The sequence below is a fragment of the Hoeflea sp. CAU 1731 genome (assembly GCF_039888615.1).
Classification (GTDB): domain Bacteria; phylum Pseudomonadota; class Alphaproteobacteria; order Rhizobiales; family Rhizobiaceae; genus Flavimaribacter.
Genome location: NZ_JBDQQS010000004.1, coordinates 229,009 through 329,161, shown reverse-complemented (window position 1 = coordinate 329,161; position 100,153 = coordinate 229,009). Strand labels below are relative to the sequence as shown.

General features: G+C 60.1%; 96 protein-coding genes (1 of these 96 cut by a window edge). 48 read left to right on the top strand and 48 right to left on the bottom strand.

Annotated features, from left to right (window positions below; genetic code table 11):
* Positions 1-37: 37 nt before the first annotated feature.
* Entirely contained in the window at positions 38-1,072 is a 1,035-nt protein-coding gene (locus AAFN47_RS09595) for an acyltransferase family protein (RefSeq protein WP_499808993.1), read from the top strand.
* Here the strand turns inward: AAFN47_RS09595 and AAFN47_RS09590 are convergent.
* Entirely contained in the window at positions 1,067-1,687 is a 621-nt protein-coding gene (locus AAFN47_RS09590) for a YdcF family protein (RefSeq protein WP_499808992.1), read from the bottom strand. The two genes, AAFN47_RS09595 and AAFN47_RS09590, sit on opposite strands and share 6 nt — an antisense overlap.
* 118 nt (positions 1,688-1,805) lie before the next feature.
* Between AAFN47_RS09590 and AAFN47_RS09585 the strand changes: the two genes are divergently transcribed.
* Positions 1,806-4,217 carry a DUF4838 domain-containing protein gene (locus AAFN47_RS09585; protein WP_499808991.1) on the top strand — a complete coding sequence of 804 codons (2,412 nt, stop codon included), beginning with the start codon at positions 1,806-1,808 and terminating at the stop codon, positions 4,215-4,217.
* 8 nt (positions 4,218-4,225) lie between these two features.
* Here AAFN47_RS09585 and AAFN47_RS09580 read toward each other — a convergent pair whose 3' ends face one another.
* The 6 genes from AAFN47_RS09580 to AAFN47_RS09555 form a co-directional block, all read right to left on the bottom strand.
* Entirely contained in the window at positions 4,226-4,750 is a 525-nt protein-coding gene (locus AAFN47_RS09580; protein WP_499808990.1) for an NUDIX hydrolase, read from the bottom strand.
* A gap of 89 nt (positions 4,751-4,839) precedes the next feature.
* Positions 4,840-5,028, bottom strand: coding sequence for a hypothetical protein (locus tag AAFN47_RS09575; protein ID WP_499808989.1), 189 nt, complete (start codon positions 5,026-5,028; stop codon positions 4,840-4,842).
* Between the two features lie 95 nt (positions 5,029-5,123).
* Complete coding sequence (locus AAFN47_RS09570) at positions 5,124-5,609, bottom strand: bacterioferritin (protein ID WP_499808988.1); 486 nt, start codon at positions 5,607-5,609, stop codon at positions 5,124-5,126.
* Between the two features lie 69 nt (positions 5,610-5,678).
* Positions 5,679-6,566: an NAD(P)/FAD-dependent oxidoreductase gene (locus AAFN47_RS09565; RefSeq protein WP_499808987.1), complete on the bottom strand. Its 888-nt coding sequence runs from the start codon at positions 6,564-6,566 to the stop codon at positions 5,679-5,681.
* 114 nt (positions 6,567-6,680) lie between these two features.
* Positions 6,681-7,397 (bottom strand): 3-keto-5-aminohexanoate cleavage protein, encoded by a 717-nt coding sequence (locus AAFN47_RS09560; RefSeq protein WP_499808986.1) that lies wholly within the window; start codon positions 7,395-7,397, stop codon positions 6,681-6,683.
* 40 nt (positions 7,398-7,437) lie between these two features.
* Complete coding sequence (locus AAFN47_RS09555; RefSeq protein ID WP_220226887.1) at positions 7,438-7,710, bottom strand: usg protein; 273 nt, start codon at positions 7,708-7,710, stop codon at positions 7,438-7,440.
* Between the two features lie 270 nt (positions 7,711-7,980).
* Here AAFN47_RS09555 and AAFN47_RS09550 point away from each other — a divergent pair, with 270 nt between their 5' ends.
* The 5 genes from AAFN47_RS09550 to AAFN47_RS09530 all read left to right on the top strand — a co-directional run bounded on the left by AAFN47_RS09550 (position 7,981) and on the right by AAFN47_RS09530 (position 13,919).
* Complete coding sequence (locus AAFN47_RS09550) at positions 7,981-8,295, top strand: co-chaperone GroES (RefSeq protein ID WP_499808985.1); 315 nt, start codon at positions 7,981-7,983, stop codon at positions 8,293-8,295.
* Positions 8,296-8,306: 11 nt separating this feature from the next.
* Positions 8,307-9,932 (top strand): chaperonin GroEL, encoded by a 1,626-nt coding sequence (gene groL, locus AAFN47_RS09545; RefSeq protein WP_499808984.1) that lies wholly within the window; start codon positions 8,307-8,309, stop codon positions 9,930-9,932.
* 201 nt (positions 9,933-10,133) lie between these two features.
* Positions 10,134-11,255: a substrate-binding domain-containing protein gene (locus AAFN47_RS09540; protein ID WP_499808983.1), complete on the top strand. Its 1,122-nt coding sequence runs from the start codon at positions 10,134-10,136 to the stop codon at positions 11,253-11,255.
* Positions 11,256-11,336: 81 nt separating this feature from the next.
* Positions 11,337-12,557 carry a TRAP transporter small permease subunit gene (locus tag AAFN47_RS09535; protein ID WP_499808982.1) on the top strand — a complete coding sequence of 407 codons (1,221 nt, stop codon included), beginning with the start codon at positions 11,337-11,339 and terminating at the stop codon, positions 12,555-12,557.
* A gap of 3 nt (positions 12,558-12,560) precedes the next feature.
* Positions 12,561-13,919, top strand: a complete 1,359-nt coding sequence (locus AAFN47_RS09530; protein ID WP_499808981.1) for a TRAP transporter large permease — start codon at positions 12,561-12,563, stop codon at positions 13,917-13,919.
* Positions 13,920-13,922: 3 nt separating this feature from the next.
* Here AAFN47_RS09530 and AAFN47_RS09525 read toward each other — a convergent pair whose 3' ends face one another.
* Positions 13,923-14,882 (bottom strand): hypothetical protein, encoded by a 960-nt coding sequence (locus AAFN47_RS09525; RefSeq protein ID WP_499808980.1) that lies wholly within the window; start codon positions 14,880-14,882, stop codon positions 13,923-13,925.
* Positions 14,883-15,008: 126 nt separating this feature from the next.
* Here AAFN47_RS09525 and AAFN47_RS09520 point away from each other — a divergent pair, with 126 nt between their 5' ends.
* A complete protein-coding gene (locus AAFN47_RS09520; RefSeq protein ID WP_499808979.1) occupies positions 15,009-15,812 on the top strand; it encodes a transglutaminase-like domain-containing protein in 804 nt (267 codons plus the stop codon).
* On the opposite strand, the gene AAFN47_RS09515 is transcribed toward AAFN47_RS09520, so the two are convergent.
* The 3 genes from AAFN47_RS09515 to AAFN47_RS09505 form a co-directional block, all read right to left on the bottom strand.
* Positions 15,785-16,249 (bottom strand): MAPEG family protein, encoded by a 465-nt coding sequence (locus AAFN47_RS09515; protein ID WP_499808978.1) that lies wholly within the window; start codon positions 16,247-16,249, stop codon positions 15,785-15,787. The genes AAFN47_RS09520 and AAFN47_RS09515 overlap by 28 nt on opposite strands.
* Positions 16,250-16,702: 453 nt before the next feature.
* On the bottom strand, positions 16,703-17,899 hold the full coding sequence (locus AAFN47_RS09510; RefSeq protein ID WP_499808977.1) for an OsmC family protein: 1,197 nt from the start codon (positions 17,897-17,899) through the stop codon (positions 16,703-16,705).
* Between the two features lie 96 nt (positions 17,900-17,995).
* Complete coding sequence (locus AAFN47_RS09505; protein WP_499808976.1) at positions 17,996-18,994, bottom strand: AraC family transcriptional regulator; 999 nt, start codon at positions 18,992-18,994, stop codon at positions 17,996-17,998.
* A 130-nt stretch (positions 18,995-19,124) separates the two neighbouring features.
* On the opposite strand from AAFN47_RS09505, the gene AAFN47_RS09500 reads away from it, so the two are divergent.
* From AAFN47_RS09500 to AAFN47_RS09480, 5 genes are all read left to right on the top strand, one after another.
* Positions 19,125-19,571 carry a cupin domain-containing protein gene (locus tag AAFN47_RS09500; protein WP_499808975.1) on the top strand — a complete coding sequence of 149 codons (447 nt, stop codon included), beginning with the start codon at positions 19,125-19,127 and terminating at the stop codon, positions 19,569-19,571.
* A gap of 9 nt (positions 19,572-19,580) precedes the next feature.
* Positions 19,581-21,068: a flavin-containing monooxygenase gene (locus AAFN47_RS09495; protein WP_499808974.1), complete on the top strand. Its 1,488-nt coding sequence runs from the start codon at positions 19,581-19,583 to the stop codon at positions 21,066-21,068.
* Positions 21,069-21,449: 381 nt separating this feature from the next.
* On the top strand, positions 21,450-22,742 hold the full coding sequence (soxC, locus tag AAFN47_RS09490; protein ID WP_499808973.1) for a sulfite dehydrogenase: 1,293 nt from the start codon (positions 21,450-21,452) through the stop codon (positions 22,740-22,742).
* The gene (locus AAFN47_RS09485; protein ID WP_499808972.1) at positions 22,729-23,256 is read left to right on the top strand and encodes a c-type cytochrome; all 528 of its coding nucleotides are present in this window, start codon (positions 22,729-22,731) and stop codon (positions 23,254-23,256) included. Before soxC ends, AAFN47_RS09485 begins: the two co-directional genes overlap by 14 nt.
* Before the next feature lie 101 nt (positions 23,257-23,357).
* Entirely contained in the window at positions 23,358-24,599 is a 1,242-nt protein-coding gene (locus AAFN47_RS09480) for a M24 family metallopeptidase (protein ID WP_499808971.1), read from the top strand.
* A gap of 2 nt (positions 24,600-24,601) precedes the next feature.
* On the opposite strand, the gene AAFN47_RS09475 is transcribed toward AAFN47_RS09480, so the two are convergent.
* The 5 genes from AAFN47_RS09475 to AAFN47_RS09455 all read right to left on the bottom strand — a co-directional run bounded on the left by AAFN47_RS09475 (position 24,602) and on the right by AAFN47_RS09455 (position 30,946).
* Positions 24,602-25,897: a TRAP transporter large permease gene (locus AAFN47_RS09475; RefSeq protein WP_499808970.1), complete on the bottom strand. Its 1,296-nt coding sequence runs from the start codon at positions 25,895-25,897 to the stop codon at positions 24,602-24,604.
* Positions 25,898-25,915: 18 nt separating this feature from the next.
* Positions 25,916-26,449 (bottom strand): TRAP transporter small permease, encoded by a 534-nt coding sequence (locus tag AAFN47_RS09470; RefSeq protein ID WP_499808969.1) that lies wholly within the window; start codon positions 26,447-26,449, stop codon positions 25,916-25,918.
* 2 nt (positions 26,450-26,451) lie between these two features.
* Positions 26,452-27,462, bottom strand: a complete 1,011-nt coding sequence (gene dctP / locus AAFN47_RS09465) for a TRAP transporter substrate-binding protein DctP (protein WP_499808968.1) — start codon at positions 27,460-27,462, stop codon at positions 26,452-26,454.
* Between the two features lie 66 nt (positions 27,463-27,528).
* On the bottom strand, positions 27,529-29,832 hold the full coding sequence (locus tag AAFN47_RS09460; protein WP_499808967.1) for a TRAP transporter permease: 2,304 nt from the start codon (positions 29,830-29,832) through the stop codon (positions 27,529-27,531).
* A gap of 58 nt (positions 29,833-29,890) precedes the next feature.
* Positions 29,891-30,946, bottom strand: coding sequence for a TAXI family TRAP transporter solute-binding subunit (locus AAFN47_RS09455; RefSeq protein ID WP_499808966.1), 1,056 nt, complete (start codon positions 30,944-30,946; stop codon positions 29,891-29,893).
* Positions 30,947-31,079: 133 nt separating this feature from the next.
* On the opposite strand from AAFN47_RS09455, the gene AAFN47_RS09450 reads away from it, so the two are divergent.
* Genes AAFN47_RS09450 through AAFN47_RS09440 form a run of 3 tightly spaced genes read left to right on the top strand, consistent with a single transcriptional unit; the run spans position 31,080 to position 34,318 of the window.
* A complete protein-coding gene (locus tag AAFN47_RS09450) occupies positions 31,080-31,589 on the top strand; it encodes a MarR family winged helix-turn-helix transcriptional regulator (protein WP_499808965.1) in 510 nt (169 codons plus the stop codon).
* Positions 31,586-33,232 carry a sulfatase-like hydrolase/transferase gene (locus AAFN47_RS09445; protein WP_499808964.1) on the top strand — a complete coding sequence of 549 codons (1,647 nt, stop codon included), beginning with the start codon at positions 31,586-31,588 and terminating at the stop codon, positions 33,230-33,232. Before AAFN47_RS09450 ends, AAFN47_RS09445 begins: the two co-directional genes overlap by 4 nt.
* A 45-nt stretch (positions 33,233-33,277) precedes the next feature.
* A complete protein-coding gene (locus tag AAFN47_RS09440) occupies positions 33,278-34,318 on the top strand; it encodes an LLM class F420-dependent oxidoreductase (protein WP_499808963.1) in 1,041 nt (346 codons plus the stop codon).
* Positions 34,319-34,363: 45 nt separating this feature from the next.
* Here the strand turns inward: AAFN47_RS09440 and AAFN47_RS09435 are convergent, their stop codons facing one another.
* Positions 34,364-34,576, bottom strand: a complete 213-nt coding sequence (locus AAFN47_RS09435; protein ID WP_499808962.1) for a hypothetical protein — start codon at positions 34,574-34,576, stop codon at positions 34,364-34,366.
* A 186-nt stretch (positions 34,577-34,762) separates the two neighbouring features.
* On the opposite strand from AAFN47_RS09435, the gene AAFN47_RS09430 reads away from it, so the two are divergent.
* Entirely contained in the window at positions 34,763-36,364 is a 1,602-nt protein-coding gene (locus AAFN47_RS09430; RefSeq protein WP_499808961.1) for a hypothetical protein, read from the top strand.
* Positions 36,365-36,431: 67 nt separating this feature from the next.
* Here AAFN47_RS09430 and pcaF read toward each other — a convergent pair whose 3' ends face one another.
* From pcaF to pcaC, 6 genes are all read right to left on the bottom strand, one after another.
* Positions 36,432-37,634, bottom strand: a complete 1,203-nt coding sequence (pcaF, locus tag AAFN47_RS09425; protein WP_499809000.1) for a 3-oxoadipyl-CoA thiolase — start codon at positions 37,632-37,634, stop codon at positions 36,432-36,434.
* Positions 37,634-38,425, bottom strand: a complete 792-nt coding sequence (locus AAFN47_RS09420) for a CoA-transferase subunit beta (protein WP_499808960.1) — start codon at positions 38,423-38,425, stop codon at positions 37,634-37,636. The genes pcaF and AAFN47_RS09420 overlap by 1 nt, the downstream gene beginning before the upstream one ends.
* The gene (locus tag AAFN47_RS09415) at positions 38,422-39,276 is read right to left on the bottom strand and encodes a CoA transferase subunit A (RefSeq protein WP_499808959.1); all 855 of its coding nucleotides are present in this window, start codon (positions 39,274-39,276) and stop codon (positions 38,422-38,424) included. Before AAFN47_RS09415 ends, AAFN47_RS09420 begins: the two co-directional genes overlap by 4 nt.
* A gap of 11 nt (positions 39,277-39,287) precedes the next feature.
* Positions 39,288-39,902 carry a protocatechuate 3,4-dioxygenase subunit alpha gene (gene pcaG, locus AAFN47_RS09410; protein ID WP_499808958.1) on the bottom strand — a complete coding sequence of 205 codons (615 nt, stop codon included), beginning with the start codon at positions 39,900-39,902 and terminating at the stop codon, positions 39,288-39,290.
* A 1-nt stretch (position 39,903) separates the two neighbouring features.
* On the bottom strand, positions 39,904-40,644 hold the full coding sequence (pcaH, locus tag AAFN47_RS09405) for a protocatechuate 3,4-dioxygenase subunit beta (protein ID WP_499808957.1): 741 nt from the start codon (positions 40,642-40,644) through the stop codon (positions 39,904-39,906).
* A 129-nt stretch (positions 40,645-40,773) separates the two neighbouring features.
* On the bottom strand, positions 40,774-41,181 hold the full coding sequence (gene pcaC, locus AAFN47_RS09400) for a 4-carboxymuconolactone decarboxylase (protein ID WP_499808956.1): 408 nt from the start codon (positions 41,179-41,181) through the stop codon (positions 40,774-40,776).
* A 175-nt stretch (positions 41,182-41,356) separates the two neighbouring features.
* On the opposite strand from pcaC, the gene pcaQ reads away from it, so the two are divergent.
* Positions 41,357-42,289, top strand: a complete 933-nt coding sequence (gene pcaQ / locus AAFN47_RS09395; protein WP_499808955.1) for a pca operon transcription factor PcaQ — start codon at positions 41,357-41,359, stop codon at positions 42,287-42,289.
* 187 nt (positions 42,290-42,476) lie between these two features.
* A complete protein-coding gene (locus tag AAFN47_RS09390) occupies positions 42,477-43,550 on the top strand; it encodes a transporter substrate-binding domain-containing protein (protein WP_499808954.1) in 1,074 nt (357 codons plus the stop codon).
* 6 nt (positions 43,551-43,556) lie between these two features.
* Here the strand turns inward: AAFN47_RS09390 and AAFN47_RS09385 are convergent, their stop codons facing one another.
* Positions 43,557-45,113, bottom strand: coding sequence for a CYTH and CHAD domain-containing protein (locus AAFN47_RS09385; protein ID WP_499808953.1), 1,557 nt, complete (start codon positions 45,111-45,113; stop codon positions 43,557-43,559).
* 182 nt (positions 45,114-45,295) lie between these two features.
* Here AAFN47_RS09385 and AAFN47_RS09380 point away from each other — a divergent pair, with 182 nt between their 5' ends.
* Entirely contained in the window at positions 45,296-46,702 is a 1,407-nt protein-coding gene (locus tag AAFN47_RS09380; RefSeq protein WP_499808952.1) for an adenylate/guanylate cyclase domain-containing protein, read from the top strand.
* A 428-nt stretch (positions 46,703-47,130) separates the two neighbouring features.
* Here the strand turns inward: AAFN47_RS09380 and AAFN47_RS09375 are convergent, their stop codons facing one another.
* The 9 genes from AAFN47_RS09375 to AAFN47_RS09335 all read right to left on the bottom strand — a co-directional run bounded on the left by AAFN47_RS09375 (position 47,131) and on the right by AAFN47_RS09335 (position 56,302).
* Positions 47,131-47,973, bottom strand: coding sequence for a metallophosphoesterase (locus AAFN47_RS09375; protein WP_499808951.1), 843 nt, complete (start codon positions 47,971-47,973; stop codon positions 47,131-47,133).
* 311 nt (positions 47,974-48,284) lie between these two features.
* On the bottom strand, positions 48,285-49,202 hold the full coding sequence (locus tag AAFN47_RS09370; protein ID WP_499808950.1) for an alpha/beta hydrolase: 918 nt from the start codon (positions 49,200-49,202) through the stop codon (positions 48,285-48,287).
* A gap of 36 nt (positions 49,203-49,238) precedes the next feature.
* A complete protein-coding gene (locus AAFN47_RS09365) occupies positions 49,239-50,036 on the bottom strand; it encodes an enoyl-CoA hydratase/isomerase family protein (RefSeq protein ID WP_499808949.1) in 798 nt (265 codons plus the stop codon).
* A gap of 24 nt (positions 50,037-50,060) precedes the next feature.
* Complete coding sequence (locus AAFN47_RS09360; RefSeq protein ID WP_499808948.1) at positions 50,061-50,300, bottom strand: biotin/lipoyl-containing protein; 240 nt, start codon at positions 50,298-50,300, stop codon at positions 50,061-50,063.
* Positions 50,297-51,277, bottom strand: a complete 981-nt coding sequence (locus AAFN47_RS09355; protein ID WP_499808947.1) for an alpha-ketoacid dehydrogenase subunit beta — start codon at positions 51,275-51,277, stop codon at positions 50,297-50,299. The genes AAFN47_RS09360 and AAFN47_RS09355 overlap by 4 nt, the downstream gene beginning before the upstream one ends.
* Positions 51,274-52,254, bottom strand: coding sequence for a thiamine pyrophosphate-dependent dehydrogenase E1 component subunit alpha (locus tag AAFN47_RS09350; protein WP_499808946.1), 981 nt, complete (start codon positions 52,252-52,254; stop codon positions 51,274-51,276). The genes AAFN47_RS09355 and AAFN47_RS09350 overlap by 4 nt, the downstream gene beginning before the upstream one ends.
* 62 nt (positions 52,255-52,316) lie before the next feature.
* On the bottom strand, positions 52,317-53,231 hold the full coding sequence (locus AAFN47_RS09345) for an alpha/beta hydrolase (protein ID WP_499808945.1): 915 nt from the start codon (positions 53,229-53,231) through the stop codon (positions 52,317-52,319).
* 187 nt (positions 53,232-53,418) lie between these two features.
* A complete protein-coding gene (locus AAFN47_RS09340; RefSeq protein WP_499808944.1) occupies positions 53,419-54,663 on the bottom strand; it encodes a TetR/AcrR family transcriptional regulator in 1,245 nt (414 codons plus the stop codon).
* Positions 54,650-56,302 carry an AMP-binding protein gene (locus AAFN47_RS09335; RefSeq protein ID WP_499808943.1) on the bottom strand — a complete coding sequence of 551 codons (1,653 nt, stop codon included), beginning with the start codon at positions 56,300-56,302 and terminating at the stop codon, positions 54,650-54,652. The genes AAFN47_RS09340 and AAFN47_RS09335 overlap by 14 nt, the downstream gene beginning before the upstream one ends.
* Positions 56,303-56,523: 221 nt before the next feature.
* Here AAFN47_RS09335 and AAFN47_RS09330 point away from each other — a divergent pair, with 221 nt between their 5' ends.
* The 13 genes from AAFN47_RS09330 (at position 56,524) to AAFN47_RS09270 (ending at position 67,076) form a co-directional block, all read left to right on the top strand.
* A complete protein-coding gene (locus AAFN47_RS09330; RefSeq protein WP_499808942.1) occupies positions 56,524-57,684 on the top strand; it encodes an acyl-CoA dehydrogenase family protein in 1,161 nt (386 codons plus the stop codon).
* Positions 57,685-57,702: 18 nt separating this feature from the next.
* Positions 57,703-58,191 (top strand): OsmC-related (seleno)protein, encoded by a 489-nt coding sequence (locus tag AAFN47_RS09325; RefSeq protein WP_499808941.1) that lies wholly within the window; start codon positions 57,703-57,705, stop codon positions 58,189-58,191.
* Between the two features lie 24 nt (positions 58,192-58,215).
* Positions 58,216-58,809, top strand: coding sequence for a carboxymuconolactone decarboxylase family protein (locus tag AAFN47_RS09320; protein WP_499808940.1), 594 nt, complete (start codon positions 58,216-58,218; stop codon positions 58,807-58,809).
* A gap of 204 nt (positions 58,810-59,013) precedes the next feature.
* On the top strand, positions 59,014-60,090 hold the full coding sequence (locus AAFN47_RS09315; RefSeq protein WP_499808939.1) for a C4-dicarboxylate TRAP transporter substrate-binding protein: 1,077 nt from the start codon (positions 59,014-59,016) through the stop codon (positions 60,088-60,090).
* Between the two features lie 3 nt (positions 60,091-60,093).
* Positions 60,094-60,666 carry a TRAP transporter small permease subunit gene (locus AAFN47_RS09310; RefSeq protein WP_499808938.1) on the top strand — a complete coding sequence of 191 codons (573 nt, stop codon included), beginning with the start codon at positions 60,094-60,096 and terminating at the stop codon, positions 60,664-60,666.
* Entirely contained in the window at positions 60,663-61,979 is a 1,317-nt protein-coding gene (locus AAFN47_RS09305) for a TRAP transporter large permease (RefSeq protein ID WP_499808937.1), read from the top strand. Before AAFN47_RS09310 ends, AAFN47_RS09305 begins: the two co-directional genes overlap by 4 nt.
* 8 nt (positions 61,980-61,987) lie before the next feature.
* Positions 61,988-62,887: an NAD(P)-dependent oxidoreductase gene (locus AAFN47_RS09300; RefSeq protein ID WP_499808936.1), complete on the top strand. Its 900-nt coding sequence runs from the start codon at positions 61,988-61,990 to the stop codon at positions 62,885-62,887.
* Positions 62,880-63,251 (top strand): nuclear transport factor 2 family protein, encoded by a 372-nt coding sequence (locus tag AAFN47_RS09295; protein WP_499808935.1) that lies wholly within the window; start codon positions 62,880-62,882, stop codon positions 63,249-63,251. The genes AAFN47_RS09300 and AAFN47_RS09295 overlap by 8 nt, the downstream gene beginning before the upstream one ends.
* A gap of 2 nt (positions 63,252-63,253) precedes the next feature.
* Positions 63,254-63,412 (top strand): hypothetical protein, encoded by a 159-nt coding sequence (locus AAFN47_RS09290; RefSeq protein ID WP_499808934.1) that lies wholly within the window; start codon positions 63,254-63,256, stop codon positions 63,410-63,412.
* A 19-nt stretch (positions 63,413-63,431) separates the two neighbouring features.
* Complete coding sequence (locus tag AAFN47_RS09285) at positions 63,432-64,184, top strand: SDR family NAD(P)-dependent oxidoreductase (protein WP_499808933.1); 753 nt, start codon at positions 63,432-63,434, stop codon at positions 64,182-64,184.
* 15 nt (positions 64,185-64,199) lie between these two features.
* Positions 64,200-65,402: an acyl-CoA dehydrogenase family protein gene (locus tag AAFN47_RS09280; protein ID WP_499808932.1), complete on the top strand. Its 1,203-nt coding sequence runs from the start codon at positions 64,200-64,202 to the stop codon at positions 65,400-65,402.
* Positions 65,399-66,409 (top strand): phosphotransferase family protein, encoded by a 1,011-nt coding sequence (locus AAFN47_RS09275; RefSeq protein ID WP_499808931.1) that lies wholly within the window; start codon positions 65,399-65,401, stop codon positions 66,407-66,409. The genes AAFN47_RS09280 and AAFN47_RS09275 overlap by 4 nt, the downstream gene beginning before the upstream one ends.
* A gap of 73 nt (positions 66,410-66,482) precedes the next feature.
* Positions 66,483-67,076 carry a tetratricopeptide repeat protein gene (locus AAFN47_RS09270; RefSeq protein ID WP_499808930.1) on the top strand — a complete coding sequence of 198 codons (594 nt, stop codon included), beginning with the start codon at positions 66,483-66,485 and terminating at the stop codon, positions 67,074-67,076.
* A gap of 84 nt (positions 67,077-67,160) precedes the next feature.
* On the opposite strand, the gene AAFN47_RS09265 is transcribed toward AAFN47_RS09270, so the two are convergent.
* From AAFN47_RS09265 to AAFN47_RS09205, 13 genes are all read right to left on the bottom strand, one after another.
* Entirely contained in the window at positions 67,161-67,862 is a 702-nt protein-coding gene (locus AAFN47_RS09265; RefSeq protein WP_499808929.1) for a hypothetical protein, read from the bottom strand.
* Complete coding sequence (locus AAFN47_RS09260; RefSeq protein ID WP_499808928.1) at positions 67,859-68,701, bottom strand: ABC transporter permease; 843 nt, start codon at positions 68,699-68,701, stop codon at positions 67,859-67,861. Before AAFN47_RS09260 ends, AAFN47_RS09265 begins: the two co-directional genes overlap by 4 nt.
* Positions 68,698-69,915, bottom strand: coding sequence for an ABC transporter permease subunit (locus tag AAFN47_RS09255; protein ID WP_499808927.1), 1,218 nt, complete (start codon positions 69,913-69,915; stop codon positions 68,698-68,700). Before AAFN47_RS09255 ends, AAFN47_RS09260 begins: the two co-directional genes overlap by 4 nt.
* A gap of 3 nt (positions 69,916-69,918) precedes the next feature.
* Complete coding sequence (locus tag AAFN47_RS09250) at positions 69,919-71,031, bottom strand: ABC transporter ATP-binding protein (protein WP_499808926.1); 1,113 nt, start codon at positions 71,029-71,031, stop codon at positions 69,919-69,921.
* A 68-nt stretch (positions 71,032-71,099) separates the two neighbouring features.
* Positions 71,100-72,227, bottom strand: a complete 1,128-nt coding sequence (locus AAFN47_RS09245) for an extracellular solute-binding protein (protein ID WP_499808925.1) — start codon at positions 72,225-72,227, stop codon at positions 71,100-71,102.
* Between the two features lie 238 nt (positions 72,228-72,465).
* Positions 72,466-74,037 carry an ABC transporter substrate-binding protein gene (locus tag AAFN47_RS09240; protein WP_499808999.1) on the bottom strand — a complete coding sequence of 524 codons (1,572 nt, stop codon included), beginning with the start codon at positions 74,035-74,037 and terminating at the stop codon, positions 72,466-72,468.
* A gap of 19 nt (positions 74,038-74,056) precedes the next feature.
* Positions 74,057-75,151: an S-methyl thiohydantoin desulfurase family protein gene (locus AAFN47_RS09235; RefSeq protein ID WP_499808924.1), complete on the bottom strand. Its 1,095-nt coding sequence runs from the start codon at positions 75,149-75,151 to the stop codon at positions 74,057-74,059.
* Positions 75,148-76,248 carry an S-methyl thiohydantoin desulfurase family protein gene (locus AAFN47_RS09230; RefSeq protein WP_499808923.1) on the bottom strand — a complete coding sequence of 367 codons (1,101 nt, stop codon included), beginning with the start codon at positions 76,246-76,248 and terminating at the stop codon, positions 75,148-75,150. The genes AAFN47_RS09235 and AAFN47_RS09230 overlap by 4 nt, the downstream gene beginning before the upstream one ends.
* Positions 76,249-76,261: 13 nt before the next feature.
* Positions 76,262-77,821 (bottom strand): hydantoinase/oxoprolinase N-terminal domain-containing protein, encoded by a 1,560-nt coding sequence (locus tag AAFN47_RS09225; RefSeq protein WP_499808922.1) that lies wholly within the window; start codon positions 77,819-77,821, stop codon positions 76,262-76,264.
* A 26-nt stretch (positions 77,822-77,847) separates the two neighbouring features.
* Complete coding sequence (locus AAFN47_RS09220) at positions 77,848-79,527, bottom strand: dipeptide ABC transporter ATP-binding protein (RefSeq protein ID WP_499808921.1); 1,680 nt, start codon at positions 79,525-79,527, stop codon at positions 77,848-77,850.
* A 3-nt stretch (positions 79,528-79,530) separates the two neighbouring features.
* Entirely contained in the window at positions 79,531-80,406 is an 876-nt protein-coding gene (locus tag AAFN47_RS09215; RefSeq protein WP_499808920.1) for an ABC transporter permease, read from the bottom strand.
* Entirely contained in the window at positions 80,403-81,434 is a 1,032-nt protein-coding gene (locus tag AAFN47_RS09210; RefSeq protein WP_499808919.1) for an ABC transporter permease, read from the bottom strand. Before AAFN47_RS09210 ends, AAFN47_RS09215 begins: the two co-directional genes overlap by 4 nt.
* A 148-nt stretch (positions 81,435-81,582) precedes the next feature.
* On the bottom strand, positions 81,583-83,478 hold the full coding sequence (locus AAFN47_RS09205; protein WP_499808918.1) for a helix-turn-helix transcriptional regulator: 1,896 nt from the start codon (positions 83,476-83,478) through the stop codon (positions 81,583-81,585).
* Between the two features lie 147 nt (positions 83,479-83,625).
* Between AAFN47_RS09205 and AAFN47_RS09200 the strand changes: the two genes are divergently transcribed.
* Both AAFN47_RS09200 and AAFN47_RS09195 read left to right on the top strand, forming a co-directional pair.
* Positions 83,626-85,425 carry an OmpA family protein gene (locus AAFN47_RS09200; protein ID WP_499808917.1) on the top strand — a complete coding sequence of 600 codons (1,800 nt, stop codon included), beginning with the start codon at positions 83,626-83,628 and terminating at the stop codon, positions 85,423-85,425.
* A 158-nt stretch (positions 85,426-85,583) separates the two neighbouring features.
* The gene (locus AAFN47_RS09195; protein WP_499808916.1) at positions 85,584-86,063 is read left to right on the top strand and encodes a Crp/Fnr family transcriptional regulator; all 480 of its coding nucleotides are present in this window, start codon (positions 85,584-85,586) and stop codon (positions 86,061-86,063) included.
* Here AAFN47_RS09195 and AAFN47_RS09190 read toward each other — a convergent pair.
* Positions 86,029-86,835, bottom strand: coding sequence for a metallophosphoesterase family protein (locus AAFN47_RS09190; protein WP_499808915.1), 807 nt, complete (start codon positions 86,833-86,835; stop codon positions 86,029-86,031). The two genes, AAFN47_RS09195 and AAFN47_RS09190, sit on opposite strands and share 35 nt — an antisense overlap.
* A gap of 202 nt (positions 86,836-87,037) precedes the next feature.
* Between AAFN47_RS09190 and AAFN47_RS09185 the strand changes: the two genes are divergently transcribed.
* From AAFN47_RS09185 to AAFN47_RS09175, 3 genes are read left to right on the top strand one after another with little or no spacing between them, the layout of a single operon-like run.
* Positions 87,038-87,400 carry a protease inhibitor I42 family protein gene (locus AAFN47_RS09185; RefSeq protein ID WP_499808914.1) on the top strand — a complete coding sequence of 121 codons (363 nt, stop codon included), beginning with the start codon at positions 87,038-87,040 and terminating at the stop codon, positions 87,398-87,400.
* Positions 87,401-87,443: 43 nt separating this feature from the next.
* Positions 87,444-88,505, top strand: coding sequence for an NADPH-dependent curcumin/dihydrocurcumin reductase (gene curA, locus AAFN47_RS09180; protein WP_499808913.1), 1,062 nt, complete (start codon positions 87,444-87,446; stop codon positions 88,503-88,505).
* A 9-nt stretch (positions 88,506-88,514) separates the two neighbouring features.
* Positions 88,515-88,952, top strand: a complete 438-nt coding sequence (locus AAFN47_RS09175) for an acyl-CoA thioesterase (RefSeq protein ID WP_499808912.1) — start codon at positions 88,515-88,517, stop codon at positions 88,950-88,952.
* A gap of 36 nt (positions 88,953-88,988) precedes the next feature.
* Here the strand turns inward: AAFN47_RS09175 and AAFN47_RS09170 are convergent, their stop codons facing one another.
* Complete coding sequence (locus AAFN47_RS09170) at positions 88,989-90,341, bottom strand: hypothetical protein (RefSeq protein WP_499808911.1); 1,353 nt, start codon at positions 90,339-90,341, stop codon at positions 88,989-88,991.
* A gap of 370 nt (positions 90,342-90,711) precedes the next feature.
* On the opposite strand from AAFN47_RS09170, the gene AAFN47_RS09165 reads away from it, so the two are divergent.
* From AAFN47_RS09165 to AAFN47_RS09120, 10 genes are all read left to right on the top strand, one after another.
* Positions 90,712-91,428, top strand: a complete 717-nt coding sequence (locus AAFN47_RS09165; protein WP_499808910.1) for a TetR/AcrR family transcriptional regulator — start codon at positions 90,712-90,714, stop codon at positions 91,426-91,428.
* 22 nt (positions 91,429-91,450) lie between these two features.
* Entirely contained in the window at positions 91,451-92,512 is a 1,062-nt protein-coding gene (locus AAFN47_RS09160) for a C4-dicarboxylate TRAP transporter substrate-binding protein (protein WP_499808909.1), read from the top strand.
* Positions 92,509-93,054, top strand: coding sequence for a TRAP transporter small permease subunit (locus tag AAFN47_RS09155; RefSeq protein WP_499808908.1), 546 nt, complete (start codon positions 92,509-92,511; stop codon positions 93,052-93,054). The genes AAFN47_RS09160 and AAFN47_RS09155 overlap by 4 nt, the downstream gene beginning before the upstream one ends.
* Positions 93,051-94,355 carry a TRAP transporter large permease gene (locus AAFN47_RS09150; RefSeq protein ID WP_499808907.1) on the top strand — a complete coding sequence of 435 codons (1,305 nt, stop codon included), beginning with the start codon at positions 93,051-93,053 and terminating at the stop codon, positions 94,353-94,355. Before AAFN47_RS09155 ends, AAFN47_RS09150 begins: the two co-directional genes overlap by 4 nt.
* A gap of 11 nt (positions 94,356-94,366) precedes the next feature.
* A complete protein-coding gene (locus AAFN47_RS09145; protein WP_499808906.1) occupies positions 94,367-95,368 on the top strand; it encodes an MBL fold metallo-hydrolase in 1,002 nt (333 codons plus the stop codon).
* Positions 95,368-96,117 (top strand): glutathione S-transferase family protein, encoded by a 750-nt coding sequence (locus AAFN47_RS09140; RefSeq protein WP_499808905.1) that lies wholly within the window; start codon positions 95,368-95,370, stop codon positions 96,115-96,117. The genes AAFN47_RS09145 and AAFN47_RS09140 overlap by 1 nt, the downstream gene beginning before the upstream one ends.
* Positions 96,114-97,049 carry a fumarylacetoacetate hydrolase family protein gene (locus AAFN47_RS09135; RefSeq protein ID WP_499808904.1) on the top strand — a complete coding sequence of 312 codons (936 nt, stop codon included), beginning with the start codon at positions 96,114-96,116 and terminating at the stop codon, positions 97,047-97,049. The genes AAFN47_RS09140 and AAFN47_RS09135 overlap by 4 nt, the downstream gene beginning before the upstream one ends.
* A 79-nt stretch (positions 97,050-97,128) precedes the next feature.
* The gene (locus tag AAFN47_RS09130) at positions 97,129-98,001 is read left to right on the top strand and encodes a phosphodiesterase (protein WP_499808903.1); all 873 of its coding nucleotides are present in this window, start codon (positions 97,129-97,131) and stop codon (positions 97,999-98,001) included.
* A gap of 91 nt (positions 98,002-98,092) precedes the next feature.
* Positions 98,093-99,922 (top strand): acyclic terpene utilization AtuA family protein, encoded by a 1,830-nt coding sequence (locus AAFN47_RS09125; RefSeq protein ID WP_499808902.1) that lies wholly within the window; start codon positions 98,093-98,095, stop codon positions 99,920-99,922.
* A gap of 4 nt (positions 99,923-99,926) precedes the next feature.
* Positions 99,927-100,153, top strand: the beginning of a protein-coding gene (locus AAFN47_RS09120) for an acyl-CoA carboxylase subunit beta (RefSeq protein WP_499808901.1). Its footprint extends 1,396 nt past the window's final position; only the first 227 of its 1,623 coding nucleotides appear in the window; it begins with the start codon at positions 99,927-99,929; its stop codon lies off the right edge, out of view.

Genomic DNA, 100,153 nt, shown 5'->3' with positions numbered 1-100,153 from the left:
AAGATCCGAACTTGTGAGAAACTCACTGTGATCATCCATGGAGCTACTCCGTGAGAAAATACATCTCGAACGGACTCGCAGATCACAAACCTACCGGAAAGGTGGGGTCAAAACACCGCTTACCTTTTATCCGTATGGCGATGAGTATGCCCATATCTGGCGTTTCGGCTATCTTGGCGTAGAGCTGTTTTTCATTATTTCTGGCTTTGTCATCTTCAGTTCGCTGCAAAGCCGCCAATCAATAATAGTCTTTGCAGTAAGACGTTTCACGCGTCTGTGGCCCCCCATGCTGATTTGCTCGGTCATGACATTTATGGTTATGGCTTCACTCGATAATCCGTTTACAACCCTTAAGAACGTACAATTCCTTGATTTTATCCCTTCCTTGACCCTTACAAAACCACCTCTTTGGACATGGTTGTCACCGGACATAAACTACATCGACGATGCCTATTGGTCGCTATTCGTGGAGGTCAGATTTTACTTTTGGATATCGATAATTTTCGCCATTTGGCGAGAAAAATCCTGGATTGCCTTTTTGGTTATGAGCGCCTCCACGACTATAATTCACATTTTTCTTATTCACTCGGAATTAAATAAATTACACCAAATATTCAATCAGCTGTTCTTTCCAAAATATATTTATTTGTTCTGTGCCGGAATAATATTTTCTGTTGTGTATGAAACAAAATTTTCCAAATGGCATTTTGGGGGACTTGCTTATTGTATCATTGCCTCATTCATATTCTTCAGGATTGCCGAAATTGTCATTATCAGCATATTTTTTATAATCTTTGCTCTGCTGTTATACAATAGGAAGATAATTTTGTTCTTGAAGAATCCGGTTCTCGTATGGATCGGGCTTTCAAGTTATTCAATCTATCTTCTTCATCAAAACATTGGCGTCGCCTTTATCGTAAATGATCCAAATGCTGGTGTTTCGCGCGCCGTAATCGCAATACTGGGATCCATAGTATTGGGCACAATTGTTCACTTAACGATCGAGCGACGCAGTGGGGCCCTGTCCTTGGCGATTCTCAGACAATTTGGCGTCGATGGACGAAAACTATGACGTCAAACTTTGGTTGCATTCATCAAAATCTGCCCAGCGTATTCGCCGCCAACAACCAAGCATGTATGTGATGACGTATTTGCCAAACTCTCCCATGAAGTCACCTCGGCCAGCGGAAGCTTCTAAAATGCTCAAACGTTCGACGCGACGCCCCTTCAGCGCAAACTCGAGCATGAGTGATGCTCTCGGCATATGTCCGGACGAGGTTATCAAAAGCACCGACGTCTCCTTTGGATACTTCCTCAGCCAGCATCTGGTCTCGGACGCATTTTCGAAGGTGTCGCGGGCGCCGGCGCTTAGTACAAGCCTGCCGTCAGACAAGTCCATCCGGAGTTGATCATTAAGTCCAAACTGATCTGCGAAGCTTATTATTGTCATTCCCGCCTTCCGGTTCACCCCGGAAACGAACAGGCGATCAATCTGATCGCTATCGAGCAATGCGAGACCTTCTCGAACTCGTACGAATTGCCCGGTAAAGACAACGCCAAGTCCAATCTTCTGTGTTTCGGTCGATCGCATTCGCCATGAAAAATCACAAATCGCAAAGAGCAGAACGGCCATCGCAGCTGCCAAAGGACACCAAAGAAGAATTATTGCAGATTTCGGTTTTTTCATCGCAGACCGCCAATATAGCCGTGGCTGCGATGACATTACTCGAAAATGCCATAGTATTCGACAAAGTTGTAAGGAATCGAATGTGCTGAGGTTCCCAGTGTTCCAGAGGGCAAATCAATTGGCGCCACTCCGATATCAGTTAATCGCCTCCATTATCGCGTACATGTGTTTGATCGGCGCGGCCCTCGCACTCACGATCGTTGAAAAAGGCGAGCCATCCGCAGTCATCACAATTCAGGGTCCTCTTGAAGAACAACCGGAAGACCCGGTCTGGAATGAACCGAAAACGCCTCAACAATATCGCGCATGGACCGTTAAGGAACTCAACGATCATCTCGAACTGATGACCGGCGCACGGCTCGAAGTCCTGGTTCTGCAAGAAGGTCAGACGCCCCCGGAAAACAGCATCGTTTTGGGCGAACCTGCAATCCGCCTTGGCGCAACCCCGACAGCGACAAGTCCGTCCAGGGAAGGCTACAGACTGTTGGAGGCTGACAATCGTCTCCTGATAGGCGGTCAATCCGATCGCGCCGTGCTTTACGGCCTCTACGAACTGCTCCGACACCTGGGCGTTGACTGGGTAATGCCCGGCGAAATCGGTCAGATTGTGCCGAAACGAAAGACTGTCCGGGTCGAGAATATGAATATCGCCAGCGCCCCGGACTTCTCCTCCAGGCGTTTGTGGTACCGCGGATATCCGGATCGCACCAAGGAGCAACTAACGCGTTTCGCCAAATGGCGTCTGCGCCAGCGCGGCGGGACATGGTCCGATCTTGAAGGGTCTGCCGGCGGACACATGTGGGACAGGTTCATCAACCGACACAGGGAAGAATTTAACAGAGACCCCACCATGTACGCCCTGGTCAGAGGCGCCGACGGAAAAATGATCCGCCGCGGTCCCCAGATCGAATCGACGCATCCGCGCGTCATCGAACTCATGGTCGAGGACATCAAGGAAACATATCGCCAGAAGATCGCGGCTGGCGAGTGGACAAAAGATACCGCTGCGGCTTTTCCGATAGGACCGGCTGACAGGGAAGGCTATTCGGAGTCAGTCGACGCCATGCTGGCAAGCGCCGGGCGTTTTGATCCGATTGTCGGAAGTCTCGATCGCACCGACGAACTGGTCTTGCTTGGAAATCGTGTTCTGGAACAAGTGCACAAGGAGTACACCAACGCCCATGTCGGTTTCTACTCATATTCGACGCATGCAAATTATCCTGCCCGATACACCCCTCATCCCAATGTGATTCCGATTTTTGCGCCGATCAACTTCAGCAGGTTCCACAGCCTGCTCGACCCTGAGAGCAAGACGCAGTCCTACTATCGCGATGTGGTGGAGCAATGGGGAGATCTCGCCCGCAAACAGGGCAACAGGCTCTATTATCGCGGCTACTCGTGGAACCTCGCCGAAAACATGATGCCCTATTCCAAGGTCAAGATCTGGGGCGAGGAACTTCCTTTTTATCATGCTCAGGGTTTCAAAGGCGTCAATGTCGAAGGCACCAAAATGTGGGGCGTTCTTGGTGCCTCGGACTACGTCTTCATGAACCTTGCCTGGGACACATCACAGGACTGGCGAGATCTTCTCCGACAATATTGCGAAGCAGCCTTTGGCAAAGGAGCCGAGGCGATGGAACGCTATAATCTGAGGCTTATCGAGTATCAGCAATCAGCAGGTATGGAGGCCGGTTCCTATCACGCATTCCCGCTCATTTTTGATGACGACTTCATCGAAGCCTCACACGCTGATTTCGACGAGGCGCTCAACTCAGCTCAAACGCCCGATCAGAAGCAGCGCATCCGTTTTGCCCGCGAACCGCTCGAAGCCCTCACATTGTATCTGGAGTATTATCAGGCCACGCTCGACTTCGATTTCATCAAGGCCAAAGCGTTCTATGACGGGATGATTGACCTATGGGACGCGACCTACGCCATCAACGAAGACGTCGTCTCCAACGAAGTCCCCGCTTACCTGAAAAGGTTCGTCTTCCAGTTCGTCGATCAGTCGGTCAAATATTCCACAGGCGACTATGAGATGCTTGTCGCGCTGCCTGATGAGGTCAAGACCATCTTCGATCCCGCACAAGTCGGGCATCAAATGCGTTTTCAGTCTCCTGAAATCAACGATGATCACGTCATCAAGACAAAGACAATCAGCAGCACATGGGATTCGCAGGGGCTCGGTAGCCTGCGCAACACAGCAGTCTGGTATCGCTACAACTTCACGTTACCTGAACATGCGCGGGACAAGCCGATTTGCCTTTTCATTGGAGGCGTCGAGGACGAAGCCCGGGTCTGGATCAACGGTCAGTTCGTCGGGACATCCGGCTACGGTTTCAGCGTTCCCTTCGTCTTCGATCTGACCGATGGCGTCGATTACGATGGAGAGAACCTTCTGGCAGTCCAAGTCGTCCGCAACAGCAAGATCAACGAAATCGGCCTCGGTGGCATCATCCGTCCAAGCTTCATTTTCACCGGACCTCGCCTTGAGAACCGCGCGCCGAAACAACAAAGCCAGAACAAATAGGATGCAACCTACCGCGCCGTTTTGCCATCCAATGTCGTGAGTAACATCGCGAAATAGGCGTCAACCGCGGAACTGATCCGCCCGCGCCTGCAAAACGATGAAAGTTCTGCGATTGGGACGAGGAACGAACCAACGATCCCCTCATGCCCCACACAGGCCTCAATGCGATGTGAAGATTCCGAATCAGCCTCAGCGATGAAAAGCGTCACCCGTTCGCTGACATAGCCGGGCAAGGGCGCGATGCGTCCGACCTCTGTAAAGCCCGAGATGCCAAGTCCCGTCTCTTCAAGCAACTCCCTGGCTGCGGCGACAACAGGCGCGTCGTCAACGTCAACGCCGCCGCCTGGAAACTCAAGCGATGGAGAGGATTGTCCGGGCCGATTGATCTCCAGCATCAGCACGCGTTCACCAAACCGAACCGCAATCGAAACTCCGTCCCGCTTCTCGATGAAGAAATCGCGTTCATAATCTGCAGATCTCGGTGGTGTTTCAATGACATTGAACCTCGGTGTCGACAGTAGGGTCTTCGTCATTCGCTTTCCTCGCCGGGCAGACACCCCGTCACTCTTGACATGCCAGGCTGTTCTTGCCCACCCCGGTGCCGGAGAGGATTGCGACGCCCCTACTCCTGGCTCGTCAACGTCAGATACATGAGTACGAGATAGACCACGGGCACAATCACCAGAACGCCGATCTCGATGCCGACGGGCGCGCAGCCGCTTGACGACATCCGGAAGCCCACGAAAACCACCGCCGCGAGTATCACCGCCAGTCCGATATACCACGGCGTCAGCCTGTTGCGTTTGGTCATGACGAAAAACTCCTCTCATGATTTCTCACGAGAGGAGCATGACATGATGAACGATAATGTCGTTGACGCACATCAAATGCGGAACTTAACCGAGATCATTCTTCCGCTGACGGAGGCGACATGTGTTTCGCGATATAGGTCTTTTCGCCAAGCCGCCCCAGAAGATCGAGCTGAAGTTCGAGCCAAGCCATGTGGCCTTCCTCGTCAAGCACGATCTTCTCGAACAGCACTCTCGAACCCACATCGCCGGCGTCATAGGCGGTTTTCGCGGCTTTCGTGTAGAATTCGATTGCTTCCTTCTCGTCCGAAAGATCCGCCTCGAACATATCTTTCAGCGACTGGGCCCGTTGCGGCGTCTTGTCGAACTTCATCTCCGGCGATTCCTTGAGGAAAAACAGCCGCTCCATATAGTCGTTTGAGTGGCCGAGTTCCTCGGTCATCTCGCCGCGCATTTTCTCGGCAAGCAGGTCAAGACCCCAGTCGTCCAGAACATGCGAATGCAGCTGATACTGATGCGCTGCGGTGAGTTCCATCGCCAGCGCTTTTTGAAGATTTGCGATCGTCTCTTTCGATTTTGCCATTGTCTGCTCCCTTGGTCTGGATCATGAACCTTTGTATCGCTTTCAATCCGGAAGTGACATTGATCCCGGTCAACCGAAGATCAGCGACTGGTGCGCGGCGGCGCCCGCCATCGCTCCGTCGCCCACGGCGAGCGCCACCGAGCCCGCCATGCGGGCTGCGTCGCCACAGGCGAAGACGCCGTCGACGGATGTCTTCTTCATCTCGTCGACGGTGATGACCGGGCCGGTCATGCCCTTCCCGATCGCGCAGCCGAGCTCTTCGGCGACAGTGCTCGTCATCTGCGTCTTCGGCACGGTGAACAGACCGGCGAGCTCGATCACCCGGCCGTCTTCAAGCCGGATATCGGCGTCATCGCCGACGATCTCAGAAACCCCTGTCGTTTCGATCACGACGTTGCGCCGTTTAAGGCTCGCGATCTGGTCCTCGTCGGGATCGATGACGCCGTTCGTAAACAGGATCGTGCTGCCCCAGTCGGAGACGACCTCGGCCTGGTGAACCGACATCGGATGGCTTGCAAGAACTCCAATTGTTCCACTTTCGAGCTCGTAACCATGACAATAGGGACAGTGGAACACCGCCCTGCCCCAGCGCTCGGCAAGCCCCGGCACGTCGGGCAATGCGTCGCTTACGCCGGTCGCCAGCACAACGCGGCGACCGACATGCCTTTCACCATCCTCCATACGGATTTCAAACCCGTCTTGCTTGCCACCCGCCGAAACCGCGTTCCCTTCAACCCACACGACATACGGATAGGCGAGCAACTGCGTTTTCGCCACTTCCGCGATCTCGCCCGGAGGCGTCCCGTCGCGGCTCAGGAACCCGTGGGCATGGGACGCAAACCGGTTTCGGCGCAGCCCTGAATCGATGACGAGGACATTCCTGCGCGCCCGCGCGATCTGAAGCGCCGCTGACTGGCCCGCAAAGCCGCCGCCAACGACGATGGCGTCATAAAGCATGGGTGAACTCCCTGTTTCGCTGAAACATCCGCGTGAAAAATGAAAATTATAACGTAACTCTAACTATTACGTGATGGCAATCATTTCAACCGCGGTCACAACGATAATCCGTATTCAGACGAAGTTGAGCGCTTTTGCGGCTTCGACAAGCGCAGCATTGTCGGGAGCAAGCGATCCGTCGGACAACAGAAAGGTGTCCTCGAAACCGATCCGCGTCGACAGCCCCCTCTCCCATGCCATGTCGACACATGGCCAGACACTCTGTCCCTGGCCAGGAAGCAAAACCGGAAGATTGCAGCCGGCCTTTTCCAACATCGAGATGACGGCGGCCGCCTCGGTCTTTGCCTCGACCCCTTCGACATCCGGCATCTCGACCAGCACGCGCAGACATGTGTCGAAATCGATCTCGTCGACAAACCGTCGGGCGTCTTGTGTGCTCCACAGGCCGGCTTCGATACCCACGCCCATGCCTGTCAGCAACGCAATCACATCGGGCGCGTCTTCTTCGTTGAGATTAACTGAGGCGTAGTTCGGTTTCACCGTCCAGTTTTGCATGTCGTCATGGCGAGCCCGTCCTCCGGGCGCAATCCAAGCGCCCGTGCCGACGCCGATCGGCATGTCCGGAACAATGGCGCGGACCGCTTCAAGCGTCTGCCTGACGGCGTCGGGCTCAAGCGTCTCCGCCCCGTCGGACGCGCGGACGTGAATATGAAGCTCGTCCGCGCCCGCCGCGCGAACGCTGGACGCGTCGCGAACGAGTTCGGTAATCGTCAGCGGAACCGCGATATGGTGGTCTTTCTTCCAGCCGCCATTGAGACAGGCCTGCAGCATCGACGCGCCCTTTCGATCTGGCCTGCATTCTTCAAGCCAATCAGTGTATCAGGTATTCCCCGTCGACATTGCGCATTTCCGATGGTTTGATCAATCGCTGATGTGCGACGGTGACCGAATGAAGCGGCCCTTCGATCTCCTCTTCCCAGAAGGCCAGAAATTTCTTGAGAATCGGAAACTTCGGGAAGACATCGTACTCCTGCCAGATGAACTCCTGGACCACCGAAAGGTGATCGGGCAAGCGGTAATAAATCTGCGCCGTTGTCAGACCATAGCCCTCGATCTGCTTCTGGAATCCGTCACTGACCTGCATGAATCATCTCCGTAAGAGTTGGCGATAAGCGCATTGCGCCACAGCAAACATTCATGTGTCAAGAAGGACTCCGCTTTCCCTCAACAAATTCAATATCATAGCAGCCTCGCCACAGGAGTGCTGCCATGCGCGCTGGCACTCTTTCACAAAGAGTGCCAAAAAAAGTTAGCGCCCTCTTGAACTTGTCTCAAAAATCCACCAAATCACGCGAACGCAGGCCGCGCAACGGCTGCGTTTCTTGCACATTTTCAGACATTTGGAGGAAGCTTCATGAAGTTCCGACCCTTACATGACCGAGTCGTCGTCCGGCGTATCGAAGCGGACGCGAAAACCGCAGGCGGCATCATCATTCCCGACACCGCAAAGGAAAAACCGCACCAGGGCGAAATCCTGGCTACAGGCCCCGGCGCCCGCAATGAAAAGGGCGACGTCGTCGCCCTCGACGTAAAGCCCGGCGATATCGTGCTGTTTGGCAAATGGTCCGGCACGGAAATTCGCATTGATGGCGAAGACCTTCTCATCATGAAGGAGAGCGACATCATGGGCGTCGTTCTCGAAACTGCAACCCGGCAAAAAGCAGCCTGAGGAACAGAACAATGAGTGCTAAAGACGTCAAATTCTCGCAGGAAGCACGCGAAAAGATGCTTCGCGGCGTCGACACGCTGGCCAACGCCGTAAAGGTGACGCTGGGCCCGAAAGGCCGAAACGTCGTCATCGAAAAATCGTTCGGCGCGCCGCGCATCACCAAGGACGGCGTGACCGTTGCAAAGGAAATCGAGCTCGAAGACAAGTTCGAGAACATGGGCGCGCGCATGGTGCGCGAAGTCGCATCCAGGCAGAACGACCAGGCGGGCGACGGAACCACCACCGCCACCCTGCTCGCCCAGGCAATCCTGAAGGAAGGCGCCAAGGCGGTCGCCGCAGGCATGAACCCCATGGATCTGAAGCGCGGCATCGACCTCGCCGTTCAGACCGTCGTCGCAGATCTGAAAGGCAACGCCCGAAAGGTCACCTCCAACAGCGAAATCGAGCAGGTCGGCACGATTTCCGCCAATGGCGACAGCCAGATCGGCAAGATGATCGCCTCCGCCATGGAGAAGGTCGGTCATGAAGGCGTTATCACCGTCGAGGAGGCAAAGACCGCTGAAACCGAACTCGACGTCGTCGAAGGCATGCAGTTCGACCGCGGCTATCTCTCGCCCTATTTCGTCACGAACGCCGAGAAGATGCGGGCTGAACTTGAAGACCCCTATATCCTGATCCACGAGAAGAAGCTGTCGAACCTGCAGTCCCTGCTGCCGGTCCTCGAAGCCGTCGCCCAGTCCGGCAAACCTCTGCTCATCGTCGCCGAAGACGTCGAAGGCGAAGCGCTCGCCACTCTCGTCGTCAACAAGCTGCGCGGTGGACTGAAGATCGCCGCTGTCAAGGCGCCAGGCTTCGGCGACCGTCGCAAGGCCATGCTGCAGGATATCGCCATCCTGACCGGCGGACAGGTCGTGTCCGAAGACCTCGGCGTCAAGCTTGAAAACGTCACGCTCGATATGCTGGGGACTGCCCGCAAGATCTCGATCGAGAAGGAAAACACCACAATCGTCGACGGCGCCGGCGCAAAGGCCGACATCGAAGGCCGGGTCAACCAGATCAAGGCCCAGATCGAGGAAACCACCTCCGACTACGACCGCGAAAAACTGCAGGAACGCCTGGCGAAACTCGCAGGCGGCGTCGCCGTGATCCGCGTCGGCGGGGCCACCGAGATCGAAGTCAAGGAAAAGAAGGACCGGGTCGACGACGCCATGCATGCGACCCGCGCGGCCGTCGAGGAAGGCGTCCTGCCGGGCGGCGGTATCGCGCTGCTGCGCGCGGCCGCAAAGCTCGAGGCTCTCGAAGGCGACAATGACGACCAGAAGGTCGGCATCAACATCGTGCGTCGCGCGATCCAGTGGCCGGCCCGCCAGATCGCAATCAACGCCGGTTCCGACGGCTCGGTCATCGTCGGCAAGGTGCTGGAGCGCGACGGCTACAATGAAGGATGGGACGCCAAGACCGGTCAGTTCACCGACATGGTCAAGGCCGGCATTATCGACCCGGCGAAGGTGGTCCGCACCGCTCTCGAAGATGCGGCGTCCGTGGCCGGTCTTCTCGTGACGACCGAGGCGATGGTCGCCGAACTGCCAAAGAAGAACGCAGCCCCGGCAATGCCCGGCGGCGGCATGGATTACTGACGCAGCCTGCGCGAGACTGCGGAAAACATCAGGCGCCGGGACAATATCCCGGCGCCCTTTTCATACCCGGAATTCCGCAAAACCCGACTGAAAATCCCATTTAATGAGATTGCAGTTCAGTCATGTTGTGTGTTTTCACATTCCAGTTATACTTCCCGTGTTCGGAGACCTCGACGTCTCCGCAACAACGGGAGGAAAATCATGAAACTGCAATCAACAAGCGACCTGTCGCGGCGTTCGTTTCTGAAAACAGGCGCCCTTGCGGGCGGCGCAACCGTGGCCGGCGCGCTCGCCGCGCCACATGTGGCTTCAGCGCAAGCCAACGGCACGACCTGGAAGATCCAGACCTCATGGCCCGGAGGCGTCGGCCTTCAGGTATTCAAGGACTGGGCGGGAACAATCGTCGAGAAGACCGGCGGAGAACTCGCCTTCGAGCCGTTTGGCGCCAATGACGTCGTCGGCGATTTCCAGTTGTACGACGCCGTCAAGAACGGTGTACTTCAGGCGGTCAATCCGTTCACGATCTACGCGCAAGGGATCATCCCTGCGGCGGTGTTCCTGTCCTCTTATCCTCTGGGACTGCGAAATCCGCACGAATACGACGTGTTCTATTACGGTCTGGGCGGCCTCGAAATGGCCCGCGACCTCTATGCCAGACAGGGCATGTATTTCGTGGGTCCGGTTCATCACGGGCCGAATATCATCCACTCGAAGGTGCCCATCCGCTCGATCGACGACTTCCGCGGCCGCAAGATGCGGGTGCCGGGCGGCATGGTCGCCGAAGTGTTCCAGGGCATCGGCGCGAAGACGACCGTGCTCCCCGGCTCGGAAATCTTCCCGGCGCTGGAAAAGGGCACGATTGATGTGGCCGACTATGTCGGACCGGCCGTCAACTATGCGCTCGGCTTCAGCCAGGTGACGGACTACATCTCCATGGGACCGCCCGGCTTCATGTCGCTTTACCAGCCGGTCGACATCATGGACATCACCGTCGGCATGGACGCCTGGAACGCGCTCTCTCCGGAAATGAAACAATTCATTGAAATGGAGACAAAGTCCTATTCCATCGAACATCACGCAAAGATCCAGAAGGCGGACCAGGAAGCCTGGGCCAAGTTCGAGGCGGACGGCACGGAAGTCACGCGTCTGACCCAGGACGACGTGGAGCTGATGACGGAGGTGGCCGTCCCGATCTGGTTCAAATACGCCAACAAGGACAAGGACGCGGCGCGCGTCTTCAAGGCGCAGCTCGACTACATGATGTCGGGCTCGCTTGGCTATGTCTCTCCGGAACTGATCGAAGGCCAGAACCTCGATCTCTGACCGGCTGAACGCAATCAGGGATCCGGCGCTCCGTCGGGTCCCGGTCCCAGATTCCGTGACGCGTCTACAGGATCCTCGATCATGCCGAGCCTGACCTTCGTCCTGCAGCACTGGCTCTACTGGGCCGGGCTCATCGTGTTTCCAATCGTTGCCATGGTGATGGCGAGGCGAACCGTTCAATCGGACAAACCGAAGGGCTATTCTCTGTGGATCGGCTATCTGGCGCTGGTCACCGGCGGCATTCTCGGCCTTCACCGCTTCTATCTCAGAAGCCTGCTTGGCCTCATCTACATCCCCCTCTTTCTTTTTATCCTGTTCGCCAACGCCGAACAGCGTGACGCGCGCACGGCCTACTCCGACGCAGCCAATCTGGTTAAGGTGGCGCAGGATACGATCAAACGCGAAAAGCCGCGGCTCGAACAGACCGAAGCGGGCCTCGCCGAAATGCGCGCAGAGATCGAAGGCGAGGAGGAAGAATCCTTCGCCCGCCGATCGGCCGAACGGCGGCTGGAGCGCGCAGAAAAAACCATCGACACCTCGCGCAAGCGGATCGAGCGGTCAGAGGCGGATTTCGCCGAGGCCAAACCAGTCGCCGACGCGGCTTTTGCAAGTCGTTCCTTCTGGAGCTCAGCGGCGTTCTACGGGTTCATCGTCATCCTCGCGCTGATGTTGCTCGACGCGATCCTGCTTCCGTCTCTCAAGAAGCGCGCCGACGCGAAGGCGGAAGAAGAACACGCAGAAGAGCTCGTGATCGAAGCCTATGAGGAACAGGAGGACAAAGACGACTTCCGACACATCTCAACCGGCTGGATGGGCGCGATCGACCGGCTGTCCTATTATTCCGGCGAATTCGTCTCCTACTGGGCGGTGATTGCGGTCTTTGTCTATTATTACGAGGTGGTCGCCCGCTACGTCTTCAACTCGCCGACCAATTGGGCGCATGAGGGCATGTTCCTCATGTTCGGCATGCAGTATCTAATCTCCGGCGCCTATGCGATGCTGACCGAAAGCCATGTGCGGGTTGACGTGTTCTACGCTCCGATGTCGGCGCGACGAAAGGCGATCGTCGACATTCTGACATCCGTCTTCTTCTTCATCTTCGCCGGCACGCTTCTGGTGACCGGCTGGATCTTCGCCTGGCAGGCGACTGCGGTCGACGAGGTTTCCTTTACGGAATGGGCGGTGGACTACTGGCCATTCAAGTGGGCGATCGTCATAGGAGCCGTTCTGCTGGTCCTGCAGGGCGTGTCGAAACTTGCGCAGGATTTCCGCACCCTGCTTGTCGGCGAAGCGGAGGCCTGATCGATGGGCGTCGATATTTCCATCGGGTGGCTCACCCTCATCATGTTCGGCAGCCTTATCATGCTGCTCATGGCCGGCCTGCCGCTGGCCTTCGTCACGGGCGGGCTCGCCTGCGTGTTCCTGTTCATCCTCGGCGACAGCTGGCAGGTGCTCAACATCGTGCCAAGTCGCATCTTCCCGCTGATGACGAACTACCAGCTCTCGGCGATACCGCTCTTCATCTTCATGGCGGCGATGCTCGAACGGGCGGGCATCATCAACGACATGTTCGATGTTATCTACAAGGTGCTGGGCGGCGTCCGGGGCGGCCTGGCCTCGGCTACCATCATCGCGTCGACCATCCTCGCGGCCATGGTCGGCGTCATCGGCGCGGCGGTGGTGACGATGGGCATCATCGCCCTGCCCGCGATGCTCAAGAAGCGCTACAATCCGGAAATCGCCATGGGCTCGATCATGGCGGGCGGCACGCTCGGCATCCTGATCCCTCCGTCCATTCTTGCGATCATCTACGCGGTCGTCGCCGAACAATCGGTCGGGGAACTCTTCATCGGGGCGGTTTTCCCGGGCCTTCTGCTGTCCGGTCTATACGTGCTCTACGTCACCGTGAGATGCTACATCAATCCGGAACTCGGCCCCGCCGCCTCGATCGAGGAGCGCATCAGCTTCAGGGAAAAGCTGAGGATCCTGTCCCGGATGTCGGCCCCGATCATCCTCATCGTCGTCGTGCTCGGCGTCATCTTCTCCGGCGTTGCGACGCCGGTGGAGGCCGCCGGCATCGGCACCTTCGGCGCGTTCATCGTCGCGGCCATTCACCGCAAGCTCGACTGGGCGACGGTTCGGGGCGCCTGTGTGACGACGCTGAAAGCATCGGCCATGGTGATCTGGATCATGTTTGGCGCGACAATCTTCGTCGGTCTCTATGTGCTTGAAGGCGGCCAGCAGTTCGTCTCGAGCGCCATGCAGGGCCTCGGTCTCGGGCCCTGGGGCATCCTGATCATGATGCAGATCATTCTGGTGTTCCTGGGCATGTTCCTCGACTGGGTCGGCATCCTGCTTCTGTGCGTGCCGATCTTCGTTCCGATCATCAAGGCGCTGGGCGCCGCCAGTTTCGGCTTCGATGATCCGGGCGACCTCGTCCTGTGGTTCGGCGTGCTCTACCTCGTCAACATGCAGATGAGCTTCCTGTCGCCGCCCTTTGGTTATGCGCTTTTCTATCTGCGCGGGGTGGCTCCGCCGGAAATCCCGATGGCGCGCATCTTCAAGGCGGCGATCCCGTTCCTGCTGATCCAGATCATTGGGCTCGTGCTGTGCATGGTGTTTCCGGAGATCATCACCTGGCTGCCGAACGTGGTCTACGGATAGCCTTCAATAGGCCTTGCCAGGCCCTTCCCAACTGCTTTTGCAGGCGTCGAGATCGCTCGCGCCGGGGATAACGGGAAGCGAGCCCAGAGCTCTCAGCCGCGCGTTTCGTTCCGCCCGCGCCGATGCGTCGACGACGTTGCTGTAGACGAGATCGAGGACGCTCCCCCGCCATCCGAGTTGCAGCGTCACTTTGGCGATCGCCTGCGGCGAGGTCAGGGTCTTGATTGTCCTGCCCCTTGCCGGGACCTCCGAGACAGCGAATGTTTCGCCGTCGACGGCAAGCGGTCCGAAGCAGGACACGTAGATCCCGATGTGGTCCGGATCAGGCCCGTCGAAACTGTAGCGCGCGTCGTCCAGCGTCGCCTGGACATAGAGCGGACGCTCCTCCGTATTGGAATGCTCCGTCTCGTCCATCGTCTGTTCCGCTCCGTTTTCGAGCCAGGTTATCCAGACATCGACATCCGTTCCGGGCGATGGCGCGACCGTTGCCGGCATCGAGCCGTAGGTGACAAATGCCGGCGTCCAGACGACATCGAAATCGTGTAGAACGCCTTTCATCACTGGCACGACCACGTCGCCCTGATAGGCGCGGGCGGAGAATTTCCTGCCAATCTGGCTTGGCGCCGGATTGGATCCGTAACCGATGACGGGGATCAGTTGCGCGCCGATCTTGTCTCCCAGACCGAGAGACTGCAGTAGCCTCGCAACTTCCATGACGCTGTCGTCGGGGAGCCGAACAGTCGATGCGCCGAGCAGATCGTCAGTCACGTCGACATAGGGATAGACGCCGCCATTGATGAATAGATACGATGAAGGCTCTCTTTCGTAGGGATAGGTGAGACCGCGATAGACGAGATCGGCGCAACGATGACCCTGTCGCACACAGATGTCCCTGTCCGCCGCTCCTGCCGGCAAAGTGAGAAACAGCAATGGCAAAAAATACGATCGAAATCCCTTGGGCATTCGGCAAAACTCCCTTCGGCGCAAGGTTACCGGCTTTATTTCAAAAAAACAGTCGATGACAGGTATCGGCCATGGAACCAGCTCAATCGCGATACGTTAACGCCACTTCACGGAAACGGAATTCTCATGATCCTCGACATCAAGACCCACCTTCATTACAGCATGCCGCAGAAGACGGATGTCCTGTTGCAGATCGAGGCCGCCAGCCAGCCCGACCAGCAGATCCTCTCGTCCAATATCGACCTGAGTGACACGGACCACCAGGCCCGTGTGCCCGCCGAAGACGATATCGGCGAACGGCTGTGGCTGCGCGTCCAGAACGATTTCGTCTGCAGCTATTCCGCGGCTGTCGAGATCAAACGGAATACGCATGACGTCGCCGGTCTCGCTTTCACGCCGCCGCACCAGTTGCCGGGTGAAACCGTGCGCTACCTGATGCCCTCGCGCTTTTGCCCGTCGGCTGATTTCCTGAATTTCGCCGCCGCCGAATTCGGACATCTGCAGGGTGGCGCCCGCATCGCAGGCATTCGGGACTGGGTCAACCAGAATATCCAGTACGTACCCGGCTCCAGCCATCCAGGCACCACGGCACTGGAAACATTCGTTCAGCAGCAGGGGGTCTGTCGCGACTTTGCGCATTTGATGATCACGCTCGCCCGCGCCTCGTCTACTCCGGCCCGGATGGTCAGCGTCTATGCGCCGTACGTCACGCCGCCGGATTTCCACGCGGTGGCCGAGGTGTTCCTCGACGGCGCGTGGCATCTGGTCGACGCGACCGGCATGGCGACGGCAGATCAGATAGTCCGCATTGGGGTCGGCGACGACGCCGCAACCATCGCTTTCATGACCAATTTCGGCTTCGCGGAACTCATCGAGCAGTCTGTCGAGGTAACCGAGCGCAATCAGAACAGTGCGGCCGCCAGCGCGTAAATCGCCATGATGATCGTGATGACGGAGCCGATCGTATAGAATGTCGCTCTCGTTTCGTGCCGCTGACTGGTCATATAGGCCCATGTGTGGGCAAGGCGCGCCAGCACGAATACGACAAAGAAGATGTTGGCGAGAACCAGCGTCGGTCCGACCGCCACAAATATCAGTCCGCACGCCAGAAAGGCCGGAATGTTTTCAAGATCGTTTCGCTGGACGCGTCGCGACCGATCGACATAGTCGTTGATTTCCAACTGGTCCGGCCTGGGATTGCGATTGGCGGGTCCCGGCTTGAGGTCTTCCGGATTGATCAGCCCGCTGTCGCTGCTCATCATGCGGTAGACAGTCACCCAGCCCTGCCCCAGTATCTTGAGCACCATCAGGCAAGCCGCGATGACGTAGCTGACAAAGACCGGATTATCCATGCTGAAAGGCGACATCGTCTGCTCCATTCGAAAGCATGCGCTTGGCAATGATATCCGCCGGCGCATGGCGGCTGTCAACTGAAATGTCAGGCCGCTTGAAGCGAATTTCCAATTAAACTATTGATTTTTATAATTATTTTTGAAATTCGTCTTTGTTTCGCAATATTGCGCATTACCACCGGCCTGCAGTCTGGCTTCGTTTCGGGAATCTACGTTTCCGGGTCTTTAGACAAATCTGGCTTTGTTTCGGGAAATGGCGGTTTTGCTCGTATGGGCGGATCTGGGTTTGTTTCGGGAAATCGCGTTTTTCGAGAGTATCAGTAATCTGGCTTTGTTTCGGTAATCCGTATTTTCGTCTTTCCATCACCGCGCGGCGCCCTCGAACGCCGCCCGGATTCACCAAACATCTTAGTACATTTCCAGCTGGAATGCAGCCAAAAGTTCCTTTTTTGTTCGCACACAGAACTCCTATACGCGCCTGACGCGGAGTTTCGTCTTGAGGTCGGTCCGGCAGAAGGCGTGCAGAAAGCAGGTCTGTTCTGCAATATCGAGCATTTCGCGCGCCGTGTCGTCATTCTCCATCGTCGTGAGATAGACATGGGTCTCGACCGGGTCGGCCTTGCCGGGTTCGCCAGTGCCGCCGCTGGCGCCGCCAAGCGAGAAGAACGTGTCCTGCACGATGCGGTATTCGGGCAGATCGAGCTTCAGCATGCTGACGAAACGGCCGAACTGGGTCATGAAACAGAAACCGAACCCGGCCGAGATCAGCGTATTGGCGTCCGGCGCCCGCCCCTTGCCGCCGTCCGCCGGCGCCGGCTCCGAGAGAAACCGGAATGACGTGCCGTGAGGGCTGTACTGCATCTGGACGATGTCCTTCAAACCATCCTCGCGCAGCGTGCAAACGGCGCCGATGTTGAGCACCCGGTTCTGTTCGTCCGCGAGGCTTGAGCCAGCGGAGGTTGTGCCCAGCGCCACGTCCTTCTTCGGCGTCACGCCGACTGGCCCCACCAAGTCCAGGTCAGAGGATTCGGCCTCCAGGTCCTCAAATCGGGCGCCTGTTTCAGGATAGATATCGCCGAAAAGCGGCGCCGCATTGCCGAGTTGCAACTCGCGACCGTTCTTTGAAAGAGCGAACAGGCTCGCCAGCCGGCCCCGCATCAGACCGTTGAGCGGCGAAGCATGAACCGCGTCCATCAGCAGCTGGTTGAGCGCCGCGTCTTCAAGATCGCAATCGATCTCCACGACAAGTTCCACCGGGAGCGCGCCGCCAACCATCGTCCGCCGCTGCATCGAGCCCTTCATTGTGTAATAGTTGTCCTGGACGAGCCTGATATGCCGGATCTCAACTCCTTGCCGCCTTGCAAGCGCCAGGATCTCGTCCATGTAGGACGCCGCCATGCCGGCGCTGAGAAAAGCCAGGGGACAGGGAGCAGCGTCGTGTCCGTCGAGATAGGCGCCTTCGTCGCTGACCAGACGCCAGACAAGCCCTGTTCGCGCGGACGCGACAATCGCTTCCTTCTGGAAACCGGACAGCGATCGGATCCGGCTCTGCAGGGCGTCGCCACCACGGATTTCCGGAGGCTGGATGTCGAGATCATCCGGATTCGAGATCTTGAAGAAAGGCGCCAAAACACCGGCCCCAATGATGTTTTCACCAATTGGCATAAGTCACCCCCCTGGCAATCGGAGCGTCCATCTTGCTCCTTGACCACGCGACAGCATGGTTAACAGATTATAAAGGCCACAGTTTGACAGCATCGATCAATGAGACCGGTGGAGTGTCGTACTCGGGGTAATTCCGAATGCCTGCCGGTAGGCGGCAGAGAAACGGCCGAGATGATGAAAGCCCAGCGAATAGGCAACATCGGCGACGGCGCCGGGACTCTCGGGCTGCTGCAACTCGAAATGCGCCATATTCAGACGCTGGCGACGGAGATACTGCAACGGACTGCATCCGTAGTGATGCCGGAACGCCAGCTGGAGACACCTCACGCTGGCGCCCGCAGCCCGCGCCACATCTCCAATCGATATGTCTTCAGCAAGATTGGAATGCATGAAATCGCGGGCCACGCGCACCTGCCTGGGCAGAAAGGCCGGGCGGTCATCCCGCAGGAAACCGTCAAAATTGCTCGGCTGACTTTCGATGAAGTCATGAAGCAGTTCTTCCTCGACGACACTTCCGAAATGCCGCTCACCCGCGAATTCGTAGCCCGCATCGATAGCTTCGACACAGGTGCGTAACTTCATGGCCCACCGTTTCATTTCGGGCCGCCGTAAATCGACATTCGGGGCAAAAGCGGGAGATCCTGTCAATGCATGCCCGATCAGGGACTCCACAGTCGATTGAAGCCGATCCCTGTCGATCTGCACCAGGATCTTTTCGCACCCCTCGAACCAGCGCATGCTTGTATGATGTGTCGGATTGAGGATCGACGCCGTGTCGCCATTCGCCTCGACACATTGACCGCCGGTCGTGATGCGGGCATTCCCCCTGACCGGAACCTGGATCAGGTAGAAGCCCCCCAGTTCGCCCGGCTCTATCTCGACATCCGCACCGTAGCGCAGGTAGTTCAGCGACAGGCGGTTTCCGACCACGCGGTTGTAGCACGCATCGAAATTGTCCCGGGTGGTTGCCCTGTCCAGGCGGTGGCGGCAGAAGTTCCGGGAAACGATGTCGCGCGCACTGTCGAGCTCGGTTGTCTGGAACAACCGGTTGCGAGCCAGCGGCTCGAAATCGTTACCGCTCCGGACGACAGTCATGTCTCATCCTAATAAATTTTAAACTTGAAGCAAAGGGGCAACTCTCTAGCGCATTTATTTCGTTTTCCGGACAAGGCAGCCCGTCGGGAACAACTACACTCCCCTCATAAACAACAAAGAGGGAACCAACATGAAATTGACACCTGGCATCACTCCCGCGGCAAGCGGGGTCGACGGCGCATCCTGGAATGTGGTCGGTCACACCTACACACCGAAGCTGCTCAGCGACAATGCCTTCATCTGGCACGCCGTCATACCGGACGGCACCTTCGTGCCTCCGCATATTCACCCCACCCAGGACGAATGGATCTGTCTTCTGGAAGGCAATCTAGAGGTCGAATTCGGACCGGATGTTCACAAGGCCGGCCCCGGTGACACGATCTGCATGCCCAAGGGAATCGCCCACGGCATCTTCAACAGATCGGGCGCCGAAGCGACCTGCATTTTCGGCGTCGCGCCTGCGCGCAAGCTGTTCGACCTGTTCACTGTGCTGGACGGTGTGACTAATCCGGAAGAGCTGGTGCGCCTGTCCGCCTTGCACGAGGTGGACTTCCTGCCGCCGCCCGATTCCGAATAGGAGGCGGCCATGATCGAACGCAAAACGGTCGCCGTCATCGGCGGCGGCGTCAGCGGCCTTGCGGCCGTCAAGGCCTTCGACGAAAAGGGACATCGGGTCACCGGCTTCGAGCGAAGCCATGACATTGGAGGCGTCTGGGAACCGTCCCGTTCCTATCCAGATGTCCAGACCCAGTCTCCGAAAGACCTCTACAGGTTTACCGATCATCCGATGCCGGACGACTATCCGGAATGGCCGAAAGGTCCGCAGGTTCATGCATACCTCCACAGCTACTCCGACCTCCACAGGCTGCACCGCCTCTACCAGCTCAATACCGATGTGGTGTCGATGGACCGGCGCAACGACGGCAAGCCGGGATGGACACTGACACTGGAGGCAGGGGGGAAAACGCGGAAGGAAGATTTTGACTTCGTCGCAATCGCCACCGGCCAGTTTTCCGACAAGAACATCATAACCCATCCAGGTCAGGACGACTTCGTCGCCGGCGGCGGCAAGGTGATGCATTCCTCTGAATACACTGATCCGTCGATCGTCGAGGGCAAACGCGTCGTTGTCCTGGGCGGCTCCAAGTCGGCGACCGACATCGCGGTCAACGCCGCCAAAAGCAGCGCGAGCGCCGTGACACTTGTCTATCGCGAACCCGTCTGGCGGATTCCTTATTTCGTCGGCGGAATAAACTTCAAGCGGCTCTTGTACATGCGGGCTCAGGAAGAACAGTTCAACGCCTGGGGACGTGGCGGATTTGGCCGGATGGCTGCCGCTGTATCCAAGCCTGTCGTCTGGGCGAATTTCCGCGGCCTCGAAACCCTGCTGAAACTCCAACTCGGCCTGAAGAAGTGGGACATGGTGCCGAAAGCGCCGATCGAGAAGGATATCTCCTGCTCGATACCGATCGTCACGCCGGGACTCTTCGAAAGATTCAAGGACGGTTCGATCAAACCCGTTCAGGGCACCTTCGAACGCTACGAGGGCGATGAAATCCTGCTGTCGAACGGCGAACGCGTTGGATGCGACATCGCCCTCCTTGCCGTCGGCTGGAAACTCGGTGTTCCCTATCTAGGAGAAGAGTACCGCGAGAAACTGATCGAAGAGGATGGACAATACCGGGTCTACCGCCTGTCGGTGAACCCGGACCTGCCGGATATGGGCTTTGTCGGATTCAATTCCAGTTTCTGCACCGTGCTGTCGGCGGAAATGGTCGCCAACTGGCTCGTGCGCTACGCCGACGGTCAGCTCGCCCATCAGCCGACAGATGCCGAAATGCGCGAGAACATCGACATGATGCTCGACTGGCGACGCCGGGAACGACCGGCGGCCCAGATCTATGGCGGCCTGTGTTCGGCGCCGTTCCACTTCCGCCACTTCGACGAATTGCTGTCGGATATGGGCGCCAGGGTCAGAAAGCAGTCCAACCCGCTGGCGGAATATTTCTCATACCCCGATGCGGGAGCCTATGGCCGCTATCTGGCCTCCACGCCGCAGTATCACGCGGGTTAACAGGACAGGGCGCGATCTCGCGCCCTGTCATTGACCCGATTCATCGCCCGATGTCTTCGCGGAAAGCGCATCGATACGCTCGATATTCCGCCAGGACGAAATTGGCAAAGCAAAGGGACATCGGCTTGACGAAGCGGCGGTCGCATGGCTGGTTGCTCAGTCGCCGCAAACTGCTGAAAGCCGCCTTTGTCGCTTACGAGACTTCAAACGAGCCCTGTTCGCGCGGACGCAACGATCGCCTCCTTATGGAAACTGGAAAGCAACCGGATATCGATATCATAGCGACAAACCCGGGCGCGTTCCCGCGCCCTACCCTTCCTTTCCTTCGTCGCCTATAGTTCCACGACTCTTCCGACGTGATGGAGAGCAGCGGGATGGGCAATGGCGAAATCGAGAACAATCAGGGATGGCGGTTCGGCCGTGGCAGGCGGCGGTCTGCTCAGCCGCCGCAAGCTGCTGAAAGGCGCAGCACTTGGCGGGACAGCGGCGGCGCTCAGCCAGGGCGTCATCGAGGCCGTACATGCCGAGGCGGAGCCGCCAGACTGGGCGACACTTCCAGGCGAAGAAGTTCGCGGTTACGGTCTGCCGGCGCCGCAGGAAGCCGATGTAAAGCGAACCCAGTTCCAGATCTACGAGGATCTGTCGCCAGAATTCGGATTTTCCGGAACGCCGCTGCAAAAGTTGCGCGGCTCGATCACGCCAAACGGCCTGCACTTCGAGGTGCACCATGGCGGCCGGCCGGAAATCGCCCCCGAACAGCATCGACTGATGATCCACGGACTTGTTGAGCGGCCGCTGCAATTCGATCTCGCGTCGCTCGACCGCTATCCGATGGTCTCGCGCGTGCATTTCATCGAATGCGCCGGAAACGGCTTTCTCAATGCGGTCGAACCGGAACCGCAGGACGTCGGTCTGGACGTGCTGGCAGGTCTCGTCTCCAATGCCGAGTGGACGGGCGTTCCGCTCTCCATCCTGATGGAGGAAGCCGGCGTCAAAACCGAAGGCAAGTGGGTGATCGCCATCGGCGCCGACGCGGCCGGCCTCTCCCGCTCAATCCCGATGGAAAAGATCTTGGCGGACGGCATGCTGGCGCTCCACCAGAACGGCGAGCGCATACGCCCCGAACAGGGCTATCCGATGCGCACTCTCCTTCCCGGATACGAAGGCAACATGAACGTGAAATGGGTGACGAGCCTGCAGGTGGCATCTCAACCCGCCTTTACGCGTGATGAATCCGGCGCCTATTCCGACCCGCTGCCGGACGGTCGGGCCGTGCGCTTCAGCTTCGCTATGGGCGTGAAGTCGGTGATCACCCATCCTTCAGGCACAATGACAATGAATGGGCCGGGATTGTACGAGATTTCAGGCCTTGCATGGTCCGGCGGCGGCGCGATTGCACGGGTGGAGATATCGGCCGACGGCGGGACAAGCTGGGCGGACGCCGACCTGCAACAACCGGTTCAGTCAAAGGCGCTCACCCGCTTCACGATTCCCTGGCGCTGGGACGGATCGCCAACGCGACTGCTGAGCCGGGCAACGGATTCCAAAGGTCGCACACAGCCAACCCGCGCCGCGTGGAAAGCCCGCTATCACCCGACGAACATAAACCACTACAACGCCATCCAGGCCTGGGACGTTACGCCCGAGGGGAAGGTCGCCAATGCCTATGCGTAGCGGGTTTGCAGCGCTTGCCCTGCTGGGGCTCGCGACGACGACTTCCATGGCCGAGGGACCAGGTCTCGGGGTTCCGCTTTCCGAAGCGGACATACCAGCCTTCGCGATCCATATCATGCCGGATGGAACCGGCCTGCCCGATGGTTCCGGTACGGCTGCTGAAGGCGCCGAAATCTATGAGTTCCAGTGCGCGTTTTGCCATGGCGAAACTGCCAGCGAAGGACCAATAGAGCCGCTGGCGGCGCCGCATCCGGGCGAATTCTCGCGCGCAGCCGGCAGCTACTGGCCCTACGCCACCACACTGTTCGACTATATTCGCCGCGCCATGCCCTTTCATGCGCCGAAGTCGCTGGAAGACGACGAGGTTTACGCTCTGACAGCCTTTGTCCTTGCGCGAAGCGGCGTCATCGACGAAACCGACCCCATGGACGCGAAGACATTGCCGAAAGTCGAAATGCCCGCACGGGACTTGACGGTCGACCTGTGGCGCCTGCAGGGCGAAGAACCGTTCTGAAGGGGACTCTGTTGCCTGTGCGACCTTGCGCATGTCGTGCTGCGCGCCCATTAGATTGAGACACCTGGAATTCGGGCGGGTTAATCAGGAGGTGAGGTTCGATGGCAAATCTTGACCGCAAACGCGCCGAACAGTTGATGTCCGATGCGGGGATCGACGGACTGATACTGCTCTCGCCTGACAGCTTCCTCTACGCAACCGGGGCCTCCCCCGGAGTGGCCACCATGTGGGGCAGAGCCGGCGCCGTCGCCGTTTTCGTCCCCGCAGATTGTGCCAGACCGGAGACGGCCGTCGTCAGCGACCTGTTTGCGCGGAGCTTCCGCAAAGCCAGTCACATAACGGACATTCGCGAATGCCCGATATGGGTGGAAACTACGAACCTCGACGACATCGATCCGGACATTCCTCCCGAACAACAGGTTGCGGCCGCCTGGCGCATCGCCGGTCGCCCCGATCGCTTTGCACGTCCCGAAACCTTTGACCCTGACCTGTGCTACCGCCACCTGGCGGATATCCTGCGCGAACGCGGTCTCGATCAGGCGCGCATCGGATTTGAGGCCTCAGGGATTTCCGCAAGGGACTTCAACGCCTTCAAGGCTGCGATTGGCGACGTGGACCTGGTCGATGCAACGACGCTGATCGCCCGGCTGAAAATGGTGAAATCCGCTGATGAGATCGCCAATCTGCGTCTCGCGGTTCAGATTGCGGAAACCGGCATTGAGGCGCTGCGGGGAGCGATTGGGCCGGGCGTGACCCGAGACGCGCTTGCAGACGTCTGGCGAAAGGCGGTTGAGAGCCATCCGGACAGCCGATCGCTGAGCGGTGCGTGGGAGTACGTCTCCGTCGGGGAAAATCCATGGGGAGGAAACGCGGCGGTCACCCCTGGAGACCTGATCAAGGTGGATGTAGGATGTCTTGTGAACGGTTACACGTCCGATACCGGCCGGACCTTTGTCTTTGGCTCACCCGGCCGGACGCAGGCTCGCCTTTTTGACGCGCTCATGAAGGGGTTCATAGCGGGATCTGCGTTACTGAAACCGGGTGTGCCCTTGTCGGAAGTCCATCGGGTCACGCTTGCAGCGATCCGCGATACAGGATTTCCCGGTTATACGAGAGGTCATTTCGGGCATGGGCTCGGCGCTGGTCCCGGAAGCGAGGAATGGCCGTTCATTTCCGCGGAGTCGGACGTTGTTTTCGAGCCCGGCATGGTCATGGCGTTCGAGTGCCCGTGGTATATTGACGGGCTTGGCGGGATGATCATAGAGAACCAGTTGCTGATTACCGGAAGAGGGTGCGAGATGATGAACACGCTGCCCCTCGACCTCGTTCACATTCCGGACTGACGTCACATCACAATGGACGGCAGGAACAGCGCGATCTGGGGCATGACGGCCAGTATCGCGATACCCGCCAGCAGGATCAGCCAATAGGGAATGGTGGCGATCGCGGCTTCGCCGAGCGACACCTTTTCGTCCGTGACGGAAACGAGGACAGACAGGTTGAGTCCCACAGGCGGCGTCACCTGCCCGATCTCGATCAGGATGGTGATGATGACGCCGAGCCAGATCGCGTCGAAGCCAAGTCCGACCATCAGAGGCGCCACGATGGGAAGCGTCATGATCATAAGCGATAGCCCATCGAAGAAACAACCAAGCACCAGGTAGATCAGGACGACAAGCGCCAGAACCGCCACCGGTCCGAGATCCGCAGCGCGCACAGCCTCCAGGATGGCCTGCGGAACGCCGAGCAGGCTTACCGCCTGCGCAAGAATTGTCGCGCCCATGACAACGAAGGCGATCGACGCGAAGAGGAGGATCGCCGCAAAGAAACTCTCGGCGAGCGTCTTCATGGTCAGATTGCCCCAGAACCGTCCCACGACGATCGTCGCGATGACGCCTATTCCGGCCGCCTCGGTCGGCGTCGCCACGCCGAACGCGATGCTGCCCATGATCGCGAGGATCAGCAGCAGGAATGGCCACAGGCTGAGCAGATTGACGAGAATGACCCTGAGGCCGGCGGACGCCCCGCGTTGCGGAACGAGGCGCGGCTGGGAGAGACAGCGCAGCAGGATGTAGATCATGAACATCGCCGCAAGCAGCAGGCCCGGCAACAGACCGGCCATGAACAACCGCCCGATGGAGGTCTCGGTCAAAGCCCCGTAGATGAGCAACGAGAGGCTGGGCGGAATCAGCAGGCCCAGCGTCCCTCCCCCGGCCAGGGACGCCACCACCATCCGTTTGTCATAACCGCGCTCCGTCATTTCGGGATAGGCGACGGAACCGACCGCCGCGGCGGTCGACAGGCTCGAACCGCTGACCGCGCCAAAAAGCGTGCAGACAGCGATGTTGGTGTGCAACAGCCCGCCCGGAACGCGCTGGAACAGCGGCGTCAGCGCCGAGTAAATCCTCTCGCTGATGCCGCTGCGCAGCATGATCTCGCCAAGAATGATGAAGAGCGGAATGGCGCTGAGCGTAAAGGAGTTGAACACGTTCCAGACGGCGTCGACAGCGACATAGGTCGAGCCGCCGGCGAGGAAGTGCAGGATCAGAAGTCCGGTCAGCCCGAGCGCCGCGCCGAGAGCCAGCCCGGAACCCGCGAACACCGCCAGACCGCCAATCAGTATGCCCCAGAAACCGAACATCGCTTTTCTTCCGCCTGATCAGGGTCGAGCGGTTTGATTCCGGCCGCCGCCGGATGCGCCGCGCGCCAGAAACGCGGCCATGGTCAACGCCATGGACAAGGGAAGAAGCGCCATCCAAGGATACATTAAAAGACGGCCGACTTCGGTCTTGATGTTGCGGTCAATCGCGAATTCCAGCCATGGAAGGCAGAGCACGAAAAACCAGAGGCAGAAGGCGGCGCCGAACAGCGCCGCGAGAACCCCGGCCGCCCGCGCCGCGCGCGCGGGAAGCGTCGTGACGAGCACAAGAACGCGAACATGCTTGGCCCGCAGCGTCGCCAGAGGAAGAGCGAGGAAGAAAGCGGCCGTCATCAGAAGTCCGACGAGTTCTTCCGTAAACCGGAACGGCGCGAACGCGAAGTACCGCATGGCCACGCTCGCGCCAATCAGAACGACGATCGCGACGCCGCCCGCCGCCGCCAGCAGGGCCATCGCGTTGAAGACAGGCAAAAGCAGTCTCTCGACGCGTTCGGCGATTGCCGAACGCCTGTCTTCATCCGTTCCGTGCTGCAAGCTCAGCGCCCCAGGGATTCGAGGATTCTCTGTCTGTACTCGGGCGCGGCGCCGCCTGCTTCCTCGGCCATCTCCAGCCATGTGGCGGAGGCTGCTTCGAGGAACGCCGCGCGATCTTCTTCAGAGAACGGCTCGAGAAACTCGATCCCCTGCTCGGTGAGCTTGGCGCGCGCGGCCTGCTCGTTTTCTTCCGCCTTGGAATACTCGTTGGTGCGTTCCCAGACGCGGGCAGCCGCCGTTTCAACGGCTTCGCGCTCGGCGTCGCTCAGGCTTTCCCACGCGCCTTTGGAAGCGCCAAGAACATAAGGAACGCCCGCCACCGGATAAAGATAGGAGGCGTATTTCGTGACTTCCTGAAGCGATATGGTGTGCGCGAAGAGCGCTGGATAGACCGCGCAGTCGACCACGCCGGTCTGAAGCGCCACGTAAAGGTCGTTCTGACCCACGATCTGCGCAGAGACGCCAAGTTTGGTGAAGGTTTCGACCTGATCGGCGCTCCAGACGCGGAGCTTCTTCGTCTTGAGGTCTTCGAGCGTGCGAACCGGCTCCTCCCGACAGAAGATCGAGGCCTTCAGGAGCGGCAGCGCCATGAACCCGGTCGGCACGATATCGAGTTCGCCGAGCACTTCGGTGTAGATCTCCTGGATTTCCGGCAGCGCGGCGATCAGTTCCTCGGGGCTGCCGACCGATCCCTGGATCATCACCGCGTTCAGTGCGGGAACGTCGCGGCCGAGGTAGTTCGCCCAGACCAGACCCATTTCCACAGCCCCGCGGGGCAGCCAGCGCGCCACGTCGTTGTCCTTGAGGTTCAGCGAACCGCCGTGGAAGACGTCGATCGTAAGGCTTCCGCCGCTCAGATCCGCCACGTCCTCTGCGAAGGTTTCCAGTTGCGCGGACTCTCCCCGGCCTTCCGGAAGCCCGTTGTTGAATTTCCATTCTGCGGCGTTCGCGGTTCCGGCCGCCATTCCCAGAACCAGTGTCGCGGAAAGTATTCGGCGAAAAACTTTGTACATCCCTGTGCTCCCTTGTTTTGCTTGAACTTATACGCAAGCCGGCGCCACAGCAATGTGGATGTGAGGTCAGGCCCGGGACGCCGCTTCCTGTGTCCTGCGCTCAAAAACGAGATTTCTCGCAATCAGAAGCAGGCCGAAAACAATGCCTGCCCACATCAATACCGGCGTCTTCCACAGGACCAGTACCGCAAGGGCGAGCCGCAGGGCGATTTCCCAGGCTGCGATCGGGCCGCGATCATAACGCGCCAGCGCCGACGCCAGAAGGTAGAGCGCGAGCAGGATGCGCAGGCCAAGCAGGCTGAGCGCAAGCCAGTCCGGCTCGCCGGTGTAGCCCGCGATCAGTTCGCGCCCTCCGGCTTCATTGGTAATGGTAACCGCCTCCTCGATCAGAAGCAATTCCGGATACCAGGCGAAGATGAACGGGATCGTGAACATCACGATTCCGACCCGCACGGCGGCGAAACCGGTGCGCATGGGCTCGGTGCGGGTGATCGAGGCGGCGGCGAACGCGGCGACCGCCACCGGTGGCGTGATGGCGGATGCGACGGCGAAATAGAACACGAACATGTTCGCAGTGAAGAAACTGACGCCGAGTTGCGCGAGCAGCGGTCCGAGCAGCAGCGCGACGTTCACATAGGCCGGCACCGTGGGCATGCCCATGCCAAGGATGATTGCGCACAGCATCGCGCAGGTGAGCGCCAGCATCAGGTAGAAGCCGCCGGAAATATGGATCGTCAAACCGAACACGTCGATGAACTCCGCCTGTTCCAGCCAGGTCGTGACGGCCCGCGTCAGTTCGCCTGTCAGCCCGCTTTCGTTCAGAAAGGCGGCGATGATCGAGACTGCGAACAACAGGAGGAACAAACGCGAAAGAAGGATGCCGCCGTCGGCAAGAGAGATGAGAATTTTCACCGGCCTGGCGCGTGTTTTCGGATCAAGAAACAGCAGCGGCAGCAGCACGGCGACGGCCCACCAGCCGGCCGAGACCGCGTCGCCGGTCGCATTGACGATGGTCTGCACCACCCCGGCCGGAAGAACGGTCGCAACGAAACTGCCGGTATAGAAATCCTTGCTTCCGAGCAGCAGGACAAGGATCGTGAGGATCGGAACGACAATGATGATCAGGTTCCACCAGTCCTGCCGGTCCATGACCAGGTCTTCCGGTATATCGCGCATGGCTTCCACGCGCTCGCGGCGCGCCTGAAACATGACCGCGAGAAAGATCGAGAAAAAGAAGGCGATCGCCGGCAGAAACGCCGCCGTGATCACCTTGCTGTAGGGCACGGCCGTCAAGGCCACCAGCACGAACGCGGCGACGCCCATGACCGGCGGCATGATCTGCCCGCCGGACGACGCCGCGGCCTCGACCCCACCGGCGAACTGCGGCGAGAAGCCGTTGCGCCGCATCATGGGGATGGTCAGGCGCCCAGTGGACAAGACGTTGGTGACCGGCCCGCCGGTGATTGTGCCGAACATCGCCGAGGAGACAATCGCCGCATGCGCCGGCCCGCCGCGCAGGTTGCGCGTGAGGCGCACCGCGACCTTTATCAGCGACGTGCCGCCGGCCGACGTACCGAACAAGGAGCCGAGAATGACATAGGGGAAGACCTGGTTGACGACGATGTCCATGAACCGGCCCATGAAACCGTCCGGCGTAATGAACACGTTGGTCGCCTTCTGGATGGCGGCGGCGGTGGCGTCGCCGCCATCGGCCCCAAGCTTTGTCAGAAGGAAATTGTTTTCCGACAGTCCGAAAACCCAGATCAGCGCGGTTGCGACCGTGTAGAGCACGACGACGCTGGCTACAATCACCAGCGGCAGACCCCATACCCGCACATTGTAAAGGAAAAACAGTGTGATGATCGTGAACAGCAGCGGGATGATCCAGACGCCGAAACGCGCCTGGCACGCCGGCACCTCGGCTTCGAGCGAAATGCCCGGAATGACGCCCTGCGCCCGCTCCGCCGCTTCCTGGATCAGCCGCGCGCGTTCGCCCGAGATCTGGTCGAAGAGGCAGATGGAATCGGTCTCGACCAGGAACCCGAGCGCGCCCAGAAACGCGGCGAGTATGAGCCCGGCGTCCAGCAGAAAGCCAAGCCAGGCAAGCTCCGGCTTCTCCCTTTTCCATTCCCGGTAAACGCTGGCGTCCAGCATCACGATCGCCATCATCAGGAAGAAAAACGGCGGGTAGAAATATTGCGGGGCAAAACCGGAAACACGGAAGAACTTCTGACCGGTCAGATCGCGCGCAAGGTCCTGCAGACCCGGGATTTCCGGCATCGTGTTGACGAGCCCGACGATCACGAGGATCAGCGCGAGAACAAGCGCCAGCCATTGCCCGAAAGGGCGTTTTGTCTCTTCCTGCGTCATGACCCGCGCCCCTTGCGGAGCCTGTCCGGGGACAGGCTCCGTGACGTTTATCGGACGATTACGGCTTCAGGCAGTCCGCGACGGTATGCCCGGCCTCCTCAAAAGCGCGGATCGCGCCAGGATGCATCTTGATCTGCACTGCCCCACAGGCGCCCTGGCTCTTGCCGTCAATATCTCCGAAGCTCAGCTTGGAGTGTGGCCCGCGCGGAGAACTGGTCATGAACCGCTCTTCGCCTTCGAGATAGGCTTTGGTGATGTTGTAGGCGAGCTCTTCGTCCATCGTGGCCGGCACGATCTGTCCAAAGGCCGTCGCGAAACTGTCGAACGTGTCGTCGTCAGTCACGATGGTGATGTCGTTGCCCTCATAAGCCTTGCGGACCACGTCCACCGGGACGGAGTAAGGCGCATGGCCCGGCGCCGCGACGATCTGCTGACCGAGTTCACTGGCAAGCAGATCCGAAGGCACATCGTACAGCGTGATGCCGCCGGCGGCGGCAATGGTGATCTGGCGGCCGGAAGGCAGGCCTTCGGGGATAGTCCACGCATCGGCTCCGCCGCCTGTTATGGTGGAGACCGTGTCCGGCCACTCATTCTGAATACCCTCATAGCCTTCGCCGTCCTTGAGGCCCGCCAGAAGCTGGATCATCGCGCGTCCTGACGTAAGGGCGGCGCCGCGCGGCGGGCCGTTCCAGATGCGCAAGCCTTCGAGATTGCGGATGTCTTCCACCGGATTGCTGTTGTAGTAGCCGAAAACCTGCGCCGATCCGGCATTGAAGAAAAGCGCGCGGATGTTTTCGGCGAGTTCGGCGCCCTTTTCCGGACCGACGCCGCTATAGGGACCGATGCCCTTCGACAGCAGGAACGGCAGGATCAGCGGCGCAGGCGCCATGTCCAGTCTGCCTTCCGCGACCGCCTGGACGGAGTTGGTAAGCGTCGCGCCCTCGGTGATCTGCATTGTCGCAACGCCTGCGCTGTCCAGCACGGCTGCAAGCGTCGTGTCGATATAATGCGGCGTCGAGCCTGGTGTCGTGGTTTCGGCGGTCAGCGTCGCCTGGGCCGCCGCAGCAGCTGGAATCAGTGCAACCGTCGTTGCAAGAAGAAGTCTCTTGATCATTCGGTTTCCTCCCTTGAGTTCGTGTGCTCCTCAACAACACGAGCCCCGGTGTCAGGGCTAAAATATAAATCGCAGAATTTATATGACTTGTCACGGAATTTTTCTTTGGGCAGTATTGATGCGGAGGAACACAATGGTTGAACAGACACGCACAGACACCGCCCGGCTACAACAAAGGCGCGAGACGCTGGACACAAACGTCTTTTCCCGGCTGCCGGCCCTCTACGCCGCTTCGCGGGTTCAGGGCCGCAAATTACTGGAGGCCGGAGGCGGCCTTTCGATTGTCGAGTGGCGCACGCTCTGGGATCTCTACCAGACCGGACCGATGTCGATCCGCGACCTCGCCTATGTTCAGCGCTCCGACCATTCATTGCTAAGCCGGGCGCTGCCGGACATGCGTCGCAAGGGGTACATCACTTTGGAGCGCGACGCCGATGACGGGCGGCAGATGATCGTCGCCTTGACGGATTGCGGCCGGCAGGCCTATGAGCGTGCGGCGCCGATCATGCAGCGTCGTCGCGACGCCTTGCGCGAGCGGTTCACCACGGAAGAGATCGGGGCGTTCATTGCTTTCGCAGACCGCCTTGATGAATTTCTGCACATGTCAGCCGGGCAATTGCTCGAGGGGGAGTTGAACACGTGAACAAGCGTCCGAATGTTTTGTGGATCATGGCCGACCAGCTGCGTTTCGACTATCTGAGCTGTTTCGGCCACCCGCATCTGCAAACGCCGCATATCGATGCGCTGGCGGCGCGCGGGGTCCGGTTCACCAACGCCTATGTGCAGTCTCCCGTATGCGGCCCTTCCCGCATGTCCGCCTATACGGGACGATATGTTCGCAGCCACGGCTCCACCTGGAACGGCATGCCGCTTCGCGTCGGGGAGCCCACGTTGGGAGATCATCTGCGCGAGGCCGGCGCGCGCGCTGTCCTCGTCGGCAAGACGCACATGGCGGCGGACGCCGAAGGCATGGCCTGGCTCGGCATCGACCCTTCAAGCGAGATTGGCGTGCGGGTATCGGAATGCGGGTTCGAACCGTTCGAGAGAGATGACGGCCTGCATCCCGACAGCCCCCGGCAGCATTGGTCAAAATATGACGACTATCTGGTCGAGCACGGATTTTCATCGAAAAACCCGTGGGGGGAATTTGCCAATTCCGGAAAGGACGCAGACGGCGACCTGTTGTCCGCCTGGCTGCTGAAAAATTCGAGACTGCCGGCCAATGTTCCCGAAGAACACTCCGAAACCGCCTACATGACGAACCGGGCCATGGACTTCATGAAAGAGGCGGAAGAGGACGGTCGCCCGTGGATGTGCCACCTGTCCTACATCAAGCCGCATTGGCCCTATATCGTGCCGGCGCCCTACCATGACATGTACGGCGAAGAGCACATCGTTTCGCCCATACGCTCCGAAGCCGAACGCGAAACGGAACACCCTCTTCTGCGCGCCTACCACCAGGCGCGGGTGTGCCGAAGCTTTTCCCGCGACTATGTTCGCGAGTGCGTGATCCCGGCCTATATGGGCCTCATCAAGCAGCTGGACGACAATCTGGGACGGCTGTTCGCCTGGATGGACGAACAGGGCCTGTCCGAAAACACGATCATCGCATTTACCTCCGATCACGGCGACTACATGGGCGACCACTGGATGGGCGACAAGGATTTCTACCACGAGGTGGCGGTCAAGGTTCCGCTGATCATCGCCGATCCGCGGCCGGAAGCGGACGCGTCTCGCGGCAGCGTGAAGGACGAGCTTGTCGAGATGATCGACCTCGCGCCGACCTTCATGAACGCGCTCGGCTGCAGGGCCAAGCCGCATGTCATCGAGGGCCGCGATCTGACGCCGCTGCTGCACGGCGTTGACGGCTTCTCGCGCAAATATGCGATCAGCGAGCATGATTACCACTGGTCGGACATGGCCCGCATCCTGGGTGTGCCGCAGGAGGACGCCCACACGATCATGATTTTCGACGGCCGGTGGAAGTATGTGCGCTGCGAGGGATTCCGGCCGATCCTCTTCGACCTCGCCACCGATCCCGACGAGGTGACCGATCTCGGCGACTCTCAAACGCCCGAACACATCGGCGTGCGCCGGCGGATGGAAGCGGCGTTGCTCGAGTGGTCAACCCGCCATCACACCCGGATCACGGCGACGCCCGAAGTGCTCGCGCGCCAAAAAAGGGCCGCTGAATCCGGGGTGCTGATCGGGTTTTGGGATGAGCAGGAGTTCAAGGACGACACCGGGATACCGTTTGACAGTCTGAAGCCGGTGGGCAAGGAATAAAGCAAGAGCAGGTATCGGCGCGACATTCGCGCCAGGGGGAGGCACATGAAACTGGGACTGATTGGCGGCTATTCGGGCCGCAAGATGAGCATTCCGCTCGACTTCATCAAACATGCCGAGAGCCTCGGCTACGATTCCTACTGGACCGCGGAAGCCTATGGCTCGGACGCGGTGACGCCGGCGGCATGGATCCTGGCCAGCACCAGCAGGATGAAAGTCGGCACCGCCATCATGCAGATGCCGTCCCGCACGCCGGCCGTGGCGGCGATGACGGCGATGACGCTGGCCGAACTCTCCGGCGGGCGCTTTATCTGCGGCCTCGGCGCCTCCGGACCGCAGGTCGTGGAGGGCTGGCACGGCGTTCCCTACGGCAAGCCGGTGACCCGGCTGAAGGAATATGTGCGGATCATGAAGCAGATCATTCGCCGGGAAGGCCCCGTGACCTTCGACGGCGACATGTACCAGTTGCCCTATACGGGCCCCGGCGCGACGGGGCTCGGCAAACCGCTCAAGAGCATCCTGCATTGCGAGCATGAGATCCCGATCTTCGCCGCGACCATCACGCCCAAAGGCGTTGAAGCCGCGGCGGAAGTGGCGGACGGCTTCTTCCCCGTGTGGATGGATCCGGAACAGTTTGACGTGTTCGACGAGCCGATCAGGAAGGGTTTCACGAAGGCCGGCGACGGCAAGGACCTGTCGCAGTTCGAGATTGCGCCCTTCGTTACGGTGATCATGGGCGACGACGTCGACGCCTGCATGGGGCCCATTCGCGAAAACATGGCGCTCTATATCGGCGGCATGGGCGCGAAGAACAAGAACTTCTACAACGACTACGCCAGGCGGCTCGGCTTCGAGGAGGCGGCGGAAAAGATACAGGATCTTTATCTCGCAGGCCGCAAGGACGAGGCGATGGCCGCAGTGCCGGCGGAGCTGATCGACGCCTGTCACCTAGTGGGACCGGCGGACCGGATCAAGGACCGGCTGCAGCGCTGGCAAAGCGCCGGCAAGCAGGCGCACGTTTCAAGCATGCTGCTCGGCTGCCAGCAGCCCGAGGCGCTTGCGGTGGTGGCGGAAACCGTCTTGTAGCGTCACTGAACGCCTGAAAGAAGCCTCGACGGCCGCAGGAACCCATCACCAGCCCATATCGGGCAAACGCGGCGGATCAACGCGGAGGGGCATTCCCATGTCGAGGCGCTGATCGTTGGTCAGCTCCTCCATCAGACGCGCCTGGCGATACTTGTCATCGAGCAAGTTCACCCAATTCAGCAGACCGGCTGCGAGCAGTTCGAAACTTCTCAGCGGCGAGGAAACCGGGCGGCTGACGGTGTCGTTGTGGAAGGTCATGGAATTTCTCATCTTTGCTGGAGTGTTTCGTTTCGACACCTGCACTCTGCACAACCCGCGCAAGACGCCCGTAAGCAAGCGCGTAAAAATTTTCGCGCCACCGCAATATTTCCGTAAAAAAACTAGGCTGCATTCGCAAAAACCCTTAGTCTTGTTCGCATTACACCTGTTTCCGCTGGCGTTCTCATGCTGACACTGCATCTGAAAGGCCCGTTCCGAATGACCGGTCCGGGCGCTCCGAAAGCCCTGTCGCGACGCGGACAGGCAATGCTGGCGTTTCTTTCCCGACAACCTGAATTTCGCGCCGAGCGTGGACGACTGGCGGACCTCCTATGGTCGGACCGGTCCGGCGATCAGGCGCGCGCCTCCCTCCGTCAGGAGCTCTCGGTCATGCGTCGGGATCTGCCCGAGGGGTTGCTCATGGCCGACAGGCAACATGTCTGGCTGGCAAGCGACAAGGTGGAGTCCGATCTTCCAGGCGACGGCGTGTTTCTCGACGGCTTCGACCTCGCCTCGGAAGGCTTCGAAGACTGGTTGCGCGAGATGCGCTCTGCGGAACCCGGCAAACCCGTCTCTCCGGCGCCGGACTCCGGTCTGAACCGGCCTCGGCTGGCGGTTCTCGCCTTTGAGGAAATTGGCGCCGCCGACACGGACATGTTCGCCGACGGCGTGGTGGCGGAAATCACCGGCGCGCTGTCGCGCGTTCACGATTTTCATGTGATCGCTCGCCAATCCGCCTTTGCTGTCAGAGGCCAACCGCTGGACATCAAGACGATCGGCGAACGTCTCGGGGCGGACTATGTCGTCGAAGGATCGGTCAGGCGATCAGGGGAACGGGTCCGCATTTCCGTGGAGCTCGTGTCGGCAAGCGAAGAACGCACGCTTTGGGCCGAACGGTTCGATGACAAAATGGATGACCTGTTTGATCTTCAGGACAGGATCGCCGCGCAAGTGGCAGGTCATATCGCGCCGAATCTCAGGGCGGCCGAGATCGCCAGGGCAAGGCAGAGGCCTCAGGCGGATCGAACGGCTTATGATTTGATGCTGACCGCGCTTCCGCATTTCTGGGCGCATCGCCGGGAAGAAAACCTCAAAGCCATCGCGTTGCTCGACAAGGCGCTGCAGCATACGCCGGATTACGCGCCTGCGCTCGCTCTCAAGGCGTGGTGCCACGCCCATCAGTGCTGCTACCTGTGGAGCAAGGACGCCGTCTCGGACAGAGAAATGGCAAACGACCTGGTCGCGCGCGCCGCCCCGCTTGTGGGTGACGACCCCGGGGCGCTTGTCGCGCTGTCTGCGGCGAGTTCGCTGGCCGGCAACGATTTCGATCAGGCTGATCTGTTTCTTGACAGGGCTCTGACGCTCGACCCGAACAATGCCTGGGGCTGGCTGCGAAAAGGCTGGAACGCGGTTTACCGCGGCTTCCCGAACGAGGCGCTGGTCTACCTTGATCGCGCGGAGTCCCTGAGCCCTCTCGATCCTTTCCATTTCAACGTGCTGTTTGGCAGGGCCGCCGCGTTGCGGGTCCAGAAACGCTATGACGAAGCCATCGAACTGATCCAGCAGGGAATGCGCGCCGGTCCCGGCGTCGTCTGGGCCTACAGGATGCTGTATAGCGCGCTCTGGATGGCCGGACGCAAGAGCGAGGCGCTGGACGCCGCCAGGAAATGGCGCGAGTGCTATCCGGACCTCACGCCAGAGTTGATGCGATCGCTACTGCCGAAATGGGTCCATGATCCGGAACACGTCGAGCTGCTGCTGAGGTTGTTTGAGGTGACGGATCGCTGAGCGGCGACGCCGTAGCTCGAATGAGTCAGCAGGCACGCGTGCGCCGTCCAGAATTGAAGGCTGCAGATCACACCCGCTCCAGCGCCACTGCGATACCCTGCCCGACGCCGATGCACATGGTGGCAAGCGCCAGCTTGCCGCCTCGGACGCCGAGTTCGAGCGCCGCCGAGCCGGCAATGCGCGCGCCGGACATGCCGAGCGGGTGGCCGAGCGCAATCGCGCCGCCGTTGGCGTTGACGAAATCGGCGTCTTCGGCGATGCCAAGGTCGCGCAGCACGGCGATGCCCTGGCTGGCGAAGGCCTCGTTCAGTTCCACGACGTCGAAATCGGTCGGCTTGACGCCCAGCCGCTGGCACAGCTTCTTTGTCGCCGGCGCCGGACCGATGCCCATGATGCGTGGCGCAACGCCGGCGGTCGCTCCGCCGAGAATGCGGGCGATGGGTGTGAGGCCGTATTTCTTCACGGCTTCTTCAGAGGCGACGATGAGAGCCGCGGCGCCGTCATTAACGCCGGAAGCGTTGCCGGCCGTGACTGTGCCATCCTTGCGGAACGGCGTGCCGAGCTTCGCCAGCTGCTCCATCGAGGTTTCACGCGGATGCTCGTCGCTGTCGACAACAATCGGGTCGCCCTTGCGCTGCGGTATCGAGACGGGGGTGATTTCCTTCGCCAGTCGACCGTTGGCCTGGGCGGCGGCGGCCTTGGCCTGGGAGCGAAGCGCGAAAGCGTCCTGATCGGTGCGCGACACGTTAAAATCCGCCGCGACGTTCTCGCCCGTCTCCGGCATGGAATCGACGCCGTATTGCGCTTTCATGACCGGGTTGACGAAGCGCCAACCGATGGTCGTGTCGTAGATTTCTGCGTTGCGCGAGAAGGCCGTCGACGCCTTAGGCATGACGAAAGGCGCGCGCGACATGGATTCGACGCCGCCAGCGATAATGAGGTTCGCCTCTTCGGCCTTGATGGCGCGCGCTGCCGTAATCAGCGCATCCATGCCGGATCCGCACAGCCGGTTGATCGTTGCGCCCGGCACCGATTCCGGCAGTCCTGCAAGCAGCAGGCTCATGCGCGCGACGTTGCGATTATCCTCGCCCGCCTGATTGGCGCAGCCGTAGAGCACTTCGTCGATAGCCTCGAAATCCAGCGAAGGATTGCGTTCCTTGAGAGCCTTCAGCGGAACCGCGCCAAGGTCGTCTGCCCGCACGCTGGAAAGCGCGCCGCCGAAACGGCCGATCGGTGTGCGGATATAGTCGCAGATATAAGCTTCGCTCATCATGCAGCCTTTTCTTTCTTGCCGGAATGGGCGATCCGGGTGCGTTCTCTCAGATCCCGCAGCGTCTTTAGCTCGAGTTCAGTCGGCGCCGGCGTAACTTCAAGATTGTCGGCGAATTTGACCGTCCAGCCGCAGGTCGCCTGGACCTCGTCGCGAGTAACGCCCGGATGCAGGGAAACGGCGGTGAATTCCTTCGTTTCCGGATCCGGCTTCCAGACAGCGAGATCGGTGATCAGAAGCGTCGGCCCGGCTGTTTCGATACCGAGTTTCTGGCGGGCGTCGCCGCCGTCGCCATGGCCGAACGACGTGAAGAAATCGATCTTGTCGACCATGCCTCTCAGCGACTGCTTCATCGTGATGTAGACCTGTTGCGACGATGTCGCGATTTCAGGCGCGCCGCCGCCGCCCGGAAGGCGGGTCTTCGGGTGATGATAGTCGCCGATGACGGTCGTGTTGATGTTGCCGAACTTGTCGAGCTGGGCCGCGCCCAGGAAGCCGATGGTGATGCGTCCGCCTTGCAGCCAGTACCGGAACATCTCCGGCACGGAGACGGTGGTGATGGCCGTGTCGCACAATTCGCCGTCGCCGATCGACAGGGGCAACACGTCCGGCGCCGTGCCGATCGTGCCGCTTTCGTAGATCAGCGTGATATCCGGCGCATGGGTGAGACGCGCCACGTTGCAGGCCGCCGACGGCGCCCCGATGCCGACAAAGCAGACGTCGTCATTCGTCAGCGCGCGCGACGCAGCGATGGTCATCATCTCATCAGGTGTGAAATCGTTCTCGCTCATGCTGAAGTCCTCAGATCCTTCACCCTGTCGGCGAACGCATCCGCGTCCGCGTCAAGGATGTTTTCCTTCATCCACGTCAGGAACGTGTCGCGGTCGGCGGCAATCTTGTCCCACTCGATGTAGCGGGCGTTGTCGCGGTCGTAGTAACCGTGCGTGTAGGACGGATGGGCGCCGCCGGGAACGGTGGAGATCGCCGAAACCGTCCAGTGCGGCAGGATGCAGGTATTCGGATGCTCGTCGAATTCGTCGACCACTTCCTCGACGGTCACGACCGCCCGCTTTGCGGCAAGCACGGCTTCCTTCTGAATGCCGATGATGCCTTCGATCAGCACATTGCCTTTCTTGTCCGCCCGCTGGGCGTGAATGAAGGTGACGTCCGGGCGCACAGACGGGATCGCCGCCAGTTTCTCGTCGGTGAACGGGCAGATGATCGATTTGATATTCGGATTGACTTCCGCAAGGCCGGCGCCGCGATAACCGCGGAAGACGGCGCAGGGCAGACCAGCCGCCCCCGCCTCGTACGCATTCGCCATGGCGGCGTGGCTGTGTTCCTCGATCTCGAGCGACTGCGGCCAGTCATTCTCCACTGCGTCGCGAACACGACGCAACAGGCCGACGCCCGGATTGCCGACATAGGAAAAGATCATCTTTCTGACCATGCCCATGCCGACCATCTGGTCGTAGACGATGTCCGGCGTCATCCGGATAAGCGTCAGGTCCTTGCGGTTCTGACGGATCGCCTCATGGGCCGCCGCATGGGGAATGAGATGCGTAAAGCCCTCGAATGCGACGGCGTCGCCGTCCTTCAGATTGTCCGCGACCGCGTCGCGGAGTGACATGAAACTCGCCATGGCGCCTCTTTCTAGATATCGAAGAAAACTGTTTCGTCCGGACCCTGAAGGTTGATGTCGAACGTGTAGGTGTTTCCCTCCCGAGCAGCGATCAGTGTCGGGACGCGAACCTTGTGCTCGATTCGGCCGAGCACCGGGTCCTCCGCATTGGCCGCTTCCTCGTCGCCGAAATACATGCGCGTGTTCAGACCGAGATTGATGCCGCGGGCAACGATCCAGAACGTGATGTGCGGCGCCTGCATGCGACCGTCATTGAAGGGGACCCTGCCCGGCTTGATCGTCTCGAAGGTGAAGACGCCGGTTGTCATGTGCGTCGGCTGCCGGCCCCATCCGGGGAAGTTCGGGTCGGCGAGACCGCGGGTCTCGGCGGGACTGTTGTACAGCCCGGCGTGATCGGCCTGCCAGATTTCGACCATGGCGTCCTTCAGCGGCGTTCCGCCGCCGTCGATGACCCGGCCCGTGACTGTGATGCGTTCGCCGAGCGTCTCGTCGCTGACCATGGCCCTGCCGAGGTCCTCGTCATAAACGCCCTCGATTCCTGTAAAATTCGGGGTGCAGCCGATATGAACGTAAGGACCTGCGGTCTGCGACGCGCTTTCCTTTAGCATGTTGAGCGTCTGAGCCATCTCAATTGCCCTCCTTGCGGTTCTCGAACATCGTCGAACGGCGGCCGCGCAGAACGATGTCGAACTTGTAGGCGCGTGAATCCATCGGAATCGTATTGTTCATGTCGAGCGGCGCCGTCAAGCGGCTGATGGCTTCCGGATCGCCGATCGTGTTGACGATCGGGCAGATCGGAATAAGCGGATCGCCCTCGAAATACATCTGGGTAATCAGGCGCTGCGCGAAGCCGTGACCGAAGACCGAAAAATGGATATGGGCCGGGCGCCAGTCGTTCACGCCGTTCGGCCATGGATAGGGCCCCGGCTTGATGGTGCGGAAGGCGTAGTAGCCGTCGTCATCGGTGATGGTTCGTCCGCAGCCGCCGAAATTCGGATCCAGCGCGGCGAGATAGGTTTCCTTCTTATGCCGGTATCGGCCGCCGGCATTGGCCTGCCAGAATTCCAGCAATATGTTCGGCACGCCCCTGCCGCGCTCGTCCAGCACGCGTCCGTGGACGATGATGCGCTGTCCGATCGCGCTTTCGCCAGGCTTTGCGTAGTTGAAGATCAGGTCGTCGTCGAGTTCACCGAGGACGTCATGGCCGAACACCGGACCGGTGATTTCGCTGACCGTGTTCGGAAGCGACAGCAGCGCCTTTTGAGGCGACCGCAAAACGCTGGTCTTGTAGTCAGGCGTGAAGGCTTTCGGATGCCAGCTCCTGTCACGGGGGAAAAACGCCCCGGTTTCCGCTAGTGTATTACGCATTATCGACCTCCAAGGTCTGCTGAGTGGTCCATTGGTATTGAATTACCGGTTCCTCATCCCTCAATGCCAATATTCCAATGCTGGCTATTCTTTTTATAATTTTGCGGCCGTCCGAAACAGCCGTCAAACTTACGATTCGGCTCCCGCGGCGTCCATTTCGTCGAATGCCTTCTTCACGACCTTGATCGCGTGATTGGCGGCGGGCACGCCGGCGTAGACGGCGACGTGCAACATCGCCTCGCGAATGTCCTCACGCGTCGCGCCCGTATTGGCCGTTGCACGGACATGCATGGCGACCTCGTCATAATGTCCGAGCGCCGAAAGCAGCGCAATCGTGACCATGGAGCGTTCCCGCGGAGTCCACTGATCTCGAGACCAGACATGGCTCCAGGCGGCTTCAACGATCAGTTCCTGGAACGGAGCGTCGAAATCGATCTTGGAGGCTTCGGCGCGGTCGACATGGTCGCCGCCCAGCACTCGCCTGCGCGTGGCCATGCCCTCGGAATACCGCTTCGAAACTGGCGGGGTTTGCGTCATCGATCACTCCGTCATTAATTTGTTCGGGATGTCCTCCGGATCTGCGACGGCGTCATGGTCGACGCGATTTGAAAACCGCGTCACACAAACCGGCAACCTCCCTACCGATGGCAATTTACGTATTTCTTCGGTAATGAATAATTATAAATATCATACTTTAAATACCGTAAATGATATGAATCAACTCCGACGGATCAAATTGCGCCATCTTGAGACCTTCGTGGAGGTGGCGCGGCAGAAAAGCGTGAGCCGCGCCGCCGACGCGCTCAACCTGACTCAACCAGCCGTGACCCGCACCTTACGGGAACTGGAGGAGATCTGCGGCAAGCCGCTGGTGGAGAAGGAAGGACGCGGAATCCGGATCTCCCACTACGGCGAGATCTTCCTGCGCTACGCCGGCAGCAGCATCACCGCGGCGCGCAACGGCGTCAACGCGCTGTCCGAACTGAGCCTCGACGACGGACCACGCATCCGACTTGGGGCCCTGCCGACTGTCTCGACCACGATCATTCCGCAGGCCGTATCCCGCTACCTACGGTCGGGCATGCGCAACCGGCTCAAGGTGGTTACCGGTGAAAATCGTGTGCTACTCGACCAGTTACGCAACGGTGAACTCGACCTCGTCATGGGCCGGCTGCCTGCGCCGGAGAATATGCAAGGCCTGGTGTTCGAGCCGCTTTACCGCGACCGCGTTGTCATCGCCGTCGATGCGTCGCACCCGCTCGCCGGAAAACGCCAGATCAGCGTCGAAAGCCTCGACGACTTTCCGGTCATCGTGCCGAGCGACAACAGCATCATTCGTCCTTTCGTCGACAGGCTATTCGTCGAACAGGGCATTTCCGAGCCGCGACAGGCGATCGAATCGGTTTCGGATTCCTTCGGGCGCGCCATGCTGCGAAATTACCAGGCGATCTGGATCATCTCGCGCGGCGTGATCGCGGCAGAAATCGAAAGCGGCGAATTTGTCACCTTGCCGATCGATACGGAAACGACTCTGGGTTCGATCGGCATCAACACCAGGGCCCAGACGGCGCTCGATCCGGCGGGAGAATATTTCGCCGAAGTTCTGCGCCGGATCGTGGCCGAGGCGGGGTTGGGCCGTGAGTGAATATGGCCGCTGCGATATTCTGTCCGAAATTCGACGCGATTGACGCCTTGCGACTTTCACCGATGGTTTTTTAAAATACTGTCCAACAACAGATTCGTTTCGTACACGGGTGACAGGCATAATCATGAAAAGTTGGCGGCGAACAGGCAGGCAAACAGGCGCGACAGTCGACTCGCGTGGATTCAGAATGTTGCTCTTACTCCTTGGCCTGCTGCTCTTTCCGCCGGCCATCGCCAGCGCACAGGCCCCGGAAAGCGTTGGCCAACCGGTGACAGTCGGCGTCTGGATCAGCCCCCCCTTCGTCATGAAGAAGGACGACGCCTATACGGGCATGGCGATCCGGCTGTGGGAAATGTTGGCCGAGGAGATGGACCTTGAATACGAGTACAAGGAATATCCGACAGTTCGCGGTCTCGTCGACGCGACGTCTGAAGGCGAAACCGACATCGCCGTCACGAGCCTGACGATTACCCGCAACCGCGCCCAACGGGTCGACTTCACGCAGCCCTGGTATGATTCAGGCCTCAGAGTGATGATCGACGGCGACCGGCGCTCCGGTTTTCGCGACATCGTTGCGGGTCTCGCAGACGCCGGATTCCTGCGCGCCTACGCCTGGCTGGCCGGGATCATTATCTTCGCGACGATTTTGCTGACGATATTCGATCGCCGCTTCAATCCCGATTTTCCCAAACGCTGGCGCGACGGCGTCGCTGAGAGTTTCTACTCGGTCATGTCGGTTGCGACCTCGGGGCGTCCGCCTTCCCGCAAGAACCTGTTCGGCTGGCTCGGGCGCATGTGGCAGGGCGTCTGGCTGATCTGCGGCATAGCCGTCATCGCCTATGTCACCTCCACCGTGACGAGCGTGATGACGACGCTGTCGCTGACGAGCCAGATCAACGGCCTTGCCGATTTGCCCGGCAAGGTGGTCGGCGTGTTCGAGGGAAGCGTCTCGGAAGACTTCATTGACGCCACCGGCATCGAATATGTCTCCTACCCCGGCATCGACAGCGCCGCCGAAGCCCTGCTCGCCGATGAGGTCGCCGCGATCGTGGGCGACGCCCCGGTGCTCGAATACTATACGGAACTGAACCCGGAAGAGCCGTATCAGGTGGTTGGCAAGATCTTCAATCCAGACAAATACGGTTTCGCCCTGCCGCAAGACAGCCCGCTGACAAAATCGCTGACGCTTTCCCTTTTAGCGCTGAAAGAAAAAGGAGCCGTCGAGGACCTACGCTCCGATTATTTCAGTTCCGGTAGATAGCCGCTCTTACGCGGCCCAGAACTTTGGGCTTTCCTTGAGTTTCCGCCAGCGGTTGCCTGCCTTCCTGTCCGCCGCCTTCGCCTGCTTGCGGTGCCATTTACGGATCGCGGCGACGCTTTCCTGCAGGTCGTTCCGGTCGGGATACCGCTCGGCGATAAACGTCTCCAGTTCTTCAGCCATCGCCACATCGTTCAGATAGCCGAAGATGTCCTGCAGCTTTTTCAGGCGCTTGCCGAACTTTGCGGCCTCTTTTTGCGGGAACAGAGGCGACAGGAAATCGCAGGCGTAGCGCAGCGTCTTGAGGGATTTGCGCATCGCGTGACGCTCCGACACTTTCTGCCTGTCGAACCGCTTTCCCCTCTTGCGAACGTGCTTCCAGGCCTTGTCCAGTTCGCGCGCTGAAAAGACGGCGACGTCGGCGTTCGCATCCGCTGACAACCCGGTGTCTAACGCCCGTTCGACGGCCTGCTCGAAGAGCGTGCAGTTCAGCTTGAACCAGGTCCAGCGCCCTTCGGCCAGCGCGTCGCGGACGGCTTGTCGCCGGTTTGCCCGTTCCTGTTCCAGAACCAGAAGCAGCGTCTCGAAGCGGCTGTCGGCGCTGTCGCGCGCCATCACCGGCGTCACGATATCCTCGATCAGAACATCGGCGTCCCTTGCCGCGCCAATGATGCGGCCAAGTTCGCGGGCCTCCTCCGAAAGGCGTTCCAGCGCGGCGTTGTCGCCGAGCGAGGAAAACAGTCTCAACGTCGTGCGCAGCCGCCGGAGACCGACCCGAAGCTGGTGCGGGACTTCGGAATCCTCCGAACCGCCAAGCAGCGCCCAGTTTCCGAGGATCTGGTTCGCGGCGGAACGGCCGAGTGTCTTGATCGCATCGACCGGCGTCATCTCCGTCGACAGCGCTGGCTTGTCCGCATTGATCGGCTTGGCCGACGACGTATCTGGCTTGGCCTTTTGCAGAAGGGCGTATCCGCGTTGCGCCTTGCTCATCGTTGCAAGATCAACCGGTTCGCCGTCGAAAAGCTTTTCGGTAGCTTCCAGCAGCGCCCGCGAGGGGCCGGACTTGAGCTCGAGTTCTATCTCGCTGATTTCTTCCGATTCGCCCGACGCCTCCACGGTTCCATCGTCCACGGCCAGCTCGATGACGGCTTCTCCATCGCAATCGAGCAGCCAGATCGTTCTGTCAATCAGCGTCTCGAACACCGGATCGAGCGGCTGGGCGTCGACCAGCTTGGCGAACCATTCCTTTTGTTTGGTGTCGCCGATACGGTCGAGTTCGAGCGACGGCCCGCCGACCTCGACTTCCGTTTCTATTGGATTGGATACGCCATTGACCACACCTGTTCCGCTCTTGAACGTCTGCAGCCATCCGCCGCCCTTGGCCCGCAAACGCAGCGATGCGCGCTGATTGCGAAGACTTTGGTCGGGCGTGTCGTAGTAGATGGAACGAAGCGACGTCTGCGACGGTTTGACCGCGGCCATGGCGGTAAAAACCGGCTTGCGTTTTACCCTGTCAAGAATGCCGGGGCCGACCTCAAGCTTGATTTCGAGTTCTCGTTGACCCATTGGGATGTGACAACTTCACAACATTATCTACAGCCATTGGTAGCACCGGATAAAAGGTGCGGCAAGCACGCTCCAACGCGGGCTGCGGCGAAAGTTTTTCATCACTGCCCGGTTGCGCTAAATTGAGGGGCTTGTGAAGCGGTTCTTTGCTAGTCTGCCGCAACCATATGTGAGGAGAGCCCTTGATCACATTCCATCAGTTGCGCGAAACGCTGTTCGGCGCGCCTGACATCGCCAGCCTTCCAGAACGCGTCCAGGAGGATGTGGAGCGCAAGGAATGGGCGAACGAGGTGTTTCTCCGGCTGATCCATCTCGCCATCATCATCCTCTTCTGCATGATCTACACGGTCGCGCCCAAAACCTTTCCGGACGGCGCATTTGCGCCGGCGCCTTATGTTCTCGCGATTTTCCTGGTTCTGTCAGTGACGGGGCTCACATGGTCGCTGTTCCGATTGCCGCCCGACTGGGCCGCCTATCTGTCGATCCTGTTCGATTTCACGCTGCTTTACGGATTGATGGTGAGTTTCCACATGCAGTACATGCAGCCGCCCTCCTTCATCCTGAAGGCGCCGTCGCTGCTATACGTGTTCATATTCATCGCTATCAGGGCGCTGCGCTTCCATCCGAAATTCGTCATCGTCGCGGGATTGGTCGCAGCGACGGGCTGGACCTCGATCATTCTCTACGTGACGAATTTCGACACGACCGACAGCATGCTGACGCGCTCCTATGTGGAATATCTGACGTCCAACACGATCCTGATCGGCGCCGAGGTCGACAAGATGGTCTCGATCCTTTTCGTAACCGGTATTCTGGCGCTGGCCATCAACGGCTCCAAGAACCTGCTGATCCGTTCCGTTACCGAACAGACGGCGGCGAAGGATCTGTCGAAATTCTTCGACACGCGCGTCGCCGAGGGCATTCGCAAGAATAAGCTCCAGATGGTCGCTGGCGCCGGTGAGAAGCGTCTGGCGACCATCATGAACATCGACATTCGCGGCTTTACGCAACTAGTTGCGGATCGCGACGCCGATCAGGTCATGCAGCTTCTGTCCGCCTATCAATCGCGCGTCATCCCGATCATCCAGGAGTTTGGCGGCACGATCGACAAATTCATGGGAGACGGCGTGATGGTGACCTTCGGCATTGGCGATGACGAGGAAAACCCGGCCGCCCGCGCCGTCGCGGCCGCCGAACGCATTCTGGGCGAAGCCGCGCAATGGTCCGAGCAGGAAGAAGCGATCCGCGAATTTGGCCCGATCGCCATCGGCGTCGGGATCGCGACCGGAATCGTGAGCTGGGGCGCCGTCGGTTACGGCGACCGGCTGGAGTTGACGGTGATCGGCGCCAGCGTGAACCTGTCCGCCAAACTGGAGAAGCTGAACCGCACATTAGGAAGTTCCTGCATCTGCGACGCCCAAACCTGGAAAAGCGCCGCCGAGCAGGGTTATGACGGCGCGCTGACCAGAGCGGAGTTGCGCACGGCCGTGGAAGGCGCCGGCGCGGCGGTCGACGTCGTCGTGCTTGGCATGGCGCCCATCGAGGCGGCTTCTGACAAGGCGGCGGAAACGATCAAGCGTGGATTATGAAATGAAAAAACCGCCGGATGATCAATCGATCGGGATCAAGAAGCGTCGACCACCCGGCGGCTTACCTGCGACGTCGCTTGATGGACGTCTGGTAGGGTCCCCTCTGGACCTGCCAACTGACTAGCAAACAGTATGCCAGTTTTGAGAATCCTGATTATTATCAATGATTACAGGTGGTTAGATTTTTTCCGAATATCGGCGAAATTTGCCATGCGCACAGAATGTTCATTCCTGCCCGGCTTTGATGATTTTTTGGTCAGAGATCGTCTTTGACTAAAGTATAATCTCCCGTCTGGCTTCGCTGCGGAAATTCGGCATTTTCATTCTCAATGACGCGGTCTGACGCACGCGATCACCCCCAGACTGGCAGGTGTCTTTTCAGCGGAATCCGGTCGAAACGCAGCCAATTTGGTCCGCTTCCGTTCCGGTCAATCAGCAGCGACCTCCGTGATCCAGCCGTCCTCGCCCGCCATGAGGCGGATGATCTCGTCCTCGTGCAGGAAGTCGATGCTGTGGACGACGGTGGCGCCGGCGTCGAGAAAACAGACATTGTAATTCGGCGCGACCGGCCCGTAGGCCATGACGCGCGGATCGCCTGAAAACTCCGGCCAGCAGGGATGGTTGGTCGAGCGCGGCGCGGAGAGCGGAATGCCCTCCACGGAGCCGCTCAGCGTGTAGTGACAGTGGCCGAAGAAAATGTGCTTCACGATGTCCGCATGGGCGCGCAGGATTTGCCGCAGTTCCTGCTGCTGGACGATGCCTATCAGGTCAGCGTTAGCGACGTGCACGGTCAGCGGATTATGATGCATGAACAACCAGACATCCATGCCCGCCGCGCGCGCGCGTGCGAGGGTCCCGTTCAACCATTCCTGCCGGCGTTCACAATAGACCCCGGCGTGGGCGCCCGGCTCGTTGGTGTCCATGTAGACGAAGAGCCCGGCCGGCGTTTCCTCCGTCCACTGGATGAAACCATTATCGTCGCGCGGAGTGTCGGAGAACACTTTCACGAAGTTGCTTCTGTCGTCGTGATTGCCAATCATCAGGCGCGGCGCGAGCACTCCCTTGAGCGCTGTTTGTTCGAGCATGTCGCGCAACTTGAGATAGCTCGCTTCCTGACCGTGATGGGTCAAATCGCCGGTGATGACGATGCGATCGGAGTCCATATGGTGTTTTTCGATATGCGCGATGCATCTGCCGAAATTGTCGACCGGATCGGAATCGAGAATGGTCTCCGAATTGATATGGATGTCCGAAATATGTACGAGCTTCATGGATTGGCCTTGCGTTGCGGTGTGTGGCGCGGCGTCCTGTTCTGCGGAAGCAATATCTCCGAAAGCTGTCGCTTCAGATATTCCTGGAAGGATCCACGGTCTGGGGCGCCTCCGTTGGACGGGACATCGCGGACTTTGTGCGAACAAAGTTACAGGATCAAGACACGATTGTTCCCGTCGTCGGGCGCCTGGAGCACTCGATTTGCGTAAGCGCGGTTGAAAGCGCCCGCTGCGGCCGGGCAACTTTCAAACCAGCAAAATTTCAGTTGAAATAGCCCGTCGTTGTGGATTTGAAATCGGCCAGAACAGGCTCAGGGCTTCAAGGTCTCGACGAACCAGGCGGTCGCCATCTCGGCCGCCTTTTCCACCTTCGACTTGTCCGAATAAAGCGTCATGTGACTGGTATGCGGCAGCACTTCGAGCTTCTTCTTGTTCGTGGGAATCTGGTTGAACGCATTGATCTCGAGATCCCACAGCGTCAGGTCATCGCCTTCCGCGACGATCATCAATGTCGGCGTGTCATAGATGCGCCTGACGAACGGGCCGACATCGTAATTCAGGAGCAGGTCGACGGACTCCACCGTGCTCTTGTTCTCATACAAGGGAGCTTCCGTTTCCTTGATCTTCATGAATGTGCGGACCGTCTCGGGGAACGGCCACGAAGAGACTTCCCTAGACGAGTCTTCCGTCGCATGCGGCAGGTAGAGCCGTTCGCCGGGCTTCTCGTAGCGCAACGCCCGGTCCTTCAGGATCAGATCCCAAAGCGCCCGGTATTCCATCGTGCCATGGGCGCGGCGCATGTTCTCGTATCCGTCGACCACCGGAATCTGGCTGACAATCGCCTTGATGCGGGGATCGGTTGCGGCAAGGATCAGCGCATGGCCGCCTGAATAGGAGATGCCCCACACGCCGAGCCGGTCCGGATCGACGTTCTCGTGGCGCTCCAGGAAACTCAGCGCGTTCTGGTAGTCGCGGATCTGCGCCCACGGGTCGAGGTGCTGGCGGTTGTCGCCGTCCGATACGCCGAGATTGCGATAATCGAAGATCATGGCGTTGACGCCGGCCTCGGCGAAAGCCTGGGCATAGACCGGCATCACGATCTCGCGGACATAGCACCAGCCGCCCGCAAGCACCACGGTAGGCCGCTTCTCCGTGGGGTGCCCCCGATAGAACCATGCCCGGCAGGTTGCGCCCTCCGACTGGAATTCGACATCGATACGTTCGGTCACTTCACGTTCTCCTCATGCGCAGGTTCGCTGCGCGCATCAGTTTCCGGTAAATTTCGGCGCGCGTTTTTCGCGGAACGCCGCAACAGCTTCCCTGTGGTCGTCCGAAACGTTCGAAAGCGACTCATACGCAATGCTCGGATCCATCACTGCGTGCGCCACCTGTTTCAACGCCAGGTTCGACACGACCTTCGTCCAGCGGATCGCCTTTCGGGCGCCCGATGCAAGACGATCAGCGAGCTGGTAGACGTCATCGTCGAGACTGTCAGCAGAAACGGCGCGATTGATCAGACCCATGCGGGCGGCCTCAGGCGCCGGTATCAAGTCGCCTGTCAGGAGATATTCCTTGGCGCGAAGATAGCCGATCAGATGCGACCACAGCACTGCGCCGCCATCGCCCGCGACGAGACCGACCGTAACATGCGGGTCACCGAGTTTCGCGCGCTCGTCTGCAATGACGACGTCGCAACCGAGCGCAATCGTCCCGCCGAGCCCGATTGCATGGCCGTTCATGCGGCATATCAGCGGCTTCTCGAGATCGAGCTGCGTAAAGACAATGCGTTTTGCTTCATAGGCGGTCTGTTCGAACAGACGCGGCGCATCGATAGCGTCCTGCATCCAATCCATGTCGCCGCCGGCGCAGAAAGCCCTTCCCGCGCCTGTCAGGACAACAATGTCCGACTCCGGATCGTCGTTGAGATCGACAAAGACCCGCGACAGTTCCGTATGCATCCGGGCGTTGACGGCGTTCAGACTGTCCGGGAGGTTCAGGATCGCCGTGATGACACGACCTCTTCGCTCAAACCGGATCGTCTCGTATGCGTCTGTCCAACTCATGCTAACTCCTCCCGAAAATGGCGCTCAGCCCTGTTCAATACGGCAGACCGGCGCGCCGACTTCCAGTTCGCTGCCCTCCCCGGCAATGATTGACAGAAGCGTTCCGTCGCAGGGAGCTTCCACTTCGCTCACGACCTTTTCGGTTTCCACGGCGTAAAGAATATCGCCTTCCTTGAAGCTGTCGCCTTCGGCCTTGTGCCATTCCGTCAGGGTGCCCTCTTCCATGTTCATGGAAAGCTTCGGAAGTTTCAGAACCGCCTTCATTGCCCCGTCTCCTTGATCAGTCTTTGAACTGCGGCCACGACGTCTTCGGGCCCCGGTATCATCGCCTTCTCCAGCGGAGGTGAATAGGCGACCGCCAGATCCGGTGTCGTCACCGGGATGATCGGCGCCCTCAGCGCAGAAAACGCCTTTTCGCAAACAAGGGCCGAGATATGGTTTGCAACGCTGCCGGCCGCGCGCGCCTCGTCCACAACCACCAGATGGCCGGTCTTCCTCACGGAAGCGAGAATGACGTCCTCATCCAGCGGATAGGAAGTGCGCGGATCGACGATCTCGACGGAAACGCCTTCTTCGGCGAGCGCGTCGGCGGCGCGCATGGCGATACGCAGCATCGCGCCGACAGCGACGATCGTCACGTCATCGCCCTGCCGCGCCACATGCGCGCTGACCAGCGGAACCGTGTGATCGCCTTCCGGGATATCCCCCATTTCTCCGCCACGGCTCGTGGGCTGCAGGAAGAACACCGGATCGTCGGTGCGGATCGCCGTCTTCAGCAACCCCTTCGCGTCTGCCGAACAGGACGGCGTCGCCACATAGACGCCTCCTAGCGAGGCCACAGGCGCATGCGGATAATCGGAGTGCTGACCGGCGTTCGAGCGTCCGCCGCCGCCGGCGGCCATGAAGACCACGGGCAATCGTATCTGGCCGTTCGTCATCAGCCTCAGGCGCGAAGCCTGATTGGCGATCGCATCGAAAGCCGTGTAGATGAAATTCGCATACATGAGATGACATACGACGCGGTAACCGGCTGCGGCTGCGCCAACCGCCATGCCGCTCATGACCGCCTCCGAGATCGGCGTATCCCGGACACGATCCGGGCCGAAACGGTCCAAGAGGCCGCGCGTATCGCCAAATATCGAAGCCCCGACATCCTCGCCGATCAGGATGACGCGTTCATCGCGCTCCATTTCCTCGAACAGAGCATCGTTTATGGCGTGGATCATACGCTTGCGCATCATTCAGCCCCCAGTCGGTGCCGTTCGAGATTGCCGATTTCGGGATAGGGATCGTCTGCAACGCAATCCGCTGCGTCCTTGATCATTCGGCCGATGTCTTCTTCCATTTCGGCGAATTTGCCGGACGCCATCTCGCCCTGGTCCACAAGCCGGCGCGCATAACGCTCGATCGGATCTTCCCCACGCCAGCGTTCGATTTCGTCGTCTTCCCGATAGCGGGTTTTCAAAAACGCCTGCTCACCCTCGACATGACCGTGTATCCGGTAGGTCAGCGCTTCGATCAGCGTGCCGCCCCCGCCATTCCGAGCCCGGTCCAGAGCGGTTCTGGAAGCGTCCAGAACGGCGTCGAGATCGTTGCCGTCGATCCGGACGGACGGCACTCCATACGGTTCGGCCCGCCTGTAAATGTCGCCTGCGATCACGTTGTTGCTTGGAGAAAACTCGGAAAATCCGTTGTTCTCGCAAACGAGGATCAGCGGCAGTTTCCAGAGCGACGCAACATTGAGCGCCTCTCCGAGGACGCCCTGAGCCGCAGCTCCGTCGCCGAAGAAGCAGACGCCGACGCGATTTTCGCCATCGAGCTGTGTGGCAAGGGCTGCGCCCGTTGCGAGCGCAATGCCGCCGCCGACGATGCCGTTTGCGCCGAGGATGCCTTTCGAAACATCGGCGACGTGCATGGACCCGCCGAAGCCACCGCAAATCCCGGTGCTTCTTCCGTAGATTTCAGCAAACATGGCTTTCGGGTCGCCGCCCTTGGCGAGGAAGTGGCCGTGACCGCGATGGGTGGACGTGATCCAGTCGCGATCGTCAAGCCCGGCGCACACACCGGTCGCGACCGCCTCCTGGCCGATATAGAGATGCACCGGCCCCGGGAGCAACCCCGCCTTGAAGTCGCTTGCGAGGCGCTCTTCCGCCTTGCGGATCGTCAGCATCATTCGCAGCAGATCAAGAGACCCCGCCGCGCGCGTGTTGGATATCATGTCAAGCAACCGCTGTTGGTTTGCGGAGCGGCGATTAAGCGCGCCGCTCCCGGCTGATCCGGTCAGATCCGCTTCAACAAGTCCTCAAGCCAGTTGGCCTGGACTTTGGCGATCTTTCCAAGGTGGTCCGTGTTTGTGTAAAGGCTCATGTGATCGACGCCGCGCACGACAGCGAGTTCCTTGTCCGCGCACGGGATGGCGTTGAAAATCTCGACTTCGAGGTCCGCAGAGGTGATGTTGTCCGCCTTGGCGAGCGCCACCATGGCGGGCGTTTCGATAATGCGCTCCGCATAGGGTTTGACGACATAACGAAGCAGCAGTTCGACCGACTCGACAGTGTTCCAGTGCTCATGAAGCGGCGCCTCGTTCGCCTTGATCCCCATGAATCCGGCATATACGTGCGGGAAAGGCCAAGAGCTCATTTCCTTCGACGGATCGGATTCCGGCGACATCGCCAGACGCGCGCTCGGTTTCCCCTCGTACCGGTTCTTGCGATCTTCAGCGATGACCTTGAGCAACTCGGCGTAGCGACGCTCGCCATGACACCGACGCATCGTCTGGAAGCCGTCGACAACGGGCACAGTCGAGATCGTCCACGCGGCGCGCGAATCAATCGCGTTCAGAATGATGGCGTGGCCGCCCGAATAGGAAATGCCCCAGTATCCAGAACGCGCGATGTCGATGCCGTCCAGCGTTTCAGCGAATGAAAAGGCATTCTGATAGTCCTCGATCTGCTCCCACGGATCGAGATGCTGGCGCGGTTCGCCGGTGCTCTCACCGAAATTGCGATAGTCGAAATAAAGAGTGGCGCAGCCGATGTCATGGAAGAACTTGGCGTAGTGCGGCATGACGACTTCCTTGGTGTAGCACCATCCGCCAGCCATGACGACGATCGGAACGTCTCCGGACGCATTTTCCGGGCGGATATAAACTCCGCTCAGTGTTTCTCCACCACTCTTGAACTCGACCTTCTGCATTGGAACCTCCCAAAAATTTGAATGCCCGGATGATGGGCAAACCAGCCCTGGATGTCAATAGAATTTTGAACCAATATTCGGATATTGTTTGGAGCCGGGCATCAATGATTTGGGCGCGCTGTCGCTTTCGCCGGACAGCCACACCAACGGATCTATTTGTATATTGAAAACAATTGCCTGGAGCAGCTTACCGCGCTTCCAGACCCTGCTCCAGAAAACTCCGATAGGTATCGAAGATATGACCGGGAAGCGACCGGTCCTCCGCCGTCGGAGGCAGATAACGGGCTGCAAAATAATGCCGGGCGGCCATCATGATATAGGCCAGAACGGGCAGATCTCTCTCCTTGAACCGCAAGAGTTCTCCATTCGCCTGCGCCCGACGCATCGTGCGGACGTAGCTGTCCGCCAGATCGAAAAAATGTCTGCGGTAGGTTTCCGTCGCATAAACGGCAGCGGCCGACTCGATCCTGATGTACCACGGCTGATGACGGAGATAGTCGAAAAAGCCGACAAAGCCTGCGTATTCGCGGTCGATGAAGCGGGTGTTTCCCGCGACGAACAGACGAATGTGGGCGATCATCTTCGCCCTGACGTGATTGAGCAGTTCGTCGAATATTTCCTGCTGGCTGTCGAAATGACTGTAAAAAGTTCCGACAGCCAGATCGGCCTCCTCGACGATCGCCTTGATCGTCGCATCGGCGAAACCGACATTCCAGACGACTCGCGCAGCCGCCTCCAGCAAGGCCTCCCGGGTCGTCATGGACTGGTTCTCGACAAGCGGAACGGATGACGGCATGCGCGCCTCGATCGGCTCGTCGATGCCGCGCCGTATGAAGCCTATATACGTGTCCGCGACCCACTCGGGGAAAAGCCCGTTCGTTGCGTCGCCGTCGAAAGGACGAGCCTGCGCGCCCAGCCCCAGGTGACCATAGGAGCCGCCCAGCACCTCGCCGATATCGCGAAAGGCGTCCTGATTCTGCAGCCGCAACTGACCCTCGTCCGCAGCGCGCTGCAAGGCCTTCAGATATCGGCCCTCAACGCGATCCATATGCTGCGTGTAGCTGGTCGGCGCCGCGCTTTCCGCATCCGTCAGAACGCGGAGAAAATAGGGATGGCGCTTCAGATAACGTGAATAGGCGAGAAACGCCGAGCGCTCAGTATCAAAGAAATTGTCGCTGATCACAGTGTGCTTGTTGATCAGCCGAAAGAACCTCGCGCCTTCCACTTTCAGCAGTTCTTCCAGGTAGGCCTGGTGGCTGTCGAAATAGGAATAGAGGGTCCCCTGTGCGAGACCCGCCGCGGCCGTAACGCGCGAGACCGAAGCGTTCACGTAGCCATACCTGGAGACGATCCGCAGTCCGGCGCTGATCAGGGCTTCGCGTCGCTCGCGCTGCTGATCGCCGCGTGATTTCTTCTTCCTAGCCGTTTTCATCAGCCGCCTTGCCGGCCGGAGCAAACTCGTACGCTATCTTTCTAAGCATGTCTTTCCTGACCTTCCCGGCTGCGGTGTATGGCACCTCGGAAACAATCTCCAGTCGTTCCGGAAACTTCTGCCGCGCCAGGCCAGAACGGTCAAGACTTTCCACCAACTCTCCAAAACTCAATGTTTTTCCGGGTTGGAGAACGACGAAGGCGCAGCCGGTTTCTCCAAGACGGGCATGCGGCATGGCCACGACGGCGGCCTCCTTGACAGCGTCGAGCTTATAGATCTCGTCCTCGATCTCCTTTGGACTGAGATTCTCGCCGCCCCGGATTATCAGATCCTTCTTGCGACCGGTAATCACGAGACATCCTTCGTCAGTCATCATGGCAAGATCGCCGGTGTAAAAATATCCATCCGAATCGAACGCCATGTCATTGTGCTCGGCAAGCGTGTACCCCAGGCAGACTTCCGGACCCCTCGTGATGATCTCCCCCTCCTCACCCGGCGAAACGTCCTTTCCTTCCAGATCGACGAGCCTGATGTCATGGCCAACCACGAAGCCTTCCGTCGTCGCCGCAAGCCGGGCCCGCTCGCGTTGCGGCACACCCAGCGTCACCGTCGGCGCTTCCGTGCTTCCGTAAACCCTGAACGCTGCGCAGTTCTCCATCGCAGCGTTGGCGCGCTCCACGATTTCCGGCGGCACGGGCGCGCCGCCGCTGGCGAAATAGCGCATGCTCGGCAGACGCCGTCCCTGCGCTTTCGCAAAGCTGGCGAGCTCCTGAAGAAACGGCGTTGCCCCGATGGTGAACGTGACCTGATGCTGATCAATGAGTTCCGTTGCGCGTCCGACCTCCCAGGCGTCCATCAGAACCGCCTTGGCGCCGAGTGTGATCGGCAACTGAATTCCGTAGAGGTACCCTGTGATGTGGCTCAACGGAGACGGCATCAGGATCACGTCGTTCCCGCTCATTCCAAGATAGCGGATAAAGTTCCCTATTTCTGCGCCGATCGTGTTGTGGCTGTGAAGGACGCCCTTGGCGCGCCCCGTGGTGCCCGACGTATACATGAGGAGCTTGATGGAATTGGCGTCGACGGGCGGCCGCTCTTCGCCGGAATCATCACCGTCAAGAAGGTCGTCGAATCGCGTTTCCTCGACAACGCCTTCCGGTCGCACGACAACCGTGCGGAAAGTGTGGCCGAGCTTGTCTCCGATCCGTCTCGCCATGTCGATATAGTCGAAGTTCCGGAAGCGATGGGGAACAAGAAACAGCGCGGAGCCGGCGTCTTCGATAATATGCTTGACCTCCGCCTCACGATAGATCGGAACGATCGGATTACAGACGAAACCGCCATAGGCGCAAGCCAGGTCGACAAACACGACTTCGCGCCAGTTCGGAAGCTGAAAACTGACGACGTCGCCCGGCCGCAGGCCGAGCCTCTCGAAGGCGGAGCAAAGACGAAGCGAGGCGTCGCGGGTTTCTTTCGCAGTCAGGGTTTCGTCGCCATCGACGAAGAGGATCGTATCCGGATCGCTCGCGCAAAGCGCATCCAGACGCGTTGCAATCGTCTTGCCTTCCCAGTCGCCGCTCGACGCCCACATTTCGGCGGGAAGGAGCTCGATGCGCGACTTCCATTTCCTTATGCCCACTCTTTCCTCCTCCGTGAACAACGAGATGAAGTTAGCTGTTGTCAGCCGAAAATTCAAACTGAATATTGATTCAAAATTTTAATTGACTACCCGGCATTTTGAGGACAGGGTTATGGCCATTCCGGAGACCCGGGGAGGAAGGACGCCAAAACAGCATTCGGCGTTCAGATCGGGCGTAAACCGGATGATGGAGCCTGCGCATGCGGGCTTTGGTGAGGAGCATGACCATAGAACTGCCATCGCATATCGACCCGCTTCGCGACACCTTGCGCCGTTTTTCCGAAAGGCACATGCCACGCCGGGAAGCGGCGCGCTGGGACAAGGAAAACACCTTTCCGCGCAACGTCTTCGAGGAACTTGCGGCGCTCGGGGTCATGGGCAGCACCATTCCGGAAGAATTCGGCGGGACAGGCCGCGACATTCTCGCGACCCTCGTCACGATCGAGGAACTGTCGCGCCGCAGCCTCGCCATCTCGGTTCCATACATCATGTGCGCCTGTTACGCCGGCATGAACATTCTCGAATGCGGGTCCGAACGCCAGAAAGCCGAACTTTTACCACGGATAGCCGCCGGCAAGCTGATTTTTGCCTATGGCTGGACGGAAGCGGATACGGGAGCCGACCTCGCCAGCGTCAAGACCACGGGCAGGATCGAAGGCGACGAACTGGTTATCAACGGCTCCAAGCGCTTTTGTTCCGGCTCCGAGATCTGCGATTACATCTACGCGCTGATCCGCACCGGCGAGCAGGGTGAGCGCTACAAGAACCTGTCGATCGTCCTGATCCCGCCGGACAGTCCGGGCGTCGAGATTCAGCCCATCGAATCCATGGGCATGAAGGGCGCGCGCACCACCGACGTCAGTTTTACCGATGTCAGGGTTCCGATGAAAAATATCGTGGGCGAGGAGGACGGCTTCAATCGCGGCTGGGGCATGATCACGTCTTCCGGCCTCGACGTCGAAAAGCTGGAAGTGGCCGCAATCGCGCTGGGCATTGCGGAAGCCGCCTGTGACGACGCCTGGGAATACAGCGAGACGCGCAAGCAGTTCGGCGCAACAATCAGCACCTTCCAGTCGATCCGGCACCAGCTCGCTGAGATGAAGACACAACTCCACGTCGCACGGCTCGCCACCTATCACGCCGCGATACTTTCAGACCGCGAAGTCCCGCGCCGGGTCGAGACGTCCATGACGAAACTCTTCGTGACCGAGGCGGCCAAGAAGGTGGTGCTCGACGCACAGAGCATCTTCGGCGCCTACGGCTATGTCCGCGATTTCGACATCGAGCGAAACGTGCGCGACGTGCTTCTGATGCCCATCATCGGCGGGTCGTCCGCCGTTCAGCGAAACAACATCGCAAACTGGCTTGGCCTCGCGCGCTAGCCGACTGGAGGTACCTGCGTGTCACAGAACAATTCCTTCGACGTGATTATCCGATGCAACGGCGTTGCGACCGGCAAGATGCGGAACGAGACGAAAATCGACATCGTCGAGCCGTTCAACGAAAGCCACGAACTCGCATCGGACGAAGGCCCGTTCCACGGCGGCGATGCGACAGCTCCGCCCCCGCTGACCTATTTCGTCGGCGGCTTTGTCACCTGCCTGATGACGCAGATTCGCGCCTTCGCCAAACGGTTCAGGATCAAGCTCGACGATCTCACCGTCGACGCCGAATTCTCATGGAAAGGCCTTATCGAACCCGGCAAGCCATACAAAGCCGCTCCTGTCGGGATAACAATGGACATAGCCATCGAGAGCGAGACGCCAATCGAACAACTCGTGGACCTCATCAACGCCGCCAAGGAAGGTTGCTTCGTCGAGGCCATAATCTCGGACCGGATACCCGTCATTCACAGACTGAAGACGCCGACCGGCTGGATCGACTGCTGAACCCCGGAACAAGGAGCCATTCGCATGCCACGAATCGACGCCATTGCAGAAGGCAGCATCGACGCCGACGCGCGTGAACTCATCGAAAACGCGGAAGCGCGCGGCGCCCCGGATCCGCGCATCATGAGCATCTTCGTGCGCAATGAGACCACCGGGCGTCGCTGGGCGCGGTACTGGAACGATCTCCTCTACGAAGGCGTGCTGCCCCATCGCCTGAAGGAACTCTGTCGTATTCACATGTCCGTGGCGCATCGCTGCGGTTACTGCTCGACCGTCCGGTCCAAGCAAGCGATAGAGGAAGGACTGACGGAGCAACTGCTCTGGGATACCTACGAATACGAAACGTCGCCTGACCTGACCGAAAAGGAAAAGGCCGCCCTGTGGTACGCCGACCAGTTCAAGAAGGGAGAGGACGCGATCGACAGCGACGACGTCTTCACAAGGCTCCGCAAGCATTTCACGGATGAGGAAATCATCGAACTCGGACTGTTCTGCGCAGAGGTGGACGGCGTCGGAAAGTTCGCCCGGTCGCTTCAGGTCATAAGCTGGAATGAGGCTTGCGAGATAAATCCGAATCTCGAAACCCGCGCCGACAACGGCCAGAACGCCAAAGCCTGATGGCCGCGCGACGGAACTATCGATTGCGCAAAACAATATCACAGGAGGCGCACAACATCGAAAACTGACTAGAATATTGGTTCAATATTCGCTATTGTTCGACACATTGGCGGGTCCGGTAGAGGAAATGTTGCATCCTGCGACATGCCGGAACGCCCCCGGAACGATCGGTTGTCGATCGGATCTAACTCAAGGGAGGTAAGCGTGAAACTCATATCAGGAAACCTTGCAAGAATTGCGTCAGTCTCTGCCGTGCTTCTCGCCAGCAGCTGCGCCTATGCACAGGAATCGATCAACATAACTGTCGTGTCGGGCTACCCGCCCACTGCATCCTGGGTCAAAGTCTTCGAAGAATTTTACATTCCGGCCGTGGACAAGAAACTGGCCGAAAAGAACGAGTACAAGATCAACTGGAACAAGGGGTTCTCCGGAACCATCGTGAAGCCGCGCGGCGAGCTTGAAGCGGTCAGCAGCGGCATTGCGGACATGGGCATCGTCGTACCGCCCTTCCACGTCGACAAACTGCCGCTGTTCAACGTGTCTTTCGTAACGCCGTTCGCGACCACGGACCTGCATCTGGTGACAGAGACCGTATCCAGGCTGGCGGAAGATATTCCGGAAATGAAGGCCGAATTCGACAAGATCAATCAGGTTTATCTCGGAAGTTCGGGATCGGTTGACAACTATCAGGTCATTTGCAAGTCCGCGATCGAGAAACCGGCCGATTTCGAAGGCGTAAAGGTCGTCGGAGCAGGCACGAACCTGCGCTATTTCCAGGGCGTGGGCGCCGTAGGCATCAGTTCCAACCTCGCCGACTACTACAACCAGCTCCAGACCGGCGTCGCCGAATGCGCCTCCGTTTGGGCCGAGGCGGCCGCCGGCTTCAAGATGTACGAGGTCGCGCCGTATTACATCAAGGCCGACCAGGGCGCCGTCACATCCTTTGCCGTGTCCGCGAACAAGCAGTTCTGGGAAGGCCTGCCGGATCCGGTTAAGGACGTGCTGCGGGAAACGGCCGCCGAGTATGGACAGAGCCTTGCCGACTATGTCGTGGACGCCAGCGCCGCGGCCGTCGAGACCTACAAGGCAAACGGTGGTACGGTGATCGAGTACACTCAGGAACAGCGCGAGGAGTGGGCGGCTGGTCTTCCCAACATCGCGCAGGAATGGGCGGAACAGACCGAAGCGCAGGGCCAGCCCGGCAACGCGGTCCTGAAGGCTTACATGGACGCGCTGCGGGCTGCGAACCAGCCGATCGCACGGAATTGGGACACCGAGTAAGGAATGTCGCCGGACGTTGAAAATGAAAATGAAGAACCGCGCCTAGGGCGCGGTTCTCTGGCAGGGCGGGTTCTCGCCCTGACCACAGCCGCTTTCAACGCGATCGGGTCTATCGGAATATTCCTGCTGATGTGCCTTATCTGTTTCGACGTCATGGGACGCTACTTCTTCAGCACGCCGATCATGGGCGTGACGGAAATTGCGGAGATATCCATTGTCGCGATCGTCTTCGTCCAGCTTGCAGACACACTGGCCCACGACCGCATCGCCCGCGCCGATTCGATCGTCAACGTCATCCGCGCTTCCCATCCGAGGGTCGGCTCCGGCTTCGACGCGGCGGCGGCGCTCTGCGGCCTTGCGCTCATGACGCTCATCGTCTACGGCACCGTTCCCAACATGATCAACGACTACACCAACAACTACTATGTCGGCACGGTCGGCCTCTTCACCTTCCAGTCGTGGCCCATCAAGGCCTCGATCGCCGTGGGCGCGACATTGGCCGGCGTCCAGCTTCTGGCCATGACGCTGAATTCCCTGACCCTTGTGGTCAAAGATCGCAGGCAGCCCCTGTCATGACGCCCATTGAAATCGGCATCGTCTCCGTCAGCGTCATGCTGGCTCTCATCTATTGCGGCATTCACGTGCCGTTCGTTCTGGCGCTGACATCCTTTGTCGGGGTCTGGATGATCCGCGACAACTTCCAGGTCGCGGTCTACATGCTGTCGCAGGCTGCGACGCAGAGCATTTCCGACTACGTCTTTGCTGTCATACCGCTCTTCGTGCTGATGGGCATGCTGGTGAGCGCGGCCGATCTTGGGCGCGACAGCTATTATGTCGCCAACCGTCTTCTGCGAAAACTTCCCGGCGGACTGGGGATCGCCACCGTTGCGGCAAATACGGTCTTCGCCTCCATCACCGGCGTGACCATCGCATCGGCCGCCGTGTTCTCGCGCATCGCCGTGCCGGAAATGCTGCGCTTCGGATATCACCGGAGATTCGCCGTCGGAACCGTCGCGGGCAGCTCCGTGCTCGGCATGCTGATCCCGCCGAGCATCCTTCTCATCATCTACGCGATCATCGCGGAACAATCCGTCGGCGCCATGTTCCTGGCCGGCATAGGACCGGGCCTGTTGCTTGCCGTCATGTTCGCGCTCGGCATCGCGCTTGTCGCCATCTTCTTCCCCAAGGCAATGGGTGGAAACGTCAGAGAGATGATCGAGGACGACAGCAGCCTGACGCTACGCGAGTTCATCGAGAAGATGGGGCCGACGCTGGTTCTGGTCATTGCAGTTCTCGGCGGCATCTACGGCGGCGTCTTCACGCCGACCGAAGCCGGCGGCGTCGGCGCGGCGCTCGCCCTGGTCGCCGCGCTGATCAAGCGGAAACTGACATGGCGCTCACTGTGGAGCATCCTGATCGAGACGGGCTATATCAGCTCCTCGATTCTCTTCATCGTCATTTCGGCGACGATGTATTCGCGAATGCTCGGCATCTCCGGACTGCCGACGCAGATCAGCACCCTGGTGTCGGATCTCGACGCAAGCTACCTCGTCATCCTCGCGATCTTCGTCGGCATCGCGCTGATCCTCGGCACGATCATCGACTCCGTGTCAATCCTGCTGATCACGGTTCCGCTGTTCATCCCGCTGCTGCAACCCTATGACATCAATCTGGTGTGGTTCGGCATCATCGCCATAATGGCGACGGAGATCGGACTGCTGACACCGCCCTTCGGCATGTCCTGCTACGTCGTACGAAGTACGCTGACCGACTACAAGGTGTCCCTGGAAGACGTGTTCCTGGGCGCCGCGCCCTTCGCCCTGATCATGCTTCTGGTCACGATCATGCTGATCGCCTACCCGCAGATCGTCCTGTTCTTCGTATATTGAGTGTTGAGATGACCGGCAGACAAAAGAAATGGAAGAGCTGTGGCTGGATCGGCGTAGGCGCAATGGGCAATCCCCTGAGCCAACGCCTGCTGACGGCCGGCTATGAGCTTCACGGCTGCGATCCGAACCCGGTCGCAGTCAGCCGCATTGTCGACGCGGGCGGCCATGCAGCCGACACGCCAGCGGATCTGGCCGCAAAGGCGGAGATCATCTTTTCGATGGTGCCGAACGACGCGGTGCTGACGGAGATCGTTTCGGGCGGCAACGGGATCGCCGGATCGATCGGCCCGGGCCAGGTCTATGTCGACCTCAGCACCGTCTCGCCGGACGCGTCCGCCGCGATCGCAGAGGCCATAGCAAAAACCGGCGCGTCCTATGTGCGCTGCCCGGTTTCCGGCAGCACCGGAAACGCGGAAAACGGAACGCTGACCCTGCTGATGTCGGGACCGGATGACGCCGTCAAGGATGTCGAGGACGTGCTTGCGCGTTTCGGTGAGAACCGGCTCTATTTCGGACCGGGCGAAGAGGCCCGGATCGTCAAGCTGATGATCAACATGATGGTGGGCGTCATGCCGGCGCTGATCGGCGAGGCGCTGGAATTCGGCGTAAGGCAAGGGCTTCCGCGAGACGTCGCGGTGGACGCGATCAACAACTCCGTGGCGGCCACGACGCTCAGCCGATACAAGAGCGACATGCTGAAGAGCGGAGACTGGACGCCGATGGCCAACACCAATCTCGTGTCGAAGGACATGGACCTCACCATGGCGATCGGCAAGGATCAGCACATCCCCCTGCCCTTCACCGCCATGGTTAGACAATATTACGCGATGCTTCAGGCAGGCGGAAACGGAGGCGACGATTTCTTCCGTGTTTCCACCTGGCCGAACTGGGGAGGCAAGGATGACTGACCGGACGCAAGCGGCGAGACAGGCTGAAGAGCAACGGTGGGCGCTGATGCTCGCCGGCGACAGAGACGGCCTTGGCAACCTCTTCAGCGAGGCCCTTGTCTACGCCCATTCGGATTCGTCGATTGACAGCAAGTCCAGCTATCTGAAGGCGCTCGAAGACGGATCACTGATCTATGACACACTCGACTGTCAGGTTTCCGATACGGCTTCCGAAGGTGAGACGACCGTGTTCTTCGGCGTCATGAAGGCCGATGTGCGGCGCAATGGCAAGGCGTTGAAACTAAACAGCTCCTATGTGACCGTCTGGATCTCGACGCCCCGGGGCCAAAAACTGATCGCCCACAAGTCGACGCCCCTGAAGTGACCATGCGGCGGATTCTCGTCTATGGCGACAGCCTGTCGAGGGGCATCATTCCCGGAACCCGCGAGAGATTTGCCTTTTCCAGGCGATGGCCTGGCGTTCTTGAAAACGCGCTCGACGCGAGCGGCCGGGCAATCCGGGTGATCGAAAACTGTGGGACATGATGGATGGGGAGGTCAGGGAGTGAAGCTCAACCTCGAAGGCAAAAAGGCTCTTGTCACCGGCGCCTCGGGCGGCCTCGGCGAGCATTTCGCAAAGACGCTGGCGGCAGCCGGCGCCGCCGTGGTTTTGACCGCTCGTCGCAAGGATGCGCTCGAAAAAATTGTCGAGACGATTGCCGCCGCAGGCGGCGACGCTGAGGCGATACGAATGGATGTGGCCGACCCGGCCAGCGTGGCGAAGGCGTTCGAGAGCTACGCTGAACCTTTCGACATTGTCGTCAACAACGCCGGCGTGTCGCATTCCGGCGCGGCAATCGACCAGCCGGAAGATGAGTTCCAGCGTGTCATCGACACCAATCTGACAGGCGCATTTCGCGTATCGCAGCATGCGGCGCGCGCCATGAAGGCCGCCAACCAGCCGGGTGCGATCGTCAACATCGCCTCGATTGTCGGCCTGCGCGTCGCCGGTCACGTATCCGCCTACGCCGCATCGAAGGCCGCCCTCATACAGCTCACAAAGGCGACCGCGCTTGAATGGGCCCGTTACCACATCCGCGTCAATGCGCTGTGCCCGGGCTATATCGAGACGCCGCTGAACTCGAATTTCTTCGCCTCGGAAGCCGGACAGGCGCTGGTGAAAAGGATTCCGCAACGCAGACTCGGGCGCATGGAGGATCTCGATGGACCGCTTCTGCTCTTGTGTTCCGAAGCCGGCGCCTACATAACCGGCGCCACACTGGCCATCGATGGCGGCCATCTCGTTTCTTCACTTTAAGCCAGGACCGATCTCATGGACTTTTCGATATCGCCGGAACTTGATCAACTGCGCCAGCGCATCAGGGCGTTCGTGGCGGAACGGGTCCTTCCCCTCGAGGACGACCCGTCTTCCTATGACGACCACGAAAACATCAAACTCGATCTTCTGAACAGCCTGCGCAAGGAGGCGAAAGCCGAGGGCCTGTGGTGCCTGCAGCTTCCGCCCGAAGACGGCGGACTGGGCGTGGGCGTCCAGGGGATGGCCGTGTGCTACGAGGAAATGAACCGGTCGATCTTCGGACCTGTCATATTCAACAGCGCAGCGCCCGATGACGGTAACATGATTGTACTGTCGAAGCTTGGCACGCCTGCACAAAAGGAACGTTGGCTGAAGCCGATCGTTGACGGCGACGTTCGCTCGGCCTTCGTCATGACGGAACCGCATCCCGGCGGCGGATCAGACCCGTCGATGATCAAAACCACCGCCGAGCTGAACGGCGACACCTACTTCGTCAAGGGCCACAAATGGTTCATCACCGGAGGCGCTGAAGCCGCGCACTTCATCCTGATCGCGCGGACCTCGGACGATCCGCGCCGCGGCTTGAGCGCGCTGATGTTTCACAAGGACCAGCCCGGATGGCGGATCGTCCGTCGCATCCCGATCATGGGCCCCGAAGAACATGGCGGACATTGTGAACTGGAATTCGACGGCCTTGAAATCCACAAGGACAACCTCCTGTTCGAGGAAGGCAGGGGCATGCGCGTCACCCAGACGCGGCTTGGTCCGGCGCGCCTGACCCATTGCATGCGCTGGCTGGGGCTCGCCAAGCGTTGCGTGGAAATCGCGCGGGACTACGCCAGCTATCGCGAAGGGTTCGGCGTGCGTCTTGCGGACCGCGAAAGCATCCAGCTCATGCTCGGCGATCTCGCCATGCGGATCGAAACCGGCCGTCTTCTGGTGATGAAGGCGGCCTGGGCGCTCGACCGGGGCGAGAAGGCGCAGGCCGAAGTATCGATGGCCAAGATCCTCGTCGCCAATGTGCTGCACGATGCGGCCGACCGGGCGATACAGATCAACGGCGCACGCGGCTATTCCAAGGACACGAGGCTCGAATGGATCTATCGCTACGCCCGCCAGGCGCGACTGGTCGACGGAGCCGACGAGGTCCACAAGATGGTTCTCAACCGTCATCTCAACGACAAGGGCGATGATTTCTGGTCGTGGCCGGTGCAATGACGCGATCGATCGTTGTCGACGAAGCGGCGCTCGCCGACTATCTCGCGCGGGAACTTGTCCTGACGGGTGGGATGACGGTGACGCCGATTTCGGGCGGCCAGTCCAACCCGACCTTTTTCCTGACATGCGGCGACCGCAGCCTCGTCCTGCGCAAACAACCGGAAGGCCCGTTGCAGAAGGGCGCGCACGCGGTCGACAGGGAATTCCGGGTGCTTTCGGCGCTCGCGGAAACGAATGTTCCCGTACCGCGGCCGCTCGCCTATTGCGACGACACCTCGGTTCTCGGCACACCCTTCTATGTGATGGAGCGAATTGACGGCAGGGTTTTTCATGACGCCTCGCTGCCGGATCTCTCTCCCGCCGAACGGCGCGGCGTCTATCTGTCCATGGCCGAGGCGATGGCCAAACTGCATGCGGTGCGGCCCGGGAGTATTGGCCTGTCGGACTACGGTCGACCCGGTAACTATTTCCAGCGACAGGTAACCCGCTGGGGCCGGCAGTGGCGGGAATCGACCCTGACCGGCATCCCGGAAATCGATCGGCTGGAGCGTTGGCTGCTCGACAACATGCCGGACGACGACGGCGCCGTGTCGATCGCTCATGGCGATTTTCGCCTCGGTAATCTCATATTCGCCAAGGATTCCACCAGAGTGGCCGGCATCCTCGATTGGGAACTCTCCACGCTTGGTCATCCGCTCGCAGATCTGGGATTCTGCTGCATGGCGTGGCGCACAACGCCGGCCGAATATGGCGGCGTGCGCGATCTGGATCTGGCCACGCTTGGCATTCCCACCCGGGCGGAATTCGTCGATGAATACTATCGACACGCCACTCCCACTGCTCCACTCGAACCCTTCCATGAAGCGTTCGCGCTGTTCCGTTTCGCGGTGATTTTTGTCGGCATCGCCGAACGCTCGAAGCAGGGCAACGCCGTGGGCGACCGGGCGGCGGAGCTTGAGCATCTCGCCCCGGCCTTCGCCAGGCGCGGACTGGAAATAACAGGCTGACGGTTTCTGACTGGATTCTGCGTCAAGTTCACGTTTGAATGCGCCCGCCAACGAATTTCGGAGACGCTGACGCTTGAAACAGGATGTGAACAAACTCGGACGACAAATGCAGGAGGCGCTGGCCCGACAGGACTGGCCAAAGGCGCTGAATGCCTGTGAAGGCCTGCTTGCCGCGATGCCGGACCATGCGGCGCTTCACTACAATCGCGCCCTTGTTCTCAGACGCCTGGACAGGGACCAGGAAGCAGCCCATGGCTTCCGACAGACACTCGAGCGCGACCCAGGCCACGGCAACGCCCGGTTCGAACTTGCATCCGTGCTGCTGGAGACGGGCGACGCGGCGCAGGCCGCAGCCCTTCTGGAAGCTTACCTGCAAAACCAGCCGAACGATACGGATGCGATGCTCAATCTCGGCAATGCGCAGCTGGCGCTGGGCAAATCGGACGAGGCCCTGGGTCTATTGACAGCGGCCCACGCCGCCGCCCCTTCCGACCTGTCGTTACGCAGCCTTGCCATCGCACGCCGGGACAAAGGCGATATCGAGGGTTGCCGCGCGCTGCTTCGCGAGAGACAGGAGACACAGACCAACGCCGCAGATAATTTGAAGATCCTGACGCACGGGCCTAAGGGGCGGATTTCGCTTTCGGCAATTCCGGTCTCCTCCTGATTTGATTACTCTTTCCACGCCGCGGAAGCGGCGCCAGCCGCCCTTGGGGTCGCGACCGGCTTTGGAGCACGACAGAGACCCCTATTAATTCCGCCGGGCCCGAAAATCCTTGCGATAAACGCCCGCCCGCTCTCCCAGCGCATCCTGCACTGTCTCATGTTCGGCCAGTTCTTCCGCGTCCATCTCGGCGAATTCAAGGTCAAGGTTTTCGCGCTTGATCGGCCAGCCCTGCGCCACGGGCGTGCCGGCCGGCAGCGTTCCGTCAAACTCCGAATCTATCCACACCGCCGGGAAATGGACGTGGCCCGATTTCCAGCGGTCGCAGTCGACGACGCCGGAGAATGTGTGAAACGGCAGGTCCGTGCGGTTGGCGGGATGTGTGAACAGTATCGACCAGCCTTCCGGCAGTTCCACGGTCCAGAAATTGTTGAACTTGACAACGAACTGGCCGGACGGAGCGCCGGGAAGACCAGTCGCCTGTTCCGGCGCGTGCACGCCGATCGGCGAGCGGGTCATCCGGTTCGCCGACTGCGGCGGGCTCCAGTCCCAGGAAAATTCGCCGTTCTCGACCGTAACATCCGCGGCGAGCGGAAACAGGATTCCGCTCTGCATGGCGTCGACGAAGGGCGGGCACTGCTTGACCGTGCGAACCTCCGCCTCAAGCAGAACGCTGCTGGCCGCCGTCGCCGGCATCGCCTTCAGCCAGTCCGGCAAGGCGCCGGAAGCAAGCGACGGTTTCGGCAAAATGGCTTCGTAACCGGACAGGCAGGCAAAGCGGATCTTCATGCCCGCTTTCTTGTCACGAGCGTATGGGTGATCGCAACAACAATGGTGATGGCGACAAAGATGACGCCGATCGCGTTGATCATCGGCGAGAGGCCGAAGCGCATGCGGCTGCCGATTTCCGTGACCAGCGTCCAGGAGCCGCCGATCGCAAAAAAGGTGGTGTTGTAGTTTTCGATCGACTGCAGGAACGCAATGACGCAGGCTGTCAGGATCGTCGGCATGAGAAACGGCAAGGTGATGCGCCGGAAAACCATGACCGGCGAGGCCCCGAGGTCGAGCGCCGCCTCCTCAAGCACCCGGTCCTGGCGCTGCAGCCTGGCCATGAACATGAGCATGCAGTAGGAGGCGATGAAGGAGGATTGGGCCGCCATGGCCGTGAACAGTCCCGCCTGAACTCCGAAGAAATCGCGCCAGAAGATCATCGTCGTAACGCCCAGGATGATGCCGGGTACAAGCACAGGCGAGACCAGCACCGTATAGAGCAGCGACGATCCGCGCGAGCGCATGCGGGTGAGAATGAAAGCGCCGGAGAGGCCGAAAGGAATGGATATGACGATGACGCCGGCGGCGATCATCAGCGAGTGCCACAGCCCCTGGATCATCCGCTGGTCATTCGGCAATTCGCTGAACCAGCGCAGCGTGAAACCCTTCCAGTCTGTCACCGACGGCGTCGGCGATGCGTTGAATGCGGCCGCGATCATGAAGAGCAGCGGCAGGAACATGACGGCGAAGAAAACGACCACATAACCGCCGAGAATGGCGTTCGCCCAGTCCCGTTCGGCGCGCGGCTGTGCGCCCGTTTCCACGCCCATCGGATCTGTCCGGGTGGCAACGCTCATTTTGCAATATCCCTGACGCCGACCTTGAAGATCGCCATGGTGGCGAAGATAAAAACGATGCAGGCGATCAGCAGCGCCAGCGAATAGGCCGAGCCCTGGTTCCAGGAATCCGCCTCGAAGAAGCGGCGGTAGATGAGCTGGGAGAACCAGTCGGGATGCAGGCCGCGTCCGACGATTTCAGGCACCGCGATCGAGCCTGCGGAGAGCATGAAGGTCATGATCGACCCGACGGCGATGCCGGGCTTTGCGTGCGGAATAACGACGCGGGTGTGGATCTTCCAGGCCGACGCGCCCAGATCGCGCGCCGCCTCGATCTGGTTTTTGTCCAGCGTGTCGATGGTGTTGTAGATCGGAAACACCATGAACAGCACATAGGCGTAGACCATCACCGTAAAGACTGCGCCGTTCGATGCGACGAAACGAATGCCCTCTCCGGCGCCGATATCGATAATGCTGATGAAATTGAGGAACGAATTCAGGATGCCGTTCTTTTCCAGGATCATGATCCAGGAAAAGATGCGCAGAAGCTCGTTGATTGCATAGGGGATCACGAGGCCGAGCATCATCAGCGCCAGCCGGTTGCGATTGGTCGTGGTGGCGATCACAAAGGCCACCGGATAACAGATCAGGAAAGACAGGATCGTCACGCAAAACGCGTAGATGAGCGTCATCACGAAGATCTGGAAGTGGATGCCGCTCATGGTGGTGAAGTTTTTCAGCGAATAGGTCGCCTTCATGCCGGCCTCGCCGGAGGAAAGGTCTTCCTGGGCTTCGAGTTCCTCAATTTTTGCGGTCAGCTCCGCGATTTCTGCTTCCAGCGCCTCGACGTCGATTTCCCGGTTCGCGGCGCCGCCAGCGGTAGGCTGCGGGAGCCCTCCGGCCGATGGGTTCGTGGCCGCAGGCGCGCCAATGGACGGCGTCGCCGACGGCGCAGATACGGACGGCGCTCCAACGGATGGCGCGGACGCGCCGGGTTCCGCGTCGGCGGCATTCTGCGCTCTCTGGACCTGCTGCTCAAGCTGGAAGCGTTTTGTATAGGCCCGATCAATCTCGATCGCGAGCATTGCCGTTTCGCCGCCGCGATCCTGATACGTGAAAGCTCGGTCGATCATCGTGATTTGCGGCACCACGATCATCAGAATGATCCACAGTGCGACCAATCCGGCAAAGACCGCCGTCAACCCCTTGCCGTATGAGCGGACCAGCGCCTCCACGGTTCAGGCCCGGTCCCTGGCGATGGAGCCCGGCCGCATGATGATCGTATCGCGATGCCGGAAAGCGAGCTTCATTTCGTCCGAGAAGGGAGCATCATCCCCTGTGTTGTGCATGTTGACGTGGATATCGTTTTCACCGGCGGTGAGATAAAGGTTGATCAGCGCGCCCTCGAGGTCGCGCCGCTGCAGGCGCGCCGAAAGCATGTTCAGCTGCGCCATTTTCTCCGGGTCGCCGGCTTCGCCGTTGAGCAGACCGATCCGCTCCGGCCGCACCATGACCAGCGCTTCGTCGCCAACCGCAAGATCATTGCGGTTGACGCCGTAGAGCGTCCCCTGCCCGGTCTCGACCGCGACTTCGTTGCCGACGGCCGAGGTCACCTTGCCGGTAAACACATTCTGCTCGCCGACAAACGTGGCGGTGAACGCGGTCTGCGGCCGATTGTAGATGTCGTCGGCCGAGGCCACCTGCTCGATGCGTCCCTCGTTCATGACCGCCACCCTGTCGGACATGGCGAGCGCCTCGCCCTGATCGTGGGTAATGTAGATGAAGGTAACGCTCGTCTTGCGCTGGATCTCCTTCAGTTCCGCGCGCATGTGCTGGCGCAGCTTCAGGTCGAGCGCCGAGAGGGGCTCGTCAAGCAGCAGAACCGCCGGCTCCACCGCAAGGGCCCGGGCGACCGCCACGCGCTGGCGCTGGCCGCCGGAGAGTTCCGTCGGCATCTTGTCGGCCTGACCGTAAAGGGCGACAAGTTCCAGGAGCTCCTCGGCCCGCTTGCGGCGCTTGGCCTTGGGAACGCCGCGCGCTTCCAGGCCGAAGGCGACATTTTCCCAGACCGGCATTAGCGGGAACAGGGCAAGATTCTGGAAAATGAGCGCGGTCGGTCGATTGTTCGGACCGATCCCGTTCATCTTCACGCCGCCGATCGAAATCGCGCCGGCCGTGGGATCGAGAAATCCCGAAATCATTCTGAGGATGGTCGTCTTGCCGCACCCGGACGGACCGAGGATCGAGAAGAACTCGCCCGCATTGATCGTCAGATCGGTTTCATGGACGGCTGTGAACCCGTTCGGGTAGGTCATTTTTATGCCGTCGAGAAACACGTCCTGTCCGCGCATCATCATCCTCCAGGTTCACGAAGCAAGGCCGCTATCGACGCGGCCTTGCCTGGATATCACTTGCCAAATCAGGCGTTGGTGATCTTGTCGACATATTCCTGGCGCAGCGGAGCGAACCAGGGCGTATCGGCCTGCCACCACCAGAGATTGGCAAGATTGTCAGGGTTGTAGACCTCTGTGAACTGCTTCTTGTACTCCTCGCCCGCATGTTCCGCGGCGCCGGCTACAGCAGAGTTGTAACCGGTGTTCTTGGAAAGAAGCCCGCCCATTTCCGGCGTGAACATCGCATTGATGAAGGCGTAGCCCTGCTCGACATTGGCGGCGCCGGACGGCATGCCGATCGAGTCCATCCAGGTGATACCGCCTTCCGTGGGCATGCGATATTTCCACTTCGCGTCTTCCCGGTTCAAAAGAAGGCCGGTCGTGTCCCAGGTCTGGCCGATCGCGGCGCCCGCCTGCTTGAAGGCGTTGGTGGCTTCGGTCGCGTTGTTCCAGAAAGCTGCGATGTTTTCCTTGTGCGCGATGATGTAGTCGGCGCAGGCGGACCAGACGCGGCGCGCATCGTCTTCCGTCTTGTAGACGTCTAGCATGCGGTCGGACTTCAGTTCGCCGGTGGCGTCGAGATAGAGACCGACGCCCATGATCGCCGATTTCTGGCGGAATGTGGCCTTGCCGACTGCATCCGGCATCCACATGGAGCCGTAGGAGACATCGGCGTCGCTCAGATCGAAGGTCGCGGAATCGAAGGTGATGGCTTCCGTGCCCCAGTCGAACGGCATCAGGTAGCGCTTGCCGCGATAGGTGCCGCCAAGCACGACGGAATCGCGAACCATCGACGGGATGAGGTTGCCGGCGTTGACGAGCTTTTCCTCGTCGAGCGGCTGCAGAAGACCGTCCGGATAGTAGTTATTGCCGTTGGTGACGGACGGGAAGATGACGTCGAAGCCCTTGCCGCCCGCGGCCTTCAGTTTCTGCTCGGCTTCGTCGTTGGAGCCGAAGGTCGACAGGTTGATCTTGATGCCCGTATCCTTTTCGAACAGTTCGATCATGTTCGGCTGGATGTAGTCGCCCCAGGCAAAGACGTTGACCTGGCCGGACGACGCGAGCGCATCATGCGATTTGAGGATGGCGGGCGCGGCGGCGAAGGCCCCGGCTGCGGTGGCGCCTTGCATAAGCCGGCGACGTGAAATGATCATGACAGATCCCCCAGTTGTTTGACAGACACGTTCAGTGCGGACGTGCTGTAGCGCTCATAGGCGCATGGGTTGTCACTTTGATTGCGGATTTACGACAGATCTGTGACCGTCCACAAACCAGCCATGGCGCTGGTGACAATTGCAGCGCCAAGAAAAAACCCCCGTCCGAGCGAACGGGGGCGCAGTTGCCGGGCGTCAGGGAGATAACGCCCGGAGGGAACCCTTTGCAGGAAAGTCCTTATTCGTCGCAGTTCCACCAGAAGCGGGAGAAGTCGGTGTCCCAGCTCTGCATCGGAACCCAGGCGTAGCCCTGCAGGCACTTGTTGGCCGCGAAGCGCTTCGTCTGGGTCAGCAGGAAGACGTCCGACTGGCGGTCGTAGAGCTTCTGCTGGATTTCCTTGTAGAGCATGTTCTGTTCGGCGATGTCCGTCGTCTGGCGCGACTTGTCGATCAGCGCGTCGATCTCGGGATCCATCACCCATTCCATCGACGACCAGGTTCCCTTGGCGCGGGAATGGTACTGGACGTAGAAGACGGAATCCGGCGACGGGTAGGTCGGACCGTAGAAGACCTGGGTCGCATTCGGCGTCGTCTCGACGGAGGCGGCGAGTTCGGTGATGCGGTTCCAGGGCTCGGGCTGCAGTTCCACCTCGAAGCCGATCATTTCCAGCGCCGACTTGAACAGCAGGCCGATCTCTTCCTCGAAGGCCGTCTTGGCGACGTAGCTGTGAACGATCTTGATCGGCTCTGAGCCTGCGTATTTCGACTTCGCGACCTCTTCCTTGGCCTTTTCGAGGTCGAATTCCGTGTCGGGCAGGCTGTCGAGATAGGCGTCGGCGAAGACAGGCGCCAGCGGCCCGTTCAACTGACCGCCCGGATAGATGACGTCCCGGATTGTGTCGTAGTCCATCGCATAAGAGATGGCGCGGCGGATATGCACGTCGTCGGTCGGCGGGGTCTGGTTGTTCAGCTTGATGTAGAAGCCGGTCGCCGTATCGGCGGCGATGATCTTGTAGTTCGGCAGTTTGGAGATCGCCTCATAGGTCTCGTTTCCCTGATATTGCGAGGACATGCCGAGCTCGCCCTTGGTGGCGAGCGCCTTGACGGTCGCCTCGTCTCGGGTGACCACGAAGCGCAGATCGTCGATCGGCTTCTCGTTCGGCCAACCGGCGTGATAGCCGTCGTAGCGGCTCAGCATCATCTGTGCGCCGCGCGTCCAGTTGTCGAGCTTGTAAGGCCCGGCGCCGGCGGAATTGTCGCCGAGATATGTTTCGGCCCATTCGCCATCCTGCTCGGCCAGCAGATCCGAATTGACGACGAGGATCAGCGGCGTGTTGGTGAGGAACGGCGAATAAACCTTGTTGAGCGTGATTTCGACCGTCATGTCGTCGATCGCCTTGACGGCGTCGGCGGCGATCAGGTCTGCGAACAGATAGGACGGGCCTTCATTGAGCGCGAGCAGGCGCTTCATCGTGTAGACGACGTCCTTGGCCTCGACCGGACTGCCGTCCTGGAAAGTCGCGCCTTCTTTCAGCTTGAAAGTGTAGGTCTTGCTGTCGTCGGAGACTTCCCAGCTTTCGGCGAGTTGCGGGACGACCTGCCCTTCCGGGCTCACCGTCGTCAGACCATCATAGAGGTTCACCGCCGCCATGTATTCCGTGTAGTCATTGATCTTGGCCGGATCGATGGTGCCGAAAATCTGCACCGTATTGACGACAAGCGACACCTTGTCCTGAGCGACCGCCGGCGCGGTCAGGGCCGTAGACGCCGCAATCGCTGCGGCGCAGGCCAATCCAAGTCCCAGTTTCATCATTTCCGTTCTCCTTTTCTCAGTTTCCGTTTGGCAATTCTTCAAGTGGAACGTAGGTCTGCGCGTAGCCGAAATAGCCGGGACCAACGAGATCGACGCCCGCCTCGGACCGCCATTTCGGATCGCAAGGCAGGCCGATCAACGTCACGGCGAGACCGAAGCGCAATTGCTCCGTCGTCACCGGCAAGCCGCCATCGGCGTCGAGCGCGCAGATCAGATCCGGCGTCACGGCAAGCATTTCGTCGCGATCGTTGAGCGCGATGAGAAATTCGTTCTGGAAATGGACCTTGAAGGTGCTGCCCTCATCCTGGTCCATGCCTTTCAGCGTCGCCGTGCCGCGGGCGAACCCGCCTTCGGTGCGCCGTTCGATATCGACGACGCGGCCGGTCATCAGGCGCTTTCCGTCAAGACGCCTGATCAGCGCTTCCGCCGGGTTGCGGCGGCTGGCCTTTTCCGAGGCGATCGTCTGGCCGACCTCCCGGATCAGCGACAAGGTGTTGCGCAGAATGCTCTTCTTCACCTCGACGCCACTCATGGGATAGACGGCAACCAGGGCGGATCCGCCCATCTGCACGGTCTGGACGCGCGCCAGCCGTTCAGTCCATACGTTGGAGATGGTATTGAGAACCGAGCTGTTGCCTTTTTCGTCGGCAATCACCATCGGAGTCGCCGAAACGTCCTGCATGGTGAAACTGACCATCTGGATTTCCGGAAAGGCCCGGCCCATGCCGTCGCCGTCGATCAGCGGCAGGCCTGTCGCAGAAGCTACCGCGAAAGGGATCGTGGAGTTGAGGCCGCCGGCCTCGACGCAGATCAACGCATCCGCCTTGCGTCCGAGAAACGCCTCGAGCTGGGCCAGCGCCTCGCGGGCTTCCTTGCCGTTCGGCAGTTTCTCGACCATGACCGTCGGCGCGCCCATCATGCAGACCGGCACGCACAGCGCGTCGTCTGCAACGTCCTCGACGTCGATCACGCTGACCGGCCCGTATTCGGCGATGGCCGCCTGCGCCATCAGCTTTCCGATATAGGGATCGCCTCCCCCGCCGGTTCCCAGAAACGCGCCGCCCGTGGCGATCGCCTCCATGTCTTCTGCATTGATGACAAATCCGCTCATGCCGGAATATCCTTCCTGTTCGTATCCTCCATCGGCCGGTAGGTCAGATGACCCAGTCCAAAGCCTGACGGCCCGACCACCTTGAGCGCTTCCGGAGAGCGGAGGAGCGGATGGCACGGCAGCGCCAGAACGCTGACCCGCTGGCCATATCGCAACATTTCCGTGGAAATCGCCTCGCCCGTATCGTTGTCGAGAATGACGACGAGGTCCGGCACGATGACCTCGACCACACCGTTGCGGGTGAACACGAGGTACTCGTTCTGGATGTCGATTTGCGCCGTATCGCCCTGAAAATCATCGAAACCGTCAAGTACCGCCTCGCCGCGGACGAAACCGCCTTTGAGGTGTCTCTTGAGATCGACGATCTTTCCAGTGAAGACCTGCTTGCCGTGCTCAAAAGCGCAGATCGCCTGCACGGGATCCTCGTTGCGCTTCTGGGCGGAGCGAACTGTGCGTCCGAGCGAAATCGCCTTGGTGTAGGAATCCGGTATGGCGAACCGCTTCACGAAAATGCCGTCCATCGGCGCGCTCGCCAGTGTTGACGAACCGCCCTGCGCCACCACGCAGGCGCGCGCCATCTTTTCGTGCCAAAGCTCCGAAACCGCGTGATCGAAAGTCACGACATTGCCGTGGCAATCGCACATGACGCTGGGCGTGCTGCAATGGCCGTAGATGGAATAGGTCGTCATCTGCATTTCCGGAAAGGCCCGCCCCATGCCGTCGCAGTCTACGACCGGCAGTCCGGCGAGCGCCGCGATGATCAGCGGCTCCATGCTGTTCTGTCCGCCGATCTCCTCGCAGGCGATGGCGTCGATCCTGAAGCCGAAGCGCTCCTCGAGCGCGCGCACGCAGCGCAGGCCTTCACGGCCCTCCTTGATGCGCTCATGCGAGACGAGCGGCGCGCCGATGCCGCCGAGCGAAACCACCTTGGCGTCATCCGGAAGAGCCTGCAGCGGCAGGATCCGCATCTGGCGACCTTCCCGCAGAACCTGTTTCGCGCGCAGCTTGCCGATATAGGGATTGCCGCCGCCGCCGGTGCCGAGGATCGCCGAACCGATTTCCAGCGCGTCGATATCCTCTTCGGTGACGACTCGCATTTCGGACTGCCTGCTAAGCATCGAGCCCCCCCATTTCGCCGACCACCTTGACGTGAATGCGCGTGGCGTTGCCGGGAAGATAGGCGAGCGGCACGTCTTCGCGTTCGATCGTCTCGATGGTCTCGGCGACAGCGCCTGACTCGACGGCCTTCTTTGTCGCCTCCTCCTCGGCCTGTTTGAGGCAGATGTCGCGAGTCAGGCCGTTTTCCAGCGAGTAGATGCGATCCACTTCGCCGCTGATTTGCGCGATCGCGGCGCCCACTGCATTGGCGACCGCGAAGTTCTCCGGCCGGATGACCTGGAGATCGCCGAGCTGGTCAGGCATCAGGATCGACCCGCCGCCCACGGCAATGACCGGAATGGGCTCCGGAGAAATCCGGCTGCGCTCGACGGCGCGCTCCAGCATTCCTGTCATTGCCGCGCGGGCGCCATCCAGTGTGGCTGCTTCGATACTGGCGACAGCGGCGCGATCGCCGAAATCGGCCTCGCCCCTGGCGATTGCGATATCGGTCGCAGTCAACGTGTCGCCGCCGAAAACGAGCGCTTCGCTTGTGATCCGGTAGCCCACGGATTGCGGGCCGACGGTGATGTCGCCGTCTGCGTTCTTGCGTACGAGCGAACCACCGCCGAGGCCGATTGAGAACACATCCGGCATGCGGAAATTCGTCCGCACGCCGCCGATGTCGACGACGGTCGCCGCCTGGCGCGGAAAGCCGTGCTGGAGCGCGCCTACGTCGGTGGTGGTGCCGCCAATGTCAACGACGATGCCGTCACGCTCGCCGGTCAGGAACGCCGCGCCGCGCATGGAATTGGTCGGGCCTGAGGCGAATGTCAAAACCGGGAAACGTCGCACCATGTCGGCCGCCATCAGCGTGCCGTCGTTCTGGGTGATATAGAAGGGACAGGTCAGACCCGCCGATTTCAGCGCTTCGGCGAAGGCTTCGACGGTGCGGTCGCTGAGCGCCAACAGACTGGCGTTCATGATCGCCGCGCTTTCGCGCTCCAGAAGACCGATGCGGCCGATATCGCTGGAAAGAACGACCGAAACATCGGGGCTTTTCTGCAGCAGCCGGTCGCGCGCAGCCGTTTCCATCGCCTGGTTGATCGGGCTGAAGACGGAGCTGATGGCCGCGACCTTGATCTTGCGGGTATTGATGTCGTCGCCGATACGGTCGATCTCTGCCTCGTCCAGCGGAGCGATCTCGCGACCGTCGAACTCGTATCCGCCGCGCACCAGATAACCGTGATTGCCAACCGCCTCGCGCAGATCGTCCGGCCAGTCGACCATGGGTGGCAGACACGCGGTCGCCGGCAGCCCGAGACGAATGGCGGCGACCGGGTTGATGTGCTTGCGCTCGATGACCGCGTTCGTGAAATGGGTCGTGCCGATCATCACATTGCCGATGTCGGCGCGATCGACGCCGGCCTTGTCGATGGCGCCTTCCAGCGCATCCAGCACGCCGGTGGTCACGTCCTGCGTCGTCGACGCCTTGAAGCCCGACAGGACCTGGCGACCTCGCATGATCACCGCATCGGTATTCGTTCCGCCAACATCGATCCCTAATCTAAGCACGCTTCTCTCCTGTGTAGGCAACCGGTTCAGGTCACGGCATCGGCAAGATACCGCTGCTGGTCTTCCCGGCTTGTCTTGGGTTTCAAATTGTCTTCCGCATCGCTCATCACCGGAACGGCGGCGATCAGCGCGCGGGTGTATGGGTGTTGCGGATCGCCAAACACCGTGCGGGGTTCGCCCGCCTCGACGATTTCGCCCTTCAGCATGATGGCGATCTGGCTGCAAAAATTGCGCATCAGCGAAAGGTCATGGGAAATGAACAGGAAGGTCAGGCCGAGTTCGTCGCGCAGCCTGTGCAAGAGATCGATGACGTTCTTCTGCACCGACACGTCAAGCGCGGACGTCGGCTCGTCGAGCACCAGAATTTCCGGATCGGCCGCAAGCGCTCGCGCGATCGCCACGCGCTGTTTCTGACCGCCCGACAATTCATGCGGATACTTCGACGTGAAATGCGCCGGTAGCTCCACCTGCGCCAGCAGCTTTTCGATCCGTTCGTTGAGCGCGCCGCGCCTGGCGCCCGAAAACTGCAGCGGCACGGTGAGCGTCTGCCCGACGGTTCGCTTGGGATTGAGCGACGTGCCCGGGTTCTGGTAGACGATCTGGATCTTGCGTCGGAAGGCGCTGTCGCGACCGGCCTGCGAGACATCGCGCCCGTCAACGACGATCCGTCCGCTGCTCGGCCGGATCAGCCCCATGATCATGCGGGCGACGGTCGTCTTGCCGGAACCGGATTCTCCGGCGAGGCCGAAGATCTCGCCGCGGCGGATCTTCAGGGACACGTCGCGGACGGCCGTGTGTCCGGCGCCGCGGGTAAACAGGAACTTCTCCTCGAACACCTTGGTGACGGCCGAGAGTTCAACGACGGTTTCCGCTTCGACCGGCTTTTGATCCACGACCTTCGGGCCGTAGAGCGGCGGGATCGCAGCGATCAATTGCTTCGTGTAGGCCTGCTGCGGCGTCTGGAAGATGGTGGCGAGCGTGCCGTGTTCGACGATCTCGCCCTTGCGCATGACGTAGATGTCGTCGGCCATCTTGCGCACGACGCCGAGATTATGCGTGATCATGAGCAGCGTCAGCCCGTTGTCGGAGACCAGCCGGTTGATCAGCTTCATGATCTCGTCCTGGGTCGTCACGTCAAGGGCGGTGCCTGGTTCGTCAGCGATCAGAAGTTTCGGCTGATGGAGCAGCGCAAGCGCGATGAGAACGCGTTGCCGCATGCCTCCGGAAAGCTGCGAGGGATAGGCGCGGCAGACGCGCTCGGGATCGGCGAGCTGCACCTGGCGCAACACTGTGTGGATACGCTGGCGGCGATCGGCGGCGTCTGATTTCTCGCCGAGGCGACGGTCCGCGAAATAGATCACGTCGTCGAGATGCCGGCCGATGCGGAACACCGGATTGAACGAGCTCAACGGATCCTGCATGATGATCGAGAAGGCCGTGCCCTTCAGCGCGTCGCGCTTGCTCTGGGGAAGATGCAGCAGGTCATCGCCGGCAAAGCGGATCGAACCGCCCTCGACCGTCGCGTTGTCCGGCAGGGTTCCGAGCACGGCCTTGCTGGTCACGGATTTTCCCGAGCCCGTCTCGCCGATCAAGGCTACGCGTCCGCCTACAGGCACTTCGAGCGAGACATTTTTCAGAATGTGGCTGCGGTAGCCGTAGGTCATGAAGGAGACATCGAGATCCTTGATCTGAAGCAGAGCGCTCATGGTTCAGACTTCCACGTCGAACATGTCGCGCAGGCCGTCGCCCAGCAGATTGAAGCCGAGGGTTGCGTAGAAGATCGCAAAGCCCGGCCCGAGCACGCCCCACCACATTTCCGGCAGGAATTGCCGGCCGTCGGCGACCATGGTGCCGAGATCCGGAGTCGGGGGCTTCACACCAAGGCCGAGGAAGGAGAGCGTCGCGCCGAACAGGATGACGAAGGCGGCGTCCAGCGTGGTCTTGACGGAAATCACCGAAACGCAGTTCGGCAGGATTTCGCGCGTGAGGATATGCCAGTGACTGGCGCCGGCAAGCCGGGCCGCCTCGATGTAGTCTTCCGCGGCGATCGATTTGGAAACGCGGTAAACGAGCCGCGCATGCCAGGTCCACCAGAGGAAGGTGATGGCGAGCATCGCATTGACGAGATTGGGCTCGAGCACATTGCCGATGGCGAGCGCCATGACCAGCGGCGGAATGGCCAGCATCACGTTGGTGAAGCCGGAAATGATCTTCTCGACGGCGCCGCTGAAAAAGCCAGCGAGCATGCCGAGCACCGCCCCGACCGGAACGGCGACGCCGAGCACGCCGATCACAAGCAGCAGCGAGACGCGAAAACCGAATATCACGCGTGTGAGGATATCGCGGCCGACCTTGTCAGTACCCATCCAGTGCGCCCAGTCAGGCGCCATATGCCGGGACCGGAAATCGACCTTCGCCCCGACGTCGTCCGGATAGGGGGCGATCAGCGGCGCGAATATGGCGAGCAGGATCACGGAGATGACCATGAGTGCGCCGATGAGCGCCGCCGGATTGCGGCTGAACCTGTACCAGGCCATGTAGCCGGCGCTGAGGGCCTTTGGCTCGCTTTCGGCGACAGCGCTCATACTCCGGCCTCCTTGAAACGCAGCCGCGGGTCGATCACCATCAGCGCGATATCGATGACCAGATTGGCGATCACGAAGAACAGGCCCGAGACGAGCACCACGGCCATGACGGCGTTGAGGTCTTTCTGCAGGATCGCCTCGAGCCCGTAGGACGCGAAACCGCCCCAGGAAAACACCATCTCGACGACGAAGGCGTTGCCGATGAGCGACGCGAATTCGAGCCCCATGATCGTGAGCGGCGCAATCGAGGACAGCTTGAGCAGGTAGCGGAAGATGATCACGCGTTCCGGCACGCCGAAGGATTTGAGCGTGAGCACATGATCGCGGCGCTGATGCTCTATCATCGCCGAGCGGGTGATGCGCGTGATCTGGCCGATGCCGGCCATGGCGAGCGCAAGCGCCGGAAACGCCAGATGTTTCAGGGCGCTTCCCAGAACGTCCCAGCGTCCGTGGAGGATCGAATCCACGACCAGCAGTCCGGTTGGCCCTGCAGGGATGTCCAGCGAATAGTTGATGCGGCCGATCACGGGCCAGTCTGGCATGAAGCTCGCGGCGACAAGCTGAAGCAAAATGGCAAAGAGGAAACTCGGCATGGTGACGCCGACGATTGAGAAGAAGCGGCCGACATTATCGATCCAGCTGTTGCGATGGCGCGCCGTCATTACGCCGAGCGGTATCGAGATGACGACGATGAGGAAGACCGTCGCGATTACCAGTTCGAGCGTTGCAGGCAGCAGACTGGCGATTTCGTGGCTGACCTGGCGGCCCGATATCAGCGATTTTCCGAAATCGCCGCGCACGCCGTGCGTGACGTAATCCATGTATTGCTGAACCAGCGGCTTATCGAGACCCATTTCCTGGCGCATGGCGTCGACCTGCTCCTGGGTGGCGCTGGGTCCGAGCGCGATGCGCGCCGGGTCGCCGGGAACGATCCTTGCAAGCGCGAATATGATGATGGAAAGCACGAGCATCACGCCGGCGAAACCGACGAGGCGTCTGGCAAGCAACAAGATGCGATTCGACAGCATGTTGATGTCGGTTCCCCGTTTGCACGGCGGCCCGGTCTTGGTTGCACAGGTCCGCCGTCCTCTCATGATCGGCGAAAAGTTCGCGGTTTCACAACCGGCTAATAGTATAGGTTTTGAAGATATTGGTATAGGTCTTAGGCGGTATGCGTCACGCGACCCAATTCAGGGCGCGGGCGGCCGCGACGGCTTCCGCGCGCCGGCGACACCCGATCTTGCGGTAGATATTCGACAGGTGAAACTTGACCGTCACCTCCGACAACCGCATCTGGCGCGCCACAAACTTGTTGGACCCGCCCTCCGCGACCAGCGTCAGAACCCGCTTCTCCTGCCGGGTCAGGCCAGGCATGTCGCGCTGCGACGTCGCGTGGAAATGATCCAGCTTGCGCAAGTAACTGGCCGTTCCGGGCGTGGACAGGACAAAATCCGCGATGCGCCTGTCATCACGCAGCCTGTCGATAAGAGCCCGTTCTCCGACGAGATGAGTGAGCGCGCCTGAACGCATCGAGTCCTCCAGCGCCCGCGTGAACTGTTGTCGCGCACGGGTGAGGCTGCGCTGCGATCGCGCGACATAGGCGTCCCATATCATCTGGACCGCGCGCTGGCGCCCGTTCAGATTGGGATTGTTGAGAAACGCCTCGATCTGGCGCGCGCGCATGTCCCCGTCCGCGCCCTGATGGATGAGGTGTTTCAGCCACGCCATCGCGATGCAGATTTCACGGCTGTCATCTAGCCGCGACAGCGCCTCCTCTGCAGACTCCACCCAGGTGCGATTGATCCTGGCCTGCACGGTGTTGAGCAGGTCCGCCGCCTCCTGCCAACGATTGTGGTTCTGCAGAATATCGATCTGCCGAAAGGTGATAACGTCGTGAAAACGATGCGACCGCCATTCCTGGACGCGCCATTTCTCTAGAAACGCGCGCGCCGCCGCAACACCCAACTCGCCACTGATGGCGAGACTTCCGTAATAGAGCGCCAGTTCGACGATGGTTGGCCACAACTCGCCATAGGCGAACTTGTCGAACTCGCTGTTGAGATAGGCGACGAGCCCTTCCGCGTCACCCTTCTCATAGGCGGTAATCGCCTTCAACAGGTCGAGCAATCGCCGATCTGTCGGAGAATCGAATGCAACTCGCCCGAGGGCGCTTTCAGCCGCATGCACCGCCACGTCGGCGTCCGGCACGGAGCCCCGGATGAGCGCCAGCACGCCGCGATGGAACTCGATGTAGAACACCATGAGGTGCGCGTCGGCGAGCCTGTAGTGATAGGCGGCGCGATTGGCGATCTCCTCCGCCGTGCCCAGTTGCTGTTGCTGCATGCACAGTTCCAGCATTGTGTTGTAGATGGCGCCGCGATTGAGATGGTCTTCGAGCGAGAATTCACCCAGCAGGTCGAACATGCATTGCTGGATGCGCTTCGAATAGGCCACGTCTTCATAAAGGCCCATCAACAGGCGAAACGACCGGAACTCCAGCGAATAGCGGTCCGGGCTCGTGACGACGCGTTCGATGTCGATGGCTTCCGGGCCCCGGAACTCGCGCAGAATGTGACGCGCCCTGTTGACGCTGCCTGACTTCAGGGCGTGCATCGCCGAACACAAAACAACAGTCGAGTTTTCGCGGCGCACGTCATCCGGGAAACCGTCCAGAATACGCCCACAGGCGTCCTGGCCATGATAATGCATGAAGAAAATACCGCCCTGCTCGCGAAACCATACAAGCGCGTCTTCCAGCATTCCGGCTTTCAGGGCCGCCAGTATGGCCGGCGCAACCTCGCCCCGCGCATAAAGCGTCGCCGGCGGTAACGAAACCTGATCGTCCGCGGCCGAATCCAGCAATTGCCTGAATGCGCGGCGCATGTCCTGCGACGCAAAGCGTATGCGATCGGTTTCCGCATCATGCACGATCGCGCCCGGAAAGGTGGCCAGGAGACTGCGGATTCCGGCTTCAGACCGGCAATCCAGACCGTTTTCCGTCAACGCCATTGCATCCAGCAAATCGCGCTCAGCGCGCGGAATTCGCCGGATCAGATCGGCGGCGATCGTCATTAATGCAGGGTTCATGCAGCGTAGTGTTTAGTGATCGGCCGGAAACGTCAATGATCGGAACCAAGACCGGCCATGATCGTTTCGGATACTGAGATAATCAGCCCGCCGCAAGCGGACGGGCATAACAAGACTCACGAGGAAATTCAGATGTTACGCAGCTTGCTCAACGCCACAACCGCACTGACCATTGTCGTCGGCCAGGCGACGACGCCTGCAACGGCTGTCGCGGTCACCGGGGCGACGGTGTTCGCAGCCACTCAAGCGAGCGCACAGACGATGGGTGAAGCAAAACAGCGGCTTGATCAGGCGCGCCGCAACTTCGAGCGCGCCCGCGCCACCGGAGAAGGCTTGGAAGAAGCCAAGCACGAGCTCGACGCCGCCCGCGCCGCCATGGCTGGCGCCATCGGTGAGCGGCGGGACAACCGTCGGGAACAGGCGAACAACCGCCAGCAACAGAGACCGAAGCCGCAGGACGCGGCTGAAAACAAGCGACCGGAGCCGGCGCAGGATGCGCAAGGCGACAAGCGCGCGGGGGAAAATCCGGAAAATCGCCCGCAACGCGCCGAACGCCCGGAGCGTCCGGAACGGCCAGTCGAACACGCGGCCCCCAAACCTGAGCCGAAGCCGGTAGAAGAAGCCGCTCCGAAGCCGGAGCCCAAGCCCGAAGGTATGGAAACGGCTGCTCCCGAACCAAAGGAAAAACCCGCCACGACGGCTGACCAGCCAAGAAGGAATAAAAGCAATGAAGCTGGTCAGCGTCAGCGGGGCGATCAGGATCGCCAGAACGCGGTAACCAACCGCAGCGAACCGCGCGACGCCGTGACTGAAGAGCCGCGTCGCAGACCGCCTGAAAAACGGCAAGCGGCGCCGCGTCCCCAACCGGACGCTCCCAAGCCGAAGCCAATTGCGGAAGCGCCCGTCGAACAGCAGATCGAGGCAGCAGAAGAGCGTCCGGTCGCCGTCGTTCCGGAAAACATCACAGAGCGTCAACGCGATCGCCTGCGCCGGGCCGAGCAGGATAGGCGCGAGGATGCAAAACGCAATCGTGAAGCACTGATCGGCGCCGCCGCCGCAGGCATCGCCGTCGGCGTGCTGGCCCCTGCACTCGGCGGACGCGTTGTGGAAGACGAAGGCGACCGTTTCGTCGTTGAACGCGACGGCCGCTATTATGTTCGCAAGGACGAAAGCGCGCTCTTCCGCCATGACAGCAGGGACGTCGAATACGAACGGATGCGCAACGGCATGACGCGGGAAATCATTACCCGCCACAACGGCGTTCAGATCATTACGGTGCGTGATCCCGGCGGATATGTGCTGCGCCGCGTGAAGGTGTTTCCGAATGGCGAGCAGGTGGTCATGTTCGACACCCGCGACGACCGCCAGAGACCCGTCAATTACGACCGGCAGCTTCCGCCGCTCCAGATCACCATTCCCTACGACCAGTATGTCGTGGAAAGCGGCGGCTACGGCCGTCGCCAGCTGGCCGACGTATGGTCGGCGCCTCCGGTCGCGGAAGTTACCCATGACTACACGCTGCGCGACATTCGCGAGAACGAACGCGTTCGCGCCATGGTTCGGCGGGTCGATCTCGATTCGGTCAATTTCGCCTCCGGGAGCGCCTATGTCGGGCCGTCACAGGTTCCGTATCTCGCCGACATCGCCGGCGGCATGCTCGACGTCATCGACCGCGACCCGAATGCGCTGTTCCTGGTAGAAGGACACACGGACGCCGTGGGCACGGACATTTACAATCTGACCCTGTCCGACCGTCGCGCTGAAACCGTTGCCCAGATACTGGTGGAAGCCTACGACGTGCCGCCGGAAAATCTCGTCATTCAGGGTTATGGCGAGCAGTATCTCAAGATCGACACGCCGTATGACGAATGGCGCAATCGCCGAGTAACCATCCGAAACATCACGCCGCTGCTGGATCAGCGTTCCGGATAATCCGGATGTGACGAGCAGAATGTTTGGGGCGGCCCGGAAGCGGGTCGCCCTTTTTCGTGCGGATGACAGGTTAATTTGCAAAACCGGACAGATATGTGTTTGAGTTGCGATGAAGCCGCATCGCAATTCATTGAGGCGGCCAGAATATTCGTGAGTCCATGTCGTCCATACTGCGATATTTCAGCGACCGGGAACCGGCGCCGTTGACCGAAGGCGAAATCATCATGACGGAAGGCGGTCGCTCGGATCGCCTTTTCGTGCTTGCCGAAGGCGCTCTCGAGGTTTACCGGGGCGACGTTTCGATCGCGATGGTGACCGAACCCGGTTCGGTCTTCGGGGAAATGTCGATCCTGCTCGACGTCGATCACACCGCCAATGTGCGGGCGGCGACCGACGCGAAGGTGTATATCGTGGATGGCGCGCGGCGCTTTCTCGAAGAAAACCCCGTCCTGCTCTTGCCTATCGCGCGCATACTTGCGCTCCGACTTAACAATTCCACCGCCTACCTGGTCGATCTCAAGCGACAGTTTCAGGAATACAAGGACCATTTCGGCATGGTCGACGAAGTGCTTGAATCACTCGCGCACGAACAGGACGACCAGTTCACGTCAGATGACGAGCTTCCAGACGACCCATAGAAATGACCCAGTCGGGCACATCTTCTGATATTTCGAGCGCATCCGTAATCGGCTGGTTGATATTGGCGCTGTGCGTTCCCGCCTGACCGCGCCAATAGACCTGCGACGATTCCGTATCCAGAAGGATGTAGGACGGCAGGGCGCCTAACTGGTGTCCGGCGTTGAAGACGACCGTCTTTCCGATACGGTCGATCCAGGATCCCTTTTCGACGAATGGCGCCTGGTGAACGTGACCGCAGAAAACGAGATCCGGCTGCCAGGTTTCGATCCAGCAACGCAAATCCTGATCGCCGAAAGAGCGTTTGCCGTTCCAGCTTGTCGGAGACCCAGCCGGCGGAGCGTGATGGACCCAGACCCAGCGATCGAGCCGCATGGCGCTTGCCTCGTCAAGCTGTTCCTCGATCAGTTTCCTGCCCGCTTCGCCTTCCCCCCACAGGCACATGCTAAAGAGGATATCGTCGATGAGGATCGAATCGCCATCGGTGTGGATGTTGTACAGACGCATCCTGTCGACCCACTTCGAACACAGCTCTCCGGCCGCGTTTCGCTTGTCGAGATCATGATTGCCGGAACAGATCAGTAGAGGCGCCTTTTCACGAATGCGCCGGAAGTATTTCTGAACGACAACCGCCTGCGCCTTGCGGTCGATGTAGAGCGATATTTCCAGGAAATCTCCGGCCAGAACGACCAGATCCACATGCTCGGCCGCGGATAGAACGAAGTCGTATTTTTTCAGATTGTAATGCAGATCCGAAACAATAAGACACTTCATGAAAAAAATCCGGAATCGAATGGCAGCAAACTATCGAGGTGAGGCGCTTCGGACAAGCGGCGCGGACAGGAATTCGGAAAATCCAATGATTTCATGGCGCAAATCCACAAGAGTTGAATCGTTTTGCCAGCGGATTGAATCAGTTTGTGAGGTCAACAAGCGCCTTTCCGGTTCCTGCCGGTTGCTGTAGGGAAGATGCATTATGAGGATTCACGCCGCCATCGCCGCAATGCTGTTTTCCGTCTCGCCGGCGACGGCCGAGACGATCGATGCGGTCGTGGGCGCCACGCTTACCCTTCGTCTCGACGGCACCCCCTCTACCGGCTACACATGGCGCCTCGTCGAAGATCAAAGCAGCGGCCTCGATCATCTTGAATTGAAGGAGCTCGGATGGGCTCCCGCCGAAGAAGCAAGCGCAAAGGTGGGCGCGCCTCAGGTCCTGTCGATCGAGGTCACGCCGCTTTCGACCGGCGACGCCAAACTCGTCTACGGCTATTTGCGTCCCTGGGAAGACGTTCCACCTGCGGAGACGCAGGATTTCGAGATTACGATAAAAGACAAATGAAGCGGGGCCGGAGCTGTCCGGCCAGCAATCAGGAGGAAAGATGATGAGCAATGACACAATGAAACGGATCGTGCTTGCTTCGCGGCCGGACGGATCACCTACGCCGGACAATTTCCGGCTTGAGGAATTGCCGATGCCGGTCCCCGGTCCCGGCGAGATTCTGGTCCGCACCATCTGGCTTTCTCTCGACCCCTACATGCGCGGTCGCATGGACGCCGGTCCATCCTACGCCGCGCCGGTCGAAATCGGCGCGACCATGGAAGGCGGCTGCGTCGGTCAGGTCATCGAATCCAACAATCCCGATTTTGCGGTGGGCGACTTTGTGGATCATCGCTTCGGCTGGTGCACGCACGGCGTATCCGACGGCAAGGGCCTGCGGAAACTCGATCCGGAGGTTGCGCCCCTGTCGGCCAACCTCGGCGTTCTCGGCATGCCCGGAATGACCGCCTACGCCGGGCTCAACATTCACGGTCGTCCCAAGGAAGGCGAGACACTGGTCGTGGGCGCTGCGACCGGGGCCGTCGGCACAATGGTCGGACAACTCGCCAAGGCGCAGGGGCTGCGCGTCGTGGGTGTCGCAGGCGGAGCGGAAAAATGCGCCTATGCGACCGAGGCGCTGGGCTTTGACGCCTGCCTGGATCACCGCGCCGCTAAAGCACCGCACGACCTGAGAGTGGCGATGGGCGAAGCGTGCCCGGGTGGCGTCGACATCTATTTCGAGAATGTCGGGGGCAAGACGCTGGAAGCCGTGCTTCCGCTCATGAACACGTTCGGCCGGATCCCGATCTGCGGCGTAATTTCCTGGTACAACGCCGGCGGCCTGGGCGAAGGCGCTTCTGAAGGACAAAACCATCTGCCAAGAACCTGGCGGGCGATCCTTGTCAAACGCCTCAGCGTGCGAGGCTTCATCGTCACCGATCACTACGACCAGTTTCCCGAGTTCCTCGATCACGTCGGCCCGATGGTCAGGGATGGCCGCATAAAATACCGCGAAACCATCGCCGAAGGGCTGGAAGCAGCTCCGCAGGCATTGATTTCACTGCTTGAAGGCGGCAACTTCGGCAAGCAGCTCGTTGCCGTCTCCGAAGATCCCACACGGAAGTAACCGCCAGACATGCCGACAGACAAGACGATCCCGCGCGAACGCGGCGCCTATTCAATCTTTACGCCCGTAACATTGCGCTATTCCGATCAGGATCCCAATCAGCATATCAACAATGTCGCGATTACAGCCTATCTGGAATCCGGACGCGTGGGCTTCATGCACAATCTGTTCGGCGATCGCCTGCCTGACCGCAGGATGGTTCTCGCAAGCATGACCGTCGACTATCTGCAGGAGATTCTCTATCCGGACACTGTGGAGGTCGGCGGACGTCTGGCCGACGTGGGCGGCCGCTCGATCACCACCCAATATGCGATCTTCCAGGGCGACAAGTGCTGCGTCGTCTCGCAATCGGTCAACGTGTTCTTCAATCCGGAAACACGCCGCTCAATGGCGCCGCCCGACGACATTCGGCGGTTTCTCGACGAACAGATGGCGGCGCTGACCTGATTGCGCTGTCCGGCGAAAGCGAAGGACAACGGATCTTCAGTCAGCGTCGTCGCCGGAATCTGTCGTTTCTTCCAGACCACAGGCCTCCGGGGTCGTATTGATCCAGAAGTCGGCAAAGCAGCCTTCCCGCCATACGCCTTCGTAGGGCGTGCCGTCATAGTCCGTCAGGATTCCGTGTCCGTGCGGCTTTGCGTCCACCCACTCGCCCTTGTATCGCAAACCGTCGTACCAGGTTATGACGCCATGACCATTGTACATGTTGTCCCTGACTTCGCCCTTGTAGACGCCGCCGTCGACGCTGACATTCACCCCGTGGCCATCCGCCCGACCGTTTTTCCATTCTCCGATGTATTGATCGCCGCTGGGGAATATCCGCAGACCTTTCCCGTGAAATTCGCCGTCGAGGAATTCGCCTTCATAGAAGCCGCCATCCGGCCCGGCATATTTGCCTTGTCCGGTGCGGGCGCCCTCCAGGAATTCGCCATCATAACGATGGCCGTTCGGCCATTCGAGGACGCCATGGCCGTGCCTCTGATTCGCGAGATACTCGCCGCGATAGACAAGGCCATCCCGCTTTTCATATACACCGTAGCCCTCGCGTTCATCATCGACATATCGTCCCGTATATCGCGTGCCATCTGGCCATTCGTAAATGCCGAAGCCGTTGCGCGCGCTGTTGGCGAATGAACCGACATAGCGGGATCCGTCCTTGAAGGTGAACACGCCGAACCCCTCCCGTTTCCCGTCGACATACTCACCTTCGTACCGGTTTCCACTCTTCGCCCAGGTGTAGACGCCGCGACCGTTTCTCTTGCCGTCGGCATGGTCGCCTTCGTAGCGGTCGCCGCTCGGCCAGGTCTTCACACCGTAACCGTGGTAACGTCCGTCGCGAAACCCACCCTCGTAACGCGCGCCGTTCCCGGATATGGAAACACCGTATCCATTTGTAACGCCGTTCTTGAGTTGCCCCTCATAGGAGCCTTCGCGCCACTCGCCTTTGAGACGATACTTGAAGGAAACGCGCCCTGATCCACTGGCTAAGCCGTCAACGCAAGGTCCCTCATAGTTTATCGTCTCCTGCGCCTGGGGATAGGAATTCCTTACCAGGCACGCCTGTCCTTCGGCCATGTGCATTCTGGATTTCGTGGCGGGATGGTCCCGCTTCAGGCGGGCGATCAGATCGTCGTCGACAACGCCTGTTTGCGTGAGTTCCCAATCGCTTTGGTAGAGACGGATTGCGTCCGCAAGCGCCTCACCATCGGCCTCTATCTGCTCGAGATAGCCGAGATTGAACAATAATCGTCTTGCTTCATCAAATGGACTGTTCGGCGTTTCCCCCGACAGGGCCGGGACCGTGAGCGCCAGAACAAGTGTGAGAATGCGGATCATCAACAGGCTCCCCGTCACCGTGGGGAATTAAACGCTCCGCCGCCGTGAAAGCAAGCCTGCCTGTTAGCGATCCCGGCCGATGCAGTGGCCCGCGACCGCCGCTCCGCGACGACGCCACTCGGTCTGCTGAATGCCTGGCAGGGATTGAGGTCTGCAATCATTGCCGATCCTGCTCCCCGAACTGGATGCGCCTGCCGAGTACGAATATCTGCCCATCACTGTCGCATCCTGAATCGCCCGACTTGGTAGCGGTGAACATAGCGATTTCGTCGGGCTCGAATGTGGCAATGTCCACAAATTCAGCATGCGCCGCAAGAATTGAAACGCGCACAAATTTGACAAACAAATGTTTCAATGGTTTGATTTAAACATGCGTTTGAATCATACGATTGAAAAACAGACGAAAAGCCGGATCCGCCACGTCGCGGAAGAGATGTTCGCCACTCACGGCATTGGTGGCGTGACGACACGCGCGCTCGCCGAAAAAGCCGGCGCCAACACGGCGGCGGTCAACTATCACTTTGGCGGCAAGGACAACCTCGCAACGGAAGTCTTTCGCGATGTCGCTCATCGATCGACGGTCCGGAGACTGGCGAATCTGGATCGGATCGAGACCGAAGCGCGCGCGAACGATGCGCGCCCGGATCTGCGCGCCGTCATCGAGTCGTTCGTGGACGCCTATGTAAACGAAGACGACCCGCGGACAGGCCTGCTACTTGCGCGACTGGTTCTCAAACATCGCGTCGAACCCAATGAGTGGACCCGAGCTGTTGTCCGCGACGAACTTGACCGGGTCGCGGAACGCTATGTGGTCGCTCTGGGCAACGCTACGCCTCAGCTGGGTCCCGCCGAGGTGCACTGGCGCTACCATTTCATGGTCGGCTCCATTTTGATGACTTTGAGCGACGACGGTCCTGAAAGTCGGCTGCAAAGGCTCTCGGGAGGACTTTGCAAACCCGCCGACAAACGGGTTCTCAGAACGCAGCTCGTCGATTTTCTGACCGGCGCCTTTCTGATCGGAAACAAGGCCGGTCCGGATGATGACGGACATCCCGAACAGGCGGGAGGCTCACCTGTAGACGACTAAAATCAATCTAAGGGAGGAAAGCATGAAAACTATTCTTAAAACCGGCGTGGCGTTTCTGGCGCTCGCCGCCGCATCCGGATTCGCACACGCGGAGACTTTTTCGTTCACTGTCGTGGCCGGTCATCCGCCGATCACCAAGGGCGTCGCGAATATCCGCGATTTCTTCATACCGGAAGTCAATCGCCGCCTTGAGGAACAGGGCAAGCATTCCATCGAATGGACGGAGGCCTACGCCGGATCCGTCGCAGACGTCAAAGGCGTGCTGGAAGCCGTCGAGACCGGCATTGCCGAATTCGGTTATGTGCCGCATCTCTTCGAGGGCGACAAGCTGCCTCTCGAGCAGATCACCTACGTGACGCCCTTCGGCACGTCGGATCTTCCCGCACTCCTCAAGGTCATCACCAAATTGCACCAGGAAATCCCGGAAATGGGCGCCGCCTGGGCGAAAAACAACCAAAAGCTTCTCGCGCCAGTGGGTATCGACGACTACCAGTTCGTTACGAATTTCGAGATCAAGTCGCCTGCCGACATTGAAGGCCACAAGATCGGCACCGGCGGCCTTGCGCTCAACTGGCTGACGGGCAGTGGCGCGACACCGGTCGCCGGAGCGCTGACGACCTATTACAATTCGATTTCGACCGGCCTTATCGACGGCGCCATCGTCTTCGAATCCGCCATAGCGCCCTACAAGTTCTACGAGGTCGCTCCTTACATCACGAAAATCGGGTTCGGCGCCAAATACTCGTCCGCCCTCACGATCAACCTGGATGTCTGGAACAGCCTTCCCGATGACGTCAAAACAGTGATCACGGAAGTCGCCGCCGAGTACCGCGACAAAACGGCGGAAGCCTACTACACGGCCGGTTCGGCCAGCCTCGAGAAGGCGTCGGCTGAAGGCGCGACAATCTCGTCGCTGTCTCCCGAGATGCGGACCGCCTATGCCGACAACATGCCCAATATTGCGCGGAACTGGGCGGAGAAGCTCGATTCACAGGGACAACCGGGCAGCAAGACGCTTGAAACGTTCATGCAGCTTTCGAACGAGGCCGGACTGGAGTTCGCCCGCGACTGGACCGCTGAATGACAATAGAAAGTCGCGCTGCGCCGCCGTTGGCGGCGCAGCGCATCCTCACAACCATAGCCCTTGTGCTGGCCATTCTTGGTGGTCTCGGAACAGTCGCCATCATGGCGATGATCAATCTGGACGTCATTGGTCGCGGCGCCTTTTCAACGCCTTTGCCAGCGACCGCGGAAATTGTCAGCGCTTCCATCGTATCGATCGTCTTCCTGCAACTGCCCTATGCGACGGCCTCTGGCCGCGCCGTGCGATCCGACATGGTGATCGGGCGCATCATGGCGCGCAGTCCACGAGCGGCGCTGCTGATGGATGCAATGAACCATCTTGTCGGCACGATCATGCTCGCGGTTCTCCTGCGCTACATCTGGCCCGAAATTGAATCGGCCATTGCGGACCGCGAGACAGTCGGGCTCTACGGCGTCTTCACCCTGCCCCGCTGGCCGTTCGTCCTCGCAGTGCTCGCAGGATGCATCATGACCTGTGTGGTCTACGCCATGTTGACGATCAGCCTGTTCCGGATGGCGTTTCAACCGGAGCGCCACACATGAGCAACATCGAAATCGGGCTTGCTTCGATCGCCGTGATCCTTGTGCTGATCCAGACCGGCATGCATGTCGCGATCGCGCTGATGGCGGTCTCATTTGTCGGCGTTGTTCTGGTGAAGGGAAAGTTCGCGATCGGCGGCGCTCTTCTCTCCCAGGCGGCTCTCGACAGCGTCGCCCGGTATTCGTTCGGCGTCATCCCGCTATTCGTGCTGATGGGCGTCCTGGTCGGAGCATCCGGTCTGGGCCGCGACCTGTTCGACGTCGCCGGACAGTTGTTCCGCAGGTTTCGCGGCGGACTCGGCATTGCAACGGTATTCGCCAACGCCATCTTTGCCGCCGTCAACGGCACGTCGATCGCCTCGGCGTCCGTATTCACGAAGGTCGCCGTCCCCGAACTGATCCGCCAGGGCTATACACCACGGTTTTCTGTGGGTGTGGTCGCCGGATCTTCGGTGCTCGGCATGCTGATCCCGCCTTCCCTTCTACTGATCCTGTACGGGATACTCGCGGAAGTCTCGATCGGCGACCTGTTCAAGGCAGGCATTCTTCCCGGCATCGTGCTGGCCGTCCTGTTCAGCGTTGCAATCCTCCTGATGGCTCGCTTCGCATCCGGCTTCACCGGCGTTTCCAACCGTCTGGACACGGCCCCGATCGCAACGTCGGAAATGCTGCTGAAATCAGCGCCGGTGGTCGCCCTGATCCTGCTTGTGCTGGGCGGCATCTATGGCGGGTTTTTCACCCCGACCGAGGCCGGCGGCGTCGGCGCGCTCGGCGCATTCCTCGTGGCGCAGTTCAAGGGGCGGCTCGGATGGCGCGAGATCGGACGCATCCTGATCGAAACCGGTCAGGTGACTGCCTCGATCACCTTTCTCATCATCGCAGCCCACATGTACTCGCGCTTGCTCGCGCTGACCGGACTGCCGAACGCCATGACGGATCTGCTGGCTTCCTGGAACCTTGGCCTCACAGGGATCCTCGTCCTCTATCTGGCTGTGATCATTCTTCTCGGAACGATCCTCGACAGCGCTTCGATCCTGCTGATACTGCTGCCGCTGATTCTGCCTGTGGTGGAGCCGTTCGGGATCAATCTCGTATGGTTCGGGATCGTCACGATCATCGCCGTCGAAATCGGACTTCTGACTCCGCCCCTTGGCGTGGCCTGTTTCGTCATCAAATCGAATCTTGACGATGACCGAATAGGCCTCAGCGACATATTCGCCGGCGCTGCCCCGTTTGCGCTGATCATGGTCGCCATGATCGCAATTGTCATGATTGCGCCCTGGCTGGCGCTGGCCTTCATATGAAAGCAAAGCACTTGGCAACGAATGTAACACGCACACTGACTGATCTCGGCGACGGCCTTTTCGCCTATATTCAGGGAGACGGGTCCTGGGGATGGAGCAACAGTGGACTGGTTGTCTCGCAGGGCGAAAGCCTGTTGGTCGACACGCTGTTTACCGGCCGCCTGACACGCGACATGCTGGACGCCTACCGCCGCGCCGCGCCGGAAGCCGAAACGATCGACATATTGGTCAACACCCACGCCAATGGCGATCACACCTTCGGCAATGCGCTCGCCGGCGACGCCCGGATCATCGGATCGACGGCCTGTGCTGAGGAAATGGAGGAACGCCCCGCCGAGGTCTTCGCCGAGATGGTGCGCAACTGGCGCAACCACGGCGAAATCGGCGCCTTCCTTCACGAAACCATGGGTGTGCGCTTCGATTTTTCTGACGTGGTTCACCGTCCGCCTACAGAGCTGTTCAACGGCCACAAGACCCTTGAGGTGGGCGGCCGCACGGTCGAACTCGTCGAACTCGGCCCCGCCCATACGCGCGGGGACATCGTGGTTCACATACCGGATGCGAAAACCGTCTTTACCGGCGACATATTGTTTTCGGGCGGTCATCCCATCATCTGGGCGGGCCCGATCGACAACTGGATCAAGGCCTGCGACCTCATCCTAGACTGGGACGTCGAAACGGTGGTTCCTGGCCACGGACCGGTCGGAACCAAGGCCGAGCTACGGCACCTGCGCGACTACCTCGTCCATACACGCAATGAGGCGACGAAACGATACGAGGCGGGAATGACCTGGGAGGCCGCTGCGTGGGATATCGCCTTCGACCAATTTGACAGTTGGCTCGACCGCGAACGCGTGGTCGCCAATGTCGCCTCGATCTACCGCGACCTGTCGCATGGCCGGATCGCGCCGCCGCGTCCGGAAATCATGCGGCAGATGTTGAGATACAGGCGCGGCGCGACCTGCCCGCATGACGAGCCGTGCTCCTGTGGAGCCCATAGCGGAGGAAAATGATGACGCTCGAACTTCTGAACAATCCGATTTCAACCTGCTCCCAGAAAACGCGCATGTGTCTCTACGAGAAAGGCGTCGATTTCACGAACACCAAGATCGACTTTCGCAAGAACGAACAGCTCACGCCGGAATATCTGAAGCTCAATCCCAACGGCGTGGTGCCGACGCTGCTGCATGAGGGAAGGCCCGTCATCGACAGTTCGGTGATCATGGAATATCTCGAAGAAGTGTTTCCCGAACCGCCGCTTTCGCCCCCCGACGCCTATGGACGCGCCCGCATGCGGGCATGGATGCGCTATCTGGAGGAAGTGCCAACTGCCGCCATACGAGTCCCCTCCTTCAACAAGGCGTTCTCCCGGCACTATCGCGATTACTCGAACGAAGAGATCCAATCCAACGCGGACGACCGGCCGCTGCGCCGTCATTTCTACAAGGAAATGGGAAAAACCGGATTTACCGAAAGCAAGCTGGCGGAATCGATCGAAAGGCTCGGCGACACGATCTCGCGCATGGACAAGACGCTTGCCGACCACGCCTGGCTTTGCGGAGACCAGTTCACGATCGCGGACATCTGTGTGGCGCCCACGGTCGACCGCATGCGCGATCTCGGCCTCGCCCACGTTTGGGTCAATGCTCCGAATTTCATACGGTGGTGGGAGGCCATCCAGCAACGGCCTTCATTCGCCAGGACATACGTCGCGGGCACGCGCGTATCGGAACTTTATGAAGATCTGAAAGAGACGGCATGAAACTCCTGACGTTCGAACGACCGGGAGCGGAAGCGCCCGAAATCGGCGCGATTGCGCATGACGGCCGCATCGCCGTTCTGGACCGTAATCTCCATCCCGCCTTTTCCGACATGCTATCCCTGATCGAAGCCGGCGGGAACGGCCTGGCCTCCGCCCAAGACGCGATCGATGAAGCAGAAAAGATCTATACCAGCCAGGTCCGTTTGCTGGCGCCTGTGCCCTGCCCGCCGCAGATGCGCGACGCCCTGACCTTCGAAATGCACCTGCGCCAGGCGCGCGCAAACCGGTATCTTTTCGGACAGGCGAAAACGCGCATTTCTCCGGACGACGTCGTCATCCCGCAGGTCTGGTACGATCAGCCGATCTACTACAAGGGCAACCGGTTTTCTGTCTCCGGACCCGATGACGAGATTCTCTGGCCATTCGGCGAAACAAAACTGGACTACGAACTTGAACTGGGACTCATCATCGGAAAGCAAGGATCCGACATCGCCGAAGACGACGCCATGGACCATGTGTTCGGCTTCCTGATCTTCAATGATTTCAGCGCCCGGGACCATCAGATCGCCGAAATGCAGGGCGGGCTCGGACCATCCAAGGGCAAGGATTTCAGGACCGCGAATGCAATGGGACCGTGGCTCGTCACGCGCGACGAGATCGGCGATGGCGACAATCTCAACATGGTCGCCCGCGTCAATGGCGAGGAATGGTCCCGTGGCAACTCCTCCGCGATGCACCACTCCTTCGCCAGGATCATCGCCCACGTCTCGCGCGACGAGACGCTTTATCCGGGAGAATTCATCGGATCTGGAACGGTCGGCGGCGGATGCGGCCTTGAACTTGGCCGTTTCCTCAATCCCGGCGATGTGGTCGAACTCGAAATCGAGGGCTTGGGGATCCTTAGAAACCGGATCGGGCCGAAACGGGGCTGAACACACCTCGACGCCCTTGCGACCTGATATGCGGCCACTATAGTCGGCCTGCTTCCAACTTCAGGCGGGTATTTCCGAAATGGCGAAATTCATCCATCTCACCGACGTTCATGTGGTCGGCGAAGGCAAGACCATGTACGGCTCAGACCCGGCGAAACGCCTGACCGGCGCTGTCGAAAGCATCAACGCCGAACACGCCGACGCCGAATTTGCGGTCATTGGCGGTGATCTGACGCATTGGGGCGGGCCGGAAGAGTACGAGGCTATCAAAAAGGCGGTGTCAGGCCTCAAGATCCCGCTCGTCCTGATGGTCGGCAATCACGACGCCGTGGCGGAGCTTCGCCGCCATTTTCCCGACGCCTTCGATGACGGCAATGGTTTCGTCCAGGGCGTTTGGCGGACCGACGCCGGCAAGTGTCTATTTCTCCAGACGTTGCAGGAAGGCGTCCACTCCGGGCACTACTGCGAGAAAAGGCAGACCTGGCTGAAGGCGCAACTGGACGCCGACGACGAACCGGTCTTCCTTTTCATGCATCATCCGCCTTTCGAGGTCGGGATCGTCGGCATGGACGGCAGCCGCATGCTTGACAGCGAAGCGCTCTGGTCGATCCTCGAACCGCATCGGGCGCGCATTCGTCACCTGTTCTTCGGCCACATCCACCGGCCGATCTTCGGAAGCTGGCGCGGTGTGCCCGTCTCCTGCATGCGCAGCACCAACCAGCAGCTTGCGCTGGATCTGCGCGACGAGAGTGAAAATCCGGACATCATGCGGGTTCCGGGCAACATGGAGGAACCGGCCTATGGCGTTGTGCTCGCCGACCGCGACACGGTGATCGTCCATATGCATGAATACCGCCGGCGAACGCCGGAATTCCTTTTCATTCCGCCAGCCGACCAACGCGAGGGGCGCGGCTACGCGCACGACATGAAGCTGGAAGGCTGGGAGGGCTGACAGGAGCGGTTGCATCCCCTTGTCCGATCATCTTATGTAGATCGACGGATCGATCCGCATCGAGGAGGCGGTTCGTTCGCCAGGGAGGCTTATGAGCGACAGACCTGTCAGGATCGGCGGAGCGAGCGGCTTCTGGGGTGATGCAGCGCTGGCGACGCGCCAGTTGCTCGACAATGGTCGCGTCGACTTCATCGTCTACGACTATCTGGCGGAAATCACCATGTCGATCCTTGCGCGAGCGCGCGCAAAGGACGATGCGCTGGGCTACGCAACCGATTTCGTTTCGGCTGCCATCGCACCTAATCTGGAGCGCATCGCCGAACAAGGCGTGAGGATCGTCTCGAACGCCGGCGGGCTCAACCCGCGCGCTTGCGCTGCGGCGCTGGAAAAGGCGATCTCCGCCGCCGGTCTCGTCCTCAAGGTTGCGTGGGTGGCGGGCGACGATCTGACGGAACGCGTCGAGAGCCTGTCCCGATCGAATACCCTGGAACTCGACACGAAGGCCCCCTTCCCCGAACCGCATCGCATTGCAAGCGTCAACGCCTATACGGGCGCTCTTGCAATCGCCGACGCGCTGGATATGGGCGCCGACATCGTGGTGACCGGTCGCTGCGTCGATTCCGCCGTCACGCTCGGCGTGTGCATTCATGCGCATGGATGGGAAGCCCGTTCCTACGACCTGCTGGCGTCCGGCAGTCTGGCCGGACACATCATCGAATGCGGCCCGCAGGCGACCGGCGGCAACTTCACGGACTGGGAGCTCTGCGCCGACACGATTGAGAGGATCGGCTATCCCATCGTCGAGGTCGAGCCTGACGGACGGTTTGCCGTATCCAAACCGGAAGGCAGCGGCGGACTTGTATCCACCGACACGGTGGCCGAACAAATCCTCTATGAGATCGGCGATCCGCAGGCCTACAAACTGCCGGACGTGACCTGCGATTTCAGCGAGGTCCGGCTCGAACAGGCGGGAGACGACATTGTCGCGGTGACGGGCGCGAAGGGAGCGCCGCCGCCTGAGACGCTGAAAGTCTGCGCAACATGGATGGACGGATACCGGGGCGGCCATCTCTTCAGCTTCACAGGTTTCGACGCCGACAGAAAAGCGAAGCGCTTCGCAGACGCCGCAATCAACCGGGCGCGATATATACTTCGCGGCGCCAACCTTCCAGATTACACGGAAACCAGCGTCGAGGTGATCGGCGCCGAAAGCCAGTATGGCGCGCATGCCCGCGCGCAGGAGTGGCGCGAGGTCTGCGTCAAGCTCGCCGCCCGACACTCAGACGAAAAGGCGATCGCGCTGCTGTTCCGCGAAGCAGTCGGGCTCGGCCTGTCAGGGCCGCCGGGCCTGAGCGGCTTCGCCGGCACGCGCCCCCACCCCTCGCCGGTTGTCAGGCTCTATTCGTTTCTATTGCCGCGCGACGACGTAGCGCTGACCGTCACTCTGGGTGACGCGACCCGGACGGTTAAGCACGCGCCCACGACCGGCCCCAGTCCGATCGTCAGGCCGGCCTCGCCGGCCACCCCGGCAGCGGCGACGCAGATGACGACGCTTCGGCTGATCGACATCGCTTTGGCGCGCAGCGGCGACAAGGGTGACAAGGCCAATATCGGCGTGATCGCCCGAGACCCGGATGTGCTGCCCTATCTTTGGGAGCAACTGACGGAGGATTTCGTCGCCGACCGGTTCGCACATTTTCTTCAAGGCCGGGTCGAGCGGTTTTATCTGCCAGGTCTTAACGCGATCAATTTTCTCCTGCATGATTGCCTTGGCGGCGGTGGGGTCGCGAGTCTGAGAAACGATCCGCAGGCCAAGGCCTACGCCCAAATTCTGCTTGCGGCGCCGATTCTTGTCCCGAATGAACTGGCAAAGCGACTTGAAAGGCGGCAGGATCGCGAACCAGCACATCAACCGGATTAGGCACATGCCCGTCTATCGTTCCTCGCTTGACGTCCAGTCTGCAAGTTTCGCGGAAAACCGCGCCGCAATGCTCGGTCTTGTGGAAACACTGCGGGATCTGGAAAACCGCGCCGCGGCGAAGTCCGAGGAGCGCCGGCCCCGTTTCGAGGAGCGCGGACAATTGACGCCGCGGGAACGGCTCTCGCATTTGCTCGATCCGGGCATGCCCTATCTCGCGCTCTACAACATGGC

Excerpts from the sequence above, each read along its gene's own strand:
- AAFN47_RS09595 (WP_499808993.1), top strand. The coding sequence starts at position 38 with ATGGAGCTACTCCGTGAGAAAATACATCTCGAACGGACTCGCAGATCA.
- AAFN47_RS09590 (WP_499808992.1), bottom strand. The coding sequence starts at position 1,687 with ATGAAAAAACCGAAATCTGCAATAATTCTTCTTTGGTGTCCTTTGGCA.
- AAFN47_RS09580 (WP_499808990.1), bottom strand. The coding sequence starts at position 4,750 with ATGACGAAGACCCTACTGTCGACACCGAGGTTCAATGTCATTGAAACA.
- AAFN47_RS09575 (WP_499808989.1), bottom strand. The coding sequence starts at position 5,028 with ATGACCAAACGCAACAGGCTGACGCCGTGGTATATCGGACTGGCGGTG.
- AAFN47_RS09570 (WP_499808988.1), bottom strand. The coding sequence starts at position 5,609 with ATGGCAAAATCGAAAGAGACGATCGCAAATCTTCAAAAAGCGCTGGCG.
- AAFN47_RS09565 (WP_499808987.1), bottom strand. The coding sequence starts at position 6,566 with ATGCTTTATGACGCCATCGTCGTTGGCGGCGGCTTTGCGGGCCAGTCA.
- AAFN47_RS09560 (WP_499808986.1), bottom strand. The coding sequence starts at position 7,397 with ATGCTGCAGGCCTGTCTCAATGGCGGCTGGAAGAAAGACCACCATATC.
- AAFN47_RS09555 (WP_220226887.1), bottom strand. The coding sequence starts at position 7,710 with ATGCAGGTCAGTGACGGATTCCAGAAGCAGATCGAGGGCTATGGTCTG.
- AAFN47_RS09550 (WP_499808985.1), top strand. The coding sequence starts at position 7,981 with ATGAAGTTCCGACCCTTACATGACCGAGTCGTCGTCCGGCGTATCGAA.
- groL (WP_499808984.1), top strand. The coding sequence starts at position 8,307 with ATGAGTGCTAAAGACGTCAAATTCTCGCAGGAAGCACGCGAAAAGATG.
- AAFN47_RS09540 (WP_499808983.1), top strand. The coding sequence starts at position 10,134 with ATGAAACTGCAATCAACAAGCGACCTGTCGCGGCGTTCGTTTCTGAAA.
- AAFN47_RS09535 (WP_499808982.1), top strand. The coding sequence starts at position 11,337 with ATGCCGAGCCTGACCTTCGTCCTGCAGCACTGGCTCTACTGGGCCGGG.
- AAFN47_RS09530 (WP_499808981.1), top strand. The coding sequence starts at position 12,561 with ATGGGCGTCGATATTTCCATCGGGTGGCTCACCCTCATCATGTTCGGC.
- AAFN47_RS09525 (WP_499808980.1), bottom strand. The coding sequence starts at position 14,882 with ATGCCCAAGGGATTTCGATCGTATTTTTTGCCATTGCTGTTTCTCACT.
- AAFN47_RS09520 (WP_499808979.1), top strand. The coding sequence starts at position 15,009 with ATGATCCTCGACATCAAGACCCACCTTCATTACAGCATGCCGCAGAAG.
- AAFN47_RS09515 (WP_499808978.1), bottom strand. The coding sequence starts at position 16,249 with ATGTCGCCTTTCAGCATGGATAATCCGGTCTTTGTCAGCTACGTCATC.
- AAFN47_RS09510 (WP_499808977.1), bottom strand. The coding sequence starts at position 17,899 with ATGCCAATTGGTGAAAACATCATTGGGGCCGGTGTTTTGGCGCCTTTC.
- AAFN47_RS09505 (WP_499808976.1), bottom strand. The coding sequence starts at position 18,994 with ATGACTGTCGTCCGGAGCGGTAACGATTTCGAGCCGCTGGCTCGCAAC.
- AAFN47_RS09500 (WP_499808975.1), top strand. The coding sequence starts at position 19,125 with ATGAAATTGACACCTGGCATCACTCCCGCGGCAAGCGGGGTCGACGGC.
- AAFN47_RS09495 (WP_499808974.1), top strand. The coding sequence starts at position 19,581 with ATGATCGAACGCAAAACGGTCGCCGTCATCGGCGGCGGCGTCAGCGGC.
- soxC (WP_499808973.1), top strand. The coding sequence starts at position 21,450 with ATGGCGAAATCGAGAACAATCAGGGATGGCGGTTCGGCCGTGGCAGGC.
- AAFN47_RS09485 (WP_499808972.1), top strand. The coding sequence starts at position 22,729 with ATGCCTATGCGTAGCGGGTTTGCAGCGCTTGCCCTGCTGGGGCTCGCG.
- AAFN47_RS09480 (WP_499808971.1), top strand. The coding sequence starts at position 23,358 with ATGGCAAATCTTGACCGCAAACGCGCCGAACAGTTGATGTCCGATGCG.
- AAFN47_RS09475 (WP_499808970.1), bottom strand. The coding sequence starts at position 25,897 with ATGTTCGGTTTCTGGGGCATACTGATTGGCGGTCTGGCGGTGTTCGCG.
- dctP (WP_499808968.1), bottom strand. The coding sequence starts at position 27,462 with ATGTACAAAGTTTTTCGCCGAATACTTTCCGCGACACTGGTTCTGGGA.
- AAFN47_RS09460 (WP_499808967.1), bottom strand. The coding sequence starts at position 29,832 with ATGACGCAGGAAGAGACAAAACGCCCTTTCGGGCAATGGCTGGCGCTT.
- AAFN47_RS09455 (WP_499808966.1), bottom strand. The coding sequence starts at position 30,946 with ATGATCAAGAGACTTCTTCTTGCAACGACGGTTGCACTGATTCCAGCT.
- AAFN47_RS09450 (WP_499808965.1), top strand. The coding sequence starts at position 31,080 with ATGGTTGAACAGACACGCACAGACACCGCCCGGCTACAACAAAGGCGC.
- AAFN47_RS09440 (WP_499808963.1), top strand. The coding sequence starts at position 33,278 with ATGAAACTGGGACTGATTGGCGGCTATTCGGGCCGCAAGATGAGCATT.
- AAFN47_RS09435 (WP_499808962.1), bottom strand. The coding sequence starts at position 34,576 with ATGACCTTCCACAACGACACCGTCAGCCGCCCGGTTTCCTCGCCGCTG.
- AAFN47_RS09430 (WP_499808961.1), top strand. The coding sequence starts at position 34,763 with ATGCTGACACTGCATCTGAAAGGCCCGTTCCGAATGACCGGTCCGGGC.
- pcaF (WP_499809000.1), bottom strand. The coding sequence starts at position 37,634 with ATGAGCGAAGCTTATATCTGCGACTATATCCGCACACCGATCGGCCGT.
- AAFN47_RS09420 (WP_499808960.1), bottom strand. The coding sequence starts at position 38,425 with ATGAGCGAGAACGATTTCACACCTGATGAGATGATGACCATCGCTGCG.
- AAFN47_RS09415 (WP_499808959.1), bottom strand. The coding sequence starts at position 39,276 with ATGGCGAGTTTCATGTCACTCCGCGACGCGGTCGCGGACAATCTGAAG.
- pcaG (WP_499808958.1), bottom strand. The coding sequence starts at position 39,902 with ATGGCTCAGACGCTCAACATGCTAAAGGAAAGCGCGTCGCAGACCGCA.
- pcaH (WP_499808957.1), bottom strand. The coding sequence starts at position 40,644 with ATGCGTAATACACTAGCGGAAACCGGGGCGTTTTTCCCCCGTGACAGG.
- pcaC (WP_499808956.1), bottom strand. The coding sequence starts at position 41,181 with ATGACGCAAACCCCGCCAGTTTCGAAGCGGTATTCCGAGGGCATGGCC.
- pcaQ (WP_499808955.1), top strand. The coding sequence starts at position 41,357 with ATGAATCAACTCCGACGGATCAAATTGCGCCATCTTGAGACCTTCGTG.
- AAFN47_RS09390 (WP_499808954.1), top strand. The coding sequence starts at position 42,477 with ATGTTGCTCTTACTCCTTGGCCTGCTGCTCTTTCCGCCGGCCATCGCC.
- AAFN47_RS09385 (WP_499808953.1), bottom strand. The coding sequence starts at position 45,113 with ATGGGTCAACGAGAACTCGAAATCAAGCTTGAGGTCGGCCCCGGCATT.
- AAFN47_RS09375 (WP_499808951.1), bottom strand. The coding sequence starts at position 47,973 with ATGAAGCTCGTACATATTTCGGACATCCATATCAATTCGGAGACCATT.
- AAFN47_RS09365 (WP_499808949.1), bottom strand. The coding sequence starts at position 50,036 with ATGAGTTGGACAGACGCATACGAGACGATCCGGTTTGAGCGAAGAGGT.
- AAFN47_RS09360 (WP_499808948.1), bottom strand. The coding sequence starts at position 50,300 with ATGAAGGCGGTTCTGAAACTTCCGAAGCTTTCCATGAACATGGAAGAG.
- AAFN47_RS09355 (WP_499808947.1), bottom strand. The coding sequence starts at position 51,277 with ATGATGCGCAAGCGTATGATCCACGCCATAAACGATGCTCTGTTCGAG.
- AAFN47_RS09350 (WP_499808946.1), bottom strand. The coding sequence starts at position 52,254 with ATGATATCCAACACGCGCGCGGCGGGGTCTCTTGATCTGCTGCGAATG.
- AAFN47_RS09345 (WP_499808945.1), bottom strand. The coding sequence starts at position 53,231 with ATGCAGAAGGTCGAGTTCAAGAGTGGTGGAGAAACACTGAGCGGAGTT.
- AAFN47_RS09340 (WP_499808944.1), bottom strand. The coding sequence starts at position 54,663 with ATGAAAACGGCTAGGAAGAAGAAATCACGCGGCGATCAGCAGCGCGAG.
- AAFN47_RS09330 (WP_499808942.1), top strand. The coding sequence starts at position 56,524 with ATGACCATAGAACTGCCATCGCATATCGACCCGCTTCGCGACACCTTG.
- AAFN47_RS09320 (WP_499808940.1), top strand. The coding sequence starts at position 58,216 with ATGCCACGAATCGACGCCATTGCAGAAGGCAGCATCGACGCCGACGCG.
- AAFN47_RS09310 (WP_499808938.1), top strand. The coding sequence starts at position 60,094 with ATGTCGCCGGACGTTGAAAATGAAAATGAAGAACCGCGCCTAGGGCGC.
- AAFN47_RS09305 (WP_499808937.1), top strand. The coding sequence starts at position 60,663 with ATGACGCCCATTGAAATCGGCATCGTCTCCGTCAGCGTCATGCTGGCT.
- AAFN47_RS09300 (WP_499808936.1), top strand. The coding sequence starts at position 61,988 with ATGACCGGCAGACAAAAGAAATGGAAGAGCTGTGGCTGGATCGGCGTA.
- AAFN47_RS09295 (WP_499808935.1), top strand. The coding sequence starts at position 62,880 with ATGACTGACCGGACGCAAGCGGCGAGACAGGCTGAAGAGCAACGGTGG.
- AAFN47_RS09290 (WP_499808934.1), top strand. The coding sequence starts at position 63,254 with ATGCGGCGGATTCTCGTCTATGGCGACAGCCTGTCGAGGGGCATCATT.
- AAFN47_RS09280 (WP_499808932.1), top strand. The coding sequence starts at position 64,200 with ATGGACTTTTCGATATCGCCGGAACTTGATCAACTGCGCCAGCGCATC.
- AAFN47_RS09275 (WP_499808931.1), top strand. The coding sequence starts at position 65,399 with ATGACGCGATCGATCGTTGTCGACGAAGCGGCGCTCGCCGACTATCTC.
- AAFN47_RS09265 (WP_499808929.1), bottom strand. The coding sequence starts at position 67,862 with ATGAAGATCCGCTTTGCCTGCCTGTCCGGTTACGAAGCCATTTTGCCG.
- AAFN47_RS09260 (WP_499808928.1), bottom strand. The coding sequence starts at position 68,701 with ATGAGCGTTGCCACCCGGACAGATCCGATGGGCGTGGAAACGGGCGCA.
- AAFN47_RS09250 (WP_499808926.1), bottom strand. The coding sequence starts at position 71,031 with ATGCGCGGACAGGACGTGTTTCTCGACGGCATAAAAATGACCTACCCG.
- AAFN47_RS09245 (WP_499808925.1), bottom strand. The coding sequence starts at position 72,227 with ATGATCATTTCACGTCGCCGGCTTATGCAAGGCGCCACCGCAGCCGGG.
- AAFN47_RS09240 (WP_499808999.1), bottom strand. The coding sequence starts at position 74,037 with ATGAAACTGGGACTTGGATTGGCCTGCGCCGCAGCGATTGCGGCGTCT.
- AAFN47_RS09235 (WP_499808924.1), bottom strand. The coding sequence starts at position 75,151 with ATGAGCGGATTTGTCATCAATGCAGAAGACATGGAGGCGATCGCCACG.
- AAFN47_RS09230 (WP_499808923.1), bottom strand. The coding sequence starts at position 76,248 with ATGCGAGTCGTCACCGAAGAGGATATCGACGCGCTGGAAATCGGTTCG.
- AAFN47_RS09220 (WP_499808921.1), bottom strand. The coding sequence starts at position 79,527 with ATGAGCGCTCTGCTTCAGATCAAGGATCTCGATGTCTCCTTCATGACC.
- AAFN47_RS09215 (WP_499808920.1), bottom strand. The coding sequence starts at position 80,406 with ATGAGCGCTGTCGCCGAAAGCGAGCCAAAGGCCCTCAGCGCCGGCTAC.
- AAFN47_RS09210 (WP_499808919.1), bottom strand. The coding sequence starts at position 81,434 with ATGCTGTCGAATCGCATCTTGTTGCTTGCCAGACGCCTCGTCGGTTTC.
- AAFN47_RS09205 (WP_499808918.1), bottom strand. The coding sequence starts at position 83,478 with ATGACGATCGCCGCCGATCTGATCCGGCGAATTCCGCGCGCTGAGCGC.
- AAFN47_RS09200 (WP_499808917.1), top strand. The coding sequence starts at position 83,626 with ATGTTACGCAGCTTGCTCAACGCCACAACCGCACTGACCATTGTCGTC.
- AAFN47_RS09195 (WP_499808916.1), top strand. The coding sequence starts at position 85,584 with ATGTCGTCCATACTGCGATATTTCAGCGACCGGGAACCGGCGCCGTTG.
- AAFN47_RS09190 (WP_499808915.1), bottom strand. The coding sequence starts at position 86,835 with ATGAAGTGTCTTATTGTTTCGGATCTGCATTACAATCTGAAAAAATAC.
- AAFN47_RS09185 (WP_499808914.1), top strand. The coding sequence starts at position 87,038 with ATGAGGATTCACGCCGCCATCGCCGCAATGCTGTTTTCCGTCTCGCCG.
- curA (WP_499808913.1), top strand. The coding sequence starts at position 87,444 with ATGAGCAATGACACAATGAAACGGATCGTGCTTGCTTCGCGGCCGGAC.
- AAFN47_RS09175 (WP_499808912.1), top strand. The coding sequence starts at position 88,515 with ATGCCGACAGACAAGACGATCCCGCGCGAACGCGGCGCCTATTCAATC.
- AAFN47_RS09170 (WP_499808911.1), bottom strand. The coding sequence starts at position 90,341 with ATGATCCGCATTCTCACACTTGTTCTGGCGCTCACGGTCCCGGCCCTG.
- AAFN47_RS09165 (WP_499808910.1), top strand. The coding sequence starts at position 90,712 with ATGCGTTTGAATCATACGATTGAAAAACAGACGAAAAGCCGGATCCGC.
- AAFN47_RS09160 (WP_499808909.1), top strand. The coding sequence starts at position 91,451 with ATGAAAACTATTCTTAAAACCGGCGTGGCGTTTCTGGCGCTCGCCGCC.
- AAFN47_RS09155 (WP_499808908.1), top strand. The coding sequence starts at position 92,509 with ATGACAATAGAAAGTCGCGCTGCGCCGCCGTTGGCGGCGCAGCGCATC.
- AAFN47_RS09150 (WP_499808907.1), top strand. The coding sequence starts at position 93,051 with ATGAGCAACATCGAAATCGGGCTTGCTTCGATCGCCGTGATCCTTGTG.
- AAFN47_RS09140 (WP_499808905.1), top strand. The coding sequence starts at position 95,368 with ATGACGCTCGAACTTCTGAACAATCCGATTTCAACCTGCTCCCAGAAA.
- AAFN47_RS09135 (WP_499808904.1), top strand. The coding sequence starts at position 96,114 with ATGAAACTCCTGACGTTCGAACGACCGGGAGCGGAAGCGCCCGAAATC.
- AAFN47_RS09130 (WP_499808903.1), top strand. The coding sequence starts at position 97,129 with ATGGCGAAATTCATCCATCTCACCGACGTTCATGTGGTCGGCGAAGGC.
- AAFN47_RS09125 (WP_499808902.1), top strand. The coding sequence starts at position 98,093 with ATGAGCGACAGACCTGTCAGGATCGGCGGAGCGAGCGGCTTCTGGGGT.